General features: G+C 35.2%; 101 protein-coding genes, 2 tRNA genes and 1 other RNA gene (2 of these 104 only partly in view). 36 read left to right on the plus strand and 68 right to left on the minus strand.

Translation table 11 applies throughout. The features are described from left to right. The 6 genes from ZA07_RS11980 to ZA07_RS12005 all read right to left on the minus strand — a co-directional run. A protein-coding gene (locus ZA07_RS11980) for a DUF3857 domain-containing protein (protein WP_053971906.1) crosses the window boundary here: on the minus strand, nucleotides 1-1,823 show its 5' portion. Its footprint begins 136 nt before the window's first position; only the first 1,823 of its 1,959 coding nucleotides appear in the window; it begins with the start codon at nucleotides 1,821-1,823; its stop codon lies beyond the left edge, outside the window. 7 nt (nucleotides 1,824-1,830) lie between these two features. Further along, a complete protein-coding gene (locus tag ZA07_RS11985) occupies nucleotides 1,831-3,192 on the minus strand; it encodes a 3'-5' exonuclease family protein (RefSeq protein ID WP_053971907.1) in 1,362 nt (453 codons plus the stop codon). Nucleotides 3,193-3,210: 18 nt separating this feature from the next. Beyond that, nucleotides 3,211-3,879: a YggS family pyridoxal phosphate-dependent enzyme gene (locus tag ZA07_RS11990; RefSeq protein WP_053971908.1), complete on the minus strand. Its 669-nt coding sequence runs from the start codon at nucleotides 3,877-3,879 to the stop codon at nucleotides 3,211-3,213. 9 nt (nucleotides 3,880-3,888) lie between these two features. Then, nucleotides 3,889-5,127 carry a DUF1015 domain-containing protein gene (locus ZA07_RS11995; protein WP_053971909.1) on the minus strand — a complete coding sequence of 413 codons (1,239 nt, stop codon included), beginning with the start codon at nucleotides 5,125-5,127 and terminating at the stop codon, nucleotides 3,889-3,891. 17 nt (nucleotides 5,128-5,144) lie between these two features. Then, nucleotides 5,145-6,032, minus strand: coding sequence for a 3-hydroxyacyl-CoA dehydrogenase family protein (locus ZA07_RS12000; protein ID WP_053971910.1), 888 nt, complete (start codon nucleotides 6,030-6,032; stop codon nucleotides 5,145-5,147). A 77-nt stretch (nucleotides 6,033-6,109) separates the two neighbouring features. Further along, on the minus strand, nucleotides 6,110-7,069 hold the full coding sequence (locus tag ZA07_RS12005) for a Gfo/Idh/MocA family protein (protein ID WP_053971911.1): 960 nt from the start codon (nucleotides 7,067-7,069) through the stop codon (nucleotides 6,110-6,112). Between the two features lie 157 nt (nucleotides 7,070-7,226). On the opposite strand from ZA07_RS12005, the gene ZA07_RS12010 reads away from it, so the two are divergent. Continuing rightward, entirely contained in the window at nucleotides 7,227-7,868 is a 642-nt protein-coding gene (locus ZA07_RS12010) for a protein-L-isoaspartate(D-aspartate) O-methyltransferase (protein WP_053971912.1), read from the plus strand. A gap of 34 nt (nucleotides 7,869-7,902) precedes the next feature. On the opposite strand, the gene ZA07_RS12015 is transcribed toward ZA07_RS12010, so the two are convergent. The 6 genes from ZA07_RS12015 to clpB all read right to left on the minus strand — a co-directional run bounded on the left by ZA07_RS12015 (nucleotide 7,903) and on the right by clpB (nucleotide 15,742). After that, nucleotides 7,903-9,927 carry a hypothetical protein gene (locus tag ZA07_RS12015; protein ID WP_053971913.1) on the minus strand — a complete coding sequence of 675 codons (2,025 nt, stop codon included), beginning with the start codon at nucleotides 9,925-9,927 and terminating at the stop codon, nucleotides 7,903-7,905. 33 nt (nucleotides 9,928-9,960) lie between these two features. Then, on the minus strand, nucleotides 9,961-10,416 hold the full coding sequence (gene smpB / locus ZA07_RS12020; RefSeq protein WP_053971914.1) for an SsrA-binding protein SmpB: 456 nt from the start codon (nucleotides 10,414-10,416) through the stop codon (nucleotides 9,961-9,963). 82 nt (nucleotides 10,417-10,498) lie between these two features. Continuing rightward, the gene (gene deoD, locus ZA07_RS12025) at nucleotides 10,499-11,197 is read right to left on the minus strand and encodes a purine-nucleoside phosphorylase (RefSeq protein WP_053971915.1); all 699 of its coding nucleotides are present in this window, start codon (nucleotides 11,195-11,197) and stop codon (nucleotides 10,499-10,501) included. A 6-nt stretch (nucleotides 11,198-11,203) separates the two neighbouring features. Next, nucleotides 11,204-11,869, minus strand: a complete 666-nt coding sequence (gene deoC / locus ZA07_RS12030; protein WP_053971916.1) for a deoxyribose-phosphate aldolase — start codon at nucleotides 11,867-11,869, stop codon at nucleotides 11,204-11,206. 313 nt (nucleotides 11,870-12,182) lie between these two features. Then, nucleotides 12,183-12,848, minus strand: coding sequence for a deoxyribose-phosphate aldolase (gene deoC, locus ZA07_RS12035; RefSeq protein ID WP_053971917.1), 666 nt, complete (start codon nucleotides 12,846-12,848; stop codon nucleotides 12,183-12,185). 284 nt (nucleotides 12,849-13,132) lie between these two features. Beyond that, entirely contained in the window at nucleotides 13,133-15,742 is a 2,610-nt protein-coding gene (clpB, locus tag ZA07_RS12040) for an ATP-dependent chaperone ClpB (protein WP_053971918.1), read from the minus strand. Between the two features lie 227 nt (nucleotides 15,743-15,969). Here clpB and ZA07_RS12045 point away from each other — a divergent pair, with 227 nt between their 5' ends. The 3 genes from ZA07_RS12045 (at nucleotide 15,970) to pheT (ending at nucleotide 20,856) form a co-directional block, all read left to right on the plus strand. Continuing rightward, nucleotides 15,970-17,745, plus strand: coding sequence for a DUF885 family protein (locus tag ZA07_RS12045; RefSeq protein ID WP_053971919.1), 1,776 nt, complete (start codon nucleotides 15,970-15,972; stop codon nucleotides 17,743-17,745). Nucleotides 17,746-17,901: 156 nt separating this feature from the next. Next, entirely contained in the window at nucleotides 17,902-18,306 is a 405-nt protein-coding gene (gene ytxJ / locus ZA07_RS12050; RefSeq protein ID WP_053971920.1) for a bacillithiol system redox-active protein YtxJ, read from the plus strand. A 123-nt stretch (nucleotides 18,307-18,429) separates the two neighbouring features. After that, nucleotides 18,430-20,856 carry a phenylalanine--tRNA ligase subunit beta gene (pheT, locus tag ZA07_RS12055; RefSeq protein WP_053971921.1) on the plus strand — a complete coding sequence of 809 codons (2,427 nt, stop codon included), beginning with the start codon at nucleotides 18,430-18,432 and terminating at the stop codon, nucleotides 20,854-20,856. 55 nt (nucleotides 20,857-20,911) lie between these two features. On the opposite strand, the gene ZA07_RS12060 is transcribed toward pheT, so the two are convergent. After that, nucleotides 20,912-21,103 (minus strand): cold-shock protein, encoded by a 192-nt coding sequence (locus ZA07_RS12060; protein WP_053971922.1) that lies wholly within the window; start codon nucleotides 21,101-21,103, stop codon nucleotides 20,912-20,914. Between the two features lie 185 nt (nucleotides 21,104-21,288). On the opposite strand from ZA07_RS12060, the gene ZA07_RS12065 reads away from it, so the two are divergent. After that, complete coding sequence (locus tag ZA07_RS12065) at nucleotides 21,289-21,522, plus strand: DUF2007 domain-containing protein (protein ID WP_053971923.1); 234 nt, start codon at nucleotides 21,289-21,291, stop codon at nucleotides 21,520-21,522. Between the two features lie 32 nt (nucleotides 21,523-21,554). Here ZA07_RS12065 and ZA07_RS12070 read toward each other — a convergent pair whose 3' ends face one another. Continuing rightward, the gene (locus tag ZA07_RS12070; protein ID WP_053971924.1) at nucleotides 21,555-23,180 is read right to left on the minus strand and encodes an ABC-F family ATP-binding cassette domain-containing protein; all 1,626 of its coding nucleotides are present in this window, start codon (nucleotides 23,178-23,180) and stop codon (nucleotides 21,555-21,557) included. Nucleotides 23,181-23,281: 101 nt separating this feature from the next. Here ZA07_RS12070 and ZA07_RS12075 point away from each other — a divergent pair, with 101 nt between their 5' ends. Beyond that, nucleotides 23,282-24,781: a redoxin domain-containing protein gene (locus ZA07_RS12075; protein ID WP_231628676.1), complete on the plus strand. Its 1,500-nt coding sequence runs from the start codon at nucleotides 23,282-23,284 to the stop codon at nucleotides 24,779-24,781. Nucleotides 24,782-24,858: 77 nt separating this feature from the next. Here the strand turns inward: ZA07_RS12075 and fsa are convergent, their stop codons facing one another. From fsa to ffs, 3 genes are all read right to left on the minus strand, one after another. Then, nucleotides 24,859-25,515, minus strand: a complete 657-nt coding sequence (fsa, locus tag ZA07_RS12080) for a fructose-6-phosphate aldolase (protein WP_053971925.1) — start codon at nucleotides 25,513-25,515, stop codon at nucleotides 24,859-24,861. A 66-nt stretch (nucleotides 25,516-25,581) separates the two neighbouring features. Further along, nucleotides 25,582-26,385, minus strand: coding sequence for an SDR family oxidoreductase (locus ZA07_RS12085; protein WP_053971926.1), 804 nt, complete (start codon nucleotides 26,383-26,385; stop codon nucleotides 25,582-25,584). A gap of 92 nt (nucleotides 26,386-26,477) precedes the next feature. Next, nucleotides 26,478-26,576, minus strand: an RNA gene (ffs, locus tag ZA07_RS15905) — signal recognition particle sRNA small type. A gap of 94 nt (nucleotides 26,577-26,670) precedes the next feature. Between ffs and ZA07_RS12090 the strand changes: the two genes are divergently transcribed. The 4 genes from ZA07_RS12090 to ZA07_RS12105 all read left to right on the plus strand — a co-directional run bounded on the left by ZA07_RS12090 (nucleotide 26,671) and on the right by ZA07_RS12105 (nucleotide 30,716). Next, nucleotides 26,671-27,699 (plus strand): glutaminyl-peptide cyclotransferase, encoded by a 1,029-nt coding sequence (locus ZA07_RS12090; RefSeq protein WP_369793523.1) that lies wholly within the window; start codon nucleotides 26,671-26,673, stop codon nucleotides 27,697-27,699. Between the two features lie 8 nt (nucleotides 27,700-27,707). Beyond that, nucleotides 27,708-28,097 (plus strand): thioesterase family protein, encoded by a 390-nt coding sequence (locus ZA07_RS12095; RefSeq protein ID WP_053971928.1) that lies wholly within the window; start codon nucleotides 27,708-27,710, stop codon nucleotides 28,095-28,097. 62 nt (nucleotides 28,098-28,159) lie between these two features. Further along, nucleotides 28,160-29,713: a hypothetical protein gene (locus ZA07_RS12100; protein ID WP_053971929.1), complete on the plus strand. Its 1,554-nt coding sequence runs from the start codon at nucleotides 28,160-28,162 to the stop codon at nucleotides 29,711-29,713. Nucleotides 29,714-29,750: 37 nt separating this feature from the next. Beyond that, nucleotides 29,751-30,716 (plus strand): hypothetical protein, encoded by a 966-nt coding sequence (locus ZA07_RS12105; RefSeq protein ID WP_053971930.1) that lies wholly within the window; start codon nucleotides 29,751-29,753, stop codon nucleotides 30,714-30,716. A gap of 54 nt (nucleotides 30,717-30,770) precedes the next feature. Here ZA07_RS12105 and glyA read toward each other — a convergent pair whose 3' ends face one another. After that, nucleotides 30,771-32,045, minus strand: a complete 1,275-nt coding sequence (gene glyA, locus ZA07_RS12110) for a serine hydroxymethyltransferase (RefSeq protein WP_053971931.1) — start codon at nucleotides 32,043-32,045, stop codon at nucleotides 30,771-30,773. 199 nt (nucleotides 32,046-32,244) lie between these two features. Here glyA and fahA point away from each other — a divergent pair, with 199 nt between their 5' ends. Then, nucleotides 32,245-33,537 carry a fumarylacetoacetase gene (gene fahA, locus ZA07_RS12115; protein ID WP_053971932.1) on the plus strand — a complete coding sequence of 431 codons (1,293 nt, stop codon included), beginning with the start codon at nucleotides 32,245-32,247 and terminating at the stop codon, nucleotides 33,535-33,537. Between the two features lie 130 nt (nucleotides 33,538-33,667). Here the strand turns inward: fahA and ZA07_RS12120 are convergent, their stop codons facing one another. The 15 genes from ZA07_RS12120 to ZA07_RS12185 all read right to left on the minus strand — a co-directional run bounded on the left by ZA07_RS12120 (nucleotide 33,668) and on the right by ZA07_RS12185 (nucleotide 46,893). Further along, complete coding sequence (locus ZA07_RS12120; RefSeq protein WP_157492129.1) at nucleotides 33,668-34,198, minus strand: hypothetical protein; 531 nt, start codon at nucleotides 34,196-34,198, stop codon at nucleotides 33,668-33,670. A 205-nt stretch (nucleotides 34,199-34,403) separates the two neighbouring features. Beyond that, nucleotides 34,404-35,363 (minus strand): alpha/beta fold hydrolase, encoded by a 960-nt coding sequence (locus ZA07_RS12125; protein ID WP_053971934.1) that lies wholly within the window; start codon nucleotides 35,361-35,363, stop codon nucleotides 34,404-34,406. Nucleotides 35,364-35,465: 102 nt separating this feature from the next. Continuing rightward, nucleotides 35,466-36,767, minus strand: a complete 1,302-nt coding sequence (locus ZA07_RS12130; protein ID WP_053971935.1) for a deoxyribodipyrimidine photo-lyase — start codon at nucleotides 36,765-36,767, stop codon at nucleotides 35,466-35,468. Next, complete coding sequence (locus tag ZA07_RS12135; protein ID WP_053971936.1) at nucleotides 36,764-37,234, minus strand: SRPBCC family protein; 471 nt, start codon at nucleotides 37,232-37,234, stop codon at nucleotides 36,764-36,766. Before ZA07_RS12135 ends, ZA07_RS12130 begins: the two co-directional genes overlap by 4 nt. Before the next feature lie 2 nt (nucleotides 37,235-37,236). Continuing rightward, nucleotides 37,237-37,701 (minus strand): TspO/MBR family protein, encoded by a 465-nt coding sequence (locus ZA07_RS12140; protein WP_053971937.1) that lies wholly within the window; start codon nucleotides 37,699-37,701, stop codon nucleotides 37,237-37,239. Further along, entirely contained in the window at nucleotides 37,698-38,210 is a 513-nt protein-coding gene (locus tag ZA07_RS12145; protein ID WP_053971938.1) for a glutathione peroxidase, read from the minus strand. Before ZA07_RS12145 ends, ZA07_RS12140 begins: the two co-directional genes overlap by 4 nt. Before the next feature lie 116 nt (nucleotides 38,211-38,326). After that, a complete protein-coding gene (locus tag ZA07_RS12150) occupies nucleotides 38,327-39,265 on the minus strand; it encodes a mechanosensitive ion channel family protein (protein WP_053971939.1) in 939 nt (312 codons plus the stop codon). Between the two features lie 88 nt (nucleotides 39,266-39,353). Beyond that, a complete protein-coding gene (gene folE, locus ZA07_RS12155) occupies nucleotides 39,354-40,046 on the minus strand; it encodes a GTP cyclohydrolase I FolE (RefSeq protein WP_053971940.1) in 693 nt (230 codons plus the stop codon). Beyond that, on the minus strand, nucleotides 40,043-40,474 hold the full coding sequence (locus ZA07_RS12160) for a hypothetical protein (RefSeq protein WP_053971941.1): 432 nt from the start codon (nucleotides 40,472-40,474) through the stop codon (nucleotides 40,043-40,045). The genes folE and ZA07_RS12160 overlap by 4 nt, the downstream gene beginning before the upstream one ends. 76 nt (nucleotides 40,475-40,550) lie before the next feature. Next, the gene (locus ZA07_RS12165; protein ID WP_053971942.1) at nucleotides 40,551-42,086 is read right to left on the minus strand and encodes a cryptochrome/photolyase family protein; all 1,536 of its coding nucleotides are present in this window, start codon (nucleotides 42,084-42,086) and stop codon (nucleotides 40,551-40,553) included. Further along, on the minus strand, nucleotides 42,087-43,397 hold the full coding sequence (locus ZA07_RS12170) for a DASH family cryptochrome (protein ID WP_053971943.1): 1,311 nt from the start codon (nucleotides 43,395-43,397) through the stop codon (nucleotides 42,087-42,089). It abuts the gene before it with no gap. Continuing rightward, a complete protein-coding gene (locus tag ZA07_RS15910; RefSeq protein ID WP_082316576.1) occupies nucleotides 43,364-43,507 on the minus strand; it encodes a DUF2256 domain-containing protein in 144 nt (47 codons plus the stop codon). Before ZA07_RS15910 ends, ZA07_RS12170 begins: the two co-directional genes overlap by 34 nt. Further along, entirely contained in the window at nucleotides 43,504-44,925 is a 1,422-nt protein-coding gene (locus ZA07_RS12175) for an SDR family oxidoreductase (protein WP_053971944.1), read from the minus strand. Before ZA07_RS12175 ends, ZA07_RS15910 begins: the two co-directional genes overlap by 4 nt. Further along, nucleotides 44,922-46,229: an AarF/ABC1/UbiB kinase family protein gene (locus ZA07_RS12180; RefSeq protein ID WP_053971945.1), complete on the minus strand. Its 1,308-nt coding sequence runs from the start codon at nucleotides 46,227-46,229 to the stop codon at nucleotides 44,922-44,924. Before ZA07_RS12180 ends, ZA07_RS12175 begins: the two co-directional genes overlap by 4 nt. A gap of 7 nt (nucleotides 46,230-46,236) precedes the next feature. Then, complete coding sequence (locus ZA07_RS12185; RefSeq protein ID WP_053971946.1) at nucleotides 46,237-46,893, minus strand: TetR family transcriptional regulator C-terminal domain-containing protein; 657 nt, start codon at nucleotides 46,891-46,893, stop codon at nucleotides 46,237-46,239. Between the two features lie 223 nt (nucleotides 46,894-47,116). On the opposite strand from ZA07_RS12185, the gene ZA07_RS12190 reads away from it, so the two are divergent. Beyond that, nucleotides 47,117-47,965, plus strand: a complete 849-nt coding sequence (locus tag ZA07_RS12190; protein ID WP_053971947.1) for a DUF2911 domain-containing protein — start codon at nucleotides 47,117-47,119, stop codon at nucleotides 47,963-47,965. A 54-nt stretch (nucleotides 47,966-48,019) separates the two neighbouring features. Here the strand turns inward: ZA07_RS12190 and ZA07_RS12195 are convergent, their stop codons facing one another. Together ZA07_RS12195 and ZA07_RS12200 are read right to left on the minus strand one after the other, a co-directional pair. Beyond that, nucleotides 48,020-48,220 (minus strand): helix-turn-helix transcriptional regulator, encoded by a 201-nt coding sequence (locus tag ZA07_RS12195; RefSeq protein ID WP_053971948.1) that lies wholly within the window; start codon nucleotides 48,218-48,220, stop codon nucleotides 48,020-48,022. Beyond that, nucleotides 48,210-48,683 carry a hypothetical protein gene (locus ZA07_RS12200; RefSeq protein WP_053971949.1) on the minus strand — a complete coding sequence of 158 codons (474 nt, stop codon included), beginning with the start codon at nucleotides 48,681-48,683 and terminating at the stop codon, nucleotides 48,210-48,212. The genes ZA07_RS12195 and ZA07_RS12200 overlap by 11 nt, the downstream gene beginning before the upstream one ends. 242 nt (nucleotides 48,684-48,925) lie before the next feature. Here ZA07_RS12200 and ZA07_RS12205 point away from each other — a divergent pair, with 242 nt between their 5' ends. Beyond that, nucleotides 48,926-50,860, plus strand: coding sequence for a helix-turn-helix domain-containing protein (locus ZA07_RS12205; protein WP_053971950.1), 1,935 nt, complete (start codon nucleotides 48,926-48,928; stop codon nucleotides 50,858-50,860). 159 nt (nucleotides 50,861-51,019) lie between these two features. Next, complete coding sequence (locus ZA07_RS12210) at nucleotides 51,020-51,565, plus strand: hypothetical protein (RefSeq protein ID WP_053971951.1); 546 nt, start codon at nucleotides 51,020-51,022, stop codon at nucleotides 51,563-51,565. 40 nt (nucleotides 51,566-51,605) lie between these two features. Here ZA07_RS12210 and ZA07_RS12215 read toward each other — a convergent pair whose 3' ends face one another. The 10 genes from ZA07_RS12215 to ZA07_RS12260 all read right to left on the minus strand — a co-directional run bounded on the left by ZA07_RS12215 (nucleotide 51,606) and on the right by ZA07_RS12260 (nucleotide 61,770). Then, a complete protein-coding gene (locus ZA07_RS12215; RefSeq protein WP_053971952.1) occupies nucleotides 51,606-52,586 on the minus strand; it encodes a Gfo/Idh/MocA family protein in 981 nt (326 codons plus the stop codon). Beyond that, nucleotides 52,573-54,255, minus strand: coding sequence for a sodium:solute symporter (locus ZA07_RS12220; protein WP_053971953.1), 1,683 nt, complete (start codon nucleotides 54,253-54,255; stop codon nucleotides 52,573-52,575). The genes ZA07_RS12215 and ZA07_RS12220 overlap by 14 nt, the downstream gene beginning before the upstream one ends. A 109-nt stretch (nucleotides 54,256-54,364) precedes the next feature. Beyond that, nucleotides 54,365-56,887, minus strand: coding sequence for a PIG-L family deacetylase (locus ZA07_RS12225; protein ID WP_053971954.1), 2,523 nt, complete (start codon nucleotides 56,885-56,887; stop codon nucleotides 54,365-54,367). Nucleotides 56,888-56,959: 72 nt separating this feature from the next. Further along, complete coding sequence (corA, locus tag ZA07_RS12230) at nucleotides 56,960-58,033, minus strand: magnesium/cobalt transporter CorA (protein ID WP_053971955.1); 1,074 nt, start codon at nucleotides 58,031-58,033, stop codon at nucleotides 56,960-56,962. A 24-nt stretch (nucleotides 58,034-58,057) separates the two neighbouring features. Further along, nucleotides 58,058-58,588 (minus strand): mechanosensitive ion channel domain-containing protein, encoded by a 531-nt coding sequence (locus ZA07_RS12235; protein WP_053971956.1) that lies wholly within the window; start codon nucleotides 58,586-58,588, stop codon nucleotides 58,058-58,060. A 54-nt stretch (nucleotides 58,589-58,642) separates the two neighbouring features. Beyond that, nucleotides 58,643-59,227: a Maf-like protein gene (locus ZA07_RS12240; protein ID WP_053971957.1), complete on the minus strand. Its 585-nt coding sequence runs from the start codon at nucleotides 59,225-59,227 to the stop codon at nucleotides 58,643-58,645. After that, on the minus strand, nucleotides 59,227-60,141 hold the full coding sequence (locus ZA07_RS12245; protein WP_053971958.1) for a geranylgeranylglycerol-phosphate geranylgeranyltransferase: 915 nt from the start codon (nucleotides 60,139-60,141) through the stop codon (nucleotides 59,227-59,229). Before ZA07_RS12245 ends, ZA07_RS12240 begins: the two co-directional genes overlap by 1 nt. Before the next feature lie 10 nt (nucleotides 60,142-60,151). Continuing rightward, on the minus strand, nucleotides 60,152-60,478 hold the full coding sequence (locus tag ZA07_RS12250) for a hypothetical protein (protein WP_053971959.1): 327 nt from the start codon (nucleotides 60,476-60,478) through the stop codon (nucleotides 60,152-60,154). A gap of 13 nt (nucleotides 60,479-60,491) precedes the next feature. Continuing rightward, nucleotides 60,492-61,022 carry an HAD family hydrolase gene (locus ZA07_RS12255; protein WP_053971960.1) on the minus strand — a complete coding sequence of 177 codons (531 nt, stop codon included), beginning with the start codon at nucleotides 61,020-61,022 and terminating at the stop codon, nucleotides 60,492-60,494. Next, nucleotides 61,012-61,770 carry a Rossmann-like and DUF2520 domain-containing protein gene (locus tag ZA07_RS12260; RefSeq protein WP_053971961.1) on the minus strand — a complete coding sequence of 253 codons (759 nt, stop codon included), beginning with the start codon at nucleotides 61,768-61,770 and terminating at the stop codon, nucleotides 61,012-61,014. The genes ZA07_RS12255 and ZA07_RS12260 overlap by 11 nt, the downstream gene beginning before the upstream one ends. A gap of 59 nt (nucleotides 61,771-61,829) precedes the next feature. On the opposite strand from ZA07_RS12260, the gene ZA07_RS12265 reads away from it, so the two are divergent. Together ZA07_RS12265 and ccsB are read left to right on the plus strand one after the other, a co-directional pair. Then, a complete protein-coding gene (locus tag ZA07_RS12265) occupies nucleotides 61,830-62,225 on the plus strand; it encodes a group III truncated hemoglobin (protein WP_053971962.1) in 396 nt (131 codons plus the stop codon). An 88-nt stretch (nucleotides 62,226-62,313) separates the two neighbouring features. Next, complete coding sequence (gene ccsB / locus ZA07_RS12270; protein WP_053971963.1) at nucleotides 62,314-65,523, plus strand: c-type cytochrome biogenesis protein CcsB; 3,210 nt, start codon at nucleotides 62,314-62,316, stop codon at nucleotides 65,521-65,523. On the opposite strand, the gene ZA07_RS12275 is transcribed toward ccsB, so the two are convergent. The 3 genes from ZA07_RS12275 to ZA07_RS12285 are packed head-to-tail and all read right to left on the minus strand — an operon-like array spanning nucleotide 65,504 to nucleotide 69,970. Continuing rightward, complete coding sequence (locus tag ZA07_RS12275) at nucleotides 65,504-67,165, minus strand: MBOAT family protein (RefSeq protein ID WP_053971964.1); 1,662 nt, start codon at nucleotides 67,163-67,165, stop codon at nucleotides 65,504-65,506. The two genes, ccsB and ZA07_RS12275, sit on opposite strands and share 20 nt — an antisense overlap. Further along, the gene (locus ZA07_RS12280; RefSeq protein WP_053971965.1) at nucleotides 67,158-68,456 is read right to left on the minus strand and encodes a GDSL-type esterase/lipase family protein; all 1,299 of its coding nucleotides are present in this window, start codon (nucleotides 68,454-68,456) and stop codon (nucleotides 67,158-67,160) included. The genes ZA07_RS12275 and ZA07_RS12280 overlap by 8 nt, the downstream gene beginning before the upstream one ends. Continuing rightward, the gene (locus tag ZA07_RS12285; RefSeq protein ID WP_053971966.1) at nucleotides 68,453-69,970 is read right to left on the minus strand and encodes a hypothetical protein; all 1,518 of its coding nucleotides are present in this window, start codon (nucleotides 69,968-69,970) and stop codon (nucleotides 68,453-68,455) included. Before ZA07_RS12285 ends, ZA07_RS12280 begins: the two co-directional genes overlap by 4 nt. A 106-nt stretch (nucleotides 69,971-70,076) precedes the next feature. On the opposite strand from ZA07_RS12285, the gene mscL reads away from it, so the two are divergent. Beyond that, nucleotides 70,077-70,514 carry a large conductance mechanosensitive channel protein MscL gene (gene mscL / locus ZA07_RS12290; RefSeq protein ID WP_053971967.1) on the plus strand — a complete coding sequence of 146 codons (438 nt, stop codon included), beginning with the start codon at nucleotides 70,077-70,079 and terminating at the stop codon, nucleotides 70,512-70,514. Between the two features lie 7 nt (nucleotides 70,515-70,521). Here mscL and ZA07_RS12295 read toward each other — a convergent pair whose 3' ends face one another. Further along, on the minus strand, nucleotides 70,522-70,893 hold the full coding sequence (locus ZA07_RS12295; RefSeq protein ID WP_053972139.1) for a hypothetical protein: 372 nt from the start codon (nucleotides 70,891-70,893) through the stop codon (nucleotides 70,522-70,524). 183 nt (nucleotides 70,894-71,076) lie between these two features. Here ZA07_RS12295 and ZA07_RS12300 point away from each other — a divergent pair, with 183 nt between their 5' ends. Further along, the gene (locus ZA07_RS12300; RefSeq protein WP_053972140.1) at nucleotides 71,077-72,492 is read left to right on the plus strand and encodes a rhodanese-like domain-containing protein; all 1,416 of its coding nucleotides are present in this window, start codon (nucleotides 71,077-71,079) and stop codon (nucleotides 72,490-72,492) included. On the opposite strand, the gene ZA07_RS12305 is transcribed toward ZA07_RS12300, so the two are convergent. From ZA07_RS12305 to ZA07_RS12315, 3 genes are all read right to left on the minus strand, one after another. Continuing rightward, complete coding sequence (locus ZA07_RS12305) at nucleotides 72,482-75,841, minus strand: thiamine pyrophosphate-dependent enzyme (RefSeq protein WP_053971968.1); 3,360 nt, start codon at nucleotides 75,839-75,841, stop codon at nucleotides 72,482-72,484. The genes ZA07_RS12300 and ZA07_RS12305 overlap by 11 nt on opposite strands. A gap of 50 nt (nucleotides 75,842-75,891) precedes the next feature. Next, the gene (locus ZA07_RS12310) at nucleotides 75,892-76,443 is read right to left on the minus strand and encodes an OsmC family protein (RefSeq protein ID WP_053971969.1); all 552 of its coding nucleotides are present in this window, start codon (nucleotides 76,441-76,443) and stop codon (nucleotides 75,892-75,894) included. Between the two features lie 174 nt (nucleotides 76,444-76,617). Then, on the minus strand, nucleotides 76,618-78,456 hold the full coding sequence (locus tag ZA07_RS12315) for a sigma 54-interacting transcriptional regulator (RefSeq protein ID WP_053971970.1): 1,839 nt from the start codon (nucleotides 78,454-78,456) through the stop codon (nucleotides 76,618-76,620). A gap of 123 nt (nucleotides 78,457-78,579) precedes the next feature. Here ZA07_RS12315 and ZA07_RS12320 point away from each other — a divergent pair, with 123 nt between their 5' ends. The 3 genes from ZA07_RS12320 to ZA07_RS12330 all read left to right on the plus strand — a co-directional run bounded on the left by ZA07_RS12320 (nucleotide 78,580) and on the right by ZA07_RS12330 (nucleotide 81,744). Further along, nucleotides 78,580-80,604 carry an adenylate/guanylate cyclase domain-containing protein gene (locus tag ZA07_RS12320; RefSeq protein WP_053971971.1) on the plus strand — a complete coding sequence of 675 codons (2,025 nt, stop codon included), beginning with the start codon at nucleotides 78,580-78,582 and terminating at the stop codon, nucleotides 80,602-80,604. 70 nt (nucleotides 80,605-80,674) lie between these two features. Then, nucleotides 80,675-81,310 carry a DUF2202 domain-containing protein gene (locus ZA07_RS12325; protein ID WP_053971972.1) on the plus strand — a complete coding sequence of 212 codons (636 nt, stop codon included), beginning with the start codon at nucleotides 80,675-80,677 and terminating at the stop codon, nucleotides 81,308-81,310. A 95-nt stretch (nucleotides 81,311-81,405) separates the two neighbouring features. Continuing rightward, nucleotides 81,406-81,744 (plus strand): DUF4870 domain-containing protein, encoded by a 339-nt coding sequence (locus ZA07_RS12330; protein ID WP_053971973.1) that lies wholly within the window; start codon nucleotides 81,406-81,408, stop codon nucleotides 81,742-81,744. Between the two features lie 60 nt (nucleotides 81,745-81,804). Here ZA07_RS12330 and dnaN read toward each other — a convergent pair whose 3' ends face one another. The 4 genes from dnaN to ZA07_RS12350 all read right to left on the minus strand — a co-directional run bounded on the left by dnaN (nucleotide 81,805) and on the right by ZA07_RS12350 (nucleotide 86,538). After that, a complete protein-coding gene (gene dnaN / locus ZA07_RS12335) occupies nucleotides 81,805-82,923 on the minus strand; it encodes a DNA polymerase III subunit beta (protein WP_053971974.1) in 1,119 nt (372 codons plus the stop codon). Nucleotides 82,924-83,008: 85 nt separating this feature from the next. Next, a complete protein-coding gene (gene gldG, locus ZA07_RS12340) occupies nucleotides 83,009-85,387 on the minus strand; it encodes a gliding motility-associated ABC transporter substrate-binding protein GldG (RefSeq protein ID WP_053971975.1) in 2,379 nt (792 codons plus the stop codon). Nucleotides 85,388-85,402: 15 nt separating this feature from the next. After that, the gene (locus ZA07_RS12345) at nucleotides 85,403-85,699 is read right to left on the minus strand and encodes a putative quinol monooxygenase (protein ID WP_053971976.1); all 297 of its coding nucleotides are present in this window, start codon (nucleotides 85,697-85,699) and stop codon (nucleotides 85,403-85,405) included. A gap of 2 nt (nucleotides 85,700-85,701) precedes the next feature. Further along, nucleotides 85,702-86,538, minus strand: coding sequence for an S-adenosyl-l-methionine hydroxide adenosyltransferase family protein (locus ZA07_RS12350; protein ID WP_053971977.1), 837 nt, complete (start codon nucleotides 86,536-86,538; stop codon nucleotides 85,702-85,704). A 110-nt stretch (nucleotides 86,539-86,648) separates the two neighbouring features. Here ZA07_RS12350 and ZA07_RS12355 point away from each other — a divergent pair, with 110 nt between their 5' ends. The 5 genes from ZA07_RS12355 (at nucleotide 86,649) to ZA07_RS12375 (ending at nucleotide 90,578) form a co-directional block, all read left to right on the plus strand. Beyond that, nucleotides 86,649-87,602, plus strand: a complete 954-nt coding sequence (locus ZA07_RS12355; RefSeq protein WP_053971978.1) for a PhoH family protein — start codon at nucleotides 86,649-86,651, stop codon at nucleotides 87,600-87,602. Then, on the plus strand, nucleotides 87,602-88,552 hold the full coding sequence (locus tag ZA07_RS12360) for a phosphoribosylaminoimidazolesuccinocarboxamide synthase (protein ID WP_053971979.1): 951 nt from the start codon (nucleotides 87,602-87,604) through the stop codon (nucleotides 88,550-88,552). Before ZA07_RS12355 ends, ZA07_RS12360 begins: the two co-directional genes overlap by 1 nt. A 6-nt stretch (nucleotides 88,553-88,558) precedes the next feature. Beyond that, nucleotides 88,559-89,707, plus strand: a complete 1,149-nt coding sequence (locus tag ZA07_RS12365) for a PLP-dependent aspartate aminotransferase family protein (RefSeq protein WP_053971980.1) — start codon at nucleotides 88,559-88,561, stop codon at nucleotides 89,705-89,707. Between the two features lie 8 nt (nucleotides 89,708-89,715). Beyond that, on the plus strand, nucleotides 89,716-90,438 hold the full coding sequence (bshB1, locus tag ZA07_RS12370) for a bacillithiol biosynthesis deacetylase BshB1 (RefSeq protein ID WP_053971981.1): 723 nt from the start codon (nucleotides 89,716-89,718) through the stop codon (nucleotides 90,436-90,438). A gap of 64 nt (nucleotides 90,439-90,502) precedes the next feature. Next, nucleotides 90,503-90,578 (plus strand) — tRNA-His (locus ZA07_RS12375). 57 nt (nucleotides 90,579-90,635) lie between these two features. On the opposite strand, the gene ZA07_RS12380 is transcribed toward ZA07_RS12375, so the two are convergent. The 6 genes from ZA07_RS12380 to ZA07_RS12405 form a co-directional block, all read right to left on the minus strand. Further along, on the minus strand, nucleotides 90,636-92,195 hold the full coding sequence (locus ZA07_RS12380; RefSeq protein WP_053971982.1) for a M28 family peptidase: 1,560 nt from the start codon (nucleotides 92,193-92,195) through the stop codon (nucleotides 90,636-90,638). A gap of 91 nt (nucleotides 92,196-92,286) precedes the next feature. After that, nucleotides 92,287-93,324 carry a M28 family metallopeptidase gene (locus tag ZA07_RS12385; RefSeq protein WP_053971983.1) on the minus strand — a complete coding sequence of 346 codons (1,038 nt, stop codon included), beginning with the start codon at nucleotides 93,322-93,324 and terminating at the stop codon, nucleotides 92,287-92,289. Between the two features lie 97 nt (nucleotides 93,325-93,421). Then, on the minus strand, nucleotides 93,422-93,856 hold the full coding sequence (locus ZA07_RS12390; protein WP_197276727.1) for an FUSC family protein: 435 nt from the start codon (nucleotides 93,854-93,856) through the stop codon (nucleotides 93,422-93,424). A 2-nt stretch (nucleotides 93,857-93,858) separates the two neighbouring features. After that, nucleotides 93,859-94,635, minus strand: coding sequence for a DUF3108 domain-containing protein (locus tag ZA07_RS12395; RefSeq protein WP_053971984.1), 777 nt, complete (start codon nucleotides 94,633-94,635; stop codon nucleotides 93,859-93,861). A 109-nt stretch (nucleotides 94,636-94,744) separates the two neighbouring features. Then, nucleotides 94,745-95,086: a CCC motif membrane protein gene (locus tag ZA07_RS12400; RefSeq protein ID WP_053971985.1), complete on the minus strand. Its 342-nt coding sequence runs from the start codon at nucleotides 95,084-95,086 to the stop codon at nucleotides 94,745-94,747. Nucleotides 95,087-95,098: 12 nt separating this feature from the next. Beyond that, nucleotides 95,099-95,383 (minus strand): DUF2752 domain-containing protein, encoded by a 285-nt coding sequence (locus ZA07_RS12405; RefSeq protein WP_053971986.1) that lies wholly within the window; start codon nucleotides 95,381-95,383, stop codon nucleotides 95,099-95,101. A 145-nt stretch (nucleotides 95,384-95,528) separates the two neighbouring features. On the opposite strand from ZA07_RS12405, the gene ZA07_RS12410 reads away from it, so the two are divergent. Further along, on the plus strand, nucleotides 95,529-95,723 hold the full coding sequence (locus ZA07_RS12410; protein ID WP_053971987.1) for a hypothetical protein: 195 nt from the start codon (nucleotides 95,529-95,531) through the stop codon (nucleotides 95,721-95,723). Nucleotides 95,724-95,758: 35 nt separating this feature from the next. Beyond that, nucleotides 95,759-96,274, plus strand: coding sequence for a Smr/MutS family protein (locus ZA07_RS12415; protein ID WP_231628677.1), 516 nt, complete (start codon nucleotides 95,759-95,761; stop codon nucleotides 96,272-96,274). On the opposite strand, the gene ZA07_RS12420 is transcribed toward ZA07_RS12415, so the two are convergent. After that, entirely contained in the window at nucleotides 96,268-97,233 is a 966-nt protein-coding gene (locus tag ZA07_RS12420) for a hypothetical protein (RefSeq protein WP_053971989.1), read from the minus strand. The genes ZA07_RS12415 and ZA07_RS12420 overlap by 7 nt on opposite strands. Before the next feature lie 115 nt (nucleotides 97,234-97,348). Between ZA07_RS12420 and ZA07_RS12425 the strand changes: the two genes are divergently transcribed. Next, nucleotides 97,349-98,497 carry a cysteine desulfurase family protein gene (locus ZA07_RS12425; RefSeq protein WP_053972141.1) on the plus strand — a complete coding sequence of 383 codons (1,149 nt, stop codon included), beginning with the start codon at nucleotides 97,349-97,351 and terminating at the stop codon, nucleotides 98,495-98,497. A 57-nt stretch (nucleotides 98,498-98,554) separates the two neighbouring features. On the opposite strand, the gene ZA07_RS12430 is transcribed toward ZA07_RS12425, so the two are convergent. The 4 genes from ZA07_RS12430 to ZA07_RS12445 all read right to left on the minus strand — a co-directional run bounded on the left by ZA07_RS12430 (nucleotide 98,555) and on the right by ZA07_RS12445 (nucleotide 101,247). After that, complete coding sequence (locus tag ZA07_RS12430; RefSeq protein WP_053971990.1) at nucleotides 98,555-98,989, minus strand: universal stress protein; 435 nt, start codon at nucleotides 98,987-98,989, stop codon at nucleotides 98,555-98,557. A gap of 124 nt (nucleotides 98,990-99,113) precedes the next feature. After that, a complete protein-coding gene (locus ZA07_RS12435; RefSeq protein ID WP_053971991.1) occupies nucleotides 99,114-99,698 on the minus strand; it encodes an outer membrane beta-barrel protein in 585 nt (194 codons plus the stop codon). 281 nt (nucleotides 99,699-99,979) lie between these two features. Beyond that, on the minus strand, nucleotides 99,980-100,834 hold the full coding sequence (locus ZA07_RS12440) for an SDR family oxidoreductase (protein ID WP_053971992.1): 855 nt from the start codon (nucleotides 100,832-100,834) through the stop codon (nucleotides 99,980-99,982). Nucleotides 100,835-101,162: 328 nt separating this feature from the next. Continuing rightward, nucleotides 101,163-101,247 (minus strand) — tRNA-Ser (locus ZA07_RS12445). A gap of 244 nt (nucleotides 101,248-101,491) precedes the next feature. Between ZA07_RS12445 and ZA07_RS12450 the strand changes: the two genes are divergently transcribed. The 7 genes from ZA07_RS12450 (at nucleotide 101,492) to ZA07_RS12480 (ending at nucleotide 115,148) form a co-directional block, all read left to right on the plus strand. Beyond that, nucleotides 101,492-102,127 carry an NAD(P)H-dependent oxidoreductase gene (locus tag ZA07_RS12450; protein WP_369793524.1) on the plus strand — a complete coding sequence of 212 codons (636 nt, stop codon included), beginning with the start codon at nucleotides 101,492-101,494 and terminating at the stop codon, nucleotides 102,125-102,127. A gap of 97 nt (nucleotides 102,128-102,224) precedes the next feature. Continuing rightward, nucleotides 102,225-103,421: a DegT/DnrJ/EryC1/StrS aminotransferase family protein gene (locus tag ZA07_RS12455; RefSeq protein WP_053971993.1), complete on the plus strand. Its 1,197-nt coding sequence runs from the start codon at nucleotides 102,225-102,227 to the stop codon at nucleotides 103,419-103,421. A gap of 138 nt (nucleotides 103,422-103,559) precedes the next feature. Continuing rightward, a complete protein-coding gene (locus ZA07_RS12460; RefSeq protein WP_157492130.1) occupies nucleotides 103,560-107,462 on the plus strand; it encodes a hybrid sensor histidine kinase/response regulator transcription factor in 3,903 nt (1,300 codons plus the stop codon). Nucleotides 107,463-107,851: 389 nt separating this feature from the next. After that, entirely contained in the window at nucleotides 107,852-109,048 is a 1,197-nt protein-coding gene (locus tag ZA07_RS12465; protein WP_053971995.1) for a ScyD/ScyE family protein, read from the plus strand. A 26-nt stretch (nucleotides 109,049-109,074) separates the two neighbouring features. Continuing rightward, nucleotides 109,075-110,037 (plus strand): hypothetical protein, encoded by a 963-nt coding sequence (locus ZA07_RS12470; RefSeq protein WP_053971996.1) that lies wholly within the window; start codon nucleotides 109,075-109,077, stop codon nucleotides 110,035-110,037. A gap of 136 nt (nucleotides 110,038-110,173) precedes the next feature. After that, on the plus strand, nucleotides 110,174-111,151 hold the full coding sequence (locus tag ZA07_RS12475; RefSeq protein ID WP_053971997.1) for a hypothetical protein: 978 nt from the start codon (nucleotides 110,174-110,176) through the stop codon (nucleotides 111,149-111,151). Nucleotides 111,152-111,398: 247 nt separating this feature from the next. Next, nucleotides 111,399-115,148 (plus strand): tetratricopeptide repeat protein, encoded by a 3,750-nt coding sequence (locus tag ZA07_RS12480; protein WP_053971998.1) that lies wholly within the window; start codon nucleotides 111,399-111,401, stop codon nucleotides 115,146-115,148. A gap of 14 nt (nucleotides 115,149-115,162) precedes the next feature. Here ZA07_RS12480 and ribB read toward each other — a convergent pair whose 3' ends face one another. After that, a protein-coding gene (gene ribB / locus ZA07_RS12485) for a 3,4-dihydroxy-2-butanone-4-phosphate synthase (protein ID WP_053971999.1) crosses the window boundary here: on the minus strand, nucleotides 115,163-115,343 show its final stretch. The gene runs 974 nt beyond the window's last position; only the last 181 of its 1,155 coding nucleotides appear in the window; its start codon lies beyond the right edge, outside the window; its stop codon occupies nucleotides 115,163-115,165.

A 115,343-nucleotide genomic window follows, 5' to 3' on the forward strand; every position in this document is an offset into this window, starting at 1 on the left:
TTATTGTTGTTTGTTGAGGTAAAAATTACCCTTCCCGAATTTTCAGGTAGGCTGTAATTTTTACTTTCAGGTAAATCAATAAGGGTGTAATCTTCTCCTAAATCTATTTCCATGGAATACATAAAAGAATCTTTATAACCAAAATCAATAGGATAGGTTCGTTCTTGCAATTTAAATGGATTTTTGCTGAAGAATTTAAATAGGAATGGGTCAAAGTATAATCTGTCAGCAACTTCATTTAATTGGACCTCTACATCAAATTTTTCAATTAAATCATTGGAATATTGATTTTCACTTTTCATTTCGAAATTAGAGATTTCAATATTTTCATTTTGATCCAATAATTTTGTTTCATAAGCCGTAGGATTTCCGTAATAGGATTTCTTTCTTGGCAAGGAGTGGTAACCCCTTGCTGCCGTATTCACAGTTCCTGTTATTTTTCCATTGTCAGCTTTTAGTTTTACGTGATAAATGATATTTGAAGAACTTTTTGGCTCAATGGAAACCCAAGAGCTACCTTCTTTAAAATCTAGCAAACGTCCTTCATCATTAAGGCAACGATAGGGGAGTTCACCAAATGGCATGTATTTATCTGTGGCGTCTAAATAATAGGTGTTGCCATCGATAGATGCTTGAACAATGATATAATTAAAATCAGTTAAAACAGGGAATATTTTAGTGGGAAAGCCATTTGCTCTTGTAGAGAGAATTATTGGTTTGACATCAATACCATTCTGTTCTAAAACATTATGCAAGAGGATGTTTATTTCTCCTGAATTTCCAGTTCCTTTTTTTACTAAATCTTTAACTGCAACATCCTTCATCAAATGAAATTCTCCATTCCAAGTATAGTTTTCTTGAATGAAATGGTAAATGGATTCTGCTCTTTTTAAAAGATTTGGCTCCTCAGAAATTTCTGTTGGAATTAATTCTTTAGACACTGAAGATTTTCTCAATTGCCTACCAAAACTTTCATCAGTTCTTAACTCCTTATCGACGTCATCCCAGGTTTTGGTGTAATGTTTTACACGACCATCAAACCCTCTAAAAGTTTTTAGTTCATACTCAATTCTTGAAAGATAATTGTATTTGTTAGTCATATAATCTTCAGGTATGAAAGCAGGAATGTCTTTCATTATGTACTGTGATTCGCTACAATTTGCATAAGAACCGTTGGGGCCTGAAAGACAATTATTTCGTATCGTTTCCCATTTGTCGTACAAATTTTGATAACCAATTAATTTGATACTATACTCCCAGTTTCCTGGTATGCTTGTATTGTACTCGCTGTAGAGTTTAGGAATTTCATCTTGAAAATCCCAGCCTTTATATTTGAATAAAAAGGGAGAGATTATGGTGTAAGAATAGGTAATTACGGAGCCCTCTTTGATATTTGGAAAAGTAAATTTTACCAAGGTGTAGTTGTCATCATACTCCTCTTCAAATATAGATTCTTTTTCTAATTTAGTTTTAGTTACACGCCCCCCATCCAAATTGTAGGTTGCTCCCGTAATATCTTTTACAACTTCATTTCCTTTGTTTGAGTGGTATTCTAATTCTGTAATGGTTGCTTGTTCAAAGCCTTTTTTATTCAGAATTTTTATTTTTTTCTTTATTTCTGTGTAAAGCTTATAATTGTCTTTGTCGATGTAACTGTTTCCATATTCATATAAAACAACAGCATTTGCTGTTGAGTCTTTAGCAAAGTAATTTGTGGAAAGATCTTGTCTGGTTACGGTTAAGTCTTCAGAATTAAATCCCGATTGGGCTTTTAAAATAAATGAGGTTAAGAATAGTGTGGTTAGAATTAGGTGTTTTTTCATTGTTTAGTTAGTAATAGATGATTTTTAATTTTTTCTTTCGTCTTAAATAGCTTTGAATTATATGTTGAGAATCTCGATTATTCTCCATAGGTGTAATTATAGATTCAAGGATATGGGCGTTCACTATTTGATAATTTAAATCAACATAGCCCAGGCCAGCAAAAACACCGTCTTTAATTAATATGACACTTTTTTCTTCAATATCTCTCCCTCGGTCTATAATGGCCATATTTTTTCCAGAATAGGAGTTTTTATCTATTAATTTTTTAACCCTTTTATTGTATTCTTCAGTTGGTTCTTCTGAAATACACGCTCCTTGACATTGTTTAATGGTATAATTAAAACAATTGGATTTGGTTGGGTATAAACCCACCAATTTTTGACAAAGTCCATACTCTTCAACAATATTAAATAGAAATTGTTTAGCACTTTGCCTGTTACTAAATGTCGTTATGGCTTGCTTTCTGCCATCGGCCTTATCAATCTTTAAATTGATGTATCCGTTTTCATCTGTATAACTATAAAGAGCATGTGTGAATATATTTCTTCTGAGTGCTCGGTTGAATAAAGGTCTTAACTTCTTAATTTCTTCACTTTCTTTAAGAAGCGCCACCAATTCACTGCCCGTTTGCTCATAGGTTACAGCAGCTGTTTGGAGTTGTATTTTTTTTGATTTGGGATTGGTGTTTGAAAAATGCTGACTAATTCGGCTTTTAATATTTTTGCTCTTGCCAATATAAATAACATCGCCATACTCATTATGAATGTAATAAACCCCGGTTACTGTAGGCAATTCATCAATAATTCGTTTTAAATTGGGTTCCATTTGATATTTAGGCTCCATTCGGATGGCATCCTTTACAATGTATTTATCCAAATCTTTATTTAGGAGCATCTTAAACAGTTTAACAGTAGCCATGGCGTCGCCACTAGCTCTGTGCCTGTCACTAACAGGAATCCCTAATGATCGAGCTAATTTTCCTAAACTATAAGAATCTTGACCCGGAATGAGTTGCTTTGAAAGTTCAACGGTACAGAGTGTTTTTCGCTTATATCCAAAGCCTAAACGGTGGAATTCCGTTCTTAGAATGCGATAATCAAATTTGGCGTTATGGGCGACAATAATGCAATCTTCAGTAATCTCCACAATACGTTTGGCAACTTCGTAAAACTTGGGAGCATTTCGCAACATGTTACTATTGATACCAGTCAAATTCACTACAAAGGGTTGTATATCTCTCTCTGGATTGACCAATGAAATAAATTGGTCAACCACCTTATGACCATCAAATTTGTAAATGGCGATTTCGGTAATACCTTCTTCATTGTATTTCCCTCCCGTTGTCTCTATGTCAAGTATAGCGTATATAAGTAAGTTCTTTTTCTTTTAATGATAGTTTCGTTCTCCAAAAATGCTGCTTCCTACTCGAATCATATTGCTTCCGCTTTGAATAGCCAATTCATAATCGCCACTCATTCCCATGGAAATGGTTTTTAGGTCACAACGCTCGTTCTCAAAAGTTTTTAAAGTATCAAAAGCTGATTTTAAACGGTCAAATTCATTTTTTATTTGATTCTGATCCTCTGTAAACGTGGCCATTCCCATGACACCCGTTATATGAATATGATTCAAAGGTTCTAAATCTTTAGATTGAAGTAGATTCTTTGCATCTTGAATGGACATACCAAATTTAGAATCTTCTTCTGCGATTTTTATTTGTAGTAAACAATTGATAGTTCGATTATTTGCAGAGGCTTGTTTGTTAATTTCCTTCAGAAGTTTTAGTCTATCTACCCCATGAATCAAACTAACAAAAGGAGCCATGTATTTGACTTTATTTGTTTGTACATGTCCTATCATGTGCCATTGGATATCTTTAGGTAGGCTTTCATATTTCTCTGCCATTTCTTGAATTTTATTTTCACCAAAAATTCGTTGTCCAGCTTGATAGGCTTCCATGATATCCTCATTGGGTTTGGTTTTGGAAACGGCAACCAGAGTAACTTCCTTAGGAATTTGGTTTAAAATACTTTCAAGATTTTCTTTTATACTCATACATAATTTTTAAAACTCATAAATGGTAACACCACTGCGTAATTTTGGTAAAACATAAGTACTTTTCGGGGGCATGGTTAAACCTTCATCTGCAATTTGTTTCATTTGCTCAACAGTCGCTGGAACCATGCCAAAGCCTACTTTGTAATCCCCACTGTCAACACAACTTTTTACATCGACAATGTCATTTTTTCCATTGGTGTATTCGATGCGGTCATTATGCCTTAAATCTGAAATTCCTAAAATGGGGTTTAAAATGGTTTTGTAAAGCAATTGAGCATCTAAGGTATCCAAAGCGGTTTCAAATTTATATAACGATTTTCTTAAATATAAAGAATAAAATTCACCATCCAAATACATGCTGAAATGATGTTGTTTGGATGGCTTGTAAGCTTTTTTGCCTCGATTTTCGATGCGATACCAGGCATCCAATTTAATAAGAAATTCCTCTTTACTCAACCCATTAAGATCTTTAACCAATCTATTGAATTCATAAATTTTCAAATCAGATTCAGGAATTAAATAACTCATAAAATAGTTATAGGGTTCCAGGGAGTTATGATTTGGATTTTCACTTCTTAAATCTTCATAAAGAAGAAAAGAAGAAGCAGAACGGTGGTGCCCATCTGCTATATATATCACTGGAATTTTTTCAAATTCCGCTTGTATTTTTTGAATTGATTGATCATCCTCAACCAACCACATGTAATGAGTGTCTCGGTAAGTGGTTGTGAACTCGTATTCTGGGCGGTTTTTTTGAACTTTGGCTATTATTTGAGCTATGGATGCATTGTCAGGATACGTTAAAAGTACGGGTTCGGCATTAAACCCCACGGCTTTAAGATATTCCTTGAAAATAATTTCCTTGTACGCCAGGGTATCCTCATGCTTTTTTATAGCATCCTTTTCATAATCTATGGCACTTGCGGCCGCAATTATTCCATTGAATATATCACCATCCCTGTTTACAATGCGATACACATAATAGGTTGGCTTTTCATCTTCTATAAAAATGCCATCTTCTTTAAATTCTAGGTATCTATTCTTAACAAGCGCATATCGAGCTTTTCCAACAACATCTTTTGCAAACCGATACCCAGGATTTATAATATGTAAAAACGAAAACGGATTATCCCTTAACCTAGATTCTACCTGCTCTTTGGTGTAGCTTTGGTAGGATCTAGAAGCTACAAGACTCACCTTATCTCTGGTGGGTCTAACAGCTTTAAAAGGAATAATATGGGCCATTTATAAATGTTCTTTTTTTAGATAAATTGTTTAGACACCTTTTCAGCTTTTCTACTTTCGGAATAATCATAAAAACCTTCCCCAGATTTTACCCCTAACTTTCCAGCTCTTACCATGTTAACTAGTAATGGACAAGGAGCATATTTAGGATTTTTAAATCCATCATACATCACTTCCAAAATAGATAGACATACATCCAACCCAATGAAATCCGCCAATTGTAACGGTCCCATGGGGTGGGCCATTCCTAATTTCATTACAGTATCAATCTCTGAAACTCCAGCGACTCCATTATAAAGTGTTTCTATAGATTCGTTTATCATTGGCATCAAGATTCTATTGGCTACAAATCCTGGATAATCGTTTACTTCAACTGGAATTTTGCCCAATTGTTTTGACATTTCCATGGTGGTATTTGTTACTTCATCACTTGTATTATAACCTCTAATTATTTCAACAAGTTTCATGATAGGAACTGGATTCATAAAGTGCATTCCGATAACTTGATCTGGTCTAGCAGTCACAGAAGCGATTTGGGTGATAGAAATAGAGGAGGTATTGGTTGCCAAAATCGTGTCCTCTGAACAGTCATCACTTAACTGTTTGAAAATTTTTAATTTAAGGTCAATATTTTCAGTAGCTGCTTCTACCACCAAACTAGCATATTCAACTCCTTCTGTTATATCAGTAAAAGTGGTAATGTTATCTAAAGTATTCTTTTTATCAGCTTCAGTAATAGTCTCTTTTGAAACCATTCGGTCCAAATTTTTAGTGATGGTATCCAAACCTCGCTTTAAAGATGCTTCACTTATATCAATAAGTTGTACTTTAAATCCAGCTTGAGCAAAAGTATGTGCGATACCATTTCCCATGGTTCCGGCACCTATAACTGCTACGTTTTTCATAATAATAATTTTGTGCTCCCGCCAAAGCGGGATTGTTCTTAATTAGTTTGTGATTAGTTTGTGTTTGAATTTAGTCCCTAAAATTGCTCAATTATTTTTGTGGCTAATCTTAAGGCTTCGGTACCATCCTGAAGTGTGACAACAGGCGTGGTGTTTGTGTTAATGGCATGAGCAAAAGTTTCTAATTCATCCAAAATAGCATTGTTTTTAGGAATGTCTGGATTATCAAAATAGATTTGCTTTTTAATACCTTCTGCATTTTGAAGGATCATATCAAAATCTCCTGGATCTGTAGGGGCATCTTTCATTTTTACCACTTCACATTTCTTTTCCAGAAAATCTACCGAGATATACGCATCACGCTGGAAGAAGCGTGTTTTACGCATGTTTTTAAGCGAAATTCTACTGGCTGTTAGGTTAGCTACACAACCATTTTCAAATTCGATTCGAGCATTGGCAATATCAGGCGTTTCACTGATAACTGAAACACCACTAGCAGAAACAGATTTCACTTTTGATTTAACCACACTCAAAATGACATCAATATCATGGATCATCAAGTCTAACACAACAGGAACATCAGTTCCTCTAGGATTGAATTCTGCCAATCTATGGGTTTCAATAAACATGGGGTTAACAATCTTGTCCTTTACCGCAGTAAATGCTGGATTGAACCTTTCAACATGACCTACTTGCCCCCTTAAGTTATTTTCTGCCAATAACCTTCTAATATGCTCTGCTTCTTCAACCGTATTGGTAATGGGTTTTTCAATAAAAATATGCCTGCCTTTAGAGATTGCTTTTTTGGCGCATTCATAATGAGAAAGGGTTGGTGTTACAATATCCACCATATCAACCGCGTCAATTAAATCATCTATAGAATTAAAGTATTTATAACCGAATTCTTCTTCTACTTTTTTGGCATTGTGTTCGTCTTCGTCGTAAAAGCCAACCAATTCGTATTTGGTTGATTGTTTGAGAAGTCTGAGATGGATTTTGCCAAGATGGCCTGCACCAAGTACTCCAGCTTTTAACATATTATCTTGTTTTTAACAAAAATAAGATTTTAGATATTATTTTGAATGTTTTGAACTATTAAAATATCCCTAAAGGAATTACCAATAAAATCTGTTGAATTTGGTTTTGACCTTTCAAATGTTTGATTAATTTTATCCAGAAATCTGCTACTTCATTTTGAAAGATACTTATAGACATCAAGGATTAAGACAGCAACTGGTTGAGGTTGTAAGAGCTAAGGGCATCGAGGATGAAAAGGTCCTAAAAGCCATAGGGAAGGTGCCAAGGCATTTGTTTATGGATTCAGGGTTTTTGGATCATGCTTATCAGGATAAAGCATTTCCAATTGCGGCAGACCAAACGATATCTCAACCCTATACAGTAGCTTTTCAAACCGAGTTGTTAGAAGTGAAACCAGGAGATAAGATTTTGGAAATAGGAACGGGGAGTGGTTACCAAACTGCCATATTGTGTGAATTGGGGTGTCGCGTCTTTAGTATTGAAAGACAAAATGAGCTGTTTAAGAAAACTTCAAAGTTTCTTCCCAAGTTGGGCTATAGAGCTAAAAAACTCATTTTTGGGGATGGGTACATTGGTTTGAAGGAAGAAGCACCTTTCAAAGGCATCATTGTGACAGCGGGGGCACCATTTGTTCCCAAAGCGCTTTTGGCACAATTGGAAATTGGTGGGCGTCTCGTGATTCCTGTCGGAGACAACGTTCAAACCATGACTTTATTTATTAGAAAAGGCCCCAAGGACTTTGAAAAACATGAATTTGGTGATTTCAGGTTTGTACCTTTATTAGAAGATAAAAACTAAATCTCCTTCCTATTTACCCTGTTTAACACAGTTATTAATCTACTCTTGGTAAATATTCTGGTGGAATAGGGTTTTCTGGGGTTTCTTGGGTCCAGTAAATATTGACAATCCACCAACGTTTGCCATCAAAAAGCAATTGAATGCTATTAACACCTCGCATAAAAGGAATAACATCTGTTTGAGTTCTAAAGGTCTCATAAGTACTGAAAACTTGTGCGATGTTTCCATAGGTGTTAACCACTCTGTTAATTTCTTTTTCAAAGAAACCATTGTCCATCATCCAAGTTTCAGCTGACTTCACATAATCATTGGGAGAAATATATTTCACTTTATAAGTACTGTCTTGTGCTCTCGCCGTCGGTATTAATTTGGCATCTGGTTTAAATAGATATTTAAAAAATTCCCAATTTCTTTCTTGACCTCTTTCTCCAGAAATTACTTCATAAAGAGACTCTATAGTAGAATCCATTGTTCCTACATAATTGATAAAGTTGGTTTGTGGTAAAAAGAGACTGATACCTCTTTTTCTTAATGGTTCAAACCATTTATTTCTTAATTTAAGTTGCTCTTCAGAAGGCTCTTTTAAAACGGTAAATTTATTAGTGTCTTCATCATACAGAATTCCTATTTTAAAATAGTATTCTTGAAGTGGTAAAGGTTCTGCATGGATGATATATTTATCAAAAAAATCGCTGATTTCTGGATAGGTTTCCTCTGTAAAATCAGCAAAGAAAGAATCCTCATTAAAGGTTTTGTTGGGACCATATTTTCTGCTCAATTTGATAATCACATCCATTAAACCTGTATTGCCTTTAGAGAGTTCAATGAGTCTGATGTCCAATAGGCTGGCAGCTAAAGCTCCTTTCATATTGATGTTCCCAAATTGTTTTTGTCCATCAGCTGTATAGGAAGTTAGTGCTAGATCCAAAAGGCTATAATGATTGTTGTAAAGGTTTTTACTGATGTAAACCTTTTTTTCCAATTCAGACAAATATTCATCGGCAGTTGTTTCACCACCTCTAAACATCATCATTTTTGAAGCCCATTCGGTAACGCCCTCATAAAGCCATAAATGCTTTGAAGGAAGCGGGGTGTCATATTGGAATTTAGAAACAATCTCACTATGAAGATTTAATGGGGTCACTATATGAAAAAATTCATGTGCTGCTAGGTCTAGGATTTCCTTCTCTAAATTTTTCCATGGTGTTTCTCTATAAACGTAACCAGAGCTGCGGTTGTGAGCCCAAGAACCATCTGTTTTATCTTCAAACATGAATAGGAATGTGTATTGGTCAACAGGAATACCTTCTATATAATTACCAGCAGTTTCAAACATTTTCTTCATAGATTCCATGATTTGTGAAGCTGTAACGACACCTGTTTTTGAATATGAAAAAATATCAATTACAGACCCCTGAACTGTCATGGATTCTCTAGTGAGATATCCAAGTAAAATTGGAGAGTCTACCACGTGGCTATAGTTTTTTGCCAGATATTTTCCTGAGCTTGATTTTTTTAGAGAAGTGGCAACTTGCCATTCTGCTGGGTGTTGTAATTGAAGTTTAATGGGCGTTTTCTTCTTTCCTTTGAAGTAACCAAAAACAGCCTGCCCATTGATTAAAGCATGATCATTTTCAATGGAAGTTCCAAATCTCAAATGAATTGGGTTTTGGTCTACTGGACTATCCCAAGTCTCTGAAATTTCATATTCAATTCGAATGACTTTATGTGGTTTTGAAATTTTAAATTGGTTGGTAGAAATGTGTTTGGTAGCAATCTCATTTCCATGTTTATCAAATGCCCTAAAAGAGGTTACATATTTCCCTATGTCCATTATTTGATAAGTGTTTGGAGCAGTAGCTGCAAAATTGAATATATCATTTTCCTCTCCCAAACTAGGAGGTGTAACTGTAACTTTAAAGGTATCGTTACTCCTGTCTAATAAATTAACCGTAAACTGAATGTCATTAGTTACCGGGATAGTAGGGTTTAATAGAGAACTACAAGAAGATAAAAGGATTGAAAGAGCAATGATGTAAACTTTAAAAAATCTTTTCATGAACAATTGGGATTAAAGTAATATTCCGGTAGGTTAGAAACTTTTATTAATTCTGTCTAAATTTCTTTTCATATCGCGATCCTTGATAGTCTCCCGTTTATCAAACAGTTTCTTACCTCTGGCTAAGGCAATTTCAATTTTAGCAAGTCCTCTATCATTTATAAAAAGTCTTAAAGGGATGATGGTTAATCCTTTAGTGCTAATGTCTTTTTCGAGTTTTTTTAATTCCCTTTTATTTAAAAGTAGTTTTCTTTCTGCCTTGGGTTTGTGGTTGTAGTAGTTCCCAAAGGCATATTCTTCTATAGTCATATTGATGACAAATAATTCCCCGCGATCATTGAATTCGCAAAAACTCTCAGCAATTGATGCCTTACTTTGTCTAATGGATTTTATTTCGGTACCAGTAAGAACGATACCGGCGGTATATTTATCCAAAATTTCATATTGAAATTTGGCTTTTTTATTTTTGATATTGACTTGCTTCTGCATATCCCACAAAATTACTGTTTTTTAATGATTGTAGAAAAATGAAACTGCAAGCTATCTTATGAATTTTATTTTTTATTGGATGTTAAGCTAACTCCAAAGCGATTTGAATCATTTCTTCAAAAGTAGACTCCCTTTCTTTGGAAGTAGTACGTTCTCCAGTAACCAATGAATCAGAGATGGTTAAAATGGTTAGGGCGTTCACATTGTGTTTGGCTGCAACGGTGTATAAACCAGCGGTTTCCATTTCCACACACAACACACCAAATTTGGACCACTTTTTATAGCTTTCAAAATCATCAGCATAAAATTCGTCACTGGTAAAAACATTCCCTGCCTTAATAGGAATTTGTTTTTCTCTAGCCACATGAATCGCCTTTTCAAATAATTCAAAACTAGCTGTTGGGGCATAATCGGCACCTCCAAATCGAAGTTCGTTAACGCCTGAATTTGATGAGGCTGCCATAGCAATAACAATATCTCTGAGCCTAACATTTTTTTGATAGGATCCAGCGCTGCCTACACGAATTAAATTCTTTACTCCGTAATAGGCTATTAATTCATGAGAATAAATGGAAATACTGGGAACACCCATTCCTGTACCCATGACTGAGACACGTTTCCCGTTGTATGTGCCCGTATAGCCAAACATATTTCTAACTTTATTAAAGCAGAAGATATCTTTTAAAAAGGTTTCTGCAATCCACTTAGCTCTCAGTGGATCTCCTGGGAGTAAAATGGTTTCAGCAATCTCTCCCTTTTTGGCTTCAATATGTATACTCATAAGTTCTTAGTAATTATTAGATGTAGAAGTATTTCCTAACACAATAGCGATTCCAGAGGAGGTGCCAATCCTGGATACACCTAAGTCGATATACTCTTGTGCAGTTTTAGTGTCTTTGATACCACCTGAAGCTTTAATCTTTATCTTTTCTCCAGCAACAGATTTCATTAATTTCACATCATGAATTGTTGCGCCACCTGTGCCAAAGCCAGTTGAAGTTTTAATAAAATCGGCGCCACTCAATATTGATAATTCGCTGCCTTTGATTATTTCAATTTCTTCAAGATAGCAAGTTTCTAAAATGACTTTAAGGGTATTGTTGGGCATTATATTTTTTACAGCTTCTATATCTTGCCAAACTTTATCAAATTCTTTTCCCTTTAACCATCCAATATTAATGACCATATCAATTTCATCGGCCCCATCGAGAAGGGCTTGTTGGGCCTCAAAGACTTTAGCTTCGGTACTCATTGCTCCTAATGGGAAACCAATCACTGAACATATTTGCACATTGGAACCGGATAAATAATTTTTAGCAAGGGAAACGTAGCAACTATTAACACAAACAGAGAAAAAGTCATAGGATTTTGCCTCTTCGCATAGTTGCATTACATCCTCAGCAGAGGCTTGGGGTTTAAGTAAGGTGTGATCAATGTATTTGTTTAATTCCATACCAATAAATGTAATTATTTTTATTGTAAAATGTTAAAAATCATCGCTTTTATGGGTAATGGTAAGGAATTAATTGGAATTGTCACATGATAATTATCAGTCTATTACTTGATTATGCCATTTACTTTTGTTTTGATTATTGGTTCTAAGCGGTAGTCAAAAATATAGTTTTAAAGTCAACCCTTATGACTTCATTTGAATAGTAATTTAAGTATTATGATTAATTGTTGTATTAAAATTTCAAATGGTCATAAGAAAAATGCTCCATGTTTTACATGGAGCATTTCATTTATAGCAAATTATTTTCAAAGTATTAACTTGTCAAGGCATAGGATGGTTGTCCTGTGATAATTTGATTTCCATTTGTTGTTGCAATACGAACGACTCCTGTATCAATATATTTTACCGCCATATCGTAATCATCTATACCTCCCGAGGCTTTGATTTTTATTTTATTCCTAACAGTTTTTTTGATCATTTTCACGGCAGTAAGGGTAGCACCGCTCTTAGAAAATCCTGTAGATGTCTTTATGCCTTCTGCCTTGGCATCTATACAAATCTGACAAGCTCTTATAATTTCATTTTTAGAAAGCTCACTAATTTCAAGTATAACTGTTAAAGGTATATGCCCTATTGCCAACTTGACATCGCGAATATCTTTAAAAACAGAAACAAAATTTTTACTCCGCATTAAGCCAACATTCATAACCATGTCAATTTCATGGGCGCCATCTTCAACGGCCTTGACAGCTTCATATACCTTGGCTTCAGTGCTCATAGCTCCTAATGGGAAACCAACAGTAGCCACTGTTTTGACGTTACTTGTGATTAAATAATACTTGGATAAGGGGACATTAGAACTGTTTACGCAAACTGCGTGATAACGATGTTTTTTTGCTTCTTCACACAATTTTTTAATGTCTTCCTTGGACGCTGTAAGGGATAATTGCGCCTCTTCAATATAGCTATTAATTTTCATGAATGTAGGTTAAGATGTCGTAAAAATACGATAAACGGTTTGTTTTGTGAAATTTTTTAGATGAACGGTAGAAAAAATTAAGAAATTTTAGGACTCTAAAATTTAATTGACTGAAAACAAAAAAAATAGATTTTTGACTTTGAATTATAGGAAAATAAAAAAGCAACGATCGTCTAAAAGTGAAGTACGACTCACGTTGCTTTTTCAACTAACTAACCAACTATATGATAAAATTAACGCATTTCTTTTAAGTATATTATTCTGATAGGATTTTTAACTTAACTTTAATATTCCTCAGTAATTAAATCTCCTTGATTTCTGAAAACCAATTTGTCGTCAAAAGCATCTAGTAAAATAATACTATCTGTACTTATTCTACCAGATAAGATTTCTTTACTCAATTCATTCAAGACTTCTTTTTGAATGACTCTTTTCACAGGTCTGGCTCCATACTCTGGATTATAGCCTTTTTGAGCTAAATAGTCAACTGCCTCTTTTGTTGCATCAAAAGTGATACCTTGTTTAGAGATCATTTTGGTTAAACCTTTTAATTGAAGTTCAACAATATCATGTATGTTCTCTTGCGTTAATGGTGTAAACATGATGGTGTCATCAATCCTATTTAAAAACTCGGGTCTAACTGATTTTTTCAATAAACCTAAAACCTCAATTTTTGCAATTTCCATGGCAGCTTCAATATCCTTAGTAGCTTCAAACTTTTCTTGGATAATATGGCTTCCCATATTTGAAGTCATAATGATAATCGTGTTTTTGAAATCTGCAATTCGACCTTTATTATCTGTAAGTCTTCCTTCATCCAATACTTGTAATAGGATGTTGAAGGTATCGGGATGTGCTTTTTCAATTTCATCCAACAATACAACGGAGTAGGGCTTACGTCTTACAGCTTCGGTTAATTGTCCTCCTTCGTCATAACCTACGTAACCTGGAGGTGCTCCAACCAACCTACTCACTGCGTGACGTTCTTGATATTCACTCATATCAATCCTAGTCATAGCATTTTCATCGTCAAATAAATATTCGGCAAGGGCTTTAGCCAACTCAGTTTTACCTACACCGGTTGTTCCTAAAAATAGAAATGTACCAATTGGTTTTTGCGGATTTTGTAAACCTGCACGAGACCTTCTTACGGCATCACTTACTGCTTGTATGGCTTCTTCTTGACCAACCACACGTTTGTGTAATTCATCTTCTAGTTTTAAGAGTTTTTCTCTTTCACTTTGAAGCATTTTGGTCACAGGTATGCCTGTCCATTTGGCTACTACTTCCGCAATATCATCATAAGTAACTTCTTCTTTGATAAGGGAATTATTAGCTTGATTTTCTAAAAGTTCTTTTTGAAGACCATCTAGTTTTTCTTGAGCTTCTTTGATCTTACCATATCTTATTTCAGCTACTTTCCCATAATCACCTTCTCGTTCAGCTCTTTCTGCATCTAATTTAAAATTTTCAATTTCCAATTTGATGGCTTGAATATTTTCAACCAGTTCTTTTTCGCTCTTCCATTTGGCATAAATTTCATTACGCTCTTCTTTGAGATTGGCCAAATCAGAACTTAAAGATTTTAATTTGGCTTCATCCTTTTCGCGTTTAATGGCTTCTATTTCAATTTCCAATTGCATGATTTTTCTATCCAAAACATCCAATTCTTCAGGTTTTGAATTGATTTCCATACGCAATTTGGAAGCAGCCTCATCCATTAAGTCAATGGCCTTATCTGGTAAAAATCGATTAGTGATATATCTTTCTGATAATTCAACTGCGCCAATGATAGCCTCGTCTTTAATGCGAACCTTATGGTGCGCCTCATATTTCTCCTTAATACCACGTAAAATGGAAATAGCACTTTCAGTATCAGGTTCATCTACCATGACCTTTTGAAAACGTCTTTCTAAGGCCTTATCCTTCTCAAAATACTTTTGATATTCGTCTAGAGTTGTTGCACCTATAGATCGTAACTCACCTCTTGCTAAGGCGGGTTTCAAAATGTTGGCAGCATCCATAGCTCCTTGACCGCCGCCAGCTCCTACAAGTGTATGTATCTCGTCTATAAACAATACAATGTCGCCTTCGCTGGATGTTACTTCCTTAATAACAGCTTTTAAACGTTCTTCAAATTCACCTTTGTATTTAGCACCGGCAATTAGAGCTCCCATATCTAAAGCATAAATTTGCTTATCCTTTAAATTTTCAGGGACATCACCGTCCACTATCCTGTGAGCCAATCCTTCTGCTATGGCTGTTTTACCGGTTCCTGGTTCACCCACCAGAATAGGATTGTTCTTAGTTCTTCTGGATAGAATTTGCAGAATACGTCTTATTTCCTCATCCCTACCTATAACCGGATCTAATTTGCCGTCTTTGGCCAATTGATTTAGGTTTTTGGCATATTTATTTAGGGAATTGTAAGTGTCTTCCTGACTTTGGGAAGTGACTCGATCTCCTCTTCTCAGTTCCTCAATGGCAGCTTTTAAGTCTTTTTCTGTGACTCCTTGGTCTTTCAGCATTTGTCCAATTTTACTATTGGATTTAAAAACAGCCAAAATGAGGTGCTCTATAGAAACGAAATCATCGTTCATTTTTTTTGCAATGATGGATGCTTCGTTTAAAGTTTTTGAAGCTTCTCTTGAAAGCATAATATCTCCACCAGATACCTTAGAAAAACTTTCCAACTGTTTGTCTAAAGCCTGTTCTAATATCGATGTATTGACATTTAATTTTTTAAGAATAAATGGCAAAACATTTTCATCAACTTCAAGAATGGCTTTAAATAAATGTTCGTTCTCAATTTGTTGATGTCCAAAGCCTTGTGCTAGCTGTTGCGCTTGCTGAACGGCTTCTTGTGATTTGATTGTATAATTGTTGAAATTCATAATGTTATCTTACTTTGCGAATTACCTAGGTCAACAATCTTACCAATCAAAAGAGGCAGACAAAATGTCTTTTAAATCTAGAAATAGCGTGACTTTTAGTCAGTTGTGCTTTTTTGGATTTTACTTCAATTTTTATTCAATATAATTGTTAATTGGCAATATTGGGTATTAAAATGATTTCATTGGATTGGTTTCTTTATATTTGAATATTAACCAATTACATAGATATGAGAAAAGTTTTGTTTTTTGCTGTTGTCGTTTTTTTCGCATGCTCTTGCCAAGAGGAAGTTAAAGAACCGACTCCAAATGCAGGTGAAGAATTATCACAGTTACTATCAGATTACAGTGAAGAAGGCTATTCATTAAACCCTTTAATTGCTACAAGTGCTGGGGATAATAGATTTAATGATCAGTTCCCCGATTTTTTGTCAGAATCCTACAAGGCTAAAAGTAAAGAATATTTCACAAGATACAAAAAGGCAGTTTTAGCGATAGATGATTCTTTATTGACTGATACCGAGTTGATGAGTAAAAAGGTATTGCTTTGGGAGTGTGATATGAATTTGGATGGATTTCAGTTTAGGAAAGATTTAATGCCCATAGACCAAATGTGGTCTGCTAATTTGGACTTCAATCAGTTAGCCAGTGGCACAACGGCACAACCTTTTAAAACAGTAGAAGATTATGATAATTGGTTGAAAAGAGTGGATGGTTATTTGGTTTGGTTGGCTTCAGCAAAGAAGAATATGAAAGAAGGTTCCCGAAAAGGTTATGTGCTTCCTAAAGCTTTAATAGTCAAGGTGATTCCGCAATTTGAATCCTTGGCTCATGGTCCGGTAGAAGACCATTTGTTCTATTCTCCTATAAAACTTTTTCCAGATTCCTTTTCTGATGAAGAAAAATCAAGATTGACTCAATCCTATTCAGAAATGGTGGAGAATAAAATCATTCCAGCTTACGCCGATATGGCGACCTATTTAAAAGAAGACTATTTGCCTTTAGGTAGGGAAAGTAGTGGAATGGCCGCTACACCACTTGGAGATAGCTATTATCCTCATCAAATTAAAAAATATACAACCACTAACATGTCGGCAGATGAAATCCACAACTTAGGATTAAGTGAAGTGGCTCGCATAAGAGGTGAAATGGAAGCCGTAAAAAAACAAGTAGGCTTTGAGGGTGACCTCAATTCATTTTTTGAATACATCAGGAATAATAAAGAGTTGATGCCTTTTACAGAACGTTCACAAGTATTGGCTTTTTATGATAGTATTCATAAAGTCATGCAACCACAATTGGATAAAATGTTTGGAAAGCAACCGAAGACTGCTTTTGAAGTAAGGCGCACAGAGCCTTTCAGGGAAAAGTCCGCTGCGGCAAATTACAGTCCGGGCTCTTTAGATGGTACTCGACCAGGTATTTTTTATACCCCCATTCCTAATGTAGAGGAATATAATGTGTTTGATAAAGAAGATTTGTTTTTGCATGAAGCTATTCCTGGTCATCATTTTCAATGCTCATTGCAACAAGAAAATGAGGATTTACCGATGTTTAGAAAAACCTTGTGGTATAGTGCTTATGGAGAAGGATGGGCTTTATATTCAGAATCCTTAGGAACCGAGTTGGGACTTTATAAAGACCCGTATCAATATTTCGGGATGTTAAGCAGTGAAATTCATAGAGCAATTCGTTTGGTGGTTGATACAGGTATTCATGCTAAGGGTTGGACAAGAGAAGAGGCCATTAAATATTCCTTAGAAAATGAGGCAGAAGATGCAGCAAGTATAGAAAGTGAAATAGAACGCTACATGGCCAATCCGGGACAAGCTTTATCCTATAAAATAGGGCAACTTAAAATCATTGAAATGAGAAAGAAGGCAGAGCAGGAATTGGGTGATAAATTTGATATTAAGGATTTTCATGATCAGATCTTGGAAACCGGGTGTGTCCCTTTAGCGCTTTTGGAAGAACGGATGTACCAATGGATAGCATCTGCAAAATAATTGAAACCTCCTTTATTGGAGGTTTTTTTTTGAATATAAATCATCGATAAAAAAAGGAAATGTCTAATTTCAGTAGGATTTAAGGTTGTTATTTTAAATCATTATTTTCGCGCTGTAAGAAGAACTAGTTTTTACGACTTAGAAAAGAAAATTTTTATGTCCTTATTCAATAAAATCTTTAAAACATCGCCTAACTCTGAACCTGAGAAGGAATTTCACTGGCAGGAATTAAAAACCGAAGAGCAATTGGAAAACATTACGGAGCAAAGTCATGAAAAACCGCAATTGATCTTTAAACATTCAACAAGATGTGGAATTTCTCGAATGGTTAAGACACAGTTTGAAAGAAATTATGATGTAGATCCGCAAGATGCCGGAGTTCATTATTTAGATTTAATCGCTTTTAGAGAGGTTTCAAATTCGATAGCAAATAAATTTGACGTCATTCATGAATCCCCTCAATTAATAATTTTAAAGAATGGTAAGGTTCAAAAGCATGAATCTCATGGCGCTATCAATGATTTACCATTAAAACAAATCATTGAGAAACAGGTCTTTTAAATAGTTATTTAGTTAATTTGATTAAATAGGGTTTATAACGTGAAATTATCTACAAATTTCACGACAATATTTGATACCTCTACACAATATTTTATCTTTGCCACCCTATATTAGAACATACTTATGAAGATTTCATACAACTGGTTAAAACAATTCATTAAGATAAATTGGACACCTGAAAAAACAGGTGAATTACTTACAGATTTAGGTCTCGAGGTTGAAGGCATTGAAGCTTTTCAATCTGTAAAAGGAGGTTTGGAAGGAATTGTGGTTGGAGAAGTCTTAACCTGTGTTCAGCATCCAAATGCCGACCGATTAAAGGTCACCACAGTCAATATTGGAGAGGTAGAGCCTTTACAGATTGTTTGTGGCGCACCAAATGTAGCAGCAGGACAAAAAGTTCCGGTTGCTACCATTGGAACAACGTTATATACTGCCGAAGGTGAATCTTGGGAAATTAAGAAAGGAAAGATTAGGGGAGAGGCTAGTCATGGAATGATATGTGCTGAGGATGAACTTGGATTAGGAACGTCTCACGACGGTATTATGGTTTTGAGCGAGGACTTAAAACCAGGAACCTTGGCTTCTGAGATATTTGATGTAGAAAATGACCATGTTTTTGAAATTGGTTTAACGCCAAACAGAGCAGATGCCATGAGTCATTATGGAGTGGCTCGAGATTTAAAGGCAGGTTTTTTACAAAATGATATTCATTCTGAATTAATTACGCCGTCAGTAAGTGCTTTTCATGTAGACAATAGAACTTTGAAGGTGGACATTGAGATTGAAAGCAAAAAACTGGCTCCTAGATATTGTGGCGTAACGATTTCAGGAATAAAGGTTCAAGAATCTCCGGCTTGGTTACAAAACAGGTTGAAAGCAATAGGATTAACTCCTAAAAATAATGTTGTAGATATCACCAATTATGTGCTCCATGAATTAGGACAGCCACTTCACGCTTTTGATGCCACTAAAATTACTGGTAACAAAGTAGTGGTTAAAACGTTGCCTACAGGAACCAAGTTTAAAACTTTGGATGGCATAGAACGTGAGCTTCATGAAGATGATTTAATGATATGTAATGCCGAAAAACCAATGTGTATTGCAGGGGTTTTTGGAGGTGAAGATTCTGGAGTGACAGAGGGAACAACAAGTATCTTCTTGGAAAGCGCTTATTTCAATCCGGTGAGTGTCAGAAAAACAGCCAAACGCCATGGATTAAATACCGATGCGTCATTCAGATTTGAAAGAGGAATAGATCCAAATATTACTGAATATGCATTAAAGAGAGCTGCCTTGTTGATTGTTGAGTTGACGGGCGGGAAAATATCTAGTGACATCATGGATTTTTATCCTAAAAAAATAGATGATTTTCAAGTTAGATTAACCTTTGACCATGTCAACAAATTAATCGGACAGGAAATACCAAAAGATACGATTAAGCAAATTTTGACATCCTTGGACATTAAAATTAACAATGTCACTGAAGCTGGTTTGGGATTGACTATTCCTGCATACCGCAATGATGTGCAAAGGGAAGTTGATGTAATTGAAGAGATTTTAAGAGTTTACGGATATAACAATATAGAAACCACAGAAAAATTAAACGCTTCTATTTCAAATTCCAGTCGCTTTGAGGATTACAAGTTGCAAAATGTAGTAGGGAACCAATTGGTGTCTCAAGGTTTTTATGAAATTTTATCAAACTCTTTGACGACTCCAGAATATTCTGAGTTAAGCGAACAATTAAAAGAAGAGCAACAGGTTAAAATGTTGAATCCTTTGAGCAATGACTTGGGTGTTATGAGACAAAGTTTGTTATTTTCAGGTCTGGAAGCTGTTAGCCATAATATCAATAGAAGGCGTGACAATTTAAAATTGTTTGAATTTGGTAAAACGTATTTTGATTTTGGTGGAAAGAGAGAAGAATTCAAAAAATTATCGGTTTTAGTTTCTGGAGATAAGCTTCAGGAGCGTTGGAACGCAGCCGCAAAACCGAGTGACTTTTTCTTTTTGAAGGGAACTGTTACAGCTATTTTGTCTCGATTGGGATTAAATAGATTTAAAGTGTCACCTTTTAAAAATGATGTTTTTAGTGAAGGTATCAGTTTGTCAATAGGGAAAACAACTTTAGTGGAGTTTGGACTGGTTAAAAAATCTATTTTGAAGAAGTTTGGAATCGACCAACATGTTCTTTTTGCAGATTTTAATTGGGACCATGTTCTTGATATGGCCAAACATAACAAGGTTGCCTATACTGAAATTCCAAAATACCCGGAGGTGAGAAGGGATTTTGCTTTATTAATTGATGAGCATGTAACCTTTGAGGATATTGATAAAATAGCTTCGCAAACGGAGAAGGTTCTTTTGAAAGATGTTGATTTATTTGATGTTTACCAAGGAAGTAATTTACCTAAAGGGAAAAAGAGTTATGCTGTAAGTTTTACATTACAGGATGAGAAAAAGACCTTGACAGATAAGCAAATTGATAAGATTATGAGTAAGCTTCAAACCAACTTTGAAAAGCAGTTGGGAGCTGAATTGAGATAAGAAAAAAGCCTGCAAATGCAGGCTTTATTTTTTCGAATTCAATAAGCTAAAATATCTAGATGACCTTAACGTTTACTGCATTCATACCCTTTCTACCTTCCCTTAAATCGTACTCTACTTCATCACCTTGGCTAATTTTGTCGATTAATCCGGAAACGTGAACAAAATGTTCGTTGTTAGTTTCGTCTTCTACGATGAATCCAAATCCTTTAGATTCATTGAAGAACTTTACTGTACCTTTACTCATTATATTATTAAAAAAATTATTAAAGTATAAATATAGTCTTTTAGTTTGATGTTTAGGTTAAGAGAAGGAAAAAAATAAAAAAATTGAATTTCAATCAGTTAAATTTTCAAATTAAGAATTCCGATAACCATGCACTTTTAAAGGATATTTCGTATATTTAGGTATAATGTTTAAATAAAAAAGTTATGGATTCATCCTATAGTAAAATCTATACAGGAAGCTTTATTATAGCACAATTAATTGTGGATAAGCTGACGGCAATAGGAATAACCCCTATCGTGAAAGATGAAACCGAGTCAGGTAGATTGGCTGGCTTTGGCTCTTCAGTACCTGGGTATCAGGAATTATTTGTAAGTGAAGATGAACTTGAGGCCGCTATTCCAATAGTGGAAAGTGTGACCACCGAGTTGCAAGAATAAAAAAGCCTCTTAAAAAGAGGCTTTTTTAATAATTATGCTTCGTTAGCATACATTTTTTGACGGAGTTCCTTAATTTTTTTATCCTCCATATATTCGTCAAACGTCATATATCGATCAATAACTCCATTTGGAGTTAATTCGATTACGCGATTACCAACTGTCTGTGCAAATTCGTGATCATGGGTAGTTAATAATACGGTCCCCTTGAAATTCTTAAGTGAGTTATTAAAAGCCGTGATACTTTCCAAATCCAAATGGTTTGTAGGTTCATCTAGCATCAACACATTGGCCCTTATCATCATCATTCTACTCAACATACATCTTACTTTTTCACCTCCAGAAAGAACATTTGATTTTTTCAAAGCTTCATCACCACTGAAAAGCATTTTACCTAAAAAGCCTCTAATAAAAACTTCTTCTCTTTCTTCTTCAGTTTTGGCCCATTGACGTAACCAATCTACAAGCGAGTAATTATTTTCAAAATATTCACTGTTGTCTAGCGGTAAATAGGATTGGTTTGTGGTAACACCCCAAGCAAAGTTTCCAGAATCTGCTTCTTGCTTGCCATTTAGAATTTGGTAAAAAGCAGTTGTTGCTCTAGAGTCTTTAGAGTATACAACTACCTTATCGCCTTTGGCTAGGTTAATATCTACATTTTGAAACAACAATTCACCATCTAGGGAGGCGGATAGATTTTCAACATTTAAAATTTGATCCCCAGCTTCTCTTTCTCTTTCAAAAATGATGGCAGGATAGCGTCTACTGGAAGGTTTGATTTCAGAGACGTTCAACTTTTCTATCATTTTCTTTCTAGATGTAGCTTGCTTTGATTTAGCCACGTTAGCAGAAAATCTTCTAATAAATTCTTCCAGCTCCTTTTTCTTTTCTTCAGCCTTTTTATTTTGTTGTGCTCTTTGTTTTGCTGCTAATTGCGAAGATTCATACCAGAAAGTATAGTTTCCAGAAAAATGGTTGATTTTACCAAAATCAATATCTGAAATATGAGTACATACGGCATCCAAAAAGTGACGGTCGTGAGATACCACTATGACACAGTTGTCATAATTGGCAAGGAAATTTTCCAACCAACTAATGGTTTCGTAATCCAAATCATTGGTAGGCTCATCCATAATAAGCACATCGGGATTTCCAAACAAGGCTTGAGCTAAAAGCACTCTTACCTTTTGCTTTCCATCCAAATCTTTCATTAAGGTGTAATGCATATCAGCAGAAATACCCAAATTGGACAATAAAGCGGCTGCATCACTTTCTGCGTTCCATCCATTCATTTCTTCAAACTGCACCTGTAGCTCCCCAATCTTTTCAGCATTTTCATCTGTATAGTCAGCATAAAGGGCATCAATCTCCGTTTTAATCTTAAATAAAGGTTTGTTTCCCATTAAAACAGTTTCTAAAACAGAATGTTCATCATATAGATTATGGTTCTGTTCTAAAACGGACATTCTTTTACCTGGTTCCAAATGAACATGACCAGAGGTTGGATCCATTTTACCAGATAATATTTTAAGGAATGTAGATTTACCTGCACCATTGGCACCGATAATTCCGTAGCAATTGCCTTCATTAAAGGTGGTGTTAACTTCATCAAAAAGAACACGTTTGCCAAATTGGACAGATAAATTAGAAACTGATAACATATGCGCTTACTTAAAATTTTTGCAAAAGTAGAAAAAGAAGGGCCAACATAAAAGAAATGTAGTCATAATAATATTTAACAACGCCTTAACAACATCGTTAGGTGGCAACATTTACTTTTGTTGATACCATGAAAAGAAGAGGGATAAACATTTTTTCATCAGGAAATCTATGTCATTTAGCGATATTGATGTCCTTGATGGCTTTTGTTGCGTGTGAAAAAGATATTTCCACGACAACAGATACTGCCTACTTTGGAGGGGAAATCATTAATCCCAAAAACGATCGGGTTATTCTTTCTAAATCTGGGAAAGGGATAGATACCTTAAGACTGGATAAAAACAATAGATTTATCTATAAAATAAATGACTTGCAGCCTGGTTTATACACGTTTGAACTAGTTGCAGGTGATGCTAATGAGCTTCAGATGGTTTTAATTGAACCTGGTGATAGCATCATGTTTAGATTAAATACATTGGAATTTGATGAATCTTTGGTTTATACAGGAAAGGGCGCCAAGAAGAATAACTTTTTAATTGAGATGTTCCTTGATGGTGAAAACGAAGAGCGAGCCTTGTTAGGATTCAGTCAATTACCACCTAGAGACTTTGAAGAGAAGGTCGATTCCATGAGGAAGGATAAAATTAAAAAGCTGAAACAGTTTGATGATTCAAACACACCCTCCGAATTGTTTGACGAAATTGCAAAGGTGAATATTAATTATGCTTATTATTTAAGTAAAGAAGTTTATCCTTTTGCCAATTATTCTAAAAGTGAAAAGAAGATCATAGAGTCGTTACCTAAGGATTTTTATGATTTCAGAAAGGATGTCAATTATAATTACACCTTAGTAGAGGGCTACTTTCCTTATTACTATTTTCTAAAAAGACATTTTGAAAATATGGCCTTGGCTAAACATTTCAAGCACTCTAAGGATAGCGTCTTTAATAGAAAATGTGCCGGGTATAGTACCACACGATTAAATTTAATAGATAGTTTGATTCAAGAGCCTAGTATTAAGGATCCTTTATTGCTACGAGCCACCATGGAATTTATTAGTAATAATAAGAATGTGGGAGATTATGATGAATTGCTGCAGTCCTTTTTAGCAAAAAGTTCTAATGAAGATCATAAACACTATGTTTCAAATGTCATTAATTCTTTAAAAGAATTGAAGCCTGGTAACTACCTGCCAAATATTGCGGTTTATAATACCAAAGGGGAGGAAGTGGACCTTAAGAATGTGGGAGGAAATGGGCAGCCTAAGGTGCTTTATTTTTGGTCTAATGCCTATATGAATTATTTTCAAGATTGTCATAAAAAGGCAAAGGAATTGAAGGTAAAATACCCAGAGGTCAATTTTTTGGCCATCAATACGTCTTTTCATGATGTGAACACTTGGGAACAGGTGTTGAAAAAATATAAAACCAACACTGATAATGAGTACTTATTTAAGAATGTAGCCCAAGCTCAAAAAAGATTGGCGATTTACCCTATGAATAAGGTCATGATTATCGATAAAGATGGAAAAATTATAAATCCGCATACCAATATGTTCTCTTATGATTTTGAAGAGCAATTGTTGGGCATGTTGAATCAATAGAAAAAGAAAAATACTTTATAATAAAAAAGCCTCAGGATTTCTGAGGCTTTTTTATTTATAGAATGTGGAAACTAAACTTATTTATTTCCTTTATTGTAATCAGCTAAGAATTTTTCTAAACCAATGTCTGTTAATGGGTGGTTAAGTAAACCAGTAATAGAACTTAATGGTCCAGTCATAACATCAGCACCAATTTTAGCACAGTCAATAACATGCATGGTGTGACGCACAGAAGCGGCTAAAATATTGGTTTCGTATCCATAATTGTCAAATATGTGACGGATTTCAGAAATTAGGTTTAGACCATCCGTAGAGATGTCATCTAAACGTCCAATAAATGGAGAAACATAGGTTGCACCAGCCTTGGCAGCCAATAAGGCTTGCCCTGGAGAAAATACTAAGGTCACATTGGTTTTAATACCTTTATCAGAAAAGTACTTACATGCCTTAACTCCATCCTTGATCATAGGAAGCTTAATAACAATTTGGTCATGCAATTCGGCCAAAGCCTCACCTTCACGAACCATACCTTCAAAATCGGTAGAAATCACTTCGGCACTCACATCACCATCTACAATATTACAGATGTCTACGTAGTGCTTCATAATATTATCATGGCCGGTAATACCTTCTTTTGCCATTAAAGATGGGTTGGTTGTAACGCCATCCAAAACTCCTAAATCTTGTGCTTCTTTAATCTGATCTAAATTAGCTGTGTCAATAAAAAATTTCATAGTGCTTGTGTTTATAAGTGTAAAAATAACACTTTTTATTTTGTTTTGAAATATTGCGCTGCAAAATTACAATTTATAATGATTCATAAGGAGTTTTTCATATAGTTTGTCTGGTAGAATACGTTTCAGAAAAATGGAGAACTTTTGCATGAATTCTCCCACCTTATAATGCACTTTTGGTTTATCCGTATTAATAATTTTATAGATGGCTTCGGCCATTTGTTTGGGGTCACTTCCTGAATCTACATGGTCATCCATAAGTTTCAAGGTATTGCCATAAGCCATTTTATATGGAGAATCTTCTAAAACTGGTGCGTGATATCTTCCAGCAGCTATATTGGTTGCAAAATCCCCTGGGGCCACATTGGTCATTTCTATGTTGAAAGGTTTTAACTCCATCCTAAAGGCTTCCGTAATTAGTTCCAATGCGCCTTTACTAGCACTGTATACACCACGATAGGGAAGGCCCATGTATCCTGCAATAGAGGTAATATTAATAATCAAACCCGATCCTTGCAGTCTCATTTGGGGAAGCACTGCTTTGATAACGTTGATAGGACCAAAGAAATTGGTTTCAAAATTCCTTTTGATTTCCTGCTCGGGAATTTCTTCTATGGGTCCCGTGATACCCGCGCCGGCATTATTAATTAGAATGTCCAATTGACCAGAAGAATCTATCACTTCCTGGACCGCCGAGGCAATGGAGTCTACACTAGCCACATCCAAGGCAACTAAAGGTAATTTACTATTTGGATATTTTTCTGGATTTCGGCTGGTACCATAAACGGTAAAGCCTTTGTCCATTAAGAATTCTCCTATTGATTTTCCAATTCCAGATGAACCGCCCGTTATTAAAACAACTTTAGACATAAATTTTAGGTTGATTTTGCATCCAAAAGTAAGTAAATAATTGAGAAATTGATAGTGTTTGGAGTAGTGTAACCTTCACTTTGGGGTACAAAAAAAGGCAAGCTACCTACATCACACCGCTACGACCGCGTACCTTTGCTACGTTCCCGTCCTGGAGGATTAAGCAGGAGCTGGTTGTGTAGGACTTGCCGGGTGCAAAGATACCACATTTTAATTGTTTCACAATAATTTTTTAAACTGAATTTTAATAAATAACTTGCCCTGAATATTTATAAGAACATAGAGATGTTTAAAAGTCTTACTATCATATTTTTAAGTGCCTTAGCTATTTCTTGTGGCAGTAGTTCTGCCGAAAAAAAGAAGAGTCTTTCGGTCAAAACAAATTCCGAAAATCATGTATTTACTATAGGAAATACTATGGATTTTAGTTTGAACAATCCTAAAAACTATGATTTGGGAGAGGTGACTTTTTCTTTTGATGGAAAACCCGTGTCTTCATCTGTTGATTTAAGTAATATCAGATTGGGAGAACACCAATTGGTAGCACAAGTCAACTTGGACGGTGAAACAGAAACCATACAGCAGACTATTACGGTCATGAATGATATGGCACCTAAAGTTTATACCTTTAAAATTGTTAATGAATATCCACATGACATCACATCATATACCCAAGGATTGGAATTTTATAAGGGTGAATTATATGAAAGTACCGGCCAGTATGGGGAATCTAAATTGCGTAAAGTAGATTATAAAACAGGAGAGGTCATTCAGAATTATGATTTACCTAAGGAATATTTCGCTGAAGGTCTAACGGTCATGAATGATAAGGTATACCAATTGACTTGGAAGCGCGGAACCGGTTTTGTTTATGATGCCAATTCCTTTGAAAAATTAAGTTCCTTTAAATACAATGAAAGTAAAGAAGGATGGGGGATATGCAATGATGGTCAAGTGCTTTATAAAAGTGATGGGACTGAAAAAATCTGGACCCTAAATCCAGAAACACTTATGGAAGAAAGTTATGTTCAGGCATATCATAGCAAAGGTAAAGTGGTTGAGCTTAATGAGCTGGAATGGGTAGAAGGCAAGATTTACTCAAATCGCTGGCAGAAAAATGGGGTAGCTATTATCAATCCAGTAAATGGCGCTGTTGAAGGCGTAATTGACTTTACACCTTTACATAATAAAGTGACCCAGCACCAAAAACTGGACGTACTTAATGGAATTGCTTATAATCCAGAAACCAAAACCTTATTTGTGACTGGAAAAAGATGGGACAAATTATTTGAGGTTGAAATTGTAGAAAAATAAAACTATCATTGAACAGTCTCGAGAAAATAATTACAGTTTCTGAGGAAGATTTAGACGAACTTCAGCATGTCAACAACATTCGTTATGTGCAGTGGGTTCAAGACATGGCCAAAGAACATTGGCAAAAGGAAACAACCAAAGATATCAATGATCACTTTTTTTGGGTCATGCTTTCACACCATATCGAGTATAAGAAGGAAGCTAAACTTCACGATAAAATTATTATGCGAACTTATGTGAGAAAAACTGAAGGCATTTATTCCTTTCGCATCGTGGAGTTTTACAATGAAGAAACCCAGATATTGTTGGCTAAATCTGAAACCAAATGGTGTTTTATGAATGCAGATACCTTAAAGCCAAATAGAATACCAAAAGAGATTATTGAATTGTTTGATTAACCGCTTGTTATACTAAATCTTGTTTTTAAAAGTTATATTTTTGAAGACTTAACTACTAATTAATGAAATCATTCCTTTATACATTTAGTGCTCTGGTCCTTGTTCTTTTGGCCAGTTCATGTAGAAAAGACTTGGAATTTGATAATTACACAGATCGATTGGAGTTTTCAAAAGACACCGTTTATCTGGATACCGTTTTTACCAATATTGGGTCAAGCACTTATAACTTAAAAGTTTATAATCGCTCAGATAATGCCATTACCATCCCGTCCATTAGATTAGGATTGGGGCAGGATTCCGAGTATCGATTAAATGTAGATGGAATTGCAGGAAGGGAGTTTGAAAATGTGGAAATGCTAGCTAAAGATTCCATGTTTATTTTTATTGAAACTACCATAGATATCAATAATTTACCCAATTCCAATAACGAATTTTTATACACTGATGTGATTGAATTCAATACTGGAATCACGTCTCAAAAGGTAGATTTGGTCACGCTTGTAAAAGATGCAGTTTTTATCTATCCAGATCGCGATAATACTACAGGAATCATCGAAACCTTATCCTTAAATATTGGTGGCGAATCGGTGGAAACCGATATCCAAGGAAGGTATTTACTTCCAGAGGAATTGGTATTTACCAATGAAAAGCCCTATGTTATTTATGGCTATGCTGCGGTACCTAATAACGAAACTTTACTGGTTGAGGCTGGTGCCAGAATCCATTTTCATGCCGACTCGGGAATTTTAGTAGCTGAAGGTGCATCGCTTCAAGTACAAGGAGATTTTAGTGATGATGCTGAATTGATGGAAAACGAAGTCATATTTGAAGGAGATCGTTTGGAACCGCTTTTTTCTGATGTTCCGGGGCAGTGGGGAACCATATGGTTGTTTGAAGGGAGTGTGAATAATGAAATTCATCATGCTACAATCAAAAATGGTTCAGTGGCCATATTAAGTGATGGAAATCCCAATGAGATCAATGAGAAATTAAAGCTGACCAATACCCAAATCTATAACTCCAGTAATTATGGGATTTTAGGTAGAAATACTTCTATTTCCGGAGAGAACGTGGTCATCAATTATTCCGGACTGTCCTCTTTTGCAGGAACCTTGGGTGGTAAATATCGTTTTACGCATAGTACAATAGCCAATTATTGGAATAATAGTTTTAGACAATTCCCATCGGTACTACTTAATAATTTTCAAGAAGATGGCAATGGCACGTTATATTTAGCAGATTTAACGGAGGCTAGTTTTAATAACTGTATCATTTATGGCAATGATAATCCCGAGATTATTTTAGATGAAGTCGTTGACAGTGCGGTGGTTTTTAACTTTAGATTCAATCATTGTTTGATTCGATTTGATGACCCAACCAACGCTTTTGATGGACCCAACTATGATTTTGGCGATACCAATCATTATATAGGCAATCAATATAATGACGATCCGGTTTTTAGAGATCCGCATAACAATGATATGATTATTGGGGACAATTCTGGTGCGATCAATCTAGGAGATTCTGATTTTGCCAATGAGGTGCCCAACGATATTTTAAATGTCAATAGAACGGTTGCTCCAGATGCTGGCGCTTATCAGCATACTAGTTTTTGATATTTCAAATACAATTTTGCTATCTTAGGTGATAGCTATGAAAAAGATCATATTATCCACATTGTTGTGTTTAATCATAACTTCTTGTGCTACAATCTTAAAGAAGAAAACTTATGAGTTGTCTGTAAGTTCAGATGTGTCAGGCTCAAAAGTGAAAATATATGATTCAATTTATCCTCTACCGGCAAATGTAGTTGTTGAAAGGTCTAAAGAGGATTTAAATTTGATATGGCTTACTTCAGATTCAATTCAAAAAGATTATCTGGTTAAAACATCACCTAACAGTACATTTCTGTTTGCTAATCTTTTGGGTTTTCATTTCATTCCAGTAACATATGGAATAGATTTTACGAACCAAAAACGATTTTACTATGGAAAAGAAATTTTCTTAAGTTCACAAGATACTACTTATACAATATTCCCGCCAATAAGAGAAAAGGGAGTGAAAATTGCTAATTATTTTAAAAGAGAATTTCTTAGGACACCAGGTGATATGAATTTAGTGATATCTATCCCTTCCATAAATGGGTTTAATATGGATACAAAACAACATGGTGTTAGAGTGCAAACGGGGGTGTTTGGTTTTCGTACGGGGTTTGATTATTATTATTATAGAGAAGATAAATATTTTAATGTGAGTCTGGCTTTCTCCTCAGGAAGATTATTATTTTCAGATGAAAAATTGAATACATATTATTTGTCACTTACGGATAACAAAATTCTACATAGATTGAATGTAGGTTATGGTTTAAATTATAGTATAAATCGATGGAAATTTGAAGAATTTGATGAAGATGAGCCCGATCCTTGGAATGGAGAAAAGTCCATCATACATGCTGTAGGACTAATAGGCAATTGCTATCTAAATTTCAATAGAATAATTAGCGCAGGAGTTATTTACAAACCAACATTTCTTCAAGTTTATCCTGAAACCAAGTTTCAATATGAACATTTAATTAGTATTGATTTTCAGATTAAAATTCCTATTAAGAAGAATAAATAAAAAAGCCTGCTAGTTTTAGCAGGCTTTTTTATGAATAGAATGATTTCTTTAAAATTAGGAAGCAAACAATGGTAAGTCGCTCATCATATCATTGACTTTAGAAGCGATTTCTTCCAACTTGGCTTCGTCTTGATAGTTTGTGATAACGTCATCAATTAAACCAACGATGGTTTCCATATCTCCTTCTTTTAAACCTCTACTTGTAACGGCTGGTGTTCCCACACGAATTCCAGAAGTGACGAAAGGGGATTTGTCATCAAATGGCACCATGTTTTTGTTCACGGTAATATCTGCCTTAACCAAAGCCTCTTCAGCATCTTTTCCTGAAATATCCTTATTTCTCAAATCGATTAACATCATGTGGTTATCGGTTCCATTAGAGATGATGTTGTAGCCTCTTTTAACAAAAGCGGCTGCCATGGCTTCGGCATTCTTTTTTACCTGTAAGGTATAAGTTAAAAACTCATCAGTTAAAGCTTCACCAAAGGCAATAGCTTTAGCAGCAATAATGTGCTCTAATGGTCCACCTTGATTTCCTGGGAATACGGCTGAATCCAAAAGCGAAGACATTTTTCTCAAACTGCCATTTTTTAAGGTCAATCCAAATGGGTTGTCAAAATCTTTCCCCATCATAATCATACCACCACGAGGACCTCTCAAGGTTTTATGCGTAGTTGTTGTAACAATGTGACAATGTGGAAGCGGATCGCTCAAAATTCCTTTAGCAATCAATCCCGCAGGATGTGAAATATCAGCCATTAAAATAGCGCCCACACTATCAGCGATTTCTCTAAACTTCTTAAAGTCCATATCTCTAGAATAGGCAGAGGCTCCAGCAATAATCAACTTTGGTTGGTGCTCTTTGGCTGCCTTTTCAACATGGGCATAATCAATAATACCTGTTTCTTTATCTACACCATAGAAAACCGGATTATATAATTTACCCGAAAAGTTTACTGGAGACCCATGGGTCAAGTGTCCACCATGAGAAAGATCAAATCCCAATATGGTATCACCTGGCTTCAAACAAGCAGCAAAAACTGCTGTATTGGCTTGACTTCCAGAGTGTGGTTGTACGTTTACATATTCGGCATTAAATAAAGCTTTGGCACGATCTATGGCGATTTGTTCAACTTCATCTACCACTTCACAGCCACCATAGTAACGTTTTCCAGGATATCCCTCGGCATATTTGTTTGTCAACACAGAACCAGCAGCCTCCATCACTTGTGGGCTTACAAAGTTTTCTGATGCAATCAATTCTATACCATGTAATTGTCTTTCGTGTTCAGCTTCTATAAGCTCAAAGATTTGTTCGTCTCGTTGCATTTTTTGTCTTTTGTTAAAAATCCCCCAAAAATACTAAATCCATTAGTTTAATACACCAAAAAACATATATTTACTCACTCAATTTTTAACCGAGAAATTAACAATTTTCCTTGGTTTCTACTTTTAATTGAATTTGTCTACAAAATCAATTATTTTATGTAGGTTTACGAACATTTAACTAACAAAAAATAAATTTAATATGCCTTTATCAGCCAACAATCCTAATAGAAAATCTTGGTTGCATGTTGATAAGAATTCAGATTTCCCCATCCAAAACATTCCTTTTGGGGTGTTTTTAACGCGTGATGACATTATAACTATTGGAACCCGAATAGGTGATACCGCTATAGATTTAGGGGCTTTACACCAATTGGGGTATTTTGATGGAATCCCATTAACGGATGATATTTTTCTTCAAGATAGTTTGAACGATTTTATTGCGGATGGAAGAAAAACATGGAGAGCTGTTAGAAATCGAATTGCTGAGATTTTTGATGATGAAAATGATTCTTTAAAGAATAATAAAAAACACAAAGAGATTGTGTTGTTCCGTTTGGATGAAATTGAAATGCAATTGCCTGTGCAAGTAGGTGATTACACCGATTTTTATTCGAGTAAAGAACATGCTACCAACGTTGGGACCATGTTTAGAGGAGCAGACAATGCTTTAATGCCAAACTGGTTGCACATTCCAGTGGGATACCACGGTAGAAGTTCGTCTATCATCCCATCGGGAATTCCGGTGCACAGACCACAAGGACAAACCATGCCAGAAGGTAGTGAAACGCCAGTTTTCGGACCTTCCAAATTGGTTGATTTTGAATTGGAAATGGCTTTTGTAACCACAGCTGCCAATGACATAGGAGAACCTATTCCTATTGAGGAAGCTGAAGAATATATTTTTGGTTTGGTCTTGTTTAATGACTGGTCGGCCAGAGATATTCAAAAATGGGAATACGTACCATTAGGACCATTCTTGGCGAAAAACTTTGCATCGTCCATGTCACCATGGATTGTCACTTTGGATGCCTTAGAACCATTTAGAGTGGAAGGACCTAAGCCCATTGCACCTCAGTTACCTTATTTGCAGTACAAAGGAAAGAAAAGCTATGATATTCAATTGGAAGTAGCGATCAAACCTAAAAAGGCAAAAGAAACCATTGTAAGCCGTTCCAATTTTAAATACATGTATTGGACCATGGTACAGCAATTGGCGCATCATACCGTGAATGGTTGTCCGGTGAATTCAGGAGATTTAATGGGAAGCGGAACCATTTCTGGACCAACCGAAGATTCTTATGGGTCGATGTTGGAATTAACTTGGAGAGGTACCAAACCGATTACCATGGAAGATGGCTCAGAACGTAAGTTTATCAATGATAACGATACGGTGATCATGAGAGGACATTGTGAAAAAAATGGTGTTAGAATAGGTTTTGGAGAAGTATCAACCCAACTGCTACCCGTTTTTAATCCGAAAAAACACAAATAAGAATATATTGATTTATAATAACAGAAAAGGTGCTCAATTTTGAGCACCTTTTCTATTTCAATCTAAGGGTTGTGAGGTTAAATCTATGATTTTAGATTCACGCTATAGGTTTATATATTTGACTAAAGATTTATTTTCTTTTCCGTGTTATAATCGTATCAATGGTTATAGTTTTATCTACTTGGAAATCATATTTGTCGTATACAATTATTAATTCATCATCGTTATTTTTAGGGTAACTGATAGAATGAATATGTATGTCATCATGAAAATCTATATCGCTTAACTTCTCTTCAATTAGCCATAAATGTTTTTCAGTAATTTCATAAGGACAGCACGGTCCCATAAACCCTTGAAATTTTTGATATACAGTAAAGTTTTTGGATATAGTTACAATTTGGTTCGGGTAAATAGGATAAAGAATTACGGCACTAATTAGGGCTAAAAATATTCCGCCAAATAACCAAAAAAATAAAGCCAAAAGTGGTGTAATGAAATAATAACCATAATAAATTCCAATTCTTTTGAAAGGTTTTAGATTCCACAAAAATAGAGTAAGTCCGCTTGTAAATATTAAAAGGGTAATAATATAGGCTAACTTGTAATTTAGGCTAAATTCAAATATGGTTTTTGAAATCCAATTTATTATTCCAATTCCCAAAAGGAAGAAATGAGACCTCGTGAGAATAATTTTAATTTTGGGATACGTCATATTATGACCATCTTTTCATTTTGGAATAAATATATCCCTTTTTTCTAAGCCTGTTTGTATTAGGTTGCCTAATGTCGTGGATTTAAGATTTAAATCAACAATATAGAAGCTAGAAATTCATCAGCCATGTGAGATAAAAATTCTTGTTATCACCTTAATTCTTTAAAAATTCTAGCATTTTTTTATTCACAATTTCAGCCTGATCTATGGATAAAAAATGTCCGGCATTTTGAATTATTTCACCTGTTCCTTTTGGTAGCATTTGGGCGATTTCAACGGTTCTCTCTCCGTTAATCACATCGTCGTCACCTATTAGCACTAATACAGGCATTTGTAATGACTTTAATTCGTCATTTGAAAAAGGTTGCATACTCGTTATAAACTTGTTCTCAGATTCTTTTTCTAAACCTAATTTGTACTGCTTTAAATAGATGTCACTAATTTGATCTACCTTGGTGGACATGCTTTCTATAGTTTGTTCAATTTGCTTTTCTTCCGAAGAAAATAAGGAGACCAAATTTTTAAATAAATCCATACTGGGTCTAATCCATGTAAATGTTTGCGCCGGACTTAATAGTATTAAACTTTTAACGTTGTTGTTTTTATTTAAGGCGATGGTAACAGCCAACCAGCCACCTCGAGAAGCACCGATTAAATGATAACTGTCCAATTCTAAAGTAGCTATTACTTCCTCATACCAATCGGTGACATTTTCTACGCTTTCAATATCCCTTTCTAAGTTTGATTTTCCGGGTTCCAAAATAAAATCAATAGCAAACACCCGATGGTTTTTACTAAGAGATTCTATATTTGGATACCACATGGTAGAACTCGCATTCATTCCATGAAGTAACACCAAGGGATCTGCATTTTTTGGCCCACTGACTATCACATGTGCCGTACCATAAGTGGTTGAGATATACAATTCCTCAAAAGAGACCTGCCATAAATTTAAGGTTTCGTCATACGCTTTAAAGTAAGCTTCATTTAAAGCAGTTGGCTTTGAAATATATTCTGGCTCTTTTTTGTACTCCGCATATTTGTCCGTGCAATTCATAAAGAGCAGGAAAGGAGCAAGCCATAAAGACAATCTTATAGGGGAGATTTTATACATGGTTGTATTGTGTTGTGTACTGTTTTTTGTTTAAATGTTTAATGAAGGAGTTGGTTATTTTATCGATATGGTGGATTTGAATTAATTGAGTTTCTAATAAAACTAATCCAAAGCCGCTTTATAGGTTTTTAAACACCGCTCTCTAGCTTCTTTGTGGTCTACAATCTGGCGGTACCTTAGTTCTTGGTATTCGGGGACCCATTTTTTGATATACTTGTGGTCTTTGTCAAATTTTTCAATTTGTGTAGTAGGATTAAAAATCCTAAAATAAGGAGCAGCATCCACACCAGAACCAGCCACCCATTGCCAGTTGCCCACATTGCTTGCCATCTCATAATCATGCAGTTTTTCTGCAAAATAGGCTTCGCCCCAGCGCCAGTCTATTAAAAGATGTTTGCACAAAAAGCTACCAACCACCATGCGCACCCGGTTGTGCATGTATCCCGTTTCATTCAGTTGGCGCATCCCAGCATCTACTAAAGGATAACCCGTTTTTCCGCCGCACCAAGCTTTAAATTCCTCTTCGTTATTCCGCCATTGGATTCGGTCATATTTTGACTTAAAACTTTCATGCACCGTATGTGGAAAGTGCCATAAAATCTGCATGAAAAATTCCCTCCAGATTAGTTCTTGCCAAAAGGTTTCGTTTTTGTCTGCAATGGCTTTTTTAACCATTTTCCGAATACTTACCGTTCCAAACCGTAAGTGGGGACCCAACCTAGAGGTGCCATCAACAGCAGGAAAATTTCTGGTGTCTTTATAGTCATGAATAAGAGTAGGGGTGACATCATAGTCTTCAATAGTTTGTGAAGATTTTTCAAATCCCAAATCTTTTAAATCCAAATTGGGCAATCGCGTATTTTTTACCAGATTATCCAAATAGGAATTGGTGTAATAAATATTTAAATCAGTGGTTTTAAATTTGGCCTTCCACGTCTTCATATAAGGGGTATAAACCACATAGGGATCGCCATTATCCTTCACCACTTCGTCTTTTTCAAAAATGACTTGGTCTTTAAATGTTTTAAACTGTATGTCCTTTTGAGAAAGTAAGTTTTTGATGGCATCATCCCGTTCTTTGGCATAAGGCTCATAATCATGATTGGTGAAAACGGCACTTATTTCATATGTTGCAATTAGGTCTTCAAAAATGTCCTTTGGCGTACCCTGGAAGATGGCAATGGAACTGTCATGTTCCTTTTGCAATTCCTTTCTAAGTTTCTGAAGCGTTTCAAAAATGAAGGTAACTCGCGCATCATCCTTAGGCAAACCTTCAAGAATCTGCGTGTCAAAGATGAAAATGGGTAAGACAGGAAGCTCACTTTTTAAGGCATGATAGAATCCCAAATTGTCATCAAGCCTTAAATCTCTTCTAAACCAAAATAAGTTGATGGGTTCTTTCATTGTTGTTTGTATGCTCCAAAAAGTTCGACAAGTTTGTTTTTTCGATATTCAAAAATTTCTTCCAATTTGGGACGTACCATAAGGGGATGGGTCCATTTACCAAAGATTCCAAAAGGAATTTTATAATCAATTAAGTCTTCCATTTCAACTCCACCAGGAATGGGTTTGATGAAATGTTTGTGATGCCAAAGTGCATAAGGGCCAAACCGTTGTTCATCAACAAAATATTCGTAATCTTTCACATGGGTGATTTCTGTAACCCATTTGGTTTTTATCCCCATAACGGGCGTTACGATGTATTGGATTATCTGTCCTGGGTACATGTCTTTATCGGCACCAGAAAGAATATGAAACCCCATATAATCGGGAGTAATCACTTTTAAATTCCTTGGATTGGATAAAAAATCCCAAGCTTCTTCTATAGAAATAGGTAATTTCTGAAATTTATGTAATTGGTATAAGGCCATTTTTAATTTTCCAAAAAGATATAGGCGTTCAAAGAAATGGCTACAATGAGCCACAATAAATAGGGTATTAGTAGGAAACGGGCTTTTCTCATGTTTTCAATTCTGAATTTGAAAAAGAGATAAGTGATAATTAAAAATAGAATGGAAATAACTACCAGTCCCCAAAAGATCAAATGTTGGTTAAAAAATACATAGTTCCAACTAACATTGAAAATGACCTGGAAGATAAAAATTCCTCGCAACGGCCAAGAGTCATGATCTTTAAACAGAAATGCCAGATAGATTGAAAAACAAATCATTATTAAGGTCCAAGCAAAACCGAAAACCCAACCAGCGGGGGTCCAAGGCGCTTTGTTGAGATCCATGTACCACAAGGATTGCGGACCATTATCCATTAACCAACTTCCTAAGGCAAGACTAGCAAAGTTGATCAAGAGAAATAATAAGATGAGTTTTAAAATTTTCATTCTACATATTTGGTTATTTTACTGCTCATTGGCTTGGTAATGGAGTACCAAACATCTATAAAATGGCCATTCTCATCAACCATATATTTTTGAAAGTTCCATTTGACAGAGGAGCTTTTGACACCATTTATATCTTTGTCTGTGAGCCATTTGTATAAAGGATGCTGATTTTCGCCTTTAACATCAATTTTTTCTGTCATTAAAAAGTCTACGCCATAATTTTTTTGGCAAAAGCTTTGTATTTCTGACGCGCTTCCAGGTTCTTGACCTCCAAATTGATTACAAGGCAGACCTATGATGACCAATTTGTCTTGGTATTTTTTATGCAGCTCTTCAAGTTCAGCATACTGTGGTGTAAAACCACATTCGGATGCCGTATTTACAAATAGTATTTTCTTGCCTTTAAATTGACCCAAATCGATAGGGTCTCCAGAAAGGCTATTTATTGCGATATCATAAATGGACTCTTTTGGCTCATTTTGAGCTTTTGTTTTACAATTAAAAAACATAGTAAATGCGATAATTAAAGTGAGATATTTCATTCGTTGTTTAATACTGTTTTAGATTTTTACTTCTTATAAATTTAATCCTAAATTCATTGTTTAACCATCTTTTTAAGATTAATTTATTCTTTTATTTGAGTTTTTTCATCAAATTCATTCATAACAGAAACTCTTGTTTTTGGTAAGCTTTCGGGATAATTTTTTTGAATGAATTTAATCAATCCTTCTCTTACATAAACTCTTAAATCCCAGGCTTGAGGTGAATTTCTGGCACTCATTAAAGCCCTAATTTCTACACTACGCTCTTTTGAATCGGTTACCTGAAGCACATTTACCTGTTTGTCCCATAATTCTGTGGATTCCAAAAGTCTTGTGAGTTCCTCTCTCAAAGCATCAAAATCTACATTATAATCGGTGTATATAAAGACGGTACCAAGAATTTCTGAGGTGGTACGTGTCCAATTTTGAAAGGGTTTTTCAATAAAATAGGTAGTGGGTAAAACCAATCTTCGTTTATCCCAAATTCTTACAACCACAAACGTAAGTGTGATTTCTTCAACCCAACCCCATTCACCTTCCACAACCAAAACATCATCCAAACGAATAGGCTGGGAAATGGCAATTTGCATTCCCGCCAATATTGTGGCAATAGCTTTTTGAGCCGCAAAACCCACAATTATTCCTGCAATACCTGCCGAGGCAAAAACGCTAACTCCAAATTTCCTCACGCTATCAAATAACATTAAACTCAAACCAATAGCTATGATAAGAATGATGAAAATGATAACTCTTTCGAGAACATTAAATTGCGTATATAACTTTCGGGCTCTTAGGTTGTTTTCACTGGAAATATCATACTTTGTTAAGTACTTCTTTTTTGCAACTTTAATCGTGACTATGATAGCCCAAGTGATCGCTAGAATGATCATGATGGAGCTTACTTTTTCAATAACCAATTTGGCTTTTTCCAAATCATTAACGTATGGAAGCACTAATTTTGGAAGAAAGAAAGCTGCCAATAGAATAAGGACCGGAGCAATGTAACGTTTTATAAAAGTCATAGATTTATCTTTTGTCTTAAGATAATTAATATGCAAAAGGATTGAAAGGGTTTAACTAAGTTTTAAAACGTTATTGATAATTTGACAATTATTGCTGGATATAATTTTGTAATTCAGATATTTTTTGAGGTGAATTAAACTGACCACCGAAAAAAGTTGTAACCGTAGATGAGGTGTTATCTTTCACGCCTCTAGAAGAAACACATAAATGTTTCGCTTCAATAATTACAGCCACATCTTCGGTTTCTAAAACCGCCTTGAGCTCATTGGCAATTTGCATGGTGAGTCGTTCTTGAACTTGTGGTCGTTTGGCATAGTACTGAACAATACGGTTTAATTTGGATAACCCAATTACTTTACCAGAGGAAATATATGCCACATGAGCCTTACCAATAATGGGAACAAAATGGTGTTCGCAATTGGAGTAAAAACTAATGTTTTTCTCCACCAGCATTTGGTTGTATTGATATTTGTTTTCAAAAAGGGCAACGGAAGGCTTGTTCTTAGGATTTAAACCACAAAAAATCTCGTCAACATACATTTTTGCTACTCTTTCGGGAGTGCCTTTCAAAGAATCATCAGTAAGATCAAGTCCCAATACATCCATGATTTCTTCAAAAAGGATGCTTATTTTTTCTTTCTTCTCTTGGTCTGAAAGTTTGAAAGCGTTAGGTTTCATTGGGGTATCTAAAGAAGTGAACAAATGATCATTCCCAATATCTTCCGAATTAAATTCATTTAGATTATGACCATTTTTCTTTAACTGTGTTTTTGTGCTCATACCAAGTTTATAAAGTTATGTTGTTTGTCATAGGCTATTTTAGCAGCCATCATTTTTTTTAGAAACCCTTTATTTTCTTTAAAGGTTTTATTGTTGCTGAACTGAATAAATTTTCCTTGAGCATGAATACTCATAAATTTAGTTTTATAAATGTGCAACTGATAGTATGGGATGACCCAAGTGAAATTTTTTAAACCTTTGTTGATATAGATAACAATACCATGTGGTCTTAGTTCGATATTAGCATAATTGATATCAGAAACCTTGTTTGAATATTGTTGCAAATTAGGACTGACCTTTTGAATAATCATTCTTTTTGAACCAATGCCTCTCATTTTGATGGATTGCCATAATGAAAATGATTTGCCCACAATATCTTCAATTAGAGACTTGTGTTCCTTCTCAAAATATGTGGTGTTTAGGATCAATTAATTCAAGTTTATAACCAAAGATACAAATTGTTTAACTAAAAAGATAAAAGATTAAACAAAATTAACAAGACATTTAGTAATCGGCTTGATTTTTTATGATGTCTGAGGCTCTTTTTTTAATAGTTTCTACTTGTTTCTTGTCCATTTTGTCCAAGATGCTATACATCATTTTCATTCTTTGGTTATCCTGTAATTGCTTTCTTTTGTCATCCAAAAAATTCCAGTAAAGACTATTAAAGGGGCAAGCATTTTCTTCTGTTTTTTTCTTGTAATCATAATGGCAACCTGTGCAATAATTACTCATTTTTTGTATGTAAGATCCCGAAGACACATAAGGTTTTGTTGCAATGTTTCCTCCTTCTGCAAATTGACTCATGCCCCTTGTATTGGGTAGTTGCACCCATTCTATGGCATCTGCATATATCCCTAGGTACCAAGCATCCACTTCATCAGGATGAGTTTGGGTGAGTAAAGCATAGTTTCCAGTAATCATCAAGCGTTGAATGTGGTGGGCATAGGCGTGATCTAATGAATTCTGAATGGTGTTTTTGAGACAGTTCATTTTGGTGTCACCATCCCAAAAGAAGGATGCTAGCTTGTTGGTGTTATTTAAGTGATTTTCGTCCTTAAATTTTGGCATCATGGCCCAATACATTCCACGCATATACTCTCGCCATCCTAAAATCTGTCTGATAAAGCCTTCTATTTGGGATATATCTATGTTTTTTCCATGCTTTCGGTAGTAATTCAAAACGGTATCAATGACATTTTTGGGAGAAATCAATTTTAAATTCAGTGCAAAGGATAGCCTGCTGTGGAATAAATTTACTTCTTCAGTATTCATGGCATCTTGATAGTCTCCAAAATATTGAAGGAGCTCTTCACAAAAATATTTTAACTGATTTAAGGCTTGATTTCTTGTAATGGGATATAAAAATGTTTGGGTAGAAAAGGCACCTATGGTTTTTATTTTGGCCTTTTCAATGTCTTTAAGGACGACATCTACATCATTTTTAAAATATTTGTAATGAGGTACTTTTGGATTGCCATTCCATGATTTTCGGTTGGATTTGTCATAATTCCATTTTCCGCCTTCGGGTTGATTGTCTCCTACAATAAGAATCTCGTGTTTCTTTCTCATGTATCTATAAAATGTTTCCATGAGATATAGCTTTTTTCCTTTAAAGAATTCTTGAAGTTCATTTCTGTCTGTATAGAAATGTTCGCTAGAAACGGTTTCAGAAGGAATGGCGAGGGATTTACAAATAGATTGTAATTGCTTATCTAAGCGGTGTTCATCAGGAAGCTGGTATTCAAATTTACTAAAACCATGCTTTTGGATAAGTGCTCCTAAGTTTTCATCCAGCTTTTGATGGTTATACTTGTCATTTATTTTAAAATAAATCACATGATGACCCTGAGATTTAAGCGCTTCGCAAAATTGTCTCATTGCCGCAAAAAAGCCAATCACTTTTTGAATATGATGGACTACATAGTCTGTTTCTTGCCTCATTTCAAATAGGCAATAAGTCACCTCTTGGTCAACTTCTTTAAACCAGGAGTGCTTGAAATTGAGTTGATCTCCTAAAAGGAGTCTGAGAGTTTTCATTTATATTGGAGTTCGTTCTAACCAGAGATTTTGGTAAGTTTCCTGAGGGTCGTATCGTTCGGCTTGAAGCTTGACATTGAATTCACGGTTTCTTGGATCGTTGCCAACACCTGATAGGTACATCCAGTTGCCATAATTGCTGTGGACGTCATAATCAAGTAACAAGGATTCAAAGTAAGACGCCCCAATACGCCAATCTAAATTCAAGGTTTTGGCGAAGTATGAGGCTACATTTTGCCTTCCACGATTACTCATCCAGCCAGTTTGTTTTATTTCTAACATGTTGGCATTTACAAAAGCTTTTGGCGTCTTACCATGAATCCACTCATTGATTAAATCCCAATCTTGTTTCCAAACATAGTCTTGTTGAAGAATTCCATGGATGCGAAATATAGAATTACCATATTTTAAAGAGACATATTTGAAAAAGTCTCTCCAGATGAGTTCGAAAATTAACCAATAGGTGGAATCATTTTTGGTATGTAAGTTTTCAAACTTTTTCACATTCCAATAGATCATTTTTGCGCTTATAGAACCATTTGCTAACCATGGTGAAAATTTCGAACTATAATCAACTCCCAATAGCCTATTTCTCGTTTTTTTATAGGTTTTTATTGTTTCGTTTTGAAATAAATATTGATCAAGTCTGTTTAAAGCCGAAGTCTCTCCACCTTGAAATGGAAAGGCAGTAAGCGAATGTTGTTCAAAATCTTCAAACCCCAATTCCCATAATGTGGGTATTGGCGTGTCCTTTTTAATAATGGTACCGCTCTCGTTTTTGGTTTCTATCAGGGGGCGAATAGATGCCGTTTTTTCTATCCGTTTTCTAAAATCTGTAAAAACTCGCGGAATGTTTTCAACCTCAAATGGCAGGTCTTCGGGATGAAATAGGAATTGGCTGTAGAATGTATGGAATATGACTGAATCGGGTATGTTTCTTTTTAATTCATTTATAACTGCTTGCTCTTCTGAAGTCCATTCATTTTGATAATACATGTCAGATACCGCAAATTCTTTGATCAAATCAGGAATAATCGTTTCTGGTTTTTTATGATAAACCAAAAGTGTAATACTCAAAGTTGCCAAGTTTTTCTTTAAATCTGTAACAGTTTCTAAAAGAAACTTTGCTCGAAACTTTCCAGTTTTTTGAAATCCGAAGGCCGAATTTCTGTAGTGTCTGGGGTCAAAGCAATAGACGGCAATAACGTTTTGGTGATTTTCACAAGCTTGCTTTAAAGAGGCGTTATCGTGAATTCTTAAATTATTGGTAAACCAAACTAAGCCGTATTTCGATTTTTGTTTCTTCTGCATTTTTCACTACAATAAATTACATCGTTCCAATGGTGTTCCCATTTTTTTCTCCAAGTGAATGGGCGATTGCAAATAGGGCATATTTTTTCGGGAAGGTGTTGTTTTTTCATGTTGCCACAAGCCTTCTTATCATACCGTTAAAAATAAAACCATGAAAGGGAAGTACCGCATACCAATATAGCCGTCCGGCTATGCCTCTCGGCCTAAAGGTTGCAGTTTGTTTTAAGAGGTTTTCTTCAATTTTGAATTCCAACCAGGCTTCACCTGGAAGTTTCATTTCTGCATAAAGTAGAAGCTTTTGCTTGGTTCTGTCTGCATAAATGACGCGCCAAAAATCCAGAGCATCTCCGGCATGCAAGTTGTAAGGATTCGTTCTGCCACGTCGTAAACCTATGCCGCCAACTAATTTGTCTAGATACCCTCTAATCTTCCATAAAAAATTACCATAATACCAACCTTGGTTTCCGCCAATGGCCCAAATTTTATCGATGGTTTTGTCGGTATTGGTGACATGTGCCTCTTTATAATCTTTAAAGCAGCCATACTTAGGAACATTAATGTATTTATAAAGATTCTTCTTCAATCGTCCGCTGCTTACCATGGAATCTTTCCAACTTGAAACAATGGTGTTTTGTTCTATTTTCTCAAAAGCCAATGACACGGCTTCTTTATAGGAAATAGGATAAATATCAAGAAGTTCATTTATTTGACTTGGATTACCAATTATTTGAACACTCATGCTATCGACCAACGAAGTCGCTAATTTGTATGAAGTAGAGGTTACAAAATAAAGCCAGTAGGAGGAAAGCTTTGGAGTCATGACTGGAACGGTCCAAATATGACGATTCAATTCCCTTACCTCCGCAAACTGAAGCAACATGTTTTTATAAGTCAGAATTTCTGGACCGAAAATATCATAAGATTGATTGTAAAGTTTTTCATTGCCCAAAGCTTTTGACAGATACGACATGACATCTCTTACTGCCAGTGGTTGTGTTTTTGTGTGAAGCCACTTGGGAGCAATCATCACGGGAAGTTTTTCTACTAAATCTCTTATGATTTCAAAGGAAGAACTACCAGAACCAACTATAATTCCTGCTTTGAAAATAGTAGTTGCAAAAGTACCTGATTTGAGAATGTCTTCAACTTGCTTTCTTGATCTAAGATGTTTTGAAAGCTTTTCCTCATTGGTAATTCCACTTAAATAAATAACTTGTTGGCACTGGGTTTTTTCTACTCGTGATTTAAAATTTTCGGCACAAGTCATTTCCATTTTTTCAAAATCTTTGGAAGAATTTGACATGGAATGAATCAGATAGTAGGCAGCATCAATATCTTCAGGAATGTTCTGTAAGGTCTCTTTTTTTAGGAAATCAACTTCTACAAAACTAACGAATTCTTCATCCAAAGTTTCATCTGCTCGCAAACGGTCACGAACAGCGCAAACCACATGGTGCCCCTCATTAATCAAAATAGGAATGAGTCGCTTACCAATATACCCGGTTGCCCCCGTGACCAATACTTTCATTTAAAAAACGTCTTGATTTTTACATTCTGGGATTTTAAATCAAACATCAGGTTGTAAAGGCCAAAAAAGGTTCGATTTATATAAATGAAATGCTCTGAACCTCTATTTCCATTCATTTTTCTTATCTGGGTGTTTTTGGCATATTTCTCACCTAAGGCTGCTATTTGATTAAAGAAATCGGCATTAGAAAAATCAAACGTTTCCTCTTGAATGGGTTGGGTAAACAGACTGAGCATTTCATAAAACATTTGACTGAAAAATTCTATTTCTTTTGGCCCGTCTTCAGGTTTTAAAATCTCCAATTCATAAAGTTTATCCTTAAAAAACTCAGGATTGTTTAAATTGTGTGGTTCAGCCAATTCAAAATAAGGAACATAAAAGTCTTCAGGAATGGTTTTAATACATCCAAAATCTAAAACGACTAAATCACCTTCATTTGAAACCAAAAAGTTTCCTGGATGCGGATCGGCATGTACCTTTTTTAATACGTGAATTTGATACATGTAAAAATCCCACAGGGCTTGCCCCAACTGGTTTGATAATTCTTGATTTTGATTGTGTTTTACAAAATCTGAGAGATGCTCACCATGCATGTAATCCATCGTTATGATGCGATTGGATGACAATTCTTCGTAATAATTGGGGAATTTTAAATGTGGAATGTGCATGCAAGCCTCGGCCATTTCTCTACTTTGGCTTAATTCCAATTCGTAATTAGTTTCTTCAATGAGCTTATTTTCTACTTCCTTAAAATATTTGTCAGAGTCTTTCCCTTTGATGTTAAACATTTTAATAGCTATTGGTTTAACCATAGCCAAGTCAGAAGATATGCTTTCTGCGACTCCAGGGTATTGAATTTTCACAGCTAATTTTTTCCCATCTTTTTCGGCTTCATGCACTTGGCCAATACTGGCTGCATTGACAGAATTGGGATTGAAGGAGTCAAATAAATCTTCTGGCGATTTTCCAAAATAGGACTTAAACGTTTTGTTTACCAAAGGAGCGGAGAGTGGAGGAACTGAAAACTGAGCCAATGAAAATTGCTCCACATAAGCTCTTGGTAAGATGTTCTTCTCCATACTAAGCATTTGGGCTACTTTTAAAGCACTTCCTTTTAATTGCTTCAAACTATCATAGATGTCCTCGGCATTATTTTTATCTAAATTCTCTCTGGCCTCTTCTTCGGTCTTGGTGATTTTATCTCCATAGTATTTGAGATAGTTAACACCTACTTTAGCGCCCGTAGTAACAAGCTTTCCGGCTCGTTGTATTTTACTGGTAGGGATATGGTCTATGGTTTTCATATGGTGCTTATTTCATGGGCATTTTTTCTTTAAAAAGAAATTTCCCGAGGTCTACAATGTTTTTTAGTGGGGTGGTATCTAGAATATCAAAGCTGGTATTCACAGATTTTTCTATAAAAATATCTGTTTTTTCAAATGCTTTAGAAGTGTCTTCCATCCAGAACTTCATCGTTAAAAGTAATTGTACCCATGCCGATTCACCGATAAAGCGTTTCTTTGCTTTTTCAATTCTTTCTTCTGTAAAATCTAGGGTTTCAATATCTAGGGACTCTATGTAATCAATAAAGATTTCTCTTAAAGCTGATAGGCACTTTAAATTTTTAAAATTGTTTTTGTGTTTATTGAGGGCATAGGTTACATAGCTTCTATTTGCTGTTAAATTTTCGAAAAAAGTAAAGTAAAAACTAAGTAATTTGGTTCGAGCATCATAGGTATCATACTCCTTACTAGAGCCTAATGTTGCGAGTGTTTGAATCGCAAATTGGTTAAAAATCTCTTTTTCCAGAGCTTCAAAAGAACTAAAGTGTTGATAAAATTCAGATTCATCAATGTTATGTTCTTTCCCAAATTTATGTACCGAAGTGGGTTCTTTTCCAAATTCAAGTACATAATCCATATAGGCATCAATTAAATGCATCAAGGTTATTTTCTTTTTTTTTGCCATTCCAATGTTTTTAGTAAAATTACAAAATGTTTAATTGTTATTAAAATAAGTTAAACAAAATTTAACTCAAAATGCTATTTTAAAGCTTATTCTATGATTTTAGTTCCTATAATTTCTTTAAAAATCCAGTAGACCCCAAAAGAATTACCTTTTTCTTAACAAAATAGTGAGTCGTATTTTTTGTAATTTTATATTTGTTAACAATAATTTTAACTAATTAGAAATGAAAAAAATATTACTTTCAGCAGTAGGACTTATGCTTGCCGTAAGTTTGAATGCACAAGTTTCAACCCCTCAACCTAGTCCAACGGCTAAATTGGAGCAGCCTGTGGGATTAACTCAAGTTACTTTGGAATATTCACGTCCAGGAGTTAAAGGAAGAACGGTATTCGGGGATTTAGTTCCTTACGGAAAAATTTGGAGAACAGGAGCCAACAAAAACTCAATCATTACCTTTAGTGATGATGTAGAAGTAGCTGGTTATGAAGTAAAAGCTGGTTCTTATGCCATCTTTACAAAGCCAGGAGAAAGTTTATGGGAAATTTATTTGTATTCAGATACCAATAATTGGGGAATTCCTGAAAAATGGGATGAAAGTAAAGTGGTTGCTATAGCTAAGGCTCAAGTGCATCCAATACCATTCAATGTGGAGACTTTTACCATGGATATCAATAATATTAAAAGTTCTGAAGCTACCTTAGAGTTTATTTGGGAAAAAACTTATGTGGCTGTGCCATTTACAGTACCAACTGATAAAAAAGTTATGGCTTCTATCAATGATGCTTTAAGTGGATCGCCAAAGGCCAACGATTACTATGCAGCAGCGGCTTATTATTATTCTGAAAATAAGGATATCGAGCAAGCTAAGGAATGGATCGATAAGGCTATGTCTATGAATGAAAAGCCTCAATTCTGGCAATACAGACAACAATCTCTTATCTATGCAAAAGCAGGAGATAAGGATGGTGCTATTGGTCTAGCTAAAAAATCTCTGCAGGCTGCAAAGGAAGCTGGTAACGATGACTATGTAAAAATGAACATGGATTCCCTAAAAGAGTGGGGAGCTATGTAAAAATTACATATTTTAAAAAACAAGGAGCGCAACTTTTAAAAGTTGCGCTTTTTTTTAGTCTGTTTCCTCCAGAATGAATATGGCTTCCACTGGTTTTTTGAATAGCTTGGCAATTTTCAAGGCTAGCACTGTAGATGGCACGTATTTGTTTTTCTCCATAGCATTGATGGATTGTCTGCTTACCCCTATGGCCTTTGCCAGATCTGCCTGGGTCATATCGTGTATTGCTCTTTCTACTTTTAAATTATTCGTCATGACTCATGCTCTTTAATCTTAAGAAATGGAATCTAAAGACATAAATAATAATAGGGGTAAACATATTGAAAATAAGGACGCTAAAAAAGGTCAGGTCATAAACAAAAATTATGGCCAGGATTAAGACAATGTAATTAACCAAGAAGGCCCAAACTAAAGAGTCTTTTCTCAGTTTGGCAATAAACTCATCTTCAATTTTTTCTTTTGAAAAGCAAAGGATAAGACCTCCAATAATGATTGCTAATGCTGCTAATTCATCTAAAATATCATTCTCGATAAGCTTAAAAAAACCAGACTCAGAAGAAAGAAACGAATCACTTTGGTAAATAGAGAGTACCTTGATAGTAAAAAAGTCATTTTCAAGATTGTTGACATCAATTATAATGCCCAGAATAAGACCTGTAATAAACAGGGGCCAACCCAATATCTTAAATTGGTTTGGGAGTAGATAGGAAGTTTTCATAACTGTTCGATTTTTGATTGAATAATTCAAAAGTAAAGAAAACTTTACATAAAGTAAAATAAAATGTTCTTTTTGTAAAAAATATTTATCACGTTTGATTCAACTATTCTTAATTTAGAAAGGGATAATGCTATCTTTAGACTGTCTAAAAGTTTTATTAAATGGATAAAAATGCTTAAATTAGATAGCAAATTTCACTCCCTGAGTCCTAAATCGAAGCGTTTTAATTTAAACTTTTTAAAATGTCTGGTAAGCAACATTTGGGACACCAATTACTAAAGTGTTTAGAAGAAATTCTTGAAAAAAACTTAGAGAACGAGAAGTTTGGAGTAAATGAGCTTGCCAAAGAGATAGGGTTTAGTAGGTCACAACTTCATAGGAAACTTCAAAATATTAGTGGTCAATCAACCAGTCAATTTATAAGGGAGTTTAGATTGAGAAAAGCCTTAATAATGCTTCAGAATGATGAGGTTACCTCTTCAGAAATTGCTTATCGGGTTGGCTTCAATAGTCCTACTTATTTTAACACCTCCTTTAAGGATTATTTTGGATTTACACCGGGAGAAACTAAATATAAAACGACCGAAGAACTTGATTTTAATAACTTAGTTAAGCCTACAACTCATAGGCCATCGCCAAAGAAAAAAGTTTATGCTTTAGTACTAACAGGAATTTTGGTTGTTATCCTTGGTTTTTCAGGTGTTAAACTTATAAACCAAGGGAAAAAGGTTCCTGGTAAAGAAGTTCTTCCTAATCAAAATGTATTGGACTATTCCAAGAAAACAATCGCTGTGTTACCTTTTAAAAGTCTGAGTAATTTGGAAGAAAATGAATTTTTTGCAGAAGGGATGCGGCAAGACATCATAGATAATCTTTCCAAAATAGATGAACTCGTGGTAAGGTCACAGCAATCTGTAGCTCAATTTATGGATCAAAAGCTATCCAACAAAGAACTGGTAGAAAAGTTGGATGTTGATTATTTGGTTGGTGGAAGTGTGCAAAGAATTCAAGATCGTGTGAAAATAAGGGTTCATTTAACAGATACGAAACAGGATGTTCAAATATGGTCCCAAGATTTTGATAGGGTATATACCGATGTGTTTATTTTGGAAAGTGAAATTTCCCGACTTATTGCTACTGAGCTTCATTTATTGATTTCGCCATTAAATATGGAGCGCTTCGAAAAAATACCAACTGATAATTTAGAAGCGTTTAATTACTATAACAAGGCCCGATTTTATTGGTGCGATTTCACCAATGAAAGTTTTGAACAAATTGAAACATACTTGAATAAAAGTGTGCAGTTAGATCCAAATTTTGCCTTGGGATATTCGGGTTTAGCAGAAGTTTATTTATGGAAAAGTTGGCCAACACCTTCCTATGATGAATTGGTGAAAGGCAAACAGTATGCCATGAAAGCTGTTGAAATTGATCCGAACTTATCTGAGCCCCATCGCGTTTTGGGATGGTATTATTTGAATTATGGTTGGGACTGGGTCAAAGTTGAGGAGGAGTTTGAGAAATCTTTAGATCTTAATCCGAATAATTATGAGACCTATTGCATGTATGCGCAATATGTTTTTTATTCATTGGGTGATTATACTAAGGCCAAGGATTTACTCGAGCATGCTAAGCTAATTTTTCCTAACTCCTATTATGCAAATATCCTGAGCGCTGAATTGTATTTGCAACAAGGTGATTTCGATAATGCCTTGGAAGATGCAACCATGGCAGAACTGGTTGCGCCTAGAGATCTTTGGTCTTATTGGGTCAAGTTTAAAACCTATGCAGCTATGGGAAAAGAGGAAGAGTCTATCAAAATGTTGGAAGAAGGTTGGAGTCTTTATCCCGAATTTAAATCCAACATTCCTCCTATGAGACAGGCCTTTGAAAATAATGGTGTTAATGGGGTGTTGCAATGGATCAATGATTCAGATATTAATAATTCAGATTCTGAATCATTTCAACTTAATGCCTATTGGGTGGCTGAGAAATTTGCGACTATGGGTGAGAATGAAAAAGCATTGGATTGGTTAGAAACGGCATTAGAAGAGCAAAATGCTGATATGTTTAAAACAAAATATCACGCCTGTTTCTCAAAATTAAGAAAAGAGCCTAGATTTCTTCATATTTTAGAAAAGCTAGGTTTGGGTGATTATGAGCCCTTAAAAACCTAATTTTCTATTATTTTTTAATCCCTGAAACATAATTTAAAGTGTTTCAAATAAAATTTCAACACTTTTTAAATGGTTTAAAGCATTGCAACTTCTAAGATATGTGGTGCAACAAATCTTTGATGACCTTTGGATAACTATTAATCATTAAATCCAAAAGTCATGAAAACCTTATCAATTACCTTATTTGCCATCTTTTTATCAAGTCATTTAATTATGGCTCAAAACGAACCTTTATTGACAGAAGTGAATGTGTCTAATTATGAACTTCCTGAAATAAAAAGATCTTCACGAACAAGTGTCTTACATGCCACTTATTTGAAAAAAACTAAAGAGATCAATATGTCCAAACACATACAAAATTTACGAAAGTATGTTTCCAATTACGATTATAGAAAAAATGAAAACTTTGATGTATTAAGTCAAACTTCAGAGGTAAAATTTCAGTCCGAGAAGGGGTATATTTTAGTGACTTATGATGTAAATGGAAAAATTATAAAAACTGAAGAAGTTTTTAAGGATGTAAAAATTCCACTGCGGGTAAGACAAACAGTTTTTTATGTTTATCCTGGATGGATTTTAACCAAAGTGAAGTATCATTCACAATATATGGAAAATCAACCCAATACAACTTTCTATAAAGTTGAAATTCAAAAAGGGGATGAGACTAAAAGTATTAAAGTAAATAGTAAAGGGGAGTTTCTTTAATCAATCAAAAAACGTTCGGAGCCTGCGACCTCGCAGGCTCTCAATATTTTAAAGCAATCCTATCTCTTACTTGGTCTAGTAATGTTATTAACCTTTTACTGAATTCAAAATTCATAATCGGGCTTTCCTTGAATCCACCTCGTATTAGTTCATTCAAATGTTGTGCTTCAAAAGAGTAGCCAATGGTGTTATAACCAAAATCCAAGGTTTTCTCCTCACCATTTATTGGAGACATTGTCACGGTACAAGGTTCATGAAATCTAGAATTTAATTTTATTATTCCTGTTTCACAATGAAAGGTTGCTGTAGTTGGAGTATCTTCTAGCAAAGTACTTTTTAAAATGGCTTTCGTGCCATGTTGATAACTGAAAGTCATGGTACAGCTGGAATCCACACCATTTTCAAAATAGGTTGCTTCTGCTACTATGTCTTTAGGAAAGCCTAGGGTGGATAAGGCTGCAAATATAGGGTAGATACCGATATCCAATAAACTACCACCTCCCAAATCTTTTTTAATGAGCCTAGAGGTTACATCATAATTAGCTTTAAAGCCAAAATCGGCCTCCAATTCCAACACTTCTCCAAAAGTCTTGTTTTCAATTTGCTGAATTACAAATTGAAAATGTGGAAGAAAATATGTCCACAGCGCCTCCATTAAGAGGGTGTTGTGATCCTTGGCAACTTGAATCATTTCAGTCACTTCCTCTAAATTCATTGCAAATGGCTTTTCACATAGAACAGCTTTTCCATGTTGGAGGCAAAGTATCGAATTTTCTTTATGAAACACATGAGGAGTCGCTATATATACCGCATCGATTTCAGGATCATTAGCTAAGTCCTCGTAGCTTCCATATGTCTTTTGAGCACCAAATTTCTTTCCAAAATCAACTGCTTTGTCATGTGAGCGGGATGCTACTCCCAACAACTTCGTATTGGGGAGTGTAACCAAATCAGTGGCAAATTTATGAGCAATTTTACCTAAACCGATAATTCCCCAATTGATTGTTTTATTTGATGTCATTTTTTTGAGTTGTTTGTAAAATTAAGGCCAGAAGAATGACCACCATACATCCAAATAGATTTAACCAAAGGTACGGCATCCAATCTAACCACCAAACAAGAATAACAATGATTTGGGTGATTATAGCTCCAATAAACACTGCTTTGGTTTTTACCATTTTAAAAAAGAAAGCCAATAAAAAGATACCTAGCACATTTCCGTAAAAAATGGAACCAATGATATTAACCAATTGAATCAAGTTTTCTGCTAGATTAGCAATACAAGCAACAATAATGGCCATAATTCCCCAGCCTAATGTCAACCATTTGGTAGCTTGGACATAGTGACCTTCATCTCGGTCGGGTGCATAACTACGCTTATAGATATCTAAGGCAGTAGTGGTGGCCAAAGCATTTATTTCACTCGCGGTACTGGACATAGCTGCAGATAATATTACAGCCAATAATAATCCAATGAGACCCTTAGGTAAATTGTTTAGGATAAAATGAATAAAAACATAATCTTTATCATTGGTTTCAATGTTTACTAAGCGGTCAGCAGCAGCTTTTTCGATAAGGTCTTTAGCTGCATTTCGATTGGCTTCATCGGCAGCATTTGAGTCATGGATTTTTTGAATAAGAGTTGGGCTTTTGGTGACTACATATTCTTGTATGGCTTGTTCCCTTTCGTTGAATATTTTAGCTTGATCTAATTCTAAAGCCTTATATTCCTCGGAATATTTTGAGTTTTCTATGGTGCTATTGGCCGCAGGATTAAAGTTGATTGGAGAAGGGTGGAACTGATAAAAAACAAATACCATGACACCTACTAACAATATAAAAAATTGCATTGGCACCTTTAAAAGACCATTAAATATTAATCCTAATTGCATCTCTCGCATGGATTTACCCGATAAGTATCGTTGCACTTGGCTTTGATCGGTTCCAAAATAGGAGAGAGCTAAAAATGTACCGCCAATAAGACCACTCCAAACTGTGTATCGGTTTTCAAAATCAAAGGAGAAATCCAATATGTTCATTTTATCACTTGCCCCTGCAATTTCTAATGCATTTGAAAAGGTAATATTTTCAGGTAAATAACTTAAAATGACAAAAAAGGCAATAAACATGCCTATAAAAATAATAGCCATTTGTTGTTTTTGGGTCACGCTAACGGCCTTGGTTCCGCCTGTTACAGTGTATACAATGACCAAAATACCTATAATGATATTTAGGTAGGTAAGATTCCATCCTAATACAGCAGAGAGTATGATCGCTGGAGCATAGATTGTAATTCCAGCTGCCAATCCGCGTTGTATTAAAAATAAAATGGCTGTAAGGCTTCTAGTTTTAACATCAAAACGGCTTTCCAAATATTCATAGGCCGTATAAACCTTTAATTTGTGATAAATGGGGATGAATACCATGCATATGATAACCATAGCAATGGGAAGGCCAAAATAGAATTGAACGAAGCCCATTCCATCGTGAAAGGCTTGTCCCGGAGTAGATAAAAATGTAATGGCACTAGCTTGTGTAGCCATAACAGATAGACCGATGGTCCACCATTGTGAGCTATTACCACCTCTCACATAATCTTGAACATTTTTACTTCCCTTGGTTTTTAAGCTGCCGTATATGACTATTGTCAAAAGCGTTCCAATGAGTATAATCCAATCAATTGTTTGCATTTAGAACGTTTTCATGATGATATAAAACAGGAGAATATAAATAGCGTTAGCCACCAAAACTATGGTGTAAAGACTATTCCATCGATTATGCGATTTTTCCGGTTCCATATTAATCATTTAAGGAGGTTTGCTTTTGTATGTTCGTTTTTCCTATTGATAGCATGTTGGCAAACAATCTATAGGCACCAGAAACACCAGCCGGAAATTCACGGAAAAAGCTCAGCCCAGTGTAGATATAATAACCTTGACCATATTTGGCAACTAATAAGCTTCCTTTCTTTTTAGATTCTCCTTTATCATGCATTTCAAGAATGGGGGTAAATTCTTTGTCCCAAGAATCTGGAAAATAAAGACCGCGTTCTTGCGTCCAGCCCTCAAAATCTTTTTCCGAAATTTTATTAGGGTAATTTAAAAGCGCATGTTCCTTATCAATAAAAGATACTTTGGCATTTTCATCGGTAACTCGATCTCTTGATAAGTGAATGGAGAACGGTGCTATGTTATCGGTCACCAAACGATGGCTGGTATTGTATTGTACAATCATATTACCTCCGTTTGAAACAAAATCAAATAATATATCTTGTTTATATTTCAGGTTTTCGATGGTATTGTAGGCTCTTACACCAACAACGATGGCGTCAAATCGGTGTAATGTTTCTTCTGTAATATCTTCTGGACTGATGGTAATGACTTCGTATCCAATTTGTCTTAGACTTTCAGGAACTATATCCCCGGCACCTTCAATGTATCCTATATTTTGTCCCATTTTTTGAATGTTCAACCTTACGACTTTAGTTTCACTGGGTAATAGCACCGTTTGATACGGAATGTGTTCATAATCGATTTCAATCAATTCCTTAGTATAGGTGTGGTCTCCTACTTTAATGATAGGAGTCATTAATCCCTCACTTTCATTTTTTGGTGGGATAACTTTAAAGAAAATGGTTTTGGACTCCCCTTTGTAGTCAATGTGAACGTTTTGGCTTTCTGGATAAATATTCCAGTCCCTTGGATGGGCTATAGTAACAGAAGCTTCCAAATTATTCTTCCCAGAAGTTACTGTAACAGGTATTTCCATCTCCTGGTCTGTATTAAAGATAAGCACCTTTTCATCAATTTTTGCTGCTGCTTCAGGTACAATTTCAAAAGGCTTATAAACTTCTCCTTTAACGGGGTCATTCATTTTATAAACGACGGCTTTTTGAAATGAGATAGCCGTGTTTTCGATTTCTAAATCAAAGGATACGTTGAATTTCCTTGGAGTCTCTGGCTTCCCAATTAAATCAGGATTTTCCACATTATACATTCCCAAACTCCCTTTTTTAGTGAGCCAATAAGGAGTGGTAGGTTGTTGATTTGTGCCAATTGCCAAAGATTCTTTATACTCTAGTTTTTCGTTGTTCTGTAAGGAAACATTTTTTGAAACTTTATGATTGTTAGTTTCATAGGCGACCAATTTTATGGGTTCATTACTTCTATTGATAATTTCAATATTGAGTTGAACTGTTTCCCCTGCTGTTGCATGTTGGTCACTTGAAACAGCCTCTAGATAAAGACCAGAACAAGCAGCAATGATATCTTTGATCTCTGCAGTTTTAAGTGTTTTCCAATGGGCGTCTTCCAACTTTTGGATAAGCTTGTAAGCTTCCAATAATTGTGGTATAGAAGCAGACGGGTTAGTGAAATCAAAATTTCTTTCCACTTCTTCTAAAATATCACCGATGACTTCGCCTCCTTTTACGCGACTCCAAGTCGTGTTGATGCCCTCGAAGATATCACCATTTTTAGGCATGTCACCTTTAATGAGTTCTACATATTCCATTTGACTTCCACGGGTGCCAGTATTTCCAAAACCTTGAGATTTATGTTGGCTTCTGCTTAAAGAAGCTATCTCAGAATTGCTTAAACCGAGAGTAGGATAGTAGGTGCCAATATCAAATCCCATCATGCCTGACTTATCAGCTTTTTCAAATTTCTCCTCACTGCCATAGAACCACCAAGAAGTGTTGAAAAATAGGCGCTTTGGTTGCCAAACCGAAGTCGCTTCCAACTGGTCTGGAAATTGACTTTGATTATTGGTAAGATCAAAAGCTTCTACGCTCAACATGGCAGAACTTGTATGATGACCGTGGGTGCTTCCGGGCGAACGATGGTCAAATCTATTGATAATGATGTCTGGTTTAAATTGTCTAATGGCTAAAACCACGTCATTTAAAACATCCTTTTTATTCCAAATGGCCAACGTTTCATCAGGGTGTTTGGAGTAACCAAAGTCATTGGCTCTTGAAAAGAACTGTTCACCTCCATCAATTTCTCTGGCCGTAAGTAATTCTTGGGTTCTAATGACACCCAATAGTTCTCTTATTTCTGGTCCAATCAAGTTTTGTCCTCCATCCCCTCGAGTTAGGGAAAGATAGGCAGTTCGCGCATGCACTTCATTAGCAAAATAAGAGATTAATCTGGTATTTTCATCATCAGGATGTGCTGCGACATATAATACAGATCCTAAAAAATTTAGTTTTTTAATAGAATTATAAATTTCTGATGCATTGGGCTTCGAAGGTTTTTGAGCAAATGTCAATCCACAGATAAATAATGCCAAAAAGGATGAGACGAGTTGTTTTCTTGTCATGTTTTTTTAGTTAGGGAGGGCTAAAGATAAAAAGAATACCAAGTAACGGCAGGGATTTAAAGTTTCTTTAACTTAAAGCCATTTCTTACGTTTGAAATAGAGTAACATGCCTATAAATATGGCAATCATAACGGCCCAAACACCATAATAGGCATATTTGTAATGAAGTTCTGGCATGTGGTCAAAGTTCATTCCGTAAATGCCCGCAATAAAGGTTAGCGGTATAAAAATGGTAGCGATAATGGTTAGGACTTTCATGACTTCATTCATCTTATTGCTAATGGTAGTCATATACATATCCATTAAACTCCAGATCATTTCACGGTAAATATCAACGGTATCAGATAATTGAATGATGTGGTCATAAATATCCCTGTAGAATTGCATGATTCTTTTGTGGATTAATTTATGATCTGTTTTTTCGATGCGGTTGATAATCTCCCTCAAAGGGAAAATGGCGCGTCTCACCTTTAAAAGTTCCTTCTTTAAATCCAAGACTGTGCGGCTCATGGATTCATCTGCATCGCCTTCAAATAAAGTGCCTTCAAGATCTTCAATCTTGTTGCCTAAGGTTTCAGCTACCACATAGTAGTGATCAACAATGGCATCTATAAGCGCATAAAGGAGGTAATCTGATTGCATACCGCGTATTCTACCTTTTCCATGCCTGATGCGTTCCCTAACGTTATCAAATACATCACCTTCAGCTTCCTGGAAGGAAAGCACATAATTATCTCCTAAAACAAAACTGACCTGTTCAATGATAATATTTTCATCCTTATCATAGTGAAGCATTTTTAGGGAAATAAAGATGTAGTTTTCATATTCATCTATCTTAGGTCTTTGGTTTATATGAACAATGTCCTCTAAAATTAAAGGATGTAGCTCATAATGGGACCCGAGTTTTTCAATTTGATCCACATGATTTAAACCATTGAAGTTTATCCATGTGATGGAATCAGTTGCCTTAAATTCATAAGCTTCCTCTACGTTTAGAAGCTCTTTTTCAACAGCAAACTCGGAATTGTAGTCAAAAACATCAATGAATAATTTTTCTTTGGACTTATCACCTGTGTAGACTATGGTTCCTGGTGCTTGTCCAATATGTTTTTTATAGCGTGAAGTTCTGTTTTTTTTCTTGGCCATATGTTTTATAAAAATAAACAAAAATTATAAAGCATCATGGCCATCATCAATTGCATCTTTTTTTAATAGGGTAACGGGTTTTTGAAGAATTAAATTATTGGGATAGGTGACAAGGTCGCCATTATCAAGACGCAGATGTAATTGAAACGCCCTGATATCTTCAATGATGGCCTCTATTGGGAAATCTTTATCATGTATTTGAATTTTATCTCCCACTTTGTAAGGAAACGAGAAAAACATGATGATTCCAGAGGTGATGTTACTTAGTATGGACCAAATTGCAAAGAGTGCAATTCCAATTACTGCAAAAACGGAAGAAAAGATAAGAGCTAAGTCCTTAAATTCTGTTCCAAAAATAAAAGCAGCAACAAGAATTCCTATAAGAATGAAGTTAACAGTGATGTACCTGATTATTAAATGAATTCTAGCTTCATTAATACCAGTTTTTCGCCCTAGTTTTGCAACTGAAAGCACGGATATTTTCCTCAAAATGAGTAATGTAATGACTAAAATTAGTAGTCTTAATAGCTCTGTTTTTATATCTTCAAAAATCATTTAAAAAATGGTATGGTAGTACAAAGATATTGACAAAATCAAAGGAAGTGACGGTTACACCAAACTATTTAATGTTTGATACACCAAATGGGTGGGTAGGCCAACCACATTGAAATAGGATCCTTCAATACCTACAATTCCTATTTGGCCAATCCATTCTTGAATCCCATAAGCACCTGCCTTATCAAAAGGTTTACATGTTTCAATGTAATAATTTATTTCTGCTTCAGACAATTCCTTGAAAGTTACCTTTGTAGTTGCATTGACCGTTTTTTGAATAGATTTGGTTGTAAAGCATACAGAGGTTATTACCTCATGGGTTTGATTGCTTAAAGATTGAATCATCTTGAATGCGTCTTCTTGGTTTTGAGGTTTTCCAAGGGCTTCTCCATGATGCCAAACAATGGTGTCGCTAGTTACCAGAATGTCTTTTTCCTGCAATTCATCTTTATATGGAAGCGCTTTTAACTGAGCCAAATAATCACTAATTTCAAAATGGGATAGACGTGAAGGATAATCTTCCTCAATAGGTTTTAGCCTAATTTCAAAATCTAATCCTAATTCCTTGAAAAACTGTTGTCTTCTGGGAGAACCAGAGGCAAGAATCAAATGGTGATTTTTTAATTTAGAATGAAGCATTAATGAGGTAAAATAAATTTATAAAGCAACAAAGACAAAATACCAAACAGCATGACTAATTTCAATACCATGCTAATATGATGAAATTGTTTTTTGGTTTCAGCATTAAATAATTTGATGGATACGTAAATCATCGGTGCTATTAAAAACATCAAAAAGTAACCTGCGGCTAATTGTTGGTGGTATAAATAAGTGACCGTATAGTAAACTATGGCTGCAAGTGGAATAAACGAAAAAAGAAATGCGATTTTAGCAGCACGCTCCCTTCCAAATACAATGGGGAGCGACTGAATTCCTTCCTTATAGTCTCCATCTACATCTTCTATATCTTTAACAATTTCACGCAGAAAATTGATCATGAAAGCAAAAACCGAATAGTCAAATAAAATTTTGAAAAAGGTAAATTGAGTGGACTGATTCATCTTGGTAATAGCAGGTAATAATTCGAACAGCCCAACAAGGAGAATGGTAAATGCAACCAAGACCGATACAACTAAATTTCCAACTAATAGCATTTGTTTTAGAAATGAAGAGTAAATGTACAATAGAATGGAAATGATGGCGAAAATAGAGAAAAATGGTCCTTTATTAATGGCCATGGCTAAATAGAAACCAATGCACACACCTATAATGTTTAAGGCAAAAAATAGGTTGTATGCCGTTTTTTCTGAAATAGCTTTACCCACGATTACTTTTTCGGGCTTATTGATTCGGTCAATTTCAATATCATGGATATCATTGATAATATTCCCAGCTGCCGCAAGACATACACTGGATAGAACCAATAGGAAAAATTCAAAATTTGAAAGTGTTGTGGTTGACGCAAAAGGTTCTAATAAGGCATATTTAATCAATACCTGGGTTAAGGCAATCAACAACAGATTTTTCCATCGAATCAATTTTAAAATACTCATTCAGTAAAAATTATATGAAAAATGTTTCTTTAAAATGGGTCCATAGAAAATCTTTGAACACCACCACAATAGTAATAATTATAACAAGAACAATAGCTAATGCTTTATTGTTTTGATAGGCGATTTGCTTTTTGATTTTGTTTTTGATGACTTGTCGTTCTTCTTTTGTTAAAGCATGATGATCAAAATCTAACTCATGTTTTTGTTGGCTTACAGCGTGCAACCTTTCCTTGTAATCTGAAAAAGAACCTTGGGCTTTCCGATTGAAAACGTTCATGTCATTTCCAAATCCAATGTATCCAAACCCTGTTTTATGTCGCCGCTGCGTTTTTGACAAATCTTATATCGTATTAATCGTATTTGGCATCAAAATGACCTTGCCATTTTTCCTGAACCTTCAATACTTGTTCAATGACATCCCTTACGGCACCTTTGCCACCATTTTTATGGGATACATATTTTGATATTTCCTTTATTTCTGGTGCAGCATCTTGCGGGCAACATGGTAAGCCAACCAATTTCATGACTGGATAATCTGGAATATCATCTCCCATGTAAAGTACATTTTCAGATTTGATTTGGTAGGTATTTAAATATTCATCCAGTTGTTCGATTTTGTTATGGGCTCCTAAATAAATATCTGTAACTCCCAGACCACGTAGTCTTTCTCGAACTCCCTCATTGGTGCCTCCAGATATTATACATACTCTAAATCCTGATTGGATGGCAGTTTTTATGGCATATCCATCTTTTATATTCATGTTTCTTAGCATTTGCCCATCGGTGGTGACTATAATAGTTCCATCTGTTAGCACGCCATCAACATCAAAAATGAAGGTTGTAATATGTTCTAAGTATTCTTTATAACTTTTATCTTCCATGGGTCTTTTTTATAGAGTGGGTAAGGAGTTCATATATCTTTTTGTGTTCCTCCTTTTCAAGAAGCTTTAAATGTCTTCTTATGGTTTTTTTATCGTTTCTTTTAGCTGGTCCTGTTTGAGCCATGTATGGAGACATGTGTTGGACTTTTTGAGCCGTTTCCATGATAAGCGGTTTTAAAATATCAAAATCAATACTTTTAGAATCACTTATTTCATGTGCAATACGGTAAAGCTGATTCGTGAAATTATTAACAAATACAGCCGACAAGTGCAGTGTTTGTCGTTGTTCCGAATTAATGCGATACCATTTGCTGCCAATGCTTTCTGCCAATTGTTTTAAAATGTCTATGTCCTTCTTATCAAGTACTTCTATACAAATAGGAACATTTTCAAAAGATAGTTCGGCATCCTTACTAAAAGATTGTAATGGATAAAAGACACCTCGTCTGTTTTTTGAACTTAAATCATGAATGCCAACACTACCAGAAGTATGCACTACCAATCGATTTTCAAACGGCAATTGCTTTGAAATATTGGAAACCGCATCATCACTCACTGCAATAACATAGACATCTGCGTCTTCTAGTAAATTAAGATCATCAATGGTATTTACTTCATTCATGAAACTACTTATCTTACTAAAATCTCTATTAAACCATTGTTTAACAGTAACGTCTGGAGCCATTTTAAAGGCTTGATATAAATGAGAAGCTACATTTCCAGCTCCTATAATGCTCACTGAAATCATAACGCTAAAATACGCATTGTCTCATGATTTAAAAACCTAAGCCCTATCTTTGTTTTACCATGGAGAAAACAGATATTAAAAATAGGGAAGACATTCATAATTTGGTGGTTCAGTTTTATGGAAAAATAAGAAAACATGAGGTTTTAGGGCCTTTTTTCAATAACATAATCACCGATTGGGAAGCTCATTTTGAAAGACTAACCCAATTTTGGGAAGCCAATTTATTTTTAAAATCAAAATTTTTAGGAAACCCATTGAAGGTTCATGTTGAGGTCGATAGGCATTTTAATCATAGCATAACTCAAGAACATTTTGGATTGTGGTTGAATGAATGGGTTAATACCGTAGATGAATTATTTCAAGGTGATTATTCTGAAAATGCCAAAAGTAAGGCTCGTAAAATGTCAACCTTTTTGTTTTTGAACATTTATGCTGAAAGAAATAATAACTCTTGAATTAATTTTAACACCTATAAAGCAGGTTGCAGGTCTGTAAGTTAACAAAAACACTTACCTTTGCACGAGCTAAAAAAAGCCTCTCACAATGCAAAATAAACTTGCCAAAATCTTATTTTCAACAAGACTTACTGCCATTTTATTTATCGTTTTTGCCGCTGCCATGGCGACTGGGACTTTCTTGGATGCAGGTCAAGATACTTCACCAACTCCATTAACTAGAAATCTGATTTATAACGCCAAATGGTTTGAAGCCATTATGGCGCTTTTTGTAATCAATTTTTTGGGAAATATTTTTAGATACCAATTGCACAAAAAGGAAAAGTGGGCCTCTTTGTTACTGCATTTAGCCTTTATTTTTATCCTAGTTGGTGCTGGTATTACAAGGTATTTTGGCTTTGAAGGGATGATGCCTATTCGAGAGGGAGATACAGAAAATACCTTTTTTTCTCGGGAAACCTATATCACCGCCTACATTGATGGGGATTTTGAAATAAATGGACAACCACAAAGGCGAGTGGAAGAGGAAGTTGTGGATTTTTCTCCTAGAATGGATAACGAATTTCACCTTACAACGGATTATAATGGGCAACCTGTCACACTTGAAATGACCAAGTTTATTGGAGGTGCTGAGTTGGATGTGGTTCCAAATGATGAAGGTGAATCCTATTTAAAAGTGGTGGAGTCTGGAGGTGGAAGTCCTCATAATCATTTTCTAAAGGAAGGCGAAGTTCAAAGCATTCATAATGTGTTGTTTTCCTTGAACAAGCATGTAGATGGTGCAGTTAATATTACTTATGACCAAGGGAATTTACAAATTCAATCCCCTTTTGAAGGAGAGTATATGACTATGGCTACTGGAGAAACAGGTCAATTGGTTAAAGACAGCCTACAGCCATTAATATTAAGGTCAAGGTATGTTATTGGGTCTATGCAAATGGTATTTCCTAAACCAGTAATAAAAGGAACTTTTGATATCGTAAAGAAATCAACTTTACTTAAAGGGGATGAAGATGGCGTGGTTATGAAAGTGACTTCCAATAATGATACAAAATATGTGAGATTGCTTGGAGGGCAAGGGCACAGCGGTACCTTTGAACAAGTAGAAGTGGGCGGTTTGGATATTGCTGTTAAGTATGGTTCAAAAATAAGAGAATTGCCTTTTAGTATTAAGTTGAATGATTTTATTGCAGATAAATACCCAGGAACTGAAAAAAGCTATTCTGCTTTCGAAAGTGATGTGACTATTCTCGATGAAGAAGAAGGGGATTTTAATTACCGAATTTATATGAACCATATTTTGGATCATCGTGGGTATCGTTTTTTTCAATCAGGTTTTGATCCCGATGAAAAAGGAACCAAACTCTCAGTAAATCACGATCAAATGGGTACATGGGTAACTTATATTGGTTATTTCTTATTGTATTTGGGACTTATGGCTACTTTATTCTCAAGGGGGACACGATTTGGTGATTTGGGAAGAATGCTTAAAAAGACTAAGGAGAAAAAGGCAAAATTATTGGCTGCTCTTTTGATTTTTATATCCTGTTCTGTCTTTTCACAACATACCCAAGATGATGGTCATTCTCACACCAAACCAAACAGAGAGCAACTTGATTCCATTTTAAAACAACATATTACACCTAAGGAACACGCTGATAAGTTTGGTCATTTGGTTATTCAGGATTTAGGAGGAAGGATGATGCCTGTAAACACATATGCATCAGAAATGTTGCGGAAATTAAGTAAGTATGACACATATAAGGATTTTGATGCCAACCAAGTATTTCTTTCTATTCAGGAAAGTCCTTTGTTGTGGTGGAATGTTCCAATTATTCATCTAAAACCAAAAAAGGACGATTCTATTAGAAGCATCATTGGAATTGAAAAAACGCAAAAGTATGCGGCATTGGTTGATTTCTTTACTGAAAGAGGTGATTACAAATTAGGGCCATACCTTGAAGATGCTTATTCTGCGGGTATACCAAATGCGATACAAAACGAATTAAAGGAGATTGATCAACACGTTAACCTATTTTATAACACCATCGAGGGCGGATCTCTTAGAATTTTTCCTGTTCCAAATGATGAAAATAACAAATGGATTTCTTCATCTGAGTATAGACGAGATGGTTACAACGAGAAAATTGAAGATTCTTTATATGGTAATTTCATAAATAGTGGATTTAATGCCTATTTATTCACCTTGAACAATGCCAAACAAACTGGTGATTTTTCAAAGGCAGATGAGTTGTTGGAGTCTTTTAAACGAACTCAACAGCGATATGGAGGTGATGTGATGCTATCGGATAAAAAGATAAAAGCAGAAATATTATATAACAAATATGATATTTTCAAAAAGCTATTTAGCTGGTACATGTATGCTTCTTCGCTGTTATTTATAGTGCTTATTGTACAAATATTTAAGGAAAAGAGTAGAGGAATAACACTTTCAGTTTCTATTCTTAAGGGAATTGTATTGGTTTTATTTGGCCTTCATTTGGCAGGATTAATTGTGCGTTGGTATGTTTCAGGGCATGCGCCTTGGAGTGATGCATACGAATCGATGATCTATGTATCTTGGGCTGTGATGCTTTTCGGACTTATTTTAGGTCGAAAAAGTGATTTAACCATTGCTGCTGCAGCTTTTGTTACCTCCATGTTATTGATGATTGCCCATTGGAATTGGATGGATCCGGCAATAGCCAATTTACAGCCAGTGCTTGATAGTTATTGGTTGATGATACATGTAGCTGTTATTGTAGCGAGTTATGGTCCGTTTACCTTGGGAGCTATTCTTGGAATTGTCACGTTGTTCTTAATGGCTTTTACCAATAAGGATAACAAGAAAAAAATGGGAATCAATATTCAAGAATTGACCATTATCAATGAAATGGCCTTAACCGTTGGATTGGTTATGTTAACCATCGGAAACTTCTTGGGAGGAATGTGGGCCAATGAAAGTTGGGGACGTTATTGGGGTTGGGACCCTAAAGAGACTTGGGCCCTTATTAGTATTATGGTTTATGCCTTTGTAATCCATATGAGATTGGTTCCAGGATTAAGAGGCAGATTTGCTTTTAATTTGGCTTCCATCTTAGCGTTCCCTAGCATCATATTTACCTATTTGGGAGTAAATTTTTATTTGTCAGGACTTCATTCCTATCAATCTGGTCAAAAAATAGATAGTTACAACACCATTGGAATTGCTTTGGGACTTATAGCTATTTTGGCCTTTTTTGCTTTTAGAAAATATGCCAAGTTTTATAGAAAACCTTCTAAAACTGGAAATATATAAAGGGCTGGAAATCAGTTGAAAAAGCTTGGTAACAGATAACTCCTGTTATTACTGCTATCACACCTTTCATGTAAATAGGGCTGTTTGAATATAGATTTCCAATACCATCTTTAACACGTTGTGGAAGCCAATGGGTGATATACCCTATGAGCATAACCCAGAAGACCGCTTGGTAATGGGCAATGACATTAAGGGCATTTTGCCAATCCATGTTTGAGGATACTTGATGATAAAACTTGGAGATTTTTTCCATGTTTTCCCCTCGGAAGTAAATTCTGGTAAAGGTGATAAAAACAAAGGTGTTTAAAATTCTCCAAGCATGAACTAACCAATGGGTGCTTTTTTCATAAGGGCTTACACGTTTCCAATATTTGTAAACGACAATTCCAAGACCATTCAAGCCTCCCCAAATAACAAATTTCCATGAGGCACCATGCCACAAGCCACCTATCAACATGGTAAGCATCAAATTGATATTTGTATTGATGTGATTTCTAGCCGAAGTACTCAGCATGAGCAATAAATAGCCTATTAAGCATACACCCAGTATAACACAAACGATGATAAATTGGTCTCTAAAGGCCAAAAGCGTTCCTATTATAATGACTCCAAGAATGATATAGGATGCAGCAGTTCCATTTCGATTTCCTCCCAAAGGAATGTATAGATAATCGCGTAACCAGGTGGAAAGGGAAATGTGCCAACGTTTCCAAAAATCTCCTGCACTGTTAGCTTTATAGGGCGAGTTGAAGTTTACGGGAAGTTTGAAACCTAGTAGCATCGCCAAACCAATTGCTATATCTGTATAGCCCGAAAAGTCTCCATAAATTTGAAGTGAATAACCAATCATGGCCATGATGTTGGTAAACCCACTGTACATTTGAGGGGCATCAAAAACGGGATCTAGAAAATGCATTGCAATAAAATCAGCAAACAACATTTTCTTTATTAATCCTTTAATAATCAAGTAGGTTCCTGCGTCAAAATCTGATTTGGTAATTTCAGTAGGTTTTGAAATTTGTGGCACAAAACTTTCGGCTCTCACTATAGGACCAGCAACTAACTGAGGAAAGAAGCTCACATAAAAGCCAAAATCTAATATAGACTTAAGAGGTTTGACTTTATTTCTGTAGATATCCACACTGTAACTTATAGTTTGGAACGTATAAAATGAAATTCCTACTGGTAAGATGATTTTGTCAATCGTAAAATATGGTCGATTCATTATCTCATTTCCCCATTGACCCAACCAGTTAAAGACTTCATACTGGGTGTGAAAGAGAGAATTAAAGGAATCTGTAAAGAAATAGGCATATTTAAAATAACAGAGTACTAATAAATTAATGGTGACACTAGTTGTGACAAGGGCTAAACGCTTATTTTTATTGGAGCTGCGATAAATGGTCCGGCCAATAAAAAAGTCTACAAGCGTACTGAATATCAATATTCCAATAAATAATCCGCTTGTTTTGTAGTAAAAGAATAAGGAAGCCAAAAAGAGATAAACATTTCTTAGTGGAACCTTCTTATAGATGATGGCAAAGAAAAAATAAACCACCACAAAAAAGATCCAGAAATTGGCTTGGGTAAATATAAGAGGGAACTCTTCTGAAAAGGTGAAAATGTCGTAAAGTCTATTCATTCAAATGTTTGAAGTGGTTAAGTAGTTTGTTTTCGTCTCTTCGGGTACTTTGTGCCCATGCTTTAACTAAGGCCTCCATTAACAAATCCCCTTTAATGCTGTATCCCAGTTGTGTGAAGTGGATTCTATCTCTAATCATGAGGTGTTTTTTATACCATTTATGGGATGACCCGAGGCCTCCCATTATTTTGTACAAATCCCATACGGCCATATTATATTCTTGAGCTAGTTCTCCTATAATTTCTTGTTGTATGGCAGTATTTTTATTAGGATACCTTCTGCGGTAATAGTCATCATTTGGTACGGTCAATAAAATAGCACAATCGGGATTAATTCGTTGAATCATTTGTATGAATGATTTATAGTAAAATCTGAATTTCTCAGGATCAAAATCTTCAGCTTTTTTGTAAGCATCATTGGTGCCAATCGAAATAATGAATAAATCGGGGTGGTACATGGAAAGTTGACGTTCCAAATAAATACTTCTATTCAACCATGGGAAACTAGCCCCATTAACACCTAGAGTAGTGTATTCAATTCCTTTTAAGTGTGGATTTTCCAATTCCAATCCCATCAATAAAAATTCGGGATTTAATTTTGTTGAGTCCTTGACTTGAATCTCAATAGCTATGGAATCTACTTGGCGATTAAAAAAGTATTTTTTATAAAAATGCTTTTGGTCAATAGTATCCTTTAAGACTAAAGCAGAATCTAAAAAACGCAATCTATAGTCATCCTTCCAAGTGTTGTAAAAAATCTTTAAAGCATCAAATTGGTAGGGTTTTTTGGTTTCATTTTTATGGTTGGCTTTAATATAGATAGTATCCATACTCTCTCTAAAGGCCGCGGTTATTCCAGACATGCCCCAAGTAATACTATCCTTGGTCACAGAACAGCGATAACCTGTCCATAAATCTCTATTAGCTGAAACCCTATAACTCAAAGGATTATTAGTATGAGCTAAATGATAAGGAAATACAAAACCTCTTTGTCCCATAGATGAATCATTCATGTTATGGAAATAGGTTCTTAATTTATTCGAATAAAAGTCCGCTTGTATGTGGGACCCACCTATGTGAAAAATATGAAGCTTTTCTTGTTTGCCTTCGTAGATGTTGTCCAGCTTCTTAAAAAACTTTTGAAAAGTGGGGGCATTTTCCACATTTTCCAGTTTATTGGCTTCAAAGTCAATAAGCCTTCTTACGTCTTCCGGAATACTATCAAGCACATAGTTTTGTGAAAAACAGGCCGTATAAAAAAGAAGGACAAATAGGGGCAATTTGGAGATCATTCTACTTGATTTAGGTCTAGGTAAAGAGCCAAAAACAAGTGCTCAGAAATAATTTTGGTTCCAGAAGGAGCAAAATGGGTATAATCGGTAGCAGCCAATTTTTGTTCTACCCAGTAAGGCATTGAGTTTTCTCCACCCATGGCATCGTACATACTCCAAAAGGCGATACCATTTTTATTCATCTCTTCCCTTAGAACATTATTTAAATAAGGCAAAAGCGGATAGGTTTGCATATGACCATTTATAGAAGTACTCATGTCTGAAGGACCTATAAATAGAATTTTGGATTCTGGACATCGACGACTGACCCATTTAATATGATTTTTAATGTAGCGGGCATAATCTCTTACTTCCAGGGAATCTTTGATGTAAGGAATGGAATTGCCTCCATATTGAAAAATAAATAATTTAGGATCTAAATTTTGAGACATCGCTTTAAAATTGGTGGCATCCAAAGTAGCGAAAACCAAACCAGAGCCACCCCTCATGGCAACGTTATCTAGTGCAACTCCTTGTTGTCCGTCTAATGTAAGTCCATAAAAATCGGGGCTTATTTTACCTTCAAACTCATAGCGCAAGTTTTGCGGCGTACCTTGAAACAAAAGTTGGAAATTATGGTATTTTCCATCATTTATAAGGGAATCTTGAGTGATTAGATTGTTATCTTGATATACCTTAATACTGGTGGGGGATAAAGAATTTCCATAATGCAGACCTATCTTGTTGTATTGCATGTTACTGGCGTAAGACTTGGTAGGAGGGAATATTTGGATGCTGGCTTTACTGAAAGGAATACTGTCTAAATTCAAACTATCTGTAACGCCATAGAGACCTTCAGTAAATCTGGAAATGGAATTAAAGACACCATATTTCTTATGATCAAAACGTTTGGTGGTTGGGTCAAAATATGCATATCTAAACCAATTGTTTGAATGGGAAACATCATTGCTGATATTCTCATAAGATTGAACGATTGGAATAAAGCCAGGTCCGCTACCACCATAAATTTTTTGGATTCGATGTCTTAAATAGGCAGAAATCCTGTCACCTTCAAGCTGGGAATCACCGTAATGAATGATGCGACAGTTTTCGCCATTTAAAAAAGCATCCATTTCTGAGATGAATGCCATTTTGTTCTCAGGATAATCAATCCTGATTATTTTACTAGTGTCAATCTTCTTTAAATTAAGGATTTTAACAACCTTAGGTTTTGGTATTTGTGTGGAATCCGGTTTTTGATTTGGAGAACTATCGTCTTCTTCAATAGTATCTGGTATGACGTCTTCGATATTTTGAATTAGCTCATCAATCGATTTTTCTTTTTCTTCCTCAATACCCTTTTCTGAAAAAAATGTTTCAGAAGTGGGGTACTTTAGTCCAACCCCATTAATGAAAAAGCCTTCCTCATATATTCCATTATCATAGGTTACACGATGACTGAAGTGAGTCAAGCCGTAAAGAGCTAGCAATACAATAACAGAAAAAAGTAGGATTTTAAAAGGATGAAATTTCATAGTTCAATTGGTATGGACTAATATAAATACAAATGTTTAAAAAATTTCAAATGGAAGATTGAAATTTTAGCTTTTAAGATTACTTTGCACAGAAAATGAATAAGGTATGAAGCTATTAAAAGAGTTTAAGGAATTTGCGATAAAAGGAAACATGATGGATATGGCCATTGGGGTCATTATTGGAGCTTCGTTCAATAAAGTGGTGGATGTTATTGTCAAACAGATTATGCTGCCACCACTAAGTTTATTAACAGATGGCGTAAATTTTCAAAACAAAAAGATCATTCTAAAAGAAGCTATTCTTAGTCAAACGGGTGAAGTTCTTTCTGAGGAAGTGGCAATAGGTTATGGCGCTTTTGGTGAAGCCATCTTAGATTTTTTAGTTATTGGATTTACCATCTTTCTTGTTGTCAAATTTTTGAACCGTCTTAGGGAAAAATCGCATGATGTTAAGGATAAAACGGTAGCGACACCAAAGGATATAGAACTCCTCACCAAATTAACTGATTTGATGGAAGAACAAAATAAATTATTAAAAAAGTAATTGCGATTTAAAGTTTAATAGGGTCTTTCTCTAAATTTAAATCGGCTAACATGTCTTGAGTAAATTTGTAGTGACCCCTGCGGGTAATAATCCTGAATCTATGGTCTTTCATGCGGGTTAAAACATCCAAGAAGCGCCATTTAGATTTAAGTAATTTAGGCTTTTCTGATTTTAAGCTAATCTCAAAATAGTGCTTTCTTCCCGCTTTTTCTGCTACAATGTCCGGTGTAATGACAACATCTGATCCCTTTTTTAGGTAAGATTTTGGGGTTTCATAGCCTTCCACGTCGGCCTTAATGTTGTTGTAACCTAATTTCTCTAGATACGTTACTGATTCTTTTAAAAAAATTTCGTTTTCTGTTTTGTCTTGAGCTATCATACAATAAATATAGCGATAATTTTTAAAAATTTTGCTTAATGACATGTTAAAGGAAATATAGGTTATTGAAAATCATTTGTTTGAATGGTTTTGAAGTAGGTGGAAATTGATAAAATTAAATTCCATCCAAATAGTTTTAAAAACATTATTATTTTTGAGGCCAATCTGAATAAAACCCATCGAATGAAAATTGAGCAAATTTATACAGGATGTTTGTCCCAAGGGGCCTATTATATTGAAAGTGAAGGAGAGGTGGCTATAATAGATCCACTAAGAGAGATTCAAAATTATTTGGATCGCGCTGATGAGGCAAATGCAACCATCAAGTATATTTTTGAAACCCATTTTCATGCTGATTTTGTAAGTGGACATCTTACTTTGTCAAAAAGAACAGGAGCTCCTATCATTTATGGACCTTTAGCAAATCCATCCTTTGAAGCAATAATAGCCGAAGATGGTCAGACGTTTCAATTGGGAAAAGTTTCCATCACGGTGATGCATACACCAGGACATACTATGGAAAGTACAACCTATTTACTAAAGGATGAAAATGGTGAGGATTATGCTATTTTTAGTGGGGACACCTTGTTTTTAGGAGATGTTGGTAGACCAGATTTAGCGCAAAAAGCCGCCAATATGACTCAGGAGGATTTGGCAGGTTTGCTTTTTGAAAGCCTCAGGGAAAAAATCATGCCTTTACGTGATGAGGTTACCGTATATCCAGCTCATGGAGCAGGTTCAGCTTGTGGTAAGAATATGATGAAAATCACGGTTGATACTTTAGGTAATCAGAAGAAAATGAATTATGCTCTTCGCGCAGATATGACTAAAGAGGAATTCATAAAGGAGGTGACAGATGGGTTGACTCCTCCGCCTCAATACTTTCCTTTAAATGTTAAATTGAACAAGGAAGGTTATGAAGATATTGAAGATATTATAGAAAGAGGAGCCAGAGGGCTTTCCCCCGAAGAATTTGAATTAGCTGCTAATGAAACAGGAGCAATAGTTCTTGACGTTCGCCATCAAGATGAATTTGTTAAAGGGCATATCCCACAATCTATATTTATAGGAATTGATGGTGGTTTTGCACCTTGGGTTGGGGCTTTGATTGCAGATGTGCAGCAGTCCATTCTTTTGATCGCTCCAGAAGGAAGGGTAGAAGAGGCGATTACACGATTATCACGTGTTGGTTTTGATCAAACAATTGGTTACTTGGAAGGTGGTTTTGATTCCTGGAAGAAATCTGGAAAACAAATCGATTCCATCATTTCTATTTCTGCTGAAGAGTTTAAGGATAGACTTTCAACAGGTGATATTCCAGTTTTTGATGTTCGTAAAGAAGGAGAGTATCTGACTTCACATTTAAAACAAGCATTTCTGACTCCACTTGATTATTTAAACAATCATCTGGCTGAATTTCCTCAGGAAGAAACCTTTTACATGCATTGCGCAGGAGGATACCGATCGGTTATTGCTGCCTCCATTTTAAAAAGCCGAGGCATTCACAATTTGGTTGAAATTGCTGGTGGATTTGATGCCATGAAAGAGGCAGGTATTCCTGTTACCGATGAGGTTTGTCCTTCCACTCTTAAAAAATAGATTCTAGCTTTTTCAATTCGCGGTACTTTTTGTCGTATTGGTTTTGAATATTTTCAAATAAGGCCTCAGGTTGATTGGAATCCATTAGTTTTTGAAATCTCTTTTCCATTGGTATAAACTCTTGAATTTTTAGTGTAGGTGTTTCTGTATCTAATTGAAACGGATTTACACCTTCAGATATTAATTCAGGATTGTAGCGATATAAAGGCCAATGTCCTGAATTTACCACGGCTTGTATATGTTTTTTAGGGTGTTTCATGTCGATACCGTGGGAAGCAGAAGGGCAATAAGCCAATATAATTGATGGACCCTCGTATTGTTCCGCTTCAATTAAGGTCTTTAGTGCTTGCTCAGGATTTGCCATTAAGGCTATGGATCCTACATAGGCATGTTTATAAGTCATGGCTATTTGTCCTAAGTCTTTCTTTATTCTGGGTTTCGCTTGATATTGGAATTTTGCTGAGGCGCCAAATGGGGTAGCTTTAGAGGCTTGCCCTCCAGTGTTGTCATAAACCTCATTATCCAAAACTAATATGTTGATGTTTTCTTGCGACGCCAAGACATGATCAATCCCGCTAAACCCAATATCGTATGCCCATCCATCACCTCCAATACACCAAACACTTTTTTTAATGAGTTGCTCTAATTTTGAACTTAGTTTTAAAGCTTTATCTGAATTCATTTTCAACAGAATTACCTTGATTCGGCTTATGTCCATATTCATTTTTTGGAAGTCTACAGTTGTTTTTTGAGGGTTGTTCAAGACTTGTTCAATGAGATGATTTGGAATGTGATTTGAAAATGAAATAAGCTCGCTTTTCACTTTGGAATTTTGAAGTCTATTTGAAAGGGCAAAGCCTAAGCCCAATTCGGCATTATCTTCAAACAAAGAATTGGACCAAGCAGGACCATGACCTTCATCATTGGTTGACCAAGGGGTAGTAGGAAGCGCACCACCTATAATAGAACTGGCTCCTGTGGCATTGGCCACAAGCATGCGATCTCCAAAAAGTTGTGAAAGTACTTTGAGGTAAGGTGCTTGCCCACAGCCTTCCGGTCCGTAGGGATATTTATATAAAGGTTCTAAAAATTGTTGTTGTTTTAATTTGAATGGGTTTATTGAGGTACGATCCATTTCTGGAACTTTTGAAAGGGAATCCCAAAGCTCTTTTTTATCGGGTGTATTTTTGACCATTTTTAAAGCTTTGGTTTCGCAAAAATCAACGCAGTGATTACAACCTGTACATTGGTCAGGATTGATAGCTACGGAAAAGTATGTATCACTTTGCCAATCCTTATCATTAAATGGCTTGTAGGTCAGACTGGAAGGCATTTCTTCTATGTCTAAAGTACCAAGAGATTTTAATCTAATGGCACATTGCGGACAAGCCAAACTACATAAACCGCATTGCGTACAAGCATTCGAATCCCACTCTGGAATTTCTGCTCGGAAAAAGCGTTGGTTCAGTTCCGAAGTATTGGTATAATATGTGCCATCATTTGGGAATTCACTCACTGGCAATTCATTTCCTTCCCCATTTAAAATGGATTGAATAAACTCATGTACTTGCGAACCAGAGTCAGTCGGTTGATGGTTTAATTGCACATTTTCTATTTTGATTGGTTTCAAATAATCAGAAGTTTCCAATATTTTGATTTGATTGTGGTTTTTCATGATTTCAAATATCAATTCTGATAAATCCTTTTGAGGAATATGATAAAGTGTAATCCCTTTGTTTTTTAATTTGTCAAGACATATCTGGTTTAAGCTTACCTCAGTTTCAAGTTGATTTATGAAAAGGATGGTGTTTGCTTTCAATTTGGATAAAAATGATTGATGATTGAGTATATCCAAGGAATCCAAATAGAAATATTTTGGTTGCTGTATCAGATAAGGAGCCTTTATTGGGTTTTCTGAAATTCTTAAATGTGAGATTTCCAAATAGTCAGATTTTTTATAGCTTATTTCAGTATATCCTTGAACAAACTTTTCTGAATTTGACTGAAGTTTTTGACAGAATCTTTCAAGATTAAATGAATTAGTTTCGTTAGTTTTTTTTACCAGTTGTATCTCAACATTATAATTATAATTTAAGTTGAAACTCTCAGATATTTTGAGACTTTTGTGAGTTAAATCATCATTGATTCCCACCGTGAAATCAGTTTTTGGAGTTTCTGATTTGAGGTTTTCAAAAATAACTTGTACCATATTGGGAGTGAATTCTTTTGAAGACAAACCGTAACGTCCCCCCATAATTCTTGGAAGATGTTGTATGTTTTGAGTTTGAAATGCATCCAATAAAGTTTGTGATACATCTAAGAAAAGAGGTTCTTTAGCAGAACCGGGCTCTTTGGTTCGATCTAAAACGGCGATATTTTTAACCGATTTAGGTAAGGCATCCAAAAAGGCTTTTTTATAGAAAGGACGATATAATCTAACCTTGATCAATCCCAATTTTTCGTCTCTAAGATTTAAATGATTTATGGTTTCTTCTATTGTTTCGGCCCCAGAACCCATACAAACAATGATATGTTCTGCTTCAGGATGTCCGCAGTATTCAAAGATTTTATAGGATCGATTGGTGTATTTTGCAAATTCATCCATAATATTTTGAACTTGTGAAGCACAGGATTCATAAACTGGGTTTATGGCTTCTCTACCTTGAAAAAATGTGTCTGGTCCTTGGGATGTACCTTTTATTTTAGGGTTGAAAGGTGTTAATCTACGCTCAAAAAGATTGTTAGTCAATTCGTTTGGTTGGTAAAGCTGACTTATCACTTCATCTGAAATAGGCTCCAAAGTGTTGATTTCATGGGACGTCCTAAAACCATCATAAAAATGGATAAAAGGAATTTGGGTTTTGTGAGTGGCCACCTGCGCTATGAAAGAAAAATCATGAACTTCCTGTATCGAGTTAGCACACAACATGGCATACCCAGTTTGTCTAATGGCCATCACATCACTATGATCTCCAAAAACAGATAAAGCATGGGTTGCAATACTACGTGTGGGACAATGAATGACATGGGGAAGAAGTTCACCTGCCATTTTATACATGTTTGGCATCATTAAAAGTAAACCTTGTGATGCTGTAAAGGTAGTGGCCAAAGATCCGGTTTGAAGGGCGCCGTGAAGGGTTCCTGCAACACCACTTTCACTTTGCATTTCAATTACTTCGGGTATTTGACCAAACATATTTTTGTGACCCAAAGAAGCCCATTCTTCAACTGACTCTGAGATTTCAGAAGCTGGTGTAATAGGATAAATAGGGAATATTTCATTGGTCTTAAAAGCTACCTTAGCAACTTCTTTATTTCCAGTTGATACGATGTAATGAGAAGGTTTCATGATTCAAAAATTTTAAGCCCATTCAAAAAGGGAATGGGCTTAAAAACAGTTTACTTTACAATTTCGATTGAAACTGGTGTTGGATTGGTAATCATGTCATAAACAGGTGAGAATTTTGCCAATTCTTCCAACTGTTCTGGAGTAGCATCAGATTTTACTTTAAGTTTAAAGGTAATTCCATTGAATCCTTTTCTCATTTCAGGATCCAATCCTAAGAAACCTTGCAAATCTAAATCTCCTTCCAAAGACGCCTCAGCAGCTTCTATTTCAATTCCGTTGGCTGCTGCGTGATAAACCATAGCTCCAGTTAAACAAGATCCTAAAGCGTGAAGTACAACTTCTGGTGGTGTGGCCGCTTCATTATGTCCTAAAAGAACTTCTGGGTGGCTACATTCCATTGTAAAGGTTTCTTTTCTAGATTGGTCTTCTGCACCAACACCATAAAAGCTCTTGATACTAGACACACAGTGCCCACCATCAATCCAATTGTTTTTAGCTCTAAATTTGAATTTTGCTAATTCTGGATTCGTTTGAACAGCTCCTACTGTTTCAACTAATTGATCCACGTTTACTCCGTTTTTAATGTTTTCTGTAGTAATCATTTTTTTAAATTTTAATTGTTAAACATTGACAACCACATATATGCATTTGGCGTGCCAAAAAACATAAATACTTGTAAATCAAGAAAATAAACGAGATTGTGTATTTGGGAAGACTCACGAAATCTCGTGAATTCACGAAATTTCGTTACGGTTGATTACGAAAAATCGTTAAGATCAGGGTTTTATAATCTTTAAGGCCTTGATTTTTGAGGAGAGGGTGGTAGGTGGTAATTGAAGAAGTGCTGCTGCACCATTCTTTCCAGAAATTCTCCAATTGGTTCTTTCGAGTGCTTTAACAATATTCTCTTTTTCAAAGTCGGTTAATTGGGAGGCTGTCCAAATTGGATTGTCTGGGATTGCTTCAGATTTGATTTCATTTGGGCCTATAGAAGGAATAATAGAGCTTAGATTAACTTGTCCTTCTTGAGAGATTATAACGGCTCGTTCCATTAAGTTTTGTAATTCTCGAACATTTCCCGGCCATTGATAAGAGCTAAGAAGATTAATATCGGATTCTGAAAATTGTATTAATGGCTTGTTTAGTTTTTTGCAAAAATTTGCGACCATGTCATTGGCTATGTCACAAACATCATTGCCTCTTTCTTTAAGAGGGGGTATGTGAATGGGAAATACATTTAAACGATAGAAAAGATCTTCTCTAAAAGTGCCTTTCTCAGCCCGTTTCCTCAAATCCCTATGGGTTGCAGCAAGAATCCGCACATCCACTTTAATCGTTTTAGAACTTCCCAAAGGCTCAAATTCACCTTCTTGAATAACCCTTAGTAGTTTAGGCTGTAAATCAAGGGGTAGTTCGCCAATTTCATCCAAGAATAAAGTGCCAGAATGAGCAAGTTCAAACCGACCCTTTCTGTCTGTCGAAGCGCCTGTAAAGGCCCCTTTAACATGTCCGAACAGTTCACTTTCTATGAGATTAGAGGGTATGGCTCCACAATTTATTCTAATGAAAGGTTTGTCAAATCTGAAACTTGCTTGGTGAATGGCTTTTGCTACCAACTCTTTTCCAGTCCCTGTTTCTCCGGTAATTAAAACCGTAGCATCTGTTGTAGCCACTTGGTCTATCTGCCTTAAAACTTGGAGCATGGTTTCATGTTTCGCGGTAATACCATGATTGTTGGACTTTTCCTGTAACTCGGCTTCCAGATATTCCGTCTTCTTGGTTAAAAGTTTTATGGTATGTTCCGTCTTGATTTTATCTTCTATATTTCTAAAAATAATGAGGTATAAAAGTCCCTTTTCATCTTCAATCTTGCTCAAGGTCACCTCATGTATTGACAGGGTTTCGTTAGAGCCAATAACAGTGATGGGTTGGGGGAGAAATTTCTTAAATTTATTTTTTTCATTATTGGCAGCGTTAATTTCATCTTCTAAAAATTGAGCACTCGGTTCATCAAGAAAGAATAACAAATTTCTGTGAATAGCATCCATATTTTCAATCATGATGTTTGCAGACGGATTGGTCATTTGAATTTTGAAATCTTCTGAAATCATGATTATAGCATCCATGGCTCCATTAATAAGTCCTTGAAACTTGGCATTGGAAATCTCTAGATCATGTTTGGATTTGGCCAATTCCATTTGCATTTGGTCCAAGTGCCGATGTCTTTCAATCATAACAGATAAAACACCTTTAGAAAATCCCAAATCTGTTTGAATCAAGTGTAAAAAATCCTCTTGTTTAAGTAATAACAAGGTGGAATCTTCTGTACATGTTGCTGTGGCCGATCTTTCTTTTTGATCAATCAGTGCATATTCACCCAAACAATCCCCTGGTAGCGCTATATGAAATATATGATGCTCATCATGGATTTTAATTTCACCTTCCTTTATAATATACATAACATCTCCAGGCTCTCCTTTTTTGAAAATAATATCCCTTTGAGAGAATTCCTTTTTGATAAGAACGCTATCCAAATGCTTTAAAGAGTTCTCTGAGACTTTTGAAAAAAAAGAAACCGAGGAAAGAAATGAAATTGAAGGTATTTTGGTAGCCATTTGCTGTACTAATAGATAATTAAAGATATTAATAATTTTCAACTGCATTTATATAATGAATAGGAATTCAATTCATTAAGTATTTTCATTACCTTAGTAAGAACTAACTTAACTCTAAATTTCATGTCTTCAAGTAGACAATTGGCGGCTATTATGTTTACCGATATTGAAGGGTATACCTCTTTGATGAATAGAGATGAAGAAGAAGGCATTGAACTCCGAATAAAACATAGAAAAGCATTTGAAAGTACCACGGAGGCATATCATGGAACCGTTGTGCAATATTTTGGGGATGGAACCCTGAGTATTTTCAAAAGCACCGTTGAGGCTATTGATTGTGCCATTGAACTTCAAAAAGTTTATTTGGATTTGGACATCCCTGTGAGGATTGGAATCCATGTTGGGGATATTGTTTTATCAAATGATGATATTATAGGCGATGCGGTTAATGTGGCTTCAAGAATAGAATCGGGGGCCATTCCTGGGAGTATTTTAATATCAGATAAGGTTCATGATCAAGTTAGAAATCACCGTCATATACAAACGGTTTTTTTAGATGCTTTTGAACTCAAAAATGTGGATGGGACCACACCGGTTTTTGCTATTTCTAATGAATTTATTAAAGTGCCAACGGTTGAGGAGGTTCGAAGTAAAATGAAACTAGCCAAAGGAGATATATCCCATTCAAAAAGTTCTAGAAAAATAAAGGTGCTTTCTGTTTTGTTGGTTTTATTGGTTTTGGCATTTGCAGCCTATTTTTTTGCCACTAAGGAGCCTTCCAATAAGTTGTCAATTGCCGTACTACCATTCAGTAATTTAAGTTTGGAAGAAAACTCAGATTTGTTTCGGGATGGTATCACGGAGGATATCCTGACCAACCTTTCAAGGTTGCATGATTTACATGTAATTTCCAAGACTTCGGTTATGAAGTACAAGGATTCAAAAAAAACAATTCCCGAAATAGCTGAGGAATTGGGGGTGACTTTTATTTTGGAAGGAAGCATAAGAATGCAAGGAAATCAAATAAGAGTAACAGCCCAATTAATTGATGCCAAGAATGATGAATTTATTTGGGCCGAAGATTATGACAAAACTTTGACAGATATTTTCTTGATTCAATCCCAGCTTTCCGAAGAAATAGTCGAAGCATTACAGTTAAGTCTCACAGACGAACAACAGGCTGAAATGAAAATCATTCCTACCAAAAACATTGAAGCTTACCAGTTGTTCCTAAAAGGAAAACAGGAGGCAGATAAGCGGACAAAAGAGAGCATTGAAAAAAGTATTGATTACTACAACCAAGCCTTGGCACTTGATCCCAATTATGCTGAGGCCTATGCAGAGATAGCCAATTCTACCTTCCTCATGTCTTATTATGCCAATGCTGATCCAGAGGAAACTTCAAAAAGGGCCAAGGAATTTTTGGAGAAGGCAGAAAATATAAATAATAGAATTGCGCGGATTTACACGGTTAAAGGTTTACTCTTCAATCATGAAAAGAACTATCCAGAAGCAGAAAAGGCATTTGAAAAAGCTATATTTCTTTCACCCAATGACATTACGGCTAGACATCAGTATGCTACTTATTTTTATTATACCGAACAATTTGAAAAGCAATTGGAACAAACCAAAATTGCCTATAGTTTAGACCCGCTGTCATTTGCTACCGCTTCAAGCTATTTTAATGCTTTAGTGACCAATGGCTTATTTGAAGAAGCTGAAAAAATGATTAAGCATATTTCTGAAACATATGATGAGAGCGATCCGTTTATAATAAACAGATTGTATATGAGATTATATATGTCTAAACCTGATTATAAAAAAGCTATTAAACCACTTCGGGAATTGGTTGCAAAAGACCAAAATTACCTACGTTTCTTAGGTTATAGTTATGGCCAAATTGGAGATACAGCTGCCGCTTACAGAGTGATAGATAGTATCAGACAGCTTCCTTTTGGTCGCATGACCAATCACCGTATTGCCGTTGTTTTTGCCGGAATGGATATAAAGGACAGTGTTTTTTATTATTTGGACTCGGCAAGAAACAAAAGTAATTTCTTTGATCATCACTCTTTATATTATTTTGACTCTATCAAGAAGGACCCACGTTACAACGGTTTGTTAAAGCAGCATGAATTACTTGAATAATTCGGTATGTGTAACTTGGGATACTGTGTCCTTCGTTTCTTTTTGCGACCTTATGATAAATATAAGTACTATGAAAACTTTGTTTGGAAAAACATGGATTGTAATGGTTGCAATTATGTTTACTGTGGGGTTTGGTTTTTCATCTTGTAGTGATGACGACAATGAAACTGCAACACCCCAATTGATCAATGCGAATCTAACCGATTCTGAAGAGGAAGCACTTCTTTTTATGTTGGAAGAAGAGAAGCTGGCACGAGATGTTTATATTTACCTGGGTAATTTGTGGGGTACCAATCAATTTTTGAATATCAAGCAAAGTGAACAAACACATATGGATGCTGTTAAATCACTTATAGATAAATATGATGTATCCTATGAGATTTTACCTGTAGGCTCTTTTAATAATCAAGAGCTACAATTCCTTTACAATACTTTGATTGAACAAGGTTCCCAAAATGTTCTTTCAGCATTAAATGTTGGAGCAGGTATTGAGGATTTGGATATTGTGGATCTGCAGAATTATTTAGATGAAATGGATCGCCCAGATATTGTTGCCGTTTTTGAAAGCCTTCAATGCGGCTCAGAAAACCATTTGAGAAGTTTTGTATTTGGTATTACCAATTTAGGAGAAGATTATGTTCCTAGTTATTTAACTCCTGAGCTTTATGAGAGTATTTTGAATTCTGAACAACAATCTTGTTTATAAGAGTAAATAAAGTCTATTATTTGATTTTTGATATTAAAAATGTAACATTTGAAGGTGCTTGACGACCTATAATTGAATCAATCAAAAAAAACATCATGAGAGAAGATAAACAATTATTAGTCGTTACCCATCTAAGTCAGTTACTGACATGCCTGACAGGCTTTGGTGGACTCCTAGTACCCTTAGTTTTATGGGGAACACAAAAGGATAAGGTATTTGCCATGGATAAACAGGGCAAGGAAATAATCAATTTTCAATTGAGTATTATCATTTATTCGCTTATATGTATACCGTTAATTCTATTGTTGGGACTGGGGGTTTTAGGGCTTATTATCATAGGCTTAATTTCCATTGCTTTTCCTATTATAAATGCAATTAGGGCCAATAACAATGAAGTTACGAATTACCCGATGTCGATTCGTTTTATAAATTAGACCAATAAAAAAAGCTCATCTTTTATGATGAGCTTTTCTATTGGTATTCATTTATTTTGGTTAACTGTTTAGCATTACTGGCATTACCAACATGGTTACATATTCCCCTTCATCAAGTCCATCTACTGGAGTTAAAATTCCAGCGCGATTTGGCAAACTCATTTCTAATTGTACATCGTCTGAGCTTAGGTTGTTCAACATTTCAGTAAGGAATCGAGAGTTGAATCCAATTTGCATGTCGTCTCCTTGGTAATCACAGGTCAAGCGCTCTTCGGCTTTATTGCTGTAATCGATATCTTCTGCAGAAATATTTAATTCGGCACCAGCAATTTTTAAACGAATTTGATGGGTTGTTTTGTTTGAGAAGATACTCACACGACGAACCGAGTTTAAAAATTGAGTTCTATCAATTACTAATTTGTTTGGGTTTTCTTTAGGGATGACTGCTTCATAATTAGGATATTTTCCATCAATCAAACGACAAACCAATTCCACATTGTCAAAAGAAAACTTAGCATTAGAATCGTTGTACTCAATATTGACGTTTTCATCACTAGTGGCCAGTATTCCCTTCAAAAGGTTTAAAGGTTTCTTTGGCATAATGAACTCGGTCGTTTGACCAGCCTGTACATCTTCTCTAGAGTATTTAACCAGCTTATGAGCATCAGTTGCTACAAAGGTTAATCCTTCTGTTGAAAATTGAAAGAAAACACCACTCATTACTGGTCTCAAATCGTCATTACCAGCTGCAAAAATAGTTTTACTGATAGCAGTAGCCAATATATCGGCAGAAACTAATGTGGATTGAGAATCCTCTAAGGTAACCGCATTCGGGAACTCATTCCCATCGGCATAAGCCAAAGTATATTTTCCATGATTGGAACTGATTTCTACCGTATTGTTATCTTCAACAACAAAGGTCAAAGGTTGCTCTGGAAATGTTTTTAAAGTATCCAATAACATTCTGGCTCCAACTGCTATACTACCAGAACTATCACTTTCTACTTCCAATTTGGCAGACATGGTGGTCTCCAAATCACTGGCAGAAATAGTCAATTCTGTTTCATTCAATTCAAAAAGAAAATTATCTAAAATAGGTAAGGTGTTGGAATTATTGATAACACCACCAAGTACTTGCAGTTGCTTAAGTAAATAGGTGCTTGATACTATAAATTTCATGTATTCAGAATCCTTAAAGTTCGTTTAATTACTATCTACAAATATATTTGATTGCTCCTAATATCGGAAACAAACTTATTAACATTTAGGCTGCGTACTTTTTCTTTCTAAGGTAATTAAACAACATACCAAAGATGCCTAACAGAACGAGCGGACAGACAATGTTTATAAGTTGCCACTTTGTTTTTTCTTCACTTACTTTATTCATGTCCAAAAAGGCCATTTTGATATCTTTGGATCGAATGTTTATAAGTCCGCTGTCATCTAGAAGATAATTCACGCAATTCAAAAGGAATTCTTTGTTGCCATAAAGTTGGCCAGAGCTTCTGTCAAAACCTAATTCCAAAGGGCCATTTTTACCCAAATCATTTTTAATGATATCACCATCTCCCACAATAATCATTTTAGAGGATACACCATTGTCTTGACTATCTTTTAAATCAAATGGCTTGATTCTATTGTTATATACGGAAGTGAATGATCCCTCTAAAAGAACAGCTAAATTTAGATTCGGTTTGGTGTACATTTTAGGATCCGGTTCTTCGGTGGTCATACTCAAATCAATTTCCCTAGGAACACCATCCAATTTGGATAATATAGAACTTTTTAAAAGAATGGTCTTATGAATGTCGTTCTTAAGAGTGTCTATAGGACTAGCAAAATCAAATTTCACCCGATTGATGTTCTTCACAATAGGATGATGGTTTTCTGGATCAACCAAAGGAGAATAGAACCAAGGGAAAGGTTGAAAACGAGCTTCACTGCCTTCACCTGTTGCCAATAAAATAGGAGCAGAGTAGAGGTCATTAACCAAATCTGGATTCACCCTCACACCATATTTAAAAAAGAAATCGGTCATGTTTAAATCCCTTTGAATTGCATATCCTTTTCCTGTTTGGAAGAGGCTATCCATTTCCATATTCACAGCATCAAACATCCAAAGACTTTTACCCCCATTCATGGTGTATTGATCCAAAACAAACTTCTCTTCCTCTGTAAAAGGCTCAATGGGTTTAGCCGAAATAATAAGATCATAATTTTTGAGATCACGCAAGGTCTTCTCCGGATTACGGCTCACGCTATCTAAAGTAAACGGGGCGATGTAGTAATAGTCTTTAATGGTTTTAACAAAGTCAAAAATATAACCATCACCTAATTGTCCATTCCCTTTAAGAATAGCAATTTTTTTACTTTTTGGATGAATAAGCTTGTTAAGACCATCTGCAAAGCCATACTCTAAATGTTGTACAGAATTGGTGACTAAATCCTGTTGTGTAGCGCCCATTTTATTCTTAATCAATGGGATAATCACCGTTTCTTCATTATAACTAGCAAGCGCCCACGGAAAAACAACTTCATAACTACTTTTGCCTTGTTCTTCAACTGACAGTTGCATTGGGGTCATACCCCGAGCGTTCAATTGTTGGATGTTATTTTGACGATTTTTTTCGTCTTCAATGGGGTTGATAAAATTAAAGGTAATTAACCCATTTTTAGATTCAAATTCTTCTAATAGTTGCTTCGTTTCATCCTGTAACCTTCTAAATTCCGAAGGAAAACTTTCTCCTTCCAGAAAAACGTCGATGACAACTGGTGAATTAACTTCTTCAATCATTTTTACCGTCGCCGGATTCAAAGTGTATCTTTGATCAGCAGTTAAGTCAAAACGTTTGTAAACCGATTGTGTAAAAACTAATACGACCAATCCCAATCCTAAAACGATAAAAACTTTAGAATCATTTTTACCGATACGACGGTTATTAATTTTTAGAGTTGTTGCGGCTATAAATAAAAGAGCGATAAATAAAAAATAGACAATATCCCGGGTATCTAAAACACCACGTCCCATACTCTTAAAATGGTAGCTCATACCAAATTTTTCAATCAATGTACTAGAGCTAAATTCAGCAACCCCTTCAAACCCTATGTAAAAGAAAAAACATAGAAATACCGCAATGATAAAAGACACGATTTGATTTTCTGAAAGGGTAGAAGAAAATACTCCTATAGCTGTATAGGCAGCTACCAAAAACAACAATCCAAAGTATGAGCCAAGGGTACTTCCCATATCTAAGTTGCCCGTTGGAAGACCCAATTCATAAACAGTATAAATGTAGAGCAGTGTGGGGATAAGTGCCAAAATGATAAGTACAAATGATCCCAAATATTTTCCAAGAACGATTTGTAAATGTGAAATGGGTTTTGTGAGTAACAACTCTAGGGTTCCTTGCTTCTTTTCATCAGAGAAACACCTCATGGTCACGGCAGGAACCAAAAATAAAAGAATCCATGGAGCTAATAAAAAGAACGAGGATAAGTCGGCAAAACCATTATCCAAAACATTAAACTCCCCTTTGAACAACCAAAGAAACAGGCCATTGAGTAATAAAAAAACGGCAATGACTAAGTAACCTATTGGAGATGCAAAAAACGAATTGATTTCTTTTCTAAAAAGGGCAAACATAATTGGTATGTTGAATTAATTTAAGGAGTGTAATTTATCCACACTCCAAGCTTGAGGTTTATCATTAAAAAGCGGTTTGGTTTGGGCCCAAACATTTTTGAATAATTCTGAGTTACGATAGGTTTCAAGACAGTCATCCGTAGCCCAATAACTGTATGTGAAAAAGATATTGGGTTGGTTCTTATCTCTATATAACTCTAAAAATTCACAGCCTTCAAAAGCTCTAATCTTATCTTTTACATTTTCAAAATTAATTAGGAACTCATCAGTTTTTGAAGGATCAAAACTCATTTTTACTATTCTTACAAACATACTTAAGTTTTACTAAAGTTAACCGTTACCGTATCCATCAGGTTCAATCCCATGAGTGAAGACGCACTTCCAAAGGTAGCCGAATTACTTTTATAAACAGCAATTTCCAAAAAACCAGATGAATTAAAAACGGCCATTCCCTTTCCTTCATCATTTCTTTTTTCTGGAGGAATGTTAAAATTGACAATATCGCTATAATTGTTGAAAATCTTTTTGAATTTATTGGACCTCACAAAGACCTCAAAATCACGTCCCTTTTGAGTGTTCTCAAAGAATTTGCGTTTAATGTTGGTTATGACATTTCCATAATTATCTACGTAAATGACACTACCAATAATTTGGGTCTGCTCGTCATTCACATAGGGATGAATGTTTTTAATAGGCTTGATATGATCAATGACCTTTCCAATAACTTCTAAAGTGCCGCCACGTGCAATATGACAGGCTACTTTTACAAAGACATCCAAAACAGGAAAACTCGTTGTGATTTTATCATGGATGTTGATTTCTACAATTTTTTCTGGGGCAATTTCAGAACAAATCATACTCATAATCCCATTATTGGCACAAATAAAATAATGACCATCCAGTTTTAATGCTATGTGCTTGTTTTCTGGATGTAATTCAGAGTCTATACCAATGATATGAATAGTTCCTTTAGGAAAACTGCTAAAAGCATTTTGAATAATATATGCCGCCTCGGGAATATTAAATGGAGAAACCGAGTGTGAGATATCAACAATTCTAACATCTGTCAATTCACTGTAAACAGCTCCTTTTATCGCACCAGCAAAGTGATCTTTCTCACCAAAATCAGTCGTTAATGTGATAATTGCCATAGAAGATTGTTGATATTTTTTTAACTTGATACACGTTAAAATTGTGTAGTTTTGTTAGAGACAAATCTAATAAATCTTGACTGAAAAAATTTAATTTAATCTCTTAGCTTTTGAACGAAATCATTATTGAACTTGAAGAGATGTCTCCAAAAGAATTTTTTGGAGCACAGAACGCTCACATTGAACTCCTTAAAAAATATTATCCAAAACTTAAAATCGTCGCTAGAGGCAATAAAATTAAAGCCTATGGGGATGAAGATCTTTTGGAAGAATTTGACAGACGATTCACCATGCTCATGGAGCACTATGTAAAGTATAACAAACTGGATGAAAATGTTATTGAACGTGTCTTGACAAGTCAGAGTAAGGATGATTATGAAACGAGTGCCCAAAGTGGTGAAGTTATCGTTCATGGTGTAAATGGTAGAATTATAAGGGCTCAAACGGTAAATCAACGTCGTTTGGTTGAAAGCATTCAAAAGAACGATATGGTTTTTGCTATTGGTCCTGCCGGTACGGGTAAAACTTATACTGGTGTGGCATTGGCAGTTCAAGCCTTAAAGGCCAAACAAGTCAAGAGAATCATTTTGACCCGTCCAGCTGTAGAGGCAGGTGAAAATTTAGGGTTCTTACCAGGAGATTTAAAGGAAAAGTTAGATCCATACATGCAACCATTGTATGATGCTCTTAGGGATATGATACCAGCTGAAAAGCTTCAAATGTACATTGAGAATGGAACGATTCAAATTGCACCCTTGGCTTTTATGCGTGGACGAACATTGGATCATGCCTTTGTGATTTTGGATGAAGGTCAAAATACCACCCACAATCAAATGAAAATGTTTTTAACCCGTATGGGTAAAAACGCCAAGTTTCTTCTTACTGGAGATCCCGGACAAATTGATTTACCTAGAAGAACCATTTCCGGACTTAAAGAAGCCTTGTTGATTCTTAAGAATGTGGAAGGTGTGGGTATGGTCTTTTTGGATGACAAGGATGTGATTCGTCATAAACTAGTCAAGAAAATTATTGACGCTTATAAAAATATTGAGAATAGAGAATAATGAGTCAGACAATTACTGATACCAATTTTAACTTTCCTGGACAGAAAAGTGTTTACAAAGGAAAAGTAAGGGAAGTTTATAACATTAATGATGAGCAATTAGTCATGATTGCTACAGATAGATTAAGCGCCTTTGATGTGGTGATGCCAAAGGGCATTCCGTATAAAGGTCAAATTTTAAATCAAATAGCGACCAAAATGATGAAGGCTACCGAAGATTTGGTGCCCAATTGGTTGGTGGCAACTCCAGATCCCAATGTAGCCGTTGGAGATTTATGTGAACCATTTAAGGTTGAAATGGTCATTAGAGGTTATTTGTCAGGTCATGCTGCAAGGGAGTATAAAGCAGGCGAGCGATTGCTTTGTGGAGTACCTATGCCTGAAGGCATGAAGGAAAATGACAAGTTTCCAGAACCGATTATAACTCCTGCAACCAAAGCAGAAAAAGGAGACCATGACGAGGACATTTCTCGCGAGGACATTTTAAGAAGAGGCATTGTTTCTGAAGCTGATTATGTGGTTTTGGAAGACTATACCAGAAAATTGTTTCAAAGAGGTTCTGAAATAGCGGCATCTAGAGGATTAATATTGGTGGATACCAAGTATGAATTTGGAAAAACCAAAGAAGGTAAGATTGTGTTGATAGACGAAATTCACACTCCTGATTCTTCACGTTATTTTTATGCCGATGGGTATCAAGAAAGACAGGATAACGGCGAGTCTCAAAAACAACTTTCCAAGGAGTTTGTTCGCCAATGGTTGATTTCTAACGGATTTCAAGGATTGGAAGGACAAGTTGTACCCGAAATGAGCGATGAGTATATTGAAACGGTAAGCGAGCGTTACATTGAGCTTTATGAAAATATTACTGGAGAATCCTTTGTTAAAGCTGATCTCAGTGATATTTCAAATCGTATTGAGCACAACGTTTTGGAATACCTAAACCAATAAAATACTATGTCAGAGAATAATCTTGGATTCAATACCACATGCGTACATACGGGGGAAGTGCCTGATGAACAATTTAAAGGAGCTGTATCTCCCTTATATATGGCTACCTCCTACAAGTCTAATGAGGAGATAAAAAGGTATCCAAGAGCATTCAATACTCCAAATCAGGAGCATTTGGCCAAAAAAATAGCAGCTTTGGAGTTTGCTGAATCTGGACTCATTTTTGGTTCTGGTATGGCAGCCATTAGTGCTGTATTTCTAACATTTTTGAAGTCTGGTGATCATTTGGTGGTTCAAAATACCTTGTATGGAGGAACGGCAAATTTTATTAAAAATGACTTATCAAGATATGGTGTTGAATTTACTTTTACCGATGGATATCAAGTGGAAGACTTTGAAAAAGCCATACGACCTAATACGAAATTAATCCATATTGAAACACCTTCCAATCCATTATTGACAATCACGGATGTACGGGGTATTGGTGAACTTGGGAAAAAGAAGGGAATTTTAACTTCCATTGACAACACATTTGCTAGTCCAGTACTGCAGAATCCCATAAAATTGGATATAGACATAGTAATTCACTCGGCTACGAAATATTTAGGTGGTCATAGTGATATTATGGCAGGGGCTGTTGTTTCCACAGAAACAATTATGAAAGACATTCATAGAGTAGCGATGAATTTTGGTGGATGCCTGAGTGACTTTACCGTATGGATGCTTGAAAGGAGCATGAAAACTTTAGGTCTCAGGGTAAAGGCCCAAACTAGAAATGCGAAAAAATTGGCTAAGTTTTTATACACTCATGAAAATATCGAGAAAGTTTATTACCCTGGCTTAAAAAGCCATCCAGAACATGAGTTGGCTAAAAGTCAAATGAAGGGGTATGGAGCCATGATTTCTTTTGAATTAAAAGATGGCTTAGACGTTGCTAGGTTTTTTAATGCTCTTAAAATTATTAAACCATCTTTAAGTTTAGCTGGTGTTGAAAGCACCATGTTGTTGCCTGCTGAAACGTCCCATTCTTTTATCTCACAAGAAGAAAGAGATGCCATTGGCATTACCGATCGTTTAATTCGTTTTTCTGTAGGCATTGAGTCCAAAACGGATTTAATAAATGACATAGAACAAGCTATAGAAGCTTCTAAGTAAAAAAACAGATGAAATTAGATATCCTTGCTATTGGAGCACATCCCGATGATGTAGAATTGGGGTGCGGTGCCACTATTGCAAAAGAAATTTCCAAAGGGAAAAAAGTAGGAATTATTGATTTGACTAGGGGCGAATTGGGAACTAGGGGAACTGCCGAAACCAGAGATTCTGAAGCCCAAGATGCGGCTAATGTTTTAGGAGTGCCCTTACGAATCAACATGGAGTTTGCCGATGGATTTTTTGTAAATGATAAATGGCATCAAATAGAGCTCATTAAAATGATACGCAAGTTTCAACCAGAGGTGGTTTTATGCAATGCTGTTGATGATAGACATATTGATCATGGTAAAGGAAGTAAATTAGTAAGTGATGCGTGTTTTTTAAGTGGTTTAAGAAAAATAGATACCAAAATAGAGGACTCAGAGGAATGGCAAGAACCCTGGAGACCTAAGCAGGTGTATCACTACATTCAATGGAAAAATTTGGAGCCAGATATTGTAGTAGATGTAAGTGGATTTGTCAATCAAAAAATGGAATCGGTGTTGGCCTATAAAACTCAGTTTTATGATCCAAATAGTGAGGAACCAGAAACTCCTATCTCAAGCAAGAACTTCACAGATAGTATCATATACAGAGCGAGGGATTTAGGTAGATTGATTGGTGTGGAATACGGTGAAGGCTTTACGGTAGAAAGATATCCAGCGGTAGATAGTTTGTTTGATTTAAAGTAAATTTTTTTAAAAAAAGTCTTTGCAGAAAAAAGGAAATAATATACATTTGCAATCCAATTAAAATGGTGGTTGTAGCTCAGTTGGTTAGAGCGCCTGATTGTGGTTCAGGAGGTCGTCGGTTCGAGACCGATCTTCCACCCAAAATAAAAGCCTTTCAGTTTTCTGAAAGGCTTCTTTTGTTTGGTGATGTAAGATTGCTATTCTGCTTTGTCGACAACAATCCTATTTGGTCTATTGGCTATTTCCCAAGCGGTATAGAATACTAAACGTGTTCTTTTTTCCAATAAGTCATATCTGATTTTATCTGGAGTGTCAGAAGGCTGGTGGTAATCCTCATGAGTTCCGTTAAAATAGAAAATGACTGGAATGTTGTTTTTTGCAAAGTTATAATGGTCACTTCTGTAATAAAATCTGTTCGGATCATTATCATCATTGAAAGTGTAGTCAAAAGCAATATTTAAATATTTTTTGTTCACTTCTTCTGAAATGTTATGTAATTCTGTACTCAATTTATCACTACCAATTAAGTAGACATAATTACCATCCGTGTCATCGTGTTTGGGATCGACACGACCAATCATATCGATATTCAGGTTAGCAACGGTATTTGCCAATGGATAAACAGGATCAAAATCTGTATAATAACGGGAGCCTAAAAGTCCTTTTTCTTCACCGGTAACATTTAAAAATAGAATGGATCGCTTAGGGCCTTGTCCATTTTTTACAGCAGTTTGAAATGCTTCAGCAATTTCTAAAACGGCCACGGTACCAGAACCATCATCATCTGCACCATTGTAAACTTTTCCGTCCTTAACCCCCTCATGGTCCAAGTGGGCAGATATGACAATAAATTCGTTTGGTTTTTCAGAACCAGGAATGTAGGCCAATACGTTTTCAGAATTAAATTCCTCTGAAACATTTTTATAATCTAAAGATAATTTCGCTGGAATAACTTTAGCAGTTTCATCTTGATCAATTTCTGGAAGGATAGCCTGAGCCAAATCAGAATTGACCATGAAATAAAACATATCTCCAGATTTCCCTTTTAAGCTCATGCTTTTTCGGCGATTGCTCCCAAAGCGACCTTTTGCCATTTCATAAAGCTGAGGGTTGTAATAGAAAACACATTTAGCCCCTTTTTCTTTGGCAAGATCTCTTTTAGACGCAAACTCCTGTCTAAAATTTGACCATTTTGAAGGCGTTGAATCTCCTGAAACGATATAGGTTCCGTTTTCCGTTTTAGGCTCTCCAGATTTGATTAAAACAACCTTGTCTTTAACGTCTAAGTGTGAATAATCTGAGTAATTGGAATCCTCAATTCCGTATCCTGCAAAAACCACCTCATTGGCATTCAAAGAACCGTCCATGGCACTTGAAAGAGAAATAAAGTTATCTGTAATTTTGAACTCTTGACCGTTTATGGTTAGGTTGACCTCAGGGGTGTCCAAAACTTCCAAAGGAACTTCTTGGAAATAGGTACCATCAGGCATTCCACCTTTAATTCCCAGTTTTTTGTATTCTTCACGAATGTAATTAACTGCCATCTTTTGTCCTGGAGCACCAGTTTCCCTTCCTTCAAATTCATCTGAAGCATAGGTGTATAAATGATCCTTAAGTTCTTGAGATGTAATAGTGGCAGCATAAGTAGTTTCATCTGCTAATGGTACCGAAGGTTCTGAGCTACTGGTATTTGTTTTTTGTGAACCACAAGCCCAAAAGAGCTGTGCCACTAAAATAGAGAGTATTAGTTTTCTCATGAAATGAATTTTAATGTGTAGAAAACAAATGTAAGCAATACAGGTAGTGCTTACAGGTATTTTTTAAAAAATTAACAAGGTTTTTGATAAATTAAAAGTCCTCATTCATAAGCAGCCTATTTTCCATGTTAGCCAATTGCCATGTAGTGGCAAAAATGAAACGAGCTCTTTTTTCAAGCAATTCATAATTAATTTTATCAGGTGTGTCAGTAGGTTGGTGGTAATCCTCGTGTTCTCCATTAAAATAGAAGATTACTGGGATGTTGTTCTTGGCAAAATTGTAGTGGTCTGAGCGGTAATAATAACGATTTGGATCACTTTCATCATTATACTTATAATCCAAACTGAAATGGAAAAAGGTATTATTTATTTTTTCTGAAATATAGTGTAGTTCACGGCTCAATCTATCGGAGCCAATTAAGTATAAATAATTAGGATCATCTTCATGGTTGGGGTCCACGCGTCCTATCATATCAATGTTTAGATCAGCTATGGTTTGATCTAAAGGAAAAGCAGGATGCTCGGTATAATATTTAGATCCTTGTAGTCCTATTTCCTCTGCGGTGACATGTAAAAATAACACACTGCGTTTGGGTCCTTGATTTTTTTCCTTGGCTAGTTGAAAAGCTTCTGCAATTTCTAAAATAGCAGAAGTTCCCGAGCTGTTGTCATCTGCTCCATAAAAGATTTTTCCATCTTGTAGGCCCAAGTGGTCGTAGTGAGCCGAAACGATGACGACTTCTTCTGGTTTTTCGGTGCCTTTTATAAAGGCCAATACGTTTTCCGAAGCATTATATTTTTCAGGAAAATAATCTTTGGGTATTCTTTGAAAATAGAGGGAATCCTCCATTGGTGAAGCAATATTCAAGGATTGGTAATAGCTTTTTAAAAATTCTGATGCTTGTTTTTGGCCTGCTTCTCCCGTCTCTCTTCCATATAGATCTTTATTAGCTAAAAATTCTAAATGAACTTTTAATTCGGGAGCAGTTATTGTTTGTGAAAATTCTAAAATAGCCGTACTGTCCTTAATATGAATACCATTTTTTAAAATGTCTATTTTGTCAGAGTATTTTTGAGTGGCGCAAGAGCCAATAAGGGTGAGTATGGAAGCAATTAAAAAGGCTTTCATAGGTATTGAATAATAGCTTATTAGTTCAAATAAAGCAAAAAAAAAGGGAACCCGGAAAGATTCTCTTTTTTATTTATTCATGTGTTATAAATGATGATTATAAATCCTCATCTTCAATGTCAAGGTCATCGAGTTCATTAGTATCAACATCTTCCAATTCATCTGTTTCGATACCGTCTAATTCTTCGACTTCAATACCATCGATTTCTTCTGTGTCTAGGCCTTCTAAAATCTCCATGGAATCTTCAACCGATTCTTCTTCCTTTTTCTCAAGCGCCTCTGTATTTCCAACCTCGGTTTCTGTGAAAATAGATTTGTAAGTAGCAATGGATAAAGCAATAATAGTTAGTAAAAAAGCTAACTGAACAGTATGTTTGGGCTGGTTGTTTTTATTGGCAAAATAAAAAGCTGCTAATCCAAAAATAAGTGACCCAATCGCGGGAATAAATGCCAAATTTGAAAGCGGTAAAACAGATAAAATAACCGCTAATATAGAGCTAATAATAGCTAAGATAGTTAGTGCTTTTTTCATAATTAATTTTTTAGTCCTGAAGCGGATTTTATTTTTAATTCTCCGTTACCCACAGCAATTTTAAATTTAGCAAATACAGGAATTTTATTGGCATCTGCTGTAAGCCAAAGCAAATTATCATTTGATCCTTTCAAAACATCATTGTTCATTGAAATAGATAATTTATGACACATTTTACTTCCTAAAGCAGTACTCAATTGTTCTTGTCCCAAGTTTTTTATGTTAACCACATGTTCTTTATTGTCAAAAATGACTTTGAAGGTTTTGGAAGTTCCTTTTTGAAATTGCGAAAAATCAATGTTACGAATGTTATAAATGGTTGAAACGATATCTCTGGTTGATGATCCTATAGACACATTTTTCTTTTCCTCCCAAATCTCTCCTTTACCATTTCTTTTCTTTTTAAGACTTTTTACAGTATGCGTCTTATGGCTGAAGGTGTATTGCATAAATTTGTAATAGCCGCCTTCATCAATATCTCGTTTATATAGATAGGGCGTTAATGATCTTGGACTCACATAGCTTTCATATAAATCACGAATTTTAAAGAAACTATCCCATTTGGAATAAGTTGTTGCAGTACATTTTAATCGAAGTAAGGTCGTTTTTGAAGTCTTGACAGGACTCGTTTCCATTTTCACCTCTGCCAAATCAGTTAAAATCCCAGACATATTGTAAGAAGCCGTAAAAACCAATTTTTCTGAAGTGCCTATGGCTGTATTTTGGGAAAAAAGCGCTACATGAAATAGGATTAGGGCTAAAATTAAAAGTCGCTGCATATAGTAGTTTTGAATAGTAACGTAAAGCTAAACATATATTGTACCAAAGATATTATTTATCATAAAAAAAGCGACCCGAAGGTCGCTTTTATAAGATGTAATCCAATTTTTATTGGTTTTGTTGTTGGCTCTGGAATTCTTCCATGGCTCTTTGATATTCTTCCATCATGCCTTCTATTCCCCCACCAGTAGCTATTTTGTAAATACTCCAGATAAGAGTTAAAACATTGATGATTAATATAACTAGAGCCACTATTTTGGCCGTTTGCATTGCTTTAACACTGCTTGGTTCAAAGGCTTCAGGATTGGCCTTGACTTTATTCAACTTATTGTTGGCAATAAAAAAGGCTGCTCCAGATAAAATAAATCCAGATCCCCAAATACAGCAGCAGGGAAGTGCCAAAAGGGCTAATACATAAACTAAAGTTGGATTGAGTTTTTCTTGTTCCATAAAGAGATTGTTTTAATGGCTTAATTTGATGATATAATTAGTAATAATGATTACCACATTTAGAATGACAAGGCCACCCATGACCTTATGATCATTTTTAAATTTGTAGTATTTGTTAAATATAAAAAAGAGAACCAAAAGAATGAGCGTGAAAATAGCAGGATACATATAAAAGGCACCACTAAAATCTCCCTTGGTAATCATTATGGCAGAGCGCTGTATACCACATCCTGGACATTCAAATCCCAAAAGTGTTTTATTTAGACATGGCAGCATGTAATTATCAAGAGAAGACATGATTATATTCTTTGTTCCGTTTTTTAACAACTTGAAAAGTACTTAATTAAACAATGGATTCAAAAATATTTTTCAGCTAAAAAGTGTTGGGTTATTTTTGCCAAGTATATTTAATAAAATAATAGGACTCCTTTTAAAGAAAGTTATGCCAAAATACGTCAACTATATTATAATCCTTTTGGGAGCTTGTGTAGCTATTTACGCCAAAGCAGGTGAGGAACAAAATCAAGTGGTTTTAATCATAGGAATTGCTTTATTAATGGTTGGGTTGTATCGAATATCAAAAGGAATTCAAAGTAAAAGGGATCGAGAAGACGATAACAATTCAACAGATCAATAGGTATGGTCATAAAAAGGGGGAGCAAAGTATCATTAATGGACGAAGACCTCACTGGGGTGGTAACCTCAATCAAAGGCGGTCAAGCTACAATCAAAACGGAAGACGGTTTTGAAATGGTTTTTCCTGTCTCTGATTTGGTTTTAATTTCGGAAGACCTCAATTTTATGGATAGTCCAGAGTTTGATTTGAATGAAAAGGAGGAAGGAAAGCGTAAGCCTAAACAAGTCAGAAAAGGGAAGGAAAAATTTCAACCACCGATGGAGGTGGACTTGCATATTCACCAATTAACAGATAAGTCTGGCATGATGTCTAATCATGACATGTTGAGTTTGCAATTGGACGTGGCTAGACAGCGCTTGGAATTTGCCATACGAAATAGAATACCCAAGGTTGTTTTTATACACGGAGTTGGAGAAGGGGTATTAAAATTAGAATTGGAATACCTCTTTGGAAGGTACGATAATGTCAAGTTTTATGACGCCAACTACCAAAAATATGGATTGGGGGCTACCGAGGTTTACATCTATCAAAATATACCAACTACCTATTGAAAAGGAGGGGTTACAGTTCTAGTATAGGATGTAGGAACATCACTGGAACTCTGCAATTCCCCAAAATCAAAAGTATCCTGTTCTAAAAACTCAAAAGTAACGTTGTTGACTTCAAGGTGAATAGAAAAATTCAAAGACATGTTATGGGGTCTGTAAGCAGTTGCGGGAACAGTAGTAGCTACATCCGAGTTTAAATAATCGGCCACATTAGGATTTGTAAAATCGTTGGAAGGATTGTTATCCTGCGTGATGTTTTCTTCATCAATGGTTAAAACAAAATCGCCATCGTCGTCCTCATCTAAATAATTGGGAACACCATCTCCGTCGGTATCCACTGGATTGGTCAATGGATCGCCATCAACGTCATCGTCATTATCCCCATCTCCATTGGCATCCACCAAATCATTATCATCTAATTCCACAATGGTCAAAATGTTGTCTCCATCATCATCAGCATCCAAAAAATTAGGAATACCGTCACCATCAGTGTCATCATCATATAAGTCCCCATTGCCATTGATATCTTCCAGTTCTGCTGGAACACCATCGTTGTCATCTTGCAACAAGGCTATCGTTAAGATATAGGAACTTGAACTTACATAATCTTGATTGATTTGCAGATCTGCTGGGGGCACATCGTTACAAAATATATTATTGATATTATCACGATTGTAGGTTCGGTAATTAAAAGTTCCAGATCCGGTCAAACTTTCATTAACCAATTGAACCAATAGTTCATTTTCATCAACAAATTCTAATTGAAAAATGTCATTTAAAACGTCTGCATCATCTACATAAAGCGAGAGGGACTCGGTAGGGTCTTCCTTGGTTTTATAAAATACGGTTTGCCCACAAGCATAGAACTCATCATCAAAATCAATATTTATGGTTAAAACATCACCGTCATCACAAGCAAATACCAAGAAGGCCAAGGAAAAAAGAGCAAGAAATTTTTGCATAACATAAGTTTAGTTAGCAAAAATAAAAGTTTTACCAAATATACGTAGGCCATCCTTGTTAATAATTTTATTTGCGGTAATTTTGCAAACCTTAGAAACAAATGTCAAAAAACTTATGAAATCTGTATATTTTGATAGTGCTGCAACAACACAAGTGAGGGAGGAAGTGATCCATGATATGATGGAGGTGCTGCAGAAAAATTACGGAAATCCATCTTCAACTCATGCTTTTGGTAGGTCGTCAAAAACAATTGTCGAATCAGCAAGAAAAACCATAGCCAAGTATTTGAATGCGCTACCTCAAGAAATTATTTTCACATCAGGAGGAACAGAAGCTGATAATATGATTTTGCGATGTGCTGTTAGAGATGCTGGTGTAAAAACAATTATTACATCACCCATTGAACACCATGCTGTTCTTCATACTGTGGAGGAATTGGAAAAGGAATATGGAATTCATGGTAAGATGGTTAAATTACAAGCGTGCGGTAGTCCAGATTTGGAAGATTTAGAGCGTTTATTACAAGCAGATGATTCAAAAAAACTTGTGAGTTTGATGCATGTAAATAATGAGGTTGGAAATATTTTGGATATCAAAAAAGTGGCAGAGCTTTGTAAAGAAAACGGTACTTTGTTTCATAGTGATACGGTACAGTCTGTAGGACATTTTGAATGGGATGTACAAGATGTGCCTATTGATTTTATGACGGCTGCAGCCCACAAATTCCATGGCCCTAAAGGTATAGGGTTTGCGTTTATTCGTAAAAATAGTGGTTTGAAACCGCTTATTTTTGGCGGATCTCAAGAACGTGGTTTTAGAGCTGGTACTGAAGGAGTTCATAATATCAAAGGATTGGAGACTGCTTTTAAACTGGCTTATGACCATCTAGAGGAGGAACGAGCTTATGTACAATCTATTAAGGATTATTTCAAGGAACAGATTAAATCGGCAATCCCTGAAGTTAAATTTAATGGGAATTGCGGTGATTCGGATAAGAGCACTTATACGTTGATTAATGTATGTTTGCCCATGACACCTGAAAAGGCAGTAACCTTGCAGTTTCAAATGGATTTAAAAGGTATTGCTTGTTCTAAAGGAAGTGCTTGCCAAAGTGGTAGCAGTAAGGGATCACATGTTTTGGAACACATTCTAAGTGGTGAGGATTTATTAAAACCTTCACTGCGTTTTTCATTTAGTAAATACAATACCAGAGAGGATGTTGAATATGTGGTTCAGGTATTAAAAGAAGTTGTAAATTCTTAATGAAACTATTATAGTTCAGATAAACAAAATCGGCTGTTTAAAAAACAGCCGATTTTTTTATTTATAAGGAATAACCAAAATAGGTATTTTGGACTCATTTAAAACTTCAGAAGACACACTACCTATGAATGCTTGGTAGAAAATATTGTGATCGTGATGACCTACTATAATTAGTTCGGAATTCAAATCTTCAGCTTTTTCAAGCAATGTTTTAACGGTTTCGCCTTGAATCAACAAAGCTTCCGCTTCGATTCCCTTATTTACAAGTTTCCCAGCATATTCCTGAATTTTCTTGTGTTCATCCCTTAATTCCTCGGCTCGGGTTTCCCGTATGTAATCTGGGCCCACTTCATATCCTACAAAATCTGGATCTGGTGCTGCAATATGAACAAGCCATAATTTTGAATTAAAAGCTTTAGAAAAGCTATAGGCCTTTTCCAACACAAGCTGTTCATTGTCTTTAAAATCGATGGCAACAACTATGTTTTTCATTACGTAAGGGTTTAAAACTTAAATTTAGTGAAAAACGCTGTAAAATCAGTTTTTTGAGCTGGTTTAATGTAGTATAATTGTTTGCTTCTATATAAATTTTAAAGTATTTCTTTATTGACTTAGCTTAGTTCAAAACATAGGTAAATCCGATAGTGGGTCCAATGCCTGAATAAAGGTTATTAGTATTCTCTGATGTGATGTTTCTAGTGCTTATGTAGGGTATGATAAGCTCAAATCCAAATTTATCATTCAGGAAGTAGTTTGTTCCTATCCCTATATTTAAAATAGAAATACCACCACTTAGATCTTGATGCTTATTGGTACGTGACGAACTTTGATCTGCATCATATTTAATGGTTCCCAAACCAAAACCTAATTCAGCAAACAACCGCCATTTTTCTTTGTTGATAAAATTGTTTCTTAAAGTTGGAATAAAAGCAAACGAGTTATAATAGGAATCAACACCAGCGATTGTTAAATCGTTTAAAGTGGCGTAGGAAAAATTGATGTCAATAGAAGTTTTATCTGAAATAAAATACCCGACTGAAGGTTTAAGCACCATTCCATTGATGCCTGATTCAAAACCATCTGAAGACCCAAATAGGGGTAAAGCAGAAACGGTGAGTTTGATGTCGTTTTGTTGGGATTGACTGTAGGAATTATGATATACTAAGGTTAAACAGAGAATTAGGAAAAGAAATTTATTCATAGTAAATGTTTTGGTTTAAATAATGAGAAGACAGGTATCAAGAACCATTCCTTTTTGAAAATAGGTATGTGGTATTCAAGTGAAGTGCTGAAGGAAGCTTTTAGATCATTTATGGTATGAAGGAATTATGGCCATAACTAATCATAGCAATAATTTGATTAAAAGTGATGGTCCTGTTTATGGCTCTGGCCCTTGCCTTTGGTGGGTAGTGTTAGAATCCTATGAAGGTAGTACAACAATATTAACAAGAAATCAACATGCTTTTTGTTTCATGCCATTGTCTATCTGGCATTCAGCCCAAATTCCTGCTCAACGGCTTGGTACCATTCGTCGTCGTTTGTGGCATTCCAATCCACCCATTCTTCATCAGATTTTGTTTTTCTCCAGGCAATAAAGGGTTCGGCATCGGGACCAACGGGATGTCTTAATTTCCAATCGTTACTCTCAGCAACTTCAAATATCTTATCAGCTACCAGTGAGGGTGGTGTAGGGGTTTCTAAGGAAGCTTTAAAAAGACCAGCAAGTCGTTTTGAATGCGGATAAATGGATTCTTGGTCGGTGGATATATCCATAGCCATTTGGGTTTTGATAATCCCAGGTTCCACGATGGCTACCTTAACATTGAATGGTTTTAATTCCTGCGCCAAAGCTTCACTAATGGCTTCAAGTGCATGTTTACTTGCGGCATACCCACCCAAGGGACTATTTGCAATGTGCCCTGAAACAGAGGCAATATTGATGATACAACCTGATTTGTTTTTTCGCATTTGTGGCAACAAGGCCTTAGTACATCGTAGGACTCCCAAATAGTTGGTGTTCATAATGGCTTGGAAATCATTTATAGACATTTCTTCAATGGAACCATGACGTTCAATTCCAGCATTGTTGACAAGCACATCTATAAAAACACCGTCTTGATTGATGTTGTCCATACATTGTTTAACAGAAGTATTAGAATCAACATCCATCTCACAAATTGTAATGTCTAAAGATTCTTTTTTAATGCTCTGTTTTAATTCTACAGCGGCTTCGGGGCGGCGCATTGTAGCAATTACTTGGTAACCGGCACGCCCAAATTTTAAGGCGGTTTCAAGTCCGATACCTTTGTTTGTTCCTGTGATGAGTACAGTTTTCATAAAATATTATTTTTATCAAGCGGGTTAAAAGGCGATAAGGGAGGTGTTAAGGAATTTGGGCTAGAATAGAAAATCTATTGGTTTTTTGATACCAAGGTGAGGCTAGTTGATTTCCTTTATTCTTCTATTTGCGGCAGTTGGTTAGTTAATAAGTTACTAAATATAGAATTAGTAATGGAGAATTAGCAGAAAAATAGATAGAAATGATTTTTTAATTGAATAGGAAGAGACAAAGGTTAATTCATCGATCTTAAAAACAAAAAGAGTTGAATGCTGTAGGCAATAAAAAAGAAAACCCTTGAAGTTAAGTAACTTTCAAGGGTTTTTGCGGAGAAAGAGGGATTCGAACCCCCGGAGGTGTGACCCTCAACAGTTTTCAAGACTGCCGCATTCGACCACTCTGCCATTTCTCCTAAGCGGTTGCAAATATAAGAACTATTCTTGAAAAGAAAATAATTTTTTTTAAGAAAAGTTTTGGTTTTAAATTAAAGGATTCTAAAATAGTGATTCACAAGGTTTTGTTTGTCGTAATTTTTAAAATTCAAAAGTTCCTTCTATGGTCAGGAGGTATTCGTTTGCCTTTTGCATATTTAATAAGATTTATTTGGAACATAAAAAGGCACACTTCCAAATCGCTATCTTTGCAACCTAAATTAAATGAAGTTGGGAATAATAGAACAATTACAATGGCGTTATGCCACAAAGGCCTTTAATAGTGAAAAGTTTTTGACAGAAGAACAGCTATCCACATTGTTACAAGCATTTAATTTGACTGCCACTTCCTATGGTTTGCAACCTATTAAATTAGTGGTTGTTAAAAATAAAGAGAAACAAAAACAATTGGTTGCTGCTAGTATGGGACAAAAACAAGTGGAGCAAGCATCACATGTGTTAGTGTTTTGTATACAGACATCGATAGATAAAGAGTTTGTAACTGAATACTTTGATAGGGTTCATAACATTCGAAATACTCCAAAAACGGTTTTAAAACCTTTTAAGAATTTCCTAATTGACGATTTTGAAAACAAGTCCCAAGATCAAATAGAGGTTTGGGCCACTCATCAAGCATATCTAGCCATGGGAAATTTAATGACCGTTTGTGCTATGGAAGGTATAGATGCCTGCCCTATGGAGGGGTTTGAAGCACATAAGTATGATGAATTATTAGGTTTAACTCCCAAAGGATTAAGATCGGTATTGGTTATGCCCATTGGTTTCCGCGCAGATGATGATATGTTTGCCTCCTTTAAAAAAGTTAGAAAGGATCTTGAAGATTCTGTAGTTATTTGGTAAAAAGACAAGTCGATAAAGCATCGGCATTAATCTATTTTACACTCTTTTTTGTGCCTTATAAATTGTAGTTTTGAAATCTTATTTTTAAAAATTAACCATGCCTGGATTTGAATTGTTTGGAGATATAGAACGAAAGGAAGTTCACGAAGTTTTAGAGACTGGAGTATTAATGCGTTACGGATTTGATGGAATGCGTCAAGGGCGTTGGAAAGCCAGAGAATTAGAGCAGGAAATTCAAAACCAATTACAAGTCAAACACGCTCAAGTGGTATCTAGTGGTACAGCGGCAGTTTCAATGGCATTGGCTGTTGCAGGTATAGGTGCAGGTGATGAGGTCATTATGCCCACCTTTACATTTGTAGCCAGTTTTGAGGCTGTCATGATGGTTGGAGCTATTCCTAAATTGGTAGATATCGATAATACTTTAACGCTTGATCCGTTAGCGGTTGAGAAAGCCATTTCCCCAAAAACCAAGGCTATTATGCCAGTTCATATGTGTGGAAGTATGGCAGATTTATCGGCTTTTAAAGCGTTATGTGCTAAATACCATTTAAAACTCATAGAAGATGCTTGTCAGGCTATTGGTGCCACCTATCAAGGAAAAGCTCTGGGAACTATTGGTGATGTAGGTTGCTTTTCTTTTGATTTTGTCAAAACCGTAACCTGTGGTGAAGGTGGAGCTGTGGTTACCAATAATTCGGAGTTTTACCAAAACGCCGACCATTTTAGTGACCACGGTCATGATCATATAGGCATGGACAGAGGAGCTGAAGGACATCCATTTTTGGGTTATAATTTCCGTATTTCCGAATTGAATGCTGCTGTTGGTCTAGCTCAAATGAAAAGACTTCCCAGTTTTATTGAAACTCAAAAAAAGCACTATACGATTATTCGTGAGGCTATAAGCCAAGTGAAAGGAATTGAGTTTAGAGCGGTTCCTGAAGGGGGAGAAGAGAGCTATGCCTTTTTGAATTTCTTTATGCCCACATTGGATGCAGCTAGAAAAACTATGGAAGGATTTAAAGAACAAGGGGTTGATGGCTGTTTCAATTATTATGATAACAATTGGCATTACATAAGGAAATGGGAGCACCTTAAAGAATTGAAGACTCTTTATCCTGTTTCTAAAGAGGTGCGTGATGGTCTTCAATATTTAGCGAATGCAAATTTTGACCAATCAGATTACTTTATAGGCCGTAATATTTCTTGCTTAATCAAATTGTCATGGACTGAGGAAGAGGTGAAAAATAGAGCAGAAAAAATGGTTATGGTTATTTCTGGGCTTCTTGCCTAAGATAATTTCCTGATTCTAATTAGTTTAGTATTTTTACTAAAATGCTGAATTATTAGAAGTTACATCTTTATATCGGTTTTTATATGTTGGGTGTTTTCTGGTTTGTGTGTATTACAAGCTCAGGAAATAAAACCTGATTTGACCAATCTCAAGCAAGTAACATTTAGATATTTAAATAATGAAGATGGCTTGTCACAAAATAGTGTGATTAGTATTGCACAAGATAGTACGGGGTATCTTTGGATTGCTACTCGCAGTGGACTGGATAGGTATGATGGCAACAATTTTAAGCATTACAATAAACAGTTTGATGCAACGGCCAAGGGCAGAGGAAAGGTTTTAGGAAGGACTTTTGTTGACAGGCAGGACAATTTATGGATTATATCTTCTGGCTGTAAATTAGAGAAATATCAAAAGGAAACAGATTCCTTTTTTAGAGTTTTTCCTAATGATTCCGTTGTCAATATATTTCAAGACTCTTATTCCAATATGTATTTCAGCATGTATAATGGTCAGGTAATAACTATTGGTGCTAAGAATAAGGATACCACGGTCCTATTTAACCCTCCCAAAAAAGATCTATTTGTACATCATTTTCTGGAAGAAGGGGAACATTTATATTTGACGACGTTCAACGATATTTATAAGTACAGTTTAAAATCAAATACATATGAGATTATCCATAATAAGAACTCATCTAGAAATCATGTATTAGAAAAATCTCAAGATGGTGTCGTATGGTTGGGAACTTTAGGAGATGGTCTGTATTACAAATCTAAATCTGATTTTGATTTTCAATCTGCAAATACAATCAATCCCAAACTTCCAGAAAATCTTTATATTCTTTCACTTCACGAAGACAAATATCAAAGATTATGGATATGTACTCTTAAGCAAGGTATTTTACTCCTTGATCTTCGTACCAATACAATTGAAAAACTTAAGTTTCAAAAAGGCAATTTATATGCTTTAAGTGATAATGAGATTTTTACTTTATATGAAGATTCCAATGGTGTTATTTGGTTAGGAACCAATGTTTCGGGTTTGGCATATTATGATGAATACCTTTCTAAGTTTAATGTGTTAACAGCTAGTCAAGTGCCAGAGGACGTGAATGTTGAGGTTGTACTCTCTATTGCAACTGATAATGAACAGAATGTGTTTTTTGGTACCACTAATGGTTTAACAATTTACAACAAAGTTAGAGATGAATTCAAAACCCTAACAGATAGAAACTCACCATTGCTCACATCAGCCATAAACGCCATGTATTATGAAAATGGTGATTTATGGGTGGGACATGGAACTGTATTAGGAAAAAAAGGAGGTCTAACCATTATTAATGATCAAGGAGGTTATGAAGTTTTCAATGCATCCTCAAAGACGCCTTTGGATATTAATTACATCAACAAGATTTTTAAGGATTCAAACGGACAAATGTGGCTGGCATGTGATTATGGCTTGATTAAATTTGATAGGAAGTATGGTATCATTGAAAAATACCATTATACAAATGATGACTCCACTTTAAATTCAATTAATTCTGTATCGTGTATTATTGAAGATTCCAACAAAACCCTATGGATTTCAACCTATACAGATGGAGTTTTTAAAGTAGATATAAAGTCTGGAGAAGCGGAACAAATCCTTAAAGAATCAAAAAAAATTAAAAGCATTGCTTTTGACCCAACTAATGAAAATATTTTGTGGGTTGGTACCAATGGAAATGGCCTAATTAGGTATGATATTCAATCTAGAGAGAAGGAGGTGTTTTCGGTTGATCAAGGTTTTCCAGATAATTGTATTTATGGTGTTTTATTTGATGAGTCCAATAATCTTTGGATGAGTACCAATAGAGGCTTGGTAAAGTTTAGATATCAGGGAAGTAATGATTTTTTAATTGAAAACTTTAATACTAATGATGGCTTACAATCTTTGGAATTCAATACGAATGCTTATTATAAAGACAAACAAGGAGTCATGTATTTTGGAGGTTTGGCAGGAGTCAATTGGTTTAAACCAGAAAATATTACCAAAAACCCAAACGTTCCAAAAACCATAATATCTGATATAACAGTTGTTAACAATGAAATTGATTTTTCAAAGAACCATACTTTTTCCAGTGATAGTAATACCATTTCAATTAGATTTGAGAGTTTAAACTTTTCTAAACCTAAAGGGAATAATTTTAAATACCGATTGATTAATCATGATGAGGAATGGATGGAGTCTGGCAATAATAATTTGGCCCGATACGTCAATTTGCCACCAAATGACTATAGGTTTGAAGTGATTTCCAGTAATTATGATGGTCTTTGGAACACAATACCTGCTACTTATTCCTTTACGATATTAAACCCATGGTATCTTAGTAGTTTGGCAAAATTTATTTATGTTTTGCTGGGGTTACTTATCATTTATGCCGTTTACATGTATTTAAATTGGAGGTGGCAGATGAAAATGAAATTGGAGTTGGAAACCCGAGAGACAGATAGATTAAAAAAACTAGATGAATATAAAACCAAGTTATACAATAACATTTCTCATGAGTTTCGTACCCCGTTAACACTCATATCAGGACCAGTAGATAACCAATTGTGTAAACCCAATATTTCAGAAACTGATATACAAGAATTAAATCTAATTAAGAGAAGCTCTAAGCGCTTACTGAATTTGGTTAATCAATTACTAGATTTATCTAAGTTAGAAACGGGTAATTTAAAATTGAATGTTGGACAAGGAAACTTATCTGTTTTATTAAAGCAAATAGTCACTGGGTTTGAGTTTAAAGCGAAAGATAAAGAACTGGAATTTACGTATCAAATAGACGAGGTGAATGAAGCATGGTTTGATAGGGATGTTGTTGAAAAAATAGTGTCTAATTTATTGAGTAATGCTGTAAAGTACACACCCGATGGAGGTTATATTAAATTTGATGCTACTTTAAATGATGGATTTTTAACTGTAACAGTTGTCAACAATGGCAATAGTTTAAAGGATGAAGAATTACCTAAGCTTTTTCAACGGTATTATCAAAACAATACACATAGTGAAGGAGTGGGTATAGGTTTGTCCTTAGTCAAAGAGCTTACGGTTTTGTCACATGGAACAATCGTCGCTCATTCCATGAATGACAATGATATTCAGTTTGTGGTTAGTCTTCCAATTGAGAAAAGTTATTATAATCATTCAGAAATACAACCTACATTAAACATTTCAGATCTTGAGGAAGACTCAGAAATTAGGCAGGATTCCAAGGCTTCATTAAATGGTAAAACAGTCAAACCTTTACTACTCATAGTTGAGGACGATGAAGATATAAGGACTTTTGTTAAATCCATTTTGAAGGATCATTATAAAATAATAGAGGCTTCAAATGGGGAAGAAGGGATAGATAAGGCGATGAACCATGTACCTGATATCATTATAAGCGATGTCATGATGCCAAAAGTAGATGGCATCAAACTTTGCAATACCCTGAAGGAAGACATTAAGACCAGTCACATACCTATCGTTCTACTGACGGCCAAATCAGGGGATCATAACGAAATAGAAGGCTTACGAACAGGGGCTGATGCTTATTTAACTAAACCATTCAATAGTAAAAAGCTCAAAATAAGAGTTGAAAAACTTCTAGAGACACGTAAGAAGCTTCATGAATATTATGGAAAGAGCAATGTGTTGAATTTTTATGAAATGGAAGTGTCCAATACAGAGGAGCAATTTTTTACGAATCTTAAAGAGGCGATTAAAGAAAATTTGACCCAATCTGATTTTTCGGTGGAAACCTTGAGTCAAGAGATGCGCATGAGTCGTATGCAATTACATAGAAAATTAAAGGCTCTTTTTGGGCTTTCTACATCAGAATTTATTCGCAACGAACGTTTAAAAATGGCTGTATCATTATTAGAAAAATCAGATGATACTGTTTCAGAAATAGCCTATAAAACAGGTTTTAATACACCTTCCTATTTTATTAAATGCTTTAAGGAGGTATACCATTCTACACCAAAAGAATATCTTCAAAACATCTATAAATAAAGAGTTTTTAGTACTTGTTACATAAGTGTTACACTTTGTTACAGGAGTGATACCTCTTCTTTTTTTATCATTCTAGCTTTACACAAGTAGACAACCCATATTCTCAAAATTCCCTACAGAGAAATTTTTTAATAGCATGTTTAAAAAAGACAAATTAATAAAAGATGATAAGAACATCTTTATTCATATCGACCATTTAAAAACTGGTGAATACACTATTAATATCATGCAAAATAAGAAAGCTATTAAATCAATAAGAATTACGAAATCCTGAATGCAAGTTTAGAGATGTACTACCTATGTAATTAAAAGCTCTTGACTATTTGCAAAGGAAATTAGGAGGTTAAATACAAATACTATTAAAAGCTATTAATCAAAATCTATAACTTATGAAAACACAATTTTTCACAGGAAACAAAAAAAGTCAATCATCAATTGGTATGCTCATAATTTTACTCATGCTAGCAGTAAGTTGTGAAGAACCCTCAGAGTTTATACAGTCAGATGATAACAATATGTCTAACAAAAGCTTCAAGCAAACTAATGACCAAATGGTATATGAATTTGAAGGATCTGTGTTTGATATTGCAAGCACGCCGGATGGTGGCATTCTTGTTGGAGTCAATAATGGGGCGTCCAAACGTGTCGACCTAATAAAAAATGGGAGCGTCCAAACGATGACTACTTTTGATGCAGCCACAGATATACAAGGAATAGCCTCTATTGGAAGCGGGAATATCTATGTTTCAACAGGGGGGTCAGACCTGGCCCAAAATGGAGAACTATATAAGGTGACACCTTCTGGTGGAACCATGGTGGCAGATCTTGCCGCGTTTGAATATGAGAACGATCCAGATGCCAATTATGGAACACAATGGAAAGATCAATTATGTGAAGCCATAGACGGGTACAGTGCAGGTCCTCAAAATAATCCCTATAAGGTGGCGGCTGTTTCGGGAAATGAGTTTCTTATCGCCGATGCCGCAGGAAATACAGTTTTATCGGCCAAATCAACAGGTGAAATTGATTGGAAAGCCATTTTGACCCCTCCATTGGATGAAAATGGGGACTATTTAATTCGTTGGCAGACGGGAGCTGAGGGCGACATTCCTTGCTATGTGCAACCAGTGCCAACTTCAGTAGCCGTTTCAAATGATGGTTCTGTATTTGTAGGGGAATTAACGGGCGCTCTCGCCGATACAGATGGTTTACCCATTGGTCGTTCTAGAATTTGGAAAATACAACCAGGAGCCAACCATGTGGTATGTGCTGAAGATTCAGAAGATTGTGAGACCATAATTAGTGGTCTAACCTCTATAATCGACATTGAGATAGGTCCAGACAACCTTCTTTATGTGGTTGAGTTTGACCAAACCAGTTGGTTGTCTTTGTACATTCCCAATTTAACCGTTGGAGGATCTATAAAGGCATATGATTTAGATGGTAACTTGGATAGGGTAGTAGCTTCAGGTTTAGAATACCCTAGTGCCATAACTTTTGATAATGAAGGTCATTTGTGGCTTCTTGAAAACAACAGCACCTCATTTGCCACTGGTAATAATCCGACTGTGAGAAAAATCTATTAATAACCATTTAAGCCGTAAAAAATATCATGAGTTCAGTCTTAAATTTTAAAAACGTCAATCTATATGTTGCGATTCTTTTCGTGAGTTTGATAAGTTGCAAAAATGAAAGTAAGGAGAGCAAACAGAAACTTGCAAGTGTTGTTTCAATTGAAAACAAACGAAATGTCGTTGAGGTGACTACCAATATTATGGACTTTGAGATTCCAACGCAACTCCAGTCTGGGTGGACCACTTTTAAATACAATAACAAATCTGGAGAAACGCATTTCTTTATTTTCGAGAAAATGCCCGAGGGAATAACCATTGAAAATTATAAAAATGAATTGGTGCCTCCATTTAAGGCTGCTTTCACCTATTTAAAGGAAAACAAAATAGAAGAAGCTATGAAGGAATTTGAAAAAATTCCATCCTGGTGGCAGGATGTCAAATTGGGTGGGGGCGTTGGTTTAATAGCACCAAAAAGTTCAGCCGAAACTACAGTTTATTTGAAACCAGGCACCTATGTGATGGAGTGCTATGTTAGAATGCCAAACGGGATGCCACATGCATTTTATGGTATGTTAAAGGAAATTGTAGTATCCAATGAATCAAATAACAATAAAGAACCTCAATCAGATTTTGATATTCACCTTTCAAGTAAAAAAGGAATCACTTTTATGGATTCCATAAAAGCGGGAGAGTACCAAATGGCAGTAAGGTTTGAGGATCAAAAACTATATGAAACGCTATTGGGGCACGATATTAATCTCGTAAAGTTAGATGATATGAAACTGCTGGATTCGCTGGGTACTTGGATTGATGCTTCTAATATCAAAGCTTTTAAAACTCCTGTTCCAAAAGGGCTAACTTTCCTTGGAGGTGTTGAAGATTTAGAAGCCGGTGAAACAGGTTATTTCAAGGCCAAATTGGAAAAGGGAAATTATGTGCTGATTTCTGAGATTCCCAAGGCAGTAGAGAGAAACATGTATAAAGTTTTTAAAGTGTATTGAAACGGATGGATAAAAATAGGATAGAATCTTCTTGAGAAGACATTATATTTCATAGCACCACTCATTAATAAATGAAGCCTAATTGATTTGCTTTGATAAAAATTTATTAACTTAAATATCTTAAAACCAATTACATATGACTTGTTTAAAAACTAACTATTCAAAAATCCTGATTTCCTTCGTTGGAATCTTATTTCTATTTAATTGTAAAAACGAAAAAAAGGATCCTGTCAAAGAAACCGAAGTGATGGTGGTTGAGGAAACCGTACCAGAACCAGAAAACGTCATCAATGTCATCACTAAAAGTATGGAGTTTATCTGTGCTGATACCATTCCCTCGGGATGGAATACATTTAAATATCAAAATCAGTCCAACGAAACCCATTTTTTCCTTTTGGATAAATACCCGGAGGGAAAAACTGAGGAGAATGCCATTAAAGAGATTGCACCAGTTTTTGGGGAAGGGATGGATTTAATTAATGAAGGGAAACCAGAAGAAGGATTTGCCGCTTTTGGTAAGCTGCCTGCATGGTATGGGGACATTGTTTTTTCTGGCGGAACTGGACTCATAGCGCCAAAACATACAGCCATAACAACCGTAAAATTGGACCCAGGATATTACATTATGGAGTGTTATGTGAAAATGCCCAATGGTAAATTTCACACATTAATGGGAATGGCAAAGGGTATTATAGTCACAGATGAAGATAGTGGTAATTCGCCACCAGAACCAACCGCAGAAATAACACTTTCTGGTGAGGAAGGGATTAGCTTTCCAACTCCAATAAAAAAGGGAAAACAAATTTTTTCTGTTTTAGTAAAGGATCAAAAACCACATGAAAATTACATTTGGCATGATATCAATCTTGTTCGACTAGATAAAGGAGCGAGTATAGAAGCCCTTGAAGCGTGGATGGATTGGTCCGATCCCAAAGGATTAATCACACCAGTTCCTGAAGGATGTACTTTCTTAGGAGGTGTCAACGATATGCCAGCAGGGAGTAAGGGTTACTTCTATGTTGATTTAAAGCCGGGTAAATATGCCTTTATATCAGAGGTGCCTAAATCAAAGCAAAAAGGGCTCTTAAAAGAGTTTGTGGTATTTGATAATTAGTAATTAACATAATCAACAATTTCTAAACCATAACCTATCATTCCCACTCGTTTGGTCTGCTCACTGTTGGAGACCAAACGAGATTTTAGATTTTAGGTGTTTTTGGTTTGTAAAATCAGGTTTTTTAGACTGTTCCATTAGATTTTAGTCAAGAATAAATCCCTTTTGTATTGAGGCTTAGAACAATATAAAATTGTTAAAAGTTAAATTTATTGCTATTTTGGAATAACTAAATTCCAATCTACTAATGAACAAATACTTTTTACTTTCAATTACTCTTTTTTTATCTTTTTTAACCTCTTTTTCGCAATCTAAATTTGATAAGTTTTGGGACTTATTATTATCAAATGAAAGAGAAGATGCTTTTGTTGAATTTAACTCCAAAAAGGATTTAAATCAGTTAGAGGATCTTGTTATCAATGAAATTTTAAGGGTAGAACGTGGAAAACTTTCCCATAATGAGGACTTTTTTGAAAGCTTCTTAAATAAACCTAATTACGACTATTATCTATACGCTTTATGGAAAGAGCCTTTTGTGTTTGATGATTATTTTGATAAAGGATTCAATTCCGAAATCGTAGATAATGTGAATAATGCCTTTGCTAAGGGAAGTGATAACATAGATCTAAGACATGCCCTAACTTATCTGAAATCATTGGTTGAAAGACATAAAAATAATTGGGATACTTACTACCAATTAAACAAAAGTATAGAGGCCATAGGAGAGTGGCAATATTGCGGGGTATTTGAAAACCTGAATGAAAGTGGTTTGGATCGAGTTTATGAGCCTGAATTAAAACCCAATAGTTCAGAATTATTCAATGCGGAAAGTAATGGTAAAGTTAATTGGTACAATTCTTTCAATACAGGAGAGGCTTATCAATTTTTTACCAACCATTCTGAATATGGCTCTGGAGTTCACTATGCTCAAACTTTTTTCAATGCAAAGGAATCCAAAAGAGTTATTTTAAGAGTAGGTAATGGGTCTGCATTTAAAATTTGGTTAAATGATGTTTTGGTTTTGGAAAATAGACAAGATGTAACCACTGAATTAAATGCTTATCAAGTTGAATTGACTATTCCAGAAGGGGATAATAGATTGCTAATTAAGAATGCAGAAAGTTCAAGTGTTAGTTACTTTCAAATTCAATTTATAAAGGATAATCAAGTCGTAAAATTTCCTTTTAGCCAAAAAGTGAACTCCTTCCAAAAAAGCAATTTGAAAGAACTTAATGTTAAGCCTTTAGAAAATAGTTTTGAAACCTATTTTATTAACGAATTAAAAAAGAATCCTAACGATATATTTCTTAAATATTGTCTGATCAATACTTATTTAAGAAATGAGAATTACAAAAAGGCGAAAGAGATTATTTTGCCCTTGTATTCTGAATATCCAAAGAGTTCGTTTTTGCGTAGAATTTTGTTGAAAATCTATTTATTAGAAAAGGATAATACCACCTATACTGAAATTATTGAAAATATTGAATTAGATGATAGTGATTACTACTTTCCTCTTATTCTAAAACTATTGGATTCAGATAAAATGGGAAGGATGAGTTTAAATGAAATGGAAGACTTCCTTAACAAATTAAAAAGTACTATTGATTTAAAGCTAATAGAGGTTTCGGCAGATATTTACTTAAATGCTCGAAATGGTGATAAAATTGCCATGAAGAAGAATTTAGATAAGTTGGTTAAAATTGCCGAGGGGAATCCTAAGCTTACAATGACATATGCACCATTTTATAAATCCGTTTTTAAAGACGAAAAAACAACTCTTAAAATTTTAGAAGATTTAAATGATGAATATTTCTATACCAAAGCCATTTCTTCTCTTTCATCCTATTATGAACAGCAAGGGAATAAAAAAGACGCATTGAATGTATTTTTGAAAAATATAGATGCCTTGGAAAAGGATAATTATTATCTAAGATATTTAATTGATAAAAATCAATCATATCAAAATCATGAGGAGTCGTTAAAGTATATAAATAAAGGACTTGAAAACTACCCTTATTCTTTTAAATTTTTAGAGTACAAGGGTGAATCTTTATTACAATTAGGAAAGAAAGAAGAAGCCATTACTGCCTTCGAAGAATCCTTAAACCATAATCCTAATAATCAAGATTTAAGAAAGAAAATAAAGGATTTAAAAAATGAACCAAACTTATTGGATGGTTTGGTTTTAGAGGATGCTTATACATTTATTTCCGAAAATAAAGGAAAAATAAAGACTAATAATTATGGGTATAATATTTTATTGGATGAAGGCAATATAGAATTGTATCCTGAAGGTGGAGGGGTATACCGTTTTCTAGCTGCTTATGAAATTACTTCAGATTCTGGGATAGAGAATTTTAAGGAATATAATTTGGGTCTATCAGGAAATTATATTCTGATTAAATCTGAAATTGTTAAATCAAATGGTTCCATTGTCCCAGCTGAAAGAAGCGGGTCAAACCTTGTGTTTAACGGTTTATCCATAGGTGATGTTGTCTATGTAGATTATCAAAATACGTTTTCTAGTTCGGGGAGATTTTATAAAGATTATGTAGATTATTTTCAATTTAATTCCTATCATCCAACCAACTATTGCGCGATTAAAATTATTGTACCAAATGCAATACCATTTAACTATAAATTGATTAATGGTGAGGTGCCGTTTAAAAAGGAAACTAATAAAGAATATACACTATATAAATGGGAATTATGGAATGACGATGGTTTGCCGCAAGCTGAGAATTATATGCCATATACCATTGATTTAGCATCAAATCTTCATCTAAGTACGATTCCAGATTGGAATACAATTTCAAATTGGTATTCTGATTTAACGAGGTCTAGAATTGAAATTAATAGTACAGTGAAAGATGCCTTTAGCGAAATTTTTCCTGATGGCTTTGAGCAATTTCAGGAGTTGGAAAGGGCAGAGAAAATATATAAATATATCACTTCCAATTTTACATACAGTCATGTTAGTTTCAAACAAAGTGGATTTGTTCCGCAAAGACCATCCAAAACGATTTTGACCAAATTAGGAGATTGTAAAGATTTTTCCACCTTATTCGTTGCTCTTGGTCACATGGCCAACTTGGATTCTAATTTGATTCTAGTGCTTACATCTGATCATGGTGATAACGCATTAATATTACCTAGTCAAGATTTTAATCATTGTATCGTTAATTTAAAGATTAATAATAAAGTAAGATTTATCGAACTCACCGACAAATATTTACCTTTTGGTTCTTTGCCTACTTCTTTATATAATGCAAATGCACTTGAAATTCCTTATGATAGCAATAACTCAAATGCTCAATATGAATTATTTAAGTTAACCAATTTAGAAAGAAATAAAGGTGTTGTAGAAAATCACTTAAGTTTAAATTTAGGGAACAATTCCTCTTCATTGAAGGTGGAAACCAAAATAAGCGGTCATGTAGCTTCTGGTTATGAGAGCATATTTGTTGAGCCCAACCATGATGTGGTTAAAAAGTCCATTTCCGAACTTTTTGAAGATTCCTTTGAAGGCGATTTTACACTGGATAGTTTAGGAAGTATAGAGACAATTGATAAAAATAAGATGGTGAAGTACACATCATGGATTACATTGAAAAGTAAGCCCAAGACTCTAGGCTCAATGAAAATTATGCAACTGCCTATTGTCTCAAACCCTTATACAAGTGATTTAATTAACGAAAATGAAAGGAATTATCCCATTGAATATTCTAGATACGAGAATGTTGATGAGTATAAAACAACTTATGATATATATCTAGATGAGGGACAGAACTTTCAGGAAATACCTGAAAATATCAATCTATCTTTCAAAAGCCATGTTTACAAATTAACCTTTGAGAAAATAAGTGCTAATCATTTGAAGGCCTATATTTATGCAAAACCTTCTCTAGAAGTAGTTTCTACTAGCGATTACCTTGAGTTTAAAGAATACGTGAAAAAGATATTGGAAGCAGAGAAACAGCTTATTGGTTACAAATAAATTTAATTAATCACTTAGTAATTAACATAATCAACAATCTCTAAACCATAACCTATCATTCCCACTCGTTTGGTCTGCTCACTGTTGGAGACCAAACGAAGTTTGTGGATGTTTAGATCATGAAGAATTTGAGCACCAATACCAAAGTCTTTATTATCCATTTTAATTCCAGGAGCCTTGATAACGTCTTTGGCA

It is taken from the genome of Mangrovimonas sp. ST2L15 (assembly GCF_001280515.1).
In the GTDB taxonomy this organism is placed as follows: domain Bacteria; phylum Bacteroidota; class Bacteroidia; order Flavobacteriales; family Flavobacteriaceae; genus Mangrovimonas; species Mangrovimonas futianensis.

Bases quoted from the DNA above. Each gene is read 5' to 3' on its own strand.
- ZA07_RS11990 (WP_053971908.1), bottom strand. From the start codon at position 3,879: ATGAGTATAAAAGAAAATCTTGAAAGTATTTTAAACCAAATTCCTAAG.
- ZA07_RS11995 (WP_053971909.1), bottom strand. From the start codon at position 5,127: ATGGCCCATATTATTCCTTTTAAAGCTGTTAGACCCACCAGAGATAAG.
- ZA07_RS12000 (WP_053971910.1), bottom strand. From the start codon at position 6,032: ATGAAAAACGTAGCAGTTATAGGTGCCGGAACCATGGGAAATGGTATC.
- ZA07_RS12005 (WP_053971911.1), bottom strand. From the start codon at position 7,069: ATGTTAAAAGCTGGAGTACTTGGTGCAGGCCATCTTGGCAAAATCCAT.
- ZA07_RS12015 (WP_053971913.1), bottom strand. From the start codon at position 9,927: ATGAAAAGATTTTTTAAAGTTTACATCATTGCTCTTTCAATCCTTTTA.
- smpB (WP_053971914.1), bottom strand. From the start codon at position 10,416: ATGCAGAAGCAAGTCAATATCAAAAATAAAAAAGCCAAATTTCAATAT.
- deoD (WP_053971915.1), bottom strand. From the start codon at position 11,197: ATGAGTATACATATTGAAGCCAAAAAGGGAGAGATTGCTGAAACCATT.
- deoC (WP_053971916.1), bottom strand. From the start codon at position 11,869: ATGGAATTAAACAAATACATTGATCACACCTTACTTAAACCCCAAGCC.
- deoC (WP_053971917.1), bottom strand. From the start codon at position 12,848: ATGAAAATTAATAGCTATATTGAAGAGGCGCAATTATCCCTTACAGCG.
- clpB (WP_053971918.1), bottom strand. From the start codon at position 15,742: ATGAATTTCAACAATTATACAATCAAATCACAAGAAGCCGTTCAGCAA.
- ZA07_RS12045 (WP_053971919.1), top strand. From the start codon at position 15,970: ATGAGAAAAGTTTTGTTTTTTGCTGTTGTCGTTTTTTTCGCATGCTCT.
- ytxJ (WP_053971920.1), top strand. From the start codon at position 17,902: ATGTCCTTATTCAATAAAATCTTTAAAACATCGCCTAACTCTGAACCT.
- pheT (WP_053971921.1), top strand. From the start codon at position 18,430: ATGAAGATTTCATACAACTGGTTAAAACAATTCATTAAGATAAATTGG.
- ZA07_RS12060 (WP_053971922.1), bottom strand. From the start codon at position 21,103: ATGAGTAAAGGTACAGTAAAGTTCTTCAATGAATCTAAAGGATTTGGA.
- ZA07_RS12065 (WP_053971923.1), top strand. From the start codon at position 21,289: ATGGATTCATCCTATAGTAAAATCTATACAGGAAGCTTTATTATAGCA.
- ZA07_RS12070 (WP_053971924.1), bottom strand. From the start codon at position 23,180: ATGTTATCAGTTTCTAATTTATCTGTCCAATTTGGCAAACGTGTTCTT.
- fsa (WP_053971925.1), bottom strand. From the start codon at position 25,515: ATGAAATTTTTTATTGACACAGCTAATTTAGATCAGATTAAAGAAGCA.
- ZA07_RS12085 (WP_053971926.1), bottom strand. From the start codon at position 26,385: ATGTCTAAAGTTGTTTTAATAACGGGCGGTTCATCTGGAATTGGAAAA.
- ZA07_RS12090 (WP_369793523.1), top strand. From the start codon at position 26,671: ATGTTTAAAAGTCTTACTATCATATTTTTAAGTGCCTTAGCTATTTCT.
- ZA07_RS12100 (WP_053971929.1), top strand. From the start codon at position 28,160: ATGAAATCATTCCTTTATACATTTAGTGCTCTGGTCCTTGTTCTTTTG.
- ZA07_RS12105 (WP_053971930.1), top strand. From the start codon at position 29,751: ATGAAAAAGATCATATTATCCACATTGTTGTGTTTAATCATAACTTCT.
- glyA (WP_053971931.1), bottom strand. From the start codon at position 32,045: ATGCAACGAGACGAACAAATCTTTGAGCTTATAGAAGCTGAACACGAA.
- fahA (WP_053971932.1), top strand. From the start codon at position 32,245: ATGCCTTTATCAGCCAACAATCCTAATAGAAAATCTTGGTTGCATGTT.
- ZA07_RS12125 (WP_053971934.1), bottom strand. From the start codon at position 35,363: ATGTATAAAATCTCCCCTATAAGATTGTCTTTATGGCTTGCTCCTTTC.
- ZA07_RS12130 (WP_053971935.1), bottom strand. From the start codon at position 36,767: ATGAAAGAACCCATCAACTTATTTTGGTTTAGAAGAGATTTAAGGCTT.
- ZA07_RS12135 (WP_053971936.1), bottom strand. From the start codon at position 37,234: ATGGCCTTATACCAATTACATAAATTTCAGAAATTACCTATTTCTATA.
- ZA07_RS12140 (WP_053971937.1), bottom strand. From the start codon at position 37,701: ATGAAAATTTTAAAACTCATCTTATTATTTCTCTTGATCAACTTTGCT.
- ZA07_RS12145 (WP_053971938.1), bottom strand. From the start codon at position 38,210: ATGTTTTTTAATTGTAAAACAAAAGCTCAAAATGAGCCAAAAGAGTCC.
- ZA07_RS12150 (WP_053971939.1), bottom strand. From the start codon at position 39,265: ATGACTTTTATAAAACGTTACATTGCTCCGGTCCTTATTCTATTGGCA.
- folE (WP_053971940.1), bottom strand. From the start codon at position 40,046: ATGAGCACAAAAACACAGTTAAAGAAAAATGGTCATAATCTAAATGAA.
- ZA07_RS12165 (WP_053971942.1), bottom strand. From the start codon at position 42,086: ATGAAAACTCTCAGACTCCTTTTAGGAGATCAACTCAATTTCAAGCAC.
- ZA07_RS12170 (WP_053971943.1), bottom strand. From the start codon at position 43,397: ATGCAGAAGAAACAAAAATCGAAATACGGCTTAGTTTGGTTTACCAAT.
- ZA07_RS15910 (WP_082316576.1), bottom strand. From the start codon at position 43,507: ATGAAAAAACAACACCTTCCCGAAAAAATATGCCCTATTTGCAATCGC.
- ZA07_RS12175 (WP_053971944.1), bottom strand. From the start codon at position 44,925: ATGAAAGTATTGGTCACGGGGGCAACCGGGTATATTGGTAAGCGACTC.
- ZA07_RS12180 (WP_053971945.1), bottom strand. From the start codon at position 46,229: ATGAAAACCATAGACCATATCCCTACCAGTAAAATACAACGAGCCGGA.
- ZA07_RS12185 (WP_053971946.1), bottom strand. From the start codon at position 46,893: ATGGCAAAAAAAAAGAAAATAACCTTGATGCATTTAATTGATGCCTAT.
- ZA07_RS12190 (WP_053971947.1), top strand. From the start codon at position 47,117: ATGAAAAAAATATTACTTTCAGCAGTAGGACTTATGCTTGCCGTAAGT.
- ZA07_RS12195 (WP_053971948.1), bottom strand. From the start codon at position 48,220: ATGACGAATAATTTAAAAGTAGAAAGAGCAATACACGATATGACCCAG.
- ZA07_RS12200 (WP_053971949.1), bottom strand. From the start codon at position 48,683: ATGAAAACTTCCTATCTACTCCCAAACCAATTTAAGATATTGGGTTGG.
- ZA07_RS12205 (WP_053971950.1), top strand. From the start codon at position 48,926: ATGTCTGGTAAGCAACATTTGGGACACCAATTACTAAAGTGTTTAGAA.
- ZA07_RS12210 (WP_053971951.1), top strand. From the start codon at position 51,020: ATGAAAACCTTATCAATTACCTTATTTGCCATCTTTTTATCAAGTCAT.
- ZA07_RS12215 (WP_053971952.1), bottom strand. From the start codon at position 52,586: ATGACATCAAATAAAACAATCAATTGGGGAATTATCGGTTTAGGTAAA.
- ZA07_RS12220 (WP_053971953.1), bottom strand. From the start codon at position 54,255: ATGCAAACAATTGATTGGATTATACTCATTGGAACGCTTTTGACAATA.
- ZA07_RS12225 (WP_053971954.1), bottom strand. From the start codon at position 56,887: ATGACAAGAAAACAACTCGTCTCATCCTTTTTGGCATTATTTATCTGT.
- corA (WP_053971955.1), bottom strand. From the start codon at position 58,033: ATGGCCAAGAAAAAAAACAGAACTTCACGCTATAAAAAACATATTGGA.
- ZA07_RS12235 (WP_053971956.1), bottom strand. From the start codon at position 58,588: ATGATTTTTGAAGATATAAAAACAGAGCTATTAAGACTACTAATTTTA.
- ZA07_RS12240 (WP_053971957.1), bottom strand. From the start codon at position 59,227: ATGCTTCATTCTAAATTAAAAAATCACCATTTGATTCTTGCCTCTGGT.
- ZA07_RS12245 (WP_053971958.1), bottom strand. From the start codon at position 60,141: ATGAGTATTTTAAAATTGATTCGATGGAAAAATCTGTTGTTGATTGCC.
- ZA07_RS12255 (WP_053971960.1), bottom strand. From the start codon at position 61,022: ATGGAAGATAAAAGTTATAAAGAATACTTAGAACATATTACAACCTTC.
- ZA07_RS12260 (WP_053971961.1), bottom strand. From the start codon at position 61,770: ATGATTTCAGTGAGCATTATAGGAGCTGGAAATGTAGCTTCTCATTTA.
- ZA07_RS12265 (WP_053971962.1), top strand. From the start codon at position 61,830: ATGGAGAAAACAGATATTAAAAATAGGGAAGACATTCATAATTTGGTG.
- ccsB (WP_053971963.1), top strand. From the start codon at position 62,314: ATGCAAAATAAACTTGCCAAAATCTTATTTTCAACAAGACTTACTGCC.
- ZA07_RS12275 (WP_053971964.1), bottom strand. From the start codon at position 67,165: ATGAATAGACTTTACGACATTTTCACCTTTTCAGAAGAGTTCCCTCTT.
- ZA07_RS12280 (WP_053971965.1), bottom strand. From the start codon at position 68,456: ATGATCTCCAAATTGCCCCTATTTGTCCTTCTTTTTTATACGGCCTGT.
- ZA07_RS12285 (WP_053971966.1), bottom strand. From the start codon at position 69,970: ATGAAATTTCATCCTTTTAAAATCCTACTTTTTTCTGTTATTGTATTG.
- mscL (WP_053971967.1), top strand. From the start codon at position 70,077: ATGAAGCTATTAAAAGAGTTTAAGGAATTTGCGATAAAAGGAAACATG.
- ZA07_RS12295 (WP_053972139.1), bottom strand. From the start codon at position 70,893: ATGATAGCTCAAGACAAAACAGAAAACGAAATTTTTTTAAAAGAATCA.
- ZA07_RS12300 (WP_053972140.1), top strand. From the start codon at position 71,077: ATGAAAATTGAGCAAATTTATACAGGATGTTTGTCCCAAGGGGCCTAT.
- ZA07_RS12305 (WP_053971968.1), bottom strand. From the start codon at position 75,841: ATGAAACCTTCTCATTACATCGTATCAACTGGAAATAAAGAAGTTGCT.
- ZA07_RS12310 (WP_053971969.1), bottom strand. From the start codon at position 76,443: ATGATTACTACAGAAAACATTAAAAACGGAGTAAACGTGGATCAATTA.
- ZA07_RS12315 (WP_053971970.1), bottom strand. From the start codon at position 78,456: ATGGCTACCAAAATACCTTCAATTTCATTTCTTTCCTCGGTTTCTTTT.
- ZA07_RS12320 (WP_053971971.1), top strand. From the start codon at position 78,580: ATGTCTTCAAGTAGACAATTGGCGGCTATTATGTTTACCGATATTGAA.
- ZA07_RS12325 (WP_053971972.1), top strand. From the start codon at position 80,675: ATGAAAACTTTGTTTGGAAAAACATGGATTGTAATGGTTGCAATTATG.
- ZA07_RS12330 (WP_053971973.1), top strand. From the start codon at position 81,406: ATGAGAGAAGATAAACAATTATTAGTCGTTACCCATCTAAGTCAGTTA.
- dnaN (WP_053971974.1), bottom strand. From the start codon at position 82,923: ATGAAATTTATAGTATCAAGCACCTATTTACTTAAGCAACTGCAAGTA.
- gldG (WP_053971975.1), bottom strand. From the start codon at position 85,387: ATGTTTGCCCTTTTTAGAAAAGAAATCAATTCGTTTTTTGCATCTCCA.
- ZA07_RS12345 (WP_053971976.1), bottom strand. From the start codon at position 85,699: ATGTTTGTAAGAATAGTAAAAATGAGTTTTGATCCTTCAAAAACTGAT.
- ZA07_RS12350 (WP_053971977.1), bottom strand. From the start codon at position 86,538: ATGGCAATTATCACATTAACGACTGATTTTGGTGAGAAAGATCACTTT.
- ZA07_RS12360 (WP_053971979.1), top strand. From the start codon at position 87,602: ATGAGTCAGACAATTACTGATACCAATTTTAACTTTCCTGGACAGAAA.
- ZA07_RS12365 (WP_053971980.1), top strand. From the start codon at position 88,559: ATGTCAGAGAATAATCTTGGATTCAATACCACATGCGTACATACGGGG.
- bshB1 (WP_053971981.1), top strand. From the start codon at position 89,716: ATGAAATTAGATATCCTTGCTATTGGAGCACATCCCGATGATGTAGAA.
- ZA07_RS12380 (WP_053971982.1), bottom strand. From the start codon at position 92,195: ATGAGAAAACTAATACTCTCTATTTTAGTGGCACAGCTCTTTTGGGCT.
- ZA07_RS12385 (WP_053971983.1), bottom strand. From the start codon at position 93,324: ATGAAAGCCTTTTTAATTGCTTCCATACTCACCCTTATTGGCTCTTGC.
- ZA07_RS12390 (WP_197276727.1), bottom strand. From the start codon at position 93,856: ATGAAAAAAGCACTAACTATCTTAGCTATTATTAGCTCTATATTAGCG.
- ZA07_RS12395 (WP_053971984.1), bottom strand. From the start codon at position 94,635: ATGCAGCGACTTTTAATTTTAGCCCTAATCCTATTTCATGTAGCGCTT.
- ZA07_RS12400 (WP_053971985.1), bottom strand. From the start codon at position 95,086: ATGGAACAAGAAAAACTCAATCCAACTTTAGTTTATGTATTAGCCCTT.
- ZA07_RS12405 (WP_053971986.1), bottom strand. From the start codon at position 95,383: ATGTCTTCTCTTGATAATTACATGCTGCCATGTCTAAATAAAACACTT.
- ZA07_RS12410 (WP_053971987.1), top strand. From the start codon at position 95,529: ATGCCAAAATACGTCAACTATATTATAATCCTTTTGGGAGCTTGTGTA.
- ZA07_RS12415 (WP_231628677.1), top strand. From the start codon at position 95,759: ATGGACGAAGACCTCACTGGGGTGGTAACCTCAATCAAAGGCGGTCAA.
- ZA07_RS12420 (WP_053971989.1), bottom strand. From the start codon at position 97,233: ATGCAAAAATTTCTTGCTCTTTTTTCCTTGGCCTTCTTGGTATTTGCT.
- ZA07_RS12425 (WP_053972141.1), top strand. From the start codon at position 97,349: ATGAAATCTGTATATTTTGATAGTGCTGCAACAACACAAGTGAGGGAG.
- ZA07_RS12430 (WP_053971990.1), bottom strand. From the start codon at position 98,989: ATGAAAAACATAGTTGTTGCCATCGATTTTAAAGACAATGAACAGCTT.
- ZA07_RS12435 (WP_053971991.1), bottom strand. From the start codon at position 99,698: ATGAATAAATTTCTTTTCCTAATTCTCTGTTTAACCTTAGTATATCAT.
- ZA07_RS12440 (WP_053971992.1), bottom strand. From the start codon at position 100,834: ATGAAAACTGTACTCATCACAGGAACAAACAAAGGTATCGGACTTGAA.
- ZA07_RS12450 (WP_369793524.1), top strand. From the start codon at position 101,492: ATGAAGTTGGGAATAATAGAACAATTACAATGGCGTTATGCCACAAAG.
- ZA07_RS12455 (WP_053971993.1), top strand. From the start codon at position 102,225: ATGCCTGGATTTGAATTGTTTGGAGATATAGAACGAAAGGAAGTTCAC.
- ZA07_RS12465 (WP_053971995.1), top strand. From the start codon at position 107,852: ATGAAAACACAATTTTTCACAGGAAACAAAAAAAGTCAATCATCAATT.
- ZA07_RS12470 (WP_053971996.1), top strand. From the start codon at position 109,075: ATGAGTTCAGTCTTAAATTTTAAAAACGTCAATCTATATGTTGCGATT.
- ZA07_RS12475 (WP_053971997.1), top strand. From the start codon at position 110,174: ATGACTTGTTTAAAAACTAACTATTCAAAAATCCTGATTTCCTTCGTT.
- ZA07_RS12480 (WP_053971998.1), top strand. From the start codon at position 111,399: ATGAACAAATACTTTTTACTTTCAATTACTCTTTTTTTATCTTTTTTA.